The sequence below is a fragment of the Enterobacter sp. Lyrl_3 genome, assembly GCF_051948675.1.
Lineage (GTDB): Bacteria > Pseudomonadota > Gammaproteobacteria > Enterobacterales > Enterobacteriaceae > Enterobacter > Enterobacter cloacae.
Genome location: NZ_JAYJLI010000014.1, coordinates 1 through 102,833, shown reverse-complemented (window position 1 = coordinate 102,833; position 102,833 = coordinate 1). Strand labels below are relative to the sequence as shown.

The window sequence follows — 102,833 nt, the reverse complement described above, 5'->3', positions numbered from 1 at the left end:
CATTTTAAACCCTCGCTTAGGCGGGGGTTTTTGCTTTCTGAGTCAGCAAAGTAGCTACCCCCCTTTTCTTTCCTCCATCCCCCGCTTCCCTGTGGTACGCAATTGGCGTGTTTACCGTCACATAGAAACAGAAAAACCTGACCTTCACCGATCTGTTCAAGTATTGTAAAGCACATATCAACCCCACAAAGCCCGACAGAGTGGCGTCACGTATGCGTGAAGTGACTTCTGCTTCAGACCACGTAACCACATTGCTACTATATGGTGCGTTGGTACGCATGGCTGTCATGGGGAGTCGTTTATCAGTCTAAGCAGTGGCCGGTAAAGCAATGGAGAGAAATTACAATGGATGCAGCATTACTTAACATGATGCACTCAGGTGGAAGAAATAAAGCCTGGGCGGAAACTATGGTGAATATGGAAGCCAGGAAGCTGGTAAATACAGCCAACACTCTGTCGGCTTTTCATCTCAGCGATAGTCTGACTCGAATGAAGTTTATTCAGGAAATTCGTGACCTCATAGAACAACAGTTTACATTAGCTCGTCGGGCTAAATCAGATGAAGAATGCATGGAATGCGTTAAAGTTCTGAGAGAAGAAAACTGTAACCTCCTGGAACAAGCTCGTTTATTACGAACGAGGGCAGCCAAACTTTACGCTAAAGTCGAGTTCATCCGAGAGAATAACAAAATTGTTGGATATGTGATCTCGGCAGTTAGTGTTGTGCTGGCCGGTGCTGAAATAGCTGCGGGGCTTACCCTCATTGGCACTATGACCCCTCTCGGGGTTCTTGCTGGTGCGATACTGGTTACTGACGGGGCAAACAGCATCAGTAAAGAAGTGGCTCGCTACGCAACTCACAACACTACCAGTGAAGGGCTGGTCGCGAATGCCGCGATGTCTACAGCTGAGTTTATGGGCTTTAGTCGTGAGAATGGGTTAGGCGTCTACAAATCAATCTCACTGGCCGCTAATGCGTACACCATTTTTGGCTTGTTACGGCGACCTGGTACCTGGCGACTGTTTCGATATCTGCCTGCTGACTATTACCGAAAGGTAAGCACACTGAGCCGCCCGCAGCTAACAATGAAAATAGCGGGTTATGGCGTGAAAGCTAAGATTGTTTTTGATCTGTTGTCCGTCAGCGATCCGTCCCAGAATTAGTCTGCATTTTACGATAACGCCAGGATTTGTAGCCAAGTTTTGCTGGCGTTATATACCAGATAAAAGGTAGTACAATCAATAACGTGAGCGCAAGTGTCAGACTTGTATCCTTAGATGCAAGTAAAAGAGTTAAAGCCAGTATGATGAAGGCAATAATAGTTATCCACTTCATTGCCTTAAAACGATTGGCCAGATCATGAGTTACGCTATCAAACGAACCACCGTAATTCTCAATATTGTTTTTTAGCTTTTGAAGATCTCGTTTGCTAAAACCTGATTTTAAAAGTGCTTCTTCGCTGGTCATTCTGTTATCAGTCCCATAACTCACTGAACCTGGGACGAAGTTTAACTTAATTTGACGGATAAATCGCTACCTGACGATATTCGTCAAATTTATATTTATATCAACTAGTTGAACATATCTTAGAGTATACGCTCGAAAACTGACATCTACCTGGTACAAGAAACGTGCAGGACACCGCGAGCTAGCTGGCCTTACAGCCTGGCGACCGGGAGCAGGCAGTGAAGCTCAACGCTGCTGTCTATTCCCCTATCCACGACTCCCCGACCACTGTGCCAGCAACGCATGCAGTTTAGCCGGCTCCAGAGGCTTACGTAGCACCATGTACCCTTCCTGCTCCGCCTCCAGCAGAACCGGCGAATTAAATTCGCCGCTGACCATCGCGCCACTCATGTCCGGCAGACGTTCAAATAGCGCTTTCAGGATGTCGAAGCCGCTTTCACCGGATCGCAGACGCTGGTCGCACAGCACGGCGAACGGCGTGAAGCCATCGTCGATGATAGCGAACGCTTCTTCAGCGGAGGCCGCACAGCGCACGTTGATTCCCCAGATGCTCATCAGGCTCTCCCAGGCAGACGTCACCAGCGGGTCGTCATCAACCACCAGACAGGAACCGTGCAGCGGCGCATAGCGTACCGGCGTGGCGATGTTGTCATAGGCGGGTGGCATCTCCGGCGCGATCTCTTCGCCAGCATATTGGGTAAAGCACATCCAGAAGCGTGAACCTTTACCTTCAATGGATTGCATCCCGTACTTCACCTTCATCAGCTTGGCACAGCGGGCAACGACGGCCAGACCCAGCCCGTGTCCTGCACTGTCGATCTTCCAGGCCAGTTCGGGGCGATAGTAAGGTGAGAAGATTTTACCTTTCTCGTCATCGGCAATACCGACACCTGTGTCCCACACCTCCACCATACACCTGTCACCACGTGGTCGGATGGCGACCAGCACGCCGCCCTGTAGCGTGTAGCGGAGGGCATTTTGAATAAGGTTAATGAGCGATTGTCGCACCAGCAGCGGATCGCCCATCACGTAGATGCGGCGTTTAGTCCGCCAGGTGCGCAGCCTGAGTGCACGGCTGTTGGCCTCTTCGCGAAACAGCGTGATCACCGAGTCGAGCAGCGCGCCGATGTCCACTCTGGCAGGGGCTGTAAGCACATTCCCGGATTCAATCTTGCTGAGGTCAAGGAGGGAATTGAACATCAAATGCACCGAGCGGACGCTCTGCTGCAGATCAAGCAGCTGGGGCGTGAGGCTGTCGTCCCGGTTTCGGTGGATAATCGCTTCGATCAGAAACCCCATGGCGTGTACCGGTTGGCGCAGGTCGTGGCTGGCGGTCGTCAGGAACTGATTTTTATCCAGCAGCGCCTGCTCAGCTTCCTCTTTGGCCTGGCGAAACTGTTCTGCCAGGCGTGAGCTTTTTTCCTCAAGCAGCGCCTGCTGAATAAAGAACGCGTGCGATGTTAATGCATGGCGGTAAATGGCGAAGCCGTACAGCAGGTTCAACATCAGCACAATGAACATCAGATCGTCCAGCCGCCAGATAATGCCAAGATTCAGTACACCCCAGGAGGCGAAGAAAAAGCATGTAAAGGTGCTGATGACCGGCGTCAGATGCGTCGCATTGGCGGCAACGATGGCGGCAATACTGATATTGAGGAGCAGGAAAAAGTCAAAGTTCTGCGTCTGCGGCGTAATTAAATAGAGAGATGAAATCCCCAGCCCGTGAATAAAAGCGATCTTATTTATACGCGGCAGCCAGCGGCGCAGGACGTCCGCTTCATCATGCTCTTTCGCTTCGCGCTGGTAGCGTCGGTGCAATATTCGGATCGCCACGGCACATAGCAGGTAAATAATTATCCAGGTAATGGTTGGGCCGAGTTCATCGCCCAGCAAATTAATCCAGATGGCGAAAGGAATACCGACGAAAGGGACAGCGCTGAAACTGAACACCAGCCGCAAAAAGGTATTATTTAGCAAACGGATCTGCGCGGGAGGAGAGATGCCAGCGTTCTGTAAGCTCTGTAAAAATCTCATTCCGACGGTTCCCGTTTGCCATGCAGAAGCGTGATGGCTTCGACCCGACTGTTAACGCCTATCTTTTTCAATATATTGCTGATGTGCTCTTTGACTGTAGGCTCAGAAATAGAAAGTTGCGCGGCAATTCTTTTATTTGGCAGGCCACGCATAATCATATTTAACACGTCTATTTGTCGCGGCGTTAAGTTAAATTTACTTAACTTCTCATTATTCGACTCAACGGAAAATTCGTTTCCCTCAGGAAACCAGGTGAGATTATCAGTGAGGGCAAAAACGGCCCGTGAAAACATTTCAGGTGGCTCGCTTTTCAATACGAAACCGTGCCCCCCGGCGGCGTGAACTTTCTGCCAGATATCGTTATTGTCATCCCCACTAACCACCAGGAGCCTTACCTGTGGGTAAAGTTGTTTTACTTCTTTGAGTAATTTCAACGCGGTACCGGACGAGAGCCAAAAATCGATTACCAGCAAACGTGGCGGGCCATTATCCCTAATTTGACGGTAGCAATCATCCTCGTTCGTCACCACACTCGCCTGCTTAAATCGGCAATGTGTAATCAGAAAATTGGCGATACCGCTTGCTACCAATGGATGGTCATCAACGACCAACGCATAATTCTGCCCCAAAGGATCCTCCTTTTACCTTCGCATATTAGAGAGTACGGATGAATTATTATCTACCCACCCTACTTTAGGAGGGTTTTTTCGATTAGGAAAGGGAAATATATTATTCGCAGATTTGAGTAATAGAAAACATAAATACAATCAGCGAAATTAACTGATTGGATATAAAGGATAATTTATGAAAAAACCACTACTCTTTTTAACCGTTACGTTGATGCTAGCCGGTTGTTCCACGCTAAAAACCGATCAGGCCATTCCACTTCTGCAGGCGGAAACCGCTAAAATGCTGGGGCTGGGCTCATCGGATGAAATAACCGTAACCAATGTTAATGGCGCCCAACCGGATGCACTGGGAGGGCAAAAGCTGTCTTATCGCGCTACGACGGAAAAAGGGCGTATTTTCGATTGCTCATCGATGATGATGCCAGGGATTTTAGGATCCGCCCCGACGCTGAGCGCGCCAACCTGTACACCTGTGGTCACCCATAAATAATTAACTTCACATCAAAAGGCGTACACATATTACGCCTTTTACTTTTTCTGTCGTATCGCATTTTTCATATAAAACCGATTTTCCAGACATCACGCTAATGAGTACGGAGATACCCTGTGAATAACTCTACATCGCATTCTTTAGCGGTAAAGACGCCGCTTTCCAGGCTTTACCTCGCTCTATTTTCCGCGCCGCTGTTACTGCTTTCACCTGCCGATTTCGCGCGTGCAGCCGATGCCATTTTTGATGGCGACTCACGTATTACCGAAACGCTGGGTTACACCGGAGACGTTTACGTTGGACGCAATCAACGCGGAAACCTGCTAATCGATAATGGCAAAATCACCGCCTATAACATCAATATCGGTCGGCTGTTCGACGGCCAAATTTATGAAAGCGTGGTCACAGTCCGTGGGCCAAACGCTGAGCTTAACGCGGTGAACGATCAGTACGTCCTGCGCGGCGACCTGAATCTTGGCCTCGGCACCCTGCGAGTCGAACAGGGCGCGCTGGCGAGCGCGAAAGAGATAGTTGTCGGCACCACCCGCGGCTACGACAGCCACCTTATCGCCACGGGCGCCGGATCTCGCGTAACCAGTAATTTCCTTAGCGTAGGTACCGATCTGGGCGCACGCTCCACGCTGGCGATTGAGGACGGCGCCGCGCTCAATACCACCTACGATGCGCGCATCGGCAATGGTACCGGGCCAGATGAAACCGACACACTGAGCCCGAAAGCCACCGTCACGGGGAGCGGCTCACAGTGGAATGTTGGCCGTACGCTGACGCTTAATGGCGACCTGGACGTGCTGAACGGCGGAGCGGTTAACGTTGGCGGCGTGCAGGTGGCGGGCGTCTCCGGGGCCGGAAAAACCGCCGAGCTGGTCATTGCAGGCAAAGACTCGCGCTTTACCAGCGACAGCAGCGTTAGCGTGGGCGATTATGGCAATGGCGTGCTGTCGGTTATTGACGGCGGTTCATTTTCCGCAGGCAGCAATGCGCTGATTGTAGGGACATCGGGCTCCGGTTCGAACCGGGGGGCGCTCATCATCGGCAGCCGCGGCAACATGGACACCGGCACGGGTATAACTGAGCCAACGCTTGGTACGGCAGGAGGCGCGGGTACCCTCGATGCGAAGACGGCAATCAGCCTGCGTGGCGGGCTATTCGGCAGTTATGTCTATTTCAACCATACCGACGAAAATTACATCTTCAGCAACAAGATGAGCGGCGAAGGTGAGGTGATAAATACCTCCGGGCAGACAACGCTGAACGGCGATCTTTCAGCGCTTCAGGCGAACGTGACCGCGCGCGGTGGCAAAGTCATTATTGCCAGCAACATCAACACCCAGCCAGAAGACGATATTTTTGAGATTCAGACCCTTAGCGCCGAGAACGGCGGTACGCTGATCCTCAACGCAACGGCGGGATCCGACGTTAACAACGGACAAGGTTACAGTAGCGCCGCGTCAATCAAGGCCGGTGGCACGCTGGGGGGGAACGGCACGTTGGGCCAGACTGAGATCCTGTCCGGCGGGCATATCTCACCAGGGGATGGCGATATCGGCACGCTGACGCTGAAACGTTATCTGAATTTTATCGGTGAATCCTTCTATGACGTTGATATCGCGGGAGATGGCCGCAGTGACCAACTGCTGGTATCGGGCAAAACCACCATCAGCAATCAGGCTAAGGTACAGGTCACCGCGCTGGATCCGCAAACCAGCTACAAAACGGGCCAAAGCTATCGCATTTTAACCTCGAACGGGGGTATTGACGGCCAGTTCGCCGGAGCGATTTCCAAATCCGCCTTCCTGGACGTGGCGCTTAAGCAGAGCACCGACGCCGTCGATCTGACCATTGCGCAGAAAGAGACCGGCGGCGAGAATCCTGGAGGTGAAAACCCGGGCGGTGAAAACCCGGGGGGTGAGAACCCGGGAGGAGAAAACCCCGGCGGTGAAAACCCGGGTGGTGAGAACCCGGGAGGAGAAAACCCCGGCGGTGAAAACCCGGGTGGTGAGAACCCGGGAGGAGAAAACCCCGGCAGCGGCAAGCCAGGGATTTTCCAGACCGTGGCAAAGAGCAGCAACCAGTGGAATACCGCCGGCGCGCTCTCCACGCTCACGCAAAGCGGCTCGTCGCTGGCGCTGTATAACTCGCTACTGGTGCTGAGCGCACCGGAAGCGCGCGAGGCGTTTAACCAGCTGTCCGGAGAAGTTTATCCGTCAATGCAATCCAACCTGATAGCCGGCAGCACGCAGGTGTTTAACGTGTTAAACCAGCGTATGCAGCGCGCGTTTGATAACGACAGCCTGCCGATACCACCGTTAGCGATGTCGCTGGTTCAGCAGCCGGAGCCGCAAAACAATGGCGTCTGGGGCCAGACCTTCAGCTCCTGGAGCCGAAACAGCGGCGACGGTAACGTGGGCAAGCTGGACGGCAACACCACCGGTTTCCTGCTGGGGGCAGATCGTAAGCTGGCGGATCATAACGTACGTGTCGGTGGTTACTTCGGCTACAGCCGCGGTGATTATGACGTCGACAGCCGTCGTTCCTCAACAGATACCGACAACTATCACCTCGGCCTGTATGCAGCGGGTCAACAGGATGGGTTCTCCCTTCGCGGCGCACTGGGTTACACCTGGCACAAGATCGAAGGCGAGCGCAATGTTGATTTCAGCGGCTTCTCGGATCGGCTGAAGTCTGATTACGACGCCAACTCGCTGCTGGCGTTCACCGAAGCGGGCTACCGTTTCGGCCAGCCAGAGATGAATGTCGAGCCCTTTGTTAACCTCTCCTGGATTCGACTGCATACCGACAGTTTCAGGGAAGACGGCGGTGCCGCCGCGCTGAGCGTTCACAATGAAACCATGAACACCTTCTATTCCACGCTCGGGGTGCGTGGTGTGACCGGATTGCCGAAGAACGTTAACCTCTACGGTTCGTTGGGCTGGCAGCACGCCTATGGCGATAAGAATACCTCTTCGCGTATGGCATTTGCGGGCAGCGACGCGTTCATTACCCAGGGTCAGGCCGTGGATGAGGACGTGATGGTGGGTGATATCGGCGTGAGCGTACAACTGTCGCGTGCAGCGACGCTGGATGTGGGCTATCAGGGGCAATATGGTGCCGATACCCGCGTCAACTCGGTTAACGCTAATCTGCGCTGGTCGTTCTGATTGATATCAACGCTAAAGTGCCGGGTTGCGCTACGTCGACCCGGCCTTCGTGGCGGTTTTTTTTGGCCTATGACCCAATCAGGGATCGTTCCCATCTCCATCCAGCAGTTTGTTTTTAAAGATAAACAAACACGCCTCGTTAAAATTCTCCGCCCCCAGTCGTTCAGAGAGCGCCGTTCGCGTCCGGTAGAGGCTTTTAATCGAGGTGTTCAGTTCCTCCGCCACCTCTTCCATCGACATGCCCGCCCTGAGCAACCGCAGCATAATCGCTTCATGGGTACTCAACCGTAAGTTAAGCAGCCATTTGGTCGTCAGGCGCCTGCCTTTCATATTCAGCACCAGATTAAACAACGACGCCATGTCAGCCACCGGAAGCGCAGTATTCATAAACATCCTCATGCTGAGCTGATTCTCCTCCCGGTGCCGCATATCGAGCATGACGCAGCCGATTGTTTTTCTCGTTCTGGCCGGATGGCGTATCAGATAATCATACAGACGGAGCGGTGAACGGCTGTCAATCAGCACAGAATATTCATCTGCACTGTTATCAAATATCTTTCTGTCAATCGAGTCCAGCAGGATAATATCCGGAAAAAATATCCTCATTCCTCTGACGAGGTAGCGATCCTGTGTCACTAACACTATTGAAGTTGCCACTAACCATCCCTTTTAGATTAAAGCAAGAACGACCCTTCAGAAAGAAGACGCCTTCGTTTTATAGCGCTTTTACATGAACGATAAATGTATTCTGGCTTTGATCATCCCTCGACACGCACATTGATTTGTAAGACTTCCCATAGACTATCACTCAATGTCTGCTATTAATTATAAGTAAAAAACAATCGCAGAAAAGTCACCTCTCAAGATATTAAGAATTTTTGTCACGAAACTTCCCAAACATGCACCAGAAAGTACTTTAATTTATGCACCAAAGCCGCATTAAAAATATAAACAAAAACGTCACAATAAAAATAAATACATTATATATCAACGCATTACAAATATAGACTCCGTTAAAAATAATCATAAAAATCACCCGGATACAGAATTATCTCAAAACAACAACCCGGCTTTTCAACATATTTATCCGTCAACATATCAGGTGTACATTACCTTTCACCGGTCCATAACGATAAGGATCCATAATTACCTTTAAGTAAGTACCTCATAACGTAACTGCATTCACATTTTACGCTCTCATTTATGGCCTTTAACGCTACGTATAAAGGCGGCCGTGTTGCGCAATGGATTTATGATAAACAAATGGCAAATAGATATGGAAAGATCACTTCGCTTCAATACTTTATTCTTTTACCGCGTTCCAAAATTATTGTGTCTGCTATTACTGTTTCCCATTCTGGTTCAGGCTGCCGAATCCGTATATGAACAACAGATTCAGCAGGCGCGCAATGGTAATTACACTTCGTTTCTCCATTACCTGCAGCGTTATCAACAACAGCATGCTCTGACGCCAGAACAAGTGGCAGACTGGCTGCAGGTTGCCTCCTGGGCGGGACGCGATGATGAGGTTATTGAGGTGTGGTTGCGTTATCACGTTTATATGCCCCTGCCCGCCCGGGGAGTGGCCGCAGCCGCGCAATCCAGGAGAAATCAAAAGCAGTGGCAACCTGCGCTCGCGCTCTGGAAGCAGGCCTGTAGCCTTGCACCGGAGAACGACGACTACCGTATCGGGTATATCAAAACCCTGGCCGATGCCCGCATGGATCGGCTGGCCCTGCAGGAAGCGCAAAAACGGGTAACAGCCCACCCCAGCCAGATAAACCTTGAGACGCTCGCCTATGTGTACTTACGCCAGGGAAAAAGCTGGGATCGTCTATTAGCGGACACCCGCGCCCTGAAGAGCGCCCCCGAGAATCACGTACTGCTCAGCGCGCTCGTCGACGCCCTGAACGATAACCGGGTCAGTACGCCTGCCCTGCGGCTGTCACAGGGGATTTCTCTGCCGCCCGCACAACGGCGCCAGCTTGAACTTAACGCCGCCGCCGAACAGGTACGCCTTGCCGATGCGCCTGGGCGGACGGAAAAAGAGCGCCTGCGTCTCGCGCAAGCCGCACTGAATCGCTATGACGCCCTGCTTGCCCGCTGGCAACACGAACCGCAGGCGGCAGAAGATATCATTCGCGCCCGCGTCGACCGTCTTGGCGCGCTATATGCGCATGGTGATTACCCGCAGGCGATCGCTGAATATCGTGCGCTGACGTCAGCTCACCATCCAGTGCCGGGCTGGGCAATCGGCTGGGTGATCTCTGCGTATCTTCAGGAGCAAAACGCCGATGCAGCCCTGGCACTCCTGCAAAAGTATCCTGACTATGCGCGTAACCCACAGGATGAAGAACATCAGCTTTTCTATGCATATCTGGACACCGGACAGTATCAGGCCGCCCGTCACTATCTTGCGCAGATGACCCGCAACGTTCCCTGGGCTCGCTACGATTACGGCTCGCCAACCGCCCAGCCCTACGATCAATGGCTTATCGGCCAGTCGCTCACGTTTCAGTATTTGCTGGCAACCCATGCCCTGCCGCAAGCAGAAGCCGTGGCGCACCGTCTGGCTGCCACGGCACCCGGCAACCAGGGGCTACAGATTGATTATGCCGCCCTGCTTCAGGCCCGCGGCCTGCCACGGGCCGCAGAGCAAAAGCTCAAAATGGCGGAGGTACTGGAGCCGTCAAATACAGAGCTGGAGCAGCAGCAGGCTTACGTCGCGATGGATCTGCAGGAGTGGCGACAAATGGAACTTCTGACCGACGACGTGCTCGCCCGTGCGCCACGTGACCGCAGCGTCCAGCGCCTGGACAGGCTCAGAAATGTGCATCATATGTCTGAACTGCGTCTGAATGCAGGCAAGGGATTGCACTCCGACAACCCGGTCAGCGGGACACACGATCTGAACTGGGACGCCACGCTCTATGGCCCACCAGTCGCTGATAACTGGCGACTGTTTGGCGGCACCCGCTTTGCCGAGGGCAATTTTGACGAAGGCAAAGGCACCAGCCGCCATCTGGTCGGCGGCGTCGAATGGCGGTCACGGGATATCTGGCTTGAAGCAGAGCTCTCCGGCAACCGTTATCACGGCACCCACACGCCTGGCGCTCGCCTCTCCGGTCAGTACAGCCTGAACGATCGCTGGCAATCTGGCGGCAGCCTTGAACGTCTGTCACGCACCACGCCGTTGCGGGCGTTACGCAATGGGATCCGTGCAGACCGCGCAGAAGGCTGGGTGCGCTGGTATCAGAACGAGCGTCGTGAGTACCAGCTCAGCGCCGCCATCAGCCATTTTTCCGACCATAACCGCCGACAGGAGTACACCCTCACCGGCAAGGAGCGGCTCTGGCAAACGCCGACCCTGACGCTGGATCTTGAACCGGGCATCTCCGCCAGCGCGAATAGCCAGCGGGATACGCTCTATTACAACCCCGAGCGGGATCTGTCCGCGACGGCTGCGTTGTCCGTCGATCATCAGCTGTACCGCTATTACGACACCCTCTGGAGCCAGCAACTGGTCGCCGGAGCCGGAGGATACTGGCAGAAAAATCAGTCTGCTGGCGCCATCACCCTGCTCGGCTACGGGCAACGCGTTCAATGGAACAACGTCGTGGATACCGGCGTGATGTTGAACTGGGATAAGCGCCCTTACGACGGCAAACGAGAAAGCAATCTCGCCGTCACTTTCGATGCGACTTTACGGTTTTAAGGATGAATATGTTGACCATTCGTTTTCCTGTGGGCCTGCTCATCATCGGCTGGTTATGCTTCAGCGCGAGCGTCTGCGCCCAGGCCATTTCGTTTATTTCGCCCAACGAGAGACCTCAGCCGGAAGCCAGTAAACCCTGGCCGAAGAATCACTTTCTCGTGCTGGCCTATCACGATGTGGAAGATGACGCCGCCGATCAGCGCTATCTCTCCGTGCGGACCAGCGCCTTAAACGAGCAGATAAGCTGGCTTGTGCATAACGGGTATAACGCCATCAGCGTGCAGGATATTCTGGATGCCCACGACGGTAAAAAAACGCTGCCGCCAAAGGCCTTTCTGCTCAGTTTTGATGACGGCTACAGCAGTTTTTATACCCGCGTCTGGCCGTTGATCCAGGCCTGGAATGTGCCGGCGCTGTGGGCCCCGGTAGGCAGTTGGGTGGATACGCCAGCACATCAAAACGTGAATTTTGGCGGTTTGATGACACCCCGGGACCGTTTCGCGACGTGGGACATGGTGCGCGAGTTAAGCCAGTCCCCGCTGATTGAGATCGGCTCGCATACCTGGGCTTCGCATTACGGTATACCGGCCAATCCACAGGGAAGCCGCGAACCGGCTATTGCCAGCCGCTTTTACGATAACGCGACAGGGCGTTACGAAACTGACCAGCAGTTCAGCCAGCGCATCGGCGATGACGTGCGGAAAGTCACCGAAAAAATCGCCCAGGTGACGGGCAAAGCGCCGCGTGCCTGGGTGTGGCCCTACGGTGCTGCCAACGGCACGTCGCTCGCCATTGCCAGAAAGCAGGGTTATCAGCTGGCCTTTACCCTTGAGGACGGGCTGGCAGATGTGCGTCACCTCGACAACATCCCGCGCCTGTTAATCTCCGGGAATCCTTCGCTTAAAGCCTTTGCCAGCAGCATCGCGCAGATTCAGGAGACCGATCCTGTGCGCGTCATGCATGTCGATCTGGATTACGTTTATGACCCCGATCCGGCTCAGCAGACCAAAAACATCAATACGCTGATCCAGCGGGTCTACGACATGAAAATCAGCCATGTTTTCCTGCAGGCATTTTCCGATCCCCTCGGCAACGGCACGATTAACGCGCTCTACTTCCCCAACCGTCGGCTGCCCGTGCGTGCCGATCTCTTTAACTTTGTCGCCTGGCAACTGCAAACCCGCGCGGGCGTAAAAGTCTACGCGTGGATGCCGGTTCTCTCGTTCGATCTCTCCCCTGCACTGCCGCGTGTGCAGCGTCGGGATCGGCAAACGGGCCAGGTACGCGTCGCCACCGAGCCCTATACCCGGCTTTCGCCGTGGGATCCACAGGTTCGCCAGCAGGTGACCGAAATCTATGAAGATCTGGCCCGCTATGCCAGCTTCAATGGGATCTTGTTCCATGACGATGCGGTGCTGACGGATCAGGATGATGCCGGGCAGCAGACAACGCGCCAGAAAAGCCAGACGCTAATCGGGTTTACCCACGCCCTGAGCCTGGCGGTGAAGCATATCCGCGGTCCGCAGATAAAAACCGCGCGCAATATGTTCGCCCTGCCGATCCTAGATCCAGCGAGCGAGGCGTGGTTTGCGCAGAATCTTGATGACTTTCTGGCGGAGTATGACTGGACGGTGCCGATGGCCATGCCGCTGATGGAGTCCGTCCCGGCAGACGAGAGCAACGCCTGGCTAACGCGCCTGGTTAAGACCGTCGCCACTCGCCCCGGCGCGCTGAATAAAACCATTTTTGAGCTGCAGGCCCGTGACTGGGCGCAGACACCGCAACGCGCCGTACCCGATAGTCGCCTGGCGGAGTGGATGCGCGTGCTCCAGCTTAACGGCAGCAAACATTACGGTTACTACCCCGACGATTTCATCCATAACCAACCTGATCTTTCCCGTATCAGGCCTGAATTCTCTTCGTACTGGTATCCTGACAATGACTGATCGCCTTATCGCCTTCTCAATTTTATGCCTGGTATTTGGGTTGCCATTAGGCGTGGCCGCCCTCTTTACTGGCGAACTGATTCTGGATTTTGTCTTCTTCTGGCCCCTGTTCATGTCCGTATTCTGGATCACCGGGGGGCTCTATTTCTGGTTTCAGCTTGAACGACACTGGTCATGGAACAGAAAAACGCCCGCCCCGACGTTAGAGGGCGATCCGTTAATTTCGATCCTCATTCCCTGTTTCAATGAGGAACGCAACGCCCGGGAGACGATCGGTGCCGCGCTGGCCCAGCGTTACCCGAATATTGAGGTCATCGCCATCAACGATGGTTCTTCCGATAACACCGCGCAGGTGCTGCAACAGCTGGCGCAGGAGCAGCCGCGACTGCGCGTCATTCATCTGGCGGAGAATCAGGGGAAAGCCGTGGCGCTGAAAGCGGGCGCAGCGGCGGCCCGGGGAGACCTTCTGGTCTGTATTGATGGCGATGCCCTGCTCGATCGCGATACCGCCGCTTATCTGGTTGCCCCGCTGATCCAATACCCCCACGTGGGCGCCGTGACCGGGAACCCGCGTATTCGCACGCGCTCCACGTTGATTGGCCGCATTCAGGTGGGCGAATTCTCCTCCATCATAGGGCTCATTAAACGCACGCAGCGGATCTATGGCCGGGTCTTTACCGTCTCTGGCGTCATCGCGGCCTTTCGCCGTCAGGCGCTGGCGGACGTGGGATACTGGAGCCCGGATATGATCACCGAAGATATCGACATCAGCTGGAAGCTTCAGCTTCGCCACTGGGATATTTTTTTCGAGCCGCGCGCGCTGTGCTGGATCCTGATGCCGGAGACGCTAAAAGGGCTGTGGAAACAGCGCCTGCGCTGGGCTCAGGGCGGCGCGGAGGTGTTTCTGGTCAATCTTCGCAAGATCCTGCGCTGGGAGCATCATCGCATGTGGCCGCTGTTTTTAGAGTACGCCCTGTCAACGCTGTGGGCGTTTGCGTATGCGGTGACGGTGCTGTTATTTATCATCAGCTCCCTCACGCCGCTCCCGGCAAACCTGACCGTCACGAGCCTGTTCCCGCCGGAATTCACCGGGCTCCTGCTGGGGGTGATGTGCCTGCTGCAGTTCCTCGTCAGTTTGTATATCGAGCGACGCTATGAACGTAACGTGGCGAGTTCGCTTTTCTGGATCATCTGGTTTCCGATGGTGTACTGGATGATCGGCCTGTTCACCACCCTCGTCGCCTTCCCAAAGGTCATGCTTAAACGCCAGCGCTCACGCGCGCGCTGGATCAGTCCGGACAGAGGTAAAGGGAGCATTCAATGAACGAAAACACGTTAATCCTGACTGAACATCGGCTGGTGCCCCGGCTGTTTGATGCAGCGTTAACCCTGCTGGCCTGGGGAGGATTTCTCTTTTTCCTCTATGCCAACCTGTGGATGCAGATAACCAACGAGAGCGACTACCGCTGGGGCGTGATTATTGCCTCCTTTAAGACGGTGCTGATCTATTTGCTGATCGCCGCGCTAAACGGCTGGCTGCTGATCCTGTGGTATCAATATAATCGCCGCCGCGCGCATGCAAGACGACATCGCCGCCCTGCAACGCTTAAGCACGACGAGCTGGCCCGCAGCTTTAACGTGACGCCGCAAATCATCTCTGAGATGAGCCAGTACAATTTACTGACGGTCTATCATGACCAGATCGGTCGCATCATTGATTTGAAAATCAGTCAGCAGGACGAGGAATAAACCTCAGGCATCCGCAGGTTCTCCCTGCGGATGCTGATTCTACCCGGTTACTTATCCTTCACTACAATCAGCGGTTCAATATCGCTCTCTTTTTTCACCACCAGCGTTTCATCCCCACGCAGGCAGGTTCCGCCGTAATTCCCGCCCACGGTAAAGGTACAGACCTGAATATATTTGCCGTCCACCTTCGGCAAACACCACAGCTGCTGATAGATATTCTTGCGATCGACAAACTTGCCGCTGGATTTATCCAGCAGTTCATCCTGGGCGCTGATCAGATCGATATTACTGCCGCAACGGCCGGCAATGGGTTTGACGGCATAACCTGTCTGCTTCAGCAGCGCGTTAACCTCAAAATCGGTATCGAGCAGGTAGCGGTGGTTCGGGAACAGCTGCCACAGCACCGGCAGGATCGCCTTATTGCCAGGGATCACCGTCCACAGCGGTTCAAACACCAGCACTTCCGGGCGCAGCAGGACGTCAATCAGCCGCACCTCGCCTGCCGGGTGACCGGTGCGGATTGGCACGGCAGCGTATTCGGTTTCGCTGACCTCCCGAATCTGCTCGATTGCCGTCTCCCACGCCCAGGTTTTCCACACGCAGTTGACGTGGCGACCTTCGTCGTCGATTAACTGCCCGGCAGCATCCCAGCTCAGCGCGCCCAGACCGTGCAGAATTTTGGTGTCAAACCCGGCCTGCAGCAGCGAGCGCTGAATGAAGAGCGCGTGATAATCCTCTTCGACATCGTTGTCCTGCATGATGTGCACGAACGGACGCGCATGGCTGTGTTTCCACGCCCCGGTCAACTCCTCCAGCAAACCTTCTGCCGGGTTGTGCCCATTGCCGCGATAGCCGTTTTTGACCCACTCTTCCAGAATTAACCCGCCCTCGGTGTGGCAGGAGGCGGAATCAGCGTTGTACTCGTAAACCTTAATGCCGCGCTCATCCATACAGAAATCCATACGACCGGTGATCATATGGTGGCGACGCCACTGCCAGGAGAGACGCAGGCGCGGCCAGAGGATTTTGGGGATATCGAAAAGCGCCAGTAAGTTATCATCTTTCAGCACTTTGTCGGTGGCATGCAGGTACATCAGATGCAGTTCATTGGTCGCTTTAATCAGCTCCTGCTCGGCGCTTTCGGTAATCGTGAAATAGTGGCAGGGATCGTTATTAATAACGTGGCCGTTGGCGCGGATGTAGGCCTGCTGCAGGGCGTCATTTTCGTTGAGCCATTTTCCGTCGTATTGACGTTTATTCTTCAACCGCGCACCGCTGATTTTCAGCAGTTCGCCGTCAGGTTCGGGCTGGGGAATGCTGTGCTCCGTGTCGTCCGTCTGGATCATCCAGCCAAGGATTTCGGTATCGCTGAAGGTGTCATGAAGCGTGTAACAGCCGTTCTCAACGGTCATGCGCAGTTCGCGGGTCCACTGCTGTCCGAGCGGAAGCGGGGAGTGAATAACATTCTGCTCGGCAATGCGGACCTTGCCATCTAAAAGCTGGGTGATTACCGCGACATGGCCGGTTTCATGAAACTCGCCGCCCTTTTGCCAGATGAGCAGCGCCCCGGCCTGCGGCGCGCGTTTCGAGCCGTTGGCAAAAGCCTGTAACGGCAGAATATTATCGTTCACCACCTGGCGCAAAAAACGCAGGGAGAAGATCTCCCACGCCATCCCGACATCGGTAAACACAAAGCCATAGTTGAGGAACAGGAAACGGCGGGCGAATTCCACACACTGCCACTTGTGGCCCATGTATTCGTTGCCAATATAGCTGCGGAAATCCGCGTCTTGCGGGTACTTACGCGGGTCCAGACTGCCGTAATTTGAAGAGTAAATCGCCACGCCACCGGGCGCATAGCCTAACAACGTCCCGAATGGCGCATCACTGCTTAACTTTCCTTTACGCATGTATCCAACCTAAAACAGGCAGGCGGCAATTTTTGGAAGGGTTGTCGTCGTCTGCACGTTGTAATTAACCTGACAGAGGTAGGGTTATCATACACCTCCCCTGACCTTTGCGCTCAGTTCGTTAAACGGTCTATTCATCTCCTGCTACACTGCCTCAACACATCACAAAAAAGGCAGGCCAACATGTCAGACGAAAATACCTATCAGCCACCCAAAGTGTGGGAATGGAAAAAGAACGGCGGCGGGGCGTTCGCCAACATCAACCGTCCTGTTTCTGGTGCCACACATGAGAAAGATCTGCCCGTCGGTTCGCACCCGCTGCAGCTTTACTCCCTGGGCACGCCGAACGGCCAGAAAGTGACGATCATGCTCGAAGAGCTGCTGGCGCTGGGTGTAACGGGCGCGGAGTACGACGCGTGGCTGATCCGCATCGGTGAAGGCGATCAGTTCTCCAGTGGCTTTGTTGAGGTGAACCCGAACTCGAAAATACCGGCGCTTCGTGACCACTCCACCACCCCGCCAACGCGCGTATTTGAATCCGGAAACATCCTGCTCTATCTGGCAGAGAAGTTCGGGCATTTCCTGCCAAAAGATCCGGCTGGCCGCACGGAAACCCTGAACTGGCTGTTCTGGCTGCAGGGCGCGGCCCCGTTCCTCGGTGGCGGTTTCGGCCATTTCTACAACTATGCGCCAGTGAAGATCGAGTACGCGATTGACCGCTTCACGATGGAAGCCAAGCGCCTGTTCGACGTACTGGATAAACAGCTCGCCCGCGGCCGTTACGTGGCGGGTGAAGAATACACCATCGCCGATATGGCGGTCTGGCCGTGGTTTGGCTGCGTGGCGCTGGGCAGCGTCTACAACGCCGCCGAGTTCCTGGACGCAGAGAAGTACACCAACGTCCAGCGCTGGGCAAAAGACGTAGCGAACCGCCCTGCCGTGAAGCGCGGACGGATTGTGAATCGCACCAACGGTGAGCTTAACGAGCAACTCCACGAACGCCACGCGGCGAGCGACTTCGAAACCAAAACCGAAGATAAGCGTCAGGCGTGATGCGCTGCCGGGCGGGTAACCGCCCGGCCAGGCAAATCCTTGCCCAGGGCATGATTAGCTTAAGGGTTGGGCCGGTATTACTGGCACTATGCGGACGTTTTTCTCCAGCCAGACGGCGAGAAGCGACGTTTCAACCGACAGCAGTCACAAAGGATTTGTTATGAAATCAATCAATACAGCGCTGGTGATCAGCATCCTTCTTTTTTCTACCTCAGGTATGGCGATGGATAAAACCGCCGCCGGTGCGGTAGCAGGCGCGGCGATTGGGGCGGCCACAGGTAAAGATCTGAAATCCACCGTAGGCGGCGCGGTCGTGGGTGCAGGCACGGGTGCGATGTTCAAAAACGGTGACAAAGGTAAAGCCGCGCGTAAAGGCGGTGCCGTAGGCGCTGTTGTTGGTGCAGGTGCCGCTGCCGTGACGGGCAACAGCGTGCTGAAAGGTGCCGCTGTGGGTGCGGGTTCAGGCGCGCTGATTGGTGAAGCGACGCACTGATAACCGCCGTGGTTCTGCTTTTCGAGCCGGTAGGTTGAGTTTAATGACAACCCCCCGCTATCAACAACTGAACCGCTTGTTTTGCCGGGTGGCGATACGCTGACCCGGCCTACAATCGACAACAATATCAATAAATTGGCACTGTTCGTTGTAGGCCCGTGCAAGAGTAGCGCCGCCGGGCGAGGGGCACATCTCGCACGATATCAGCAGCCTGAACCCAGCGCTTACGCTGGGTTTCTTGTTTTCTCTGGTCAGGCAACCAACCGCAACATTATGCCGTGAGACGGAACTTCTGCACCGAACGCTGAAGCTCTTCGGTCTGCCGCTCAAGTGCCGCTGCCGCGGCGGAGACCTGCTCCACCAGCGAGGCGTTTTGCTGGGTCACACCGTCCATCTGCGTAATGGCAACCCCGACCTGGGAAATGCCTTTGCTTTGCTCCTCAGAGGCTGACGCAATCTGCTTCATGATGGTGGTCACTTCCGTTACATCGCGCAGAATCGCTTCCATGGTGGTCCCCGTGTCGTTCACCAGTTGAGCCCCCTGCTCGACGCGAGCGACGGAATCGGCAATCAGCCCTTCAATCTCTTTCGCCGCGTTGGCGCTGCGGCTGGCCAGATTACGCACCTCACCTGCCACCACGGCAAAGCCACGGCCTTGCTCACCCGCTCGCGCCGCTTCCACTGCTGCGTTGAGCGCCAGGATATTGGTCTGGAAGGCGATACTGTTAATCACGGTGGTGATTTCAGCAATTTTCTTCGAGCTGTCGGAAATACCGCTCATGGTGGTCACCACCTCCTCCACCAGCGAGCCACCGCGGCTGGCCGTGGTCGATGCCACATCCGCCAGCTGGCTTGCCTGACGTGCGCTTTCGGCGTTCAGCTTCACGGTGGCAGTGAGTTGCTCCATGCTGGCTGCTGTCTCTTCCAGCGCGGCAGCCTGCTCTTCGGTACGGGAGGAGAGATCGTTGTTACCGCTGGAGATCTCGGTCGCCCCGCGCCAGATATTTTCACTGCCCGCGCGGATCGTGCTGACCGCCTCACGCAGGCTGTCCTGCATGGCACTCAGCAACGGCACCAGCTGTCCCACACAGTTACGACCAAACGGTTCAATGGGCTGGCTGAGATCGCCCTGCGCAATCTGGCGGAACTGCTGACGAATTCGGTCCAGCGGTTTCACCAGCATCGCCACCAGGTAACGGTCGCTAAAGAGCAGGATCAGCAGACCAATCACGGTGGCGGCAATAATCACCGTGCGGGTCATACTGGTCAGGCCATCCACCACTACGCGGGTACTGTCGAGGGCCTTCGCAGCGGCGTTATTGAACTCCTCAGCGGCCGCACCAAACGCACGGCTCAACTGTGGCGTGACGTTATTAGCCTGCTGGCGATAACCATCCAGCGCGCCCAGCTTCGCCTGCTGCATTTGCGGCGTAACGCCCTGCTCGAGCAGCGCCTGCCAGGTGCCGATCACCCGGGAGGAGACCTGTTCATCCATCGGGCCCGGAGAGATCGCTTTCATCTCGGCCAGTTTTTTGCCCATGTTATCCAGCGCCTGCTGGGCGGAGGCCAGATCCGGCGTACCGCCAGCGGCTTTGACTTCCATCGCGCGGCTCAGTCGGGTGACAAAGCGGAAATACTGATCGTTGCCCTGGCTGAGTATGGTCATCTGTTTCACCAGCTGGCGATCGACTTCATTGCCATCCGAAACGCGAGAGAGGGACCAGGTGCTGTAGAGTCCAACGCCTGCCCACATTAAACAAAAGATCCCCAGGATCGTCAGCATGACGAAACGGATCGTGAAATTACGGAGCATGTTCATAAGTGTTCCTTGCCGTGAGGGTGAGTTCGCCCAGAGGCGAGTACTACTCTCGTTATCGGCAGGAACCGCGGAAATTATAACCTTTTGTAACTATTTTTCGTTAGCGTGGCTTCACAGGTACCACAGCACCGATTAACGCTTAGAGGCCTTTCCCGCCGCGACATCGCTTCACGAGCAGATTTATGGTTTGATAATCAAAGAATGAAAACGCTGTTTCGAAAATTCATCGATAAGAAAGGAGACATCATGTCCTGGCACCCTAACCCCGGCCGTTATGAAAATATGCAGTACCGCTACTGTGGCAAAAGCGGGCTGCGCCTGCCTGCGCTGTCGCTTGGCCTGTGGCGTAGCTTCGGCCACGTTCAGCCGCTCGACACCCAGCGTGCGCTACTGCGTAAAGCCTTCGACCTTGGTATCACCCATTTCGATCTTGCCAATAACTACGGCCCGCCTGCGGGGAGCGCGGAAGAGAACTTTGGTCGCCTGCTGCGGGAGGATTTTGCCGCCTGTCGCGACGAGCTGATTATCTCCACCAAAGCGGGTTACGACATGTGGCCGGGACCGTATGGCTCGGGCGGCTCGCGCAAATATCTGCTCGCCAGCCTCGACCAGAGCCTGAAGCGTATGGGTCTGGAATATGTCGATATTTTCTATTCCCATCGCGTGGACGAGAACACGCCGATGGAAGAGACCGCTGCCGCGCTGGCCCATGCGGTGCAGAGCGGTAAAGCGCTGTATGTCGGAATTTCGTCCTATTCAACGGCGCGCACGCAGAAAATGGCTGACCTGCTTCGCGAATGGAAAATCCCACTGCTCATACATCAGCCGTCGTACAACCTGCTTAACCGCTGGGTGGATAAAACCGGCCTGCTGGAGACGCTAAAGCAAAACGGTACTGGCTGTATTGCGTTTACCCCACTGGCGCAGGGGTTGCTGACCGGAAAATACCTCAACGGTATTCCTGAAGGTTCGCGGATGCAGCGCGAGGGGAATAAAGTGCGCGGGCTGACGCAGAAGATGCTGACCGAAGCCAATCTGAACAGTCTGCGCTTGCTCAATGAGATGGCACAGGCACGTGGTCAGACAATGGCGCAGATGGCGCTAAGCTGGCTGCTGAAAGATGAGCGCGTAACGTCCGTGCTGATTGGCGCGAGCCGCCCGGAACAGCTGGAAGAGAACGTTCAGGCGCTGAAAAACCTGCGCTTTAGCGAAGAGGAGCTGATACGCATTGATAAGCATGTTGCGGATGGAGAGTTGAATCTGTGGCAGGCGTCGTCGGATAAATAGTGCGGTCTGTTGCCCTCTCCCACAGGGAGAGGGTTCCCCAGTAATTTTTTTAACCATAAGCGATGAATGTTGCTTCAGGAAAATGAAAGACTTACAGCGACGCCCTGGTCCGGCTGTAAATCGCTGAGGCGTTTCCTGCAGGCCGGGTCGCCAGGGCGGCGGCGATTGAGCCGCCCTGGCACGTTCACAGGTTATGTCGTAACAGAGTAGCAAGGAACATAAAGTGAACGGAATGACCTCCACAGCCGTATGTTCCCCCTCACCCCAGCCCTCTCCCAAAGGGAGAGGGGGCCGTCTGTGCAGGCATTATTTATGGGGATCCCTCAGCCCACAGGGAGAGGGCGGTTAAGAAGGAAATTACTTCTTGCTGATCTTATCCAGATACCCCATCACAAACGCCGAAAGCACAAACGTCAGATGGATAATGACATACCACATCAGTTTGTTGTCCGGGACATTCTTTGCGTCCATGAACACGCGTAACAGGTGGATGGAGGAGATCGCCACAATCGAGGCGGCCACTTTATTCTTCAGCGACGTGGCATCCATTTTGCCCAGCCAGCTCAGCTTTTCTTTACGCGCGTCGATATCAAGCTGGGAGACAAAATTCTCATAGCCAGAGAACATCACCATCACCAGTAAGCCCCCCACCAGCGTCATATCCACCAGTGACAGCAGAACCAGAATCAAATCTGCTTCGGCAATGGAAAAGATGTTCGGCAGAACATGCAAGATTTCCTGGAAGAACTTAATCGTGAGCGCAATCAGCGCCAGCGAAAGGCCAAAATAGACGGGTGCCAGTATCCAGCGCGAGGCGTACATAGCGTTTTCAAAGAAGCGTTCCATAAAGTCCTGTCTGCAAACGAAACCAGCACTCAGTATATCGCAACGGCGCTGACTGTTTGCAACAACTAACCATTACACGTTGTCAGGATCCACCTCAGGGCGCGCATACTCCGGCCAGACCAGCACCACCAGCTCCGGATAGGCTTCCAGGCTGAACTCGCGAAAGCACTGACGCAGGTTTAATACGTCTAAATCGGAATACGAGACCTTCTCACCATTCAGACAGCGCTTTTTGATATTGTCGTAATATTTATAGACCGCTGAATTCAGGTCACTGCAGCGACGCTGCGCTTCAAACAGGCCCGGCGTGTCATTAATTTCCGACATTTTCATCCGCTTTATTGTCGCGTGCAAAAAGTCGATATATTCATGGTTCACCCGCCAGTACCAAACCGGCGTCACCGAGTTCATCAAAACAGAGAAATGGTCTTCACCTTCCTCTTTAGTCATCAGTTCAGGCTGTGGGGTTTCACTGGTGTCTTTCGACTCTTTCGTTTTATTGAACTCCTGCATCAATAAAAGAACACCAGCGGTCAGTAATAGTAATGTAATGACCGTAAAAAAGATGCTGTTCATGGGTTGGCTCCATTTTTTTTGATTTTAAAATTGCCTCATGATATTGTCAACGAATCTCACGCCTTTATCTTCCCCACCTTGTTGAAATTAAAGGAAATTAAAAAATGTTGCCCGACTATCTCGTCCCGGCTAAGTACCACATCACGCCTGTGGAACAGCAACCGACGGAAGCAGAAAAAGAGGCTAATTTCACTCAGGGAAAAAGAAAGCTCGCTGATTTTGAGCCTGACATATTAATTGGTGTCTCCCGTAGCGGCAAATCCCGTAATATGTTGCTGGAAGAGCACGATCGTCATATAAAGGATCGCTTATTTCGCGCCATCAAAATTGAAGCCTTTGTCCACCTGTTGAATGACCTGCAGGCAGAAGGCGAAATAGATGCCCAGAAACTAAGTCAAATAATGGCCGAAAAGACCAAAGAAATAAATGAAGCGGGCAATGAAATTTGGCTTAATCTAATTACGCGAGAAAAAAACAACCCTATTTTTTATAACCTGGGGGAAGATTAATGTGAAAGACGTTAAAGATAACGATGTCTATTTGACTTTAGATGAGAAAAAAAGTGACGAATTTATCTTAAAGCAAAATCTCGAGGCTTTGCGTAACACCAAAAACGCCGAGATGACGCGTATTACCCAGGATCTGGTTTCCATTCCGGCGACGCTGGTGCGCCTGAAATGGCAGAACCGCCGCGAGATTTATCCCTTACAGGTCAAGGAAGAGATTTACGGCGCCGTGATGAATGCCATCATCGAACAACGGCCCGAGCTGAAAGAGAAGCTTCTGGGGCGTCTGGAGGCCAATTATCAGTATCTGCTGGCCAGAGAAACCGCAACCCTGCGCCTGACGCGCAAACTGTCCGACGGCGAGTATCGTACCTCAAACGTCACCAGCGTCGCGCTTGACGAGGACGTGCTGGCAGCCCTCTCTCCCGCGTCGACGGATAACAAACACGAATAACCCGACAGGCATAAAAAAAGCCGGCTTTCGCCAGCTTCTTCGTTATTTCGCGGCCGCTTTCTCTTCGCCGACCAGTCCAATCTTCAGATAACCCGCCTGATGCAGCGTATCCATGACCTTCATCATGGTCTCGTAATCAACGGTTTTATCCGCACGGAAGAAGACCGTCGTGTCTTTCTTACCGCCAGTGAGCTGATCCAGCGCCGGGATGACAGAGTCAGCCGTCACCGGGTCGTTGCCGAGGAACATCGATTTATCTGCTTTCACCGACAGATAGATGGGCTTTTCCGGGCGCGGCTGCGGCTGGCTGGACGAGGCCGGCAGGTTTACCTTCACGTCGACCGTCGCCAGCGGCGCAGCAACCATGAAGATAATCAGCAGAACCAGCATAACGTCGATAAACGGCGTCACGTTGATTTCATGCATTTCGCCGTTATCGTCCAGATTTTCATTAAGACGCATTGCCATAATTCATTAACCTACGCGCAGTTTGGACGCCGCGTGCACCGGTTTAGCGGCACTGGCATTCAGATCAAGATCGCGGCTTTGCAGCAGCAGAACCTGCGCGGCGACGTCACCGAGGGTGGCTTTATAGCTGCCAATCATGCGCGCGAAGACGTTATAGATAACCACCGCAGGGATCGCCGCAACCAGACCGATAGCGGTCGCCAGCAGCGCTTCGGCGATACCCGGTGCAACTACCGCCAGGTTCGTCGTTTGGGTTTGCGCAATCCCGATAAAGCTGTTCATGATGCCCCAGACCGTACCGAACAGCCCCACGAACGGCGAGATGGCCCCGATGGTCGCCAGATATCCATTGCCCCGGCCCATATGGCGACCCACGGCGGCGACGCGACGCTCCAGACGGAAGCCGGTACGTTCTTTAATACCTTCGTTATCTTCACTGCCTGCGGAGAGTTCCAGCTCGTTTTGCGCTTCGTTAACTAACAGGGTGGTCAGGCTTTTCGCGTGGAAGGATGAGGTCATGTCAGACGCCTGATCCAGAGAGCGGGCTTCAGCCAGCTGCTGTTGCTCACGCTTGAGGCGGCGCTTCTGAGAAATCAGCTCGGCGCTCTTGCCAAAGAAGATAGCCCACGTGATCACGGACGCCAGAATCAGGCCGATCATCACAATCTTAACCACGATGTCAGCATGATGATACATGCCCCAAACGGAGAGATCCGTCTGCATCAAATTATTACCCACTCTGTATCTCCAGGACGCAAATCACAAAATCTGAACGTAATAATATCAAAACATCGTCGAATTGATAGTCGTTCTCATTACTATTTACATAGTGCCGCAATTTTCGCTCATATTCCTTGCGCTTACGCAGTAAAAATTTCTTATGCGGTTTTTTGCTAATATTTTCTGCTTATTCGATAAGCATCCGGGTGCAGATTTTCACATTCGTGGTAGTCTGGACGTCCAGACGTATAAAAACAGGGTTAGCGAACATGACCAAGAAGCATCTTGATACCACGCTGGTACAGGCCGGGCGCAGCAAGAAATATACTCAGGGTTCGGTGAACAGCGTGATCCAACGGGCCTCCTCGCTGGTGTTTGATACCGTAGAGGACAAAAAAATCGCCACGCGTAACCGCGCCAAAGGCGGGCTGTTTTACGGACGTCGCGGCACGCTAACCCACTTCTCACTGCAGGAAGCCATGTGCGAGCTGGAAGGCGGCGCAGGCTGCGCGCTGTTTCCGTGCGGTGCGGCGGCAGTCGCCAACACCATTCTGGCGTTCGTGGAACAAGGCGACCATATTCTGATGACCAACACCGCCTATGAACCGAGTCAGGATTTCTGCACCAAAATCCTCTCCCGACTCGGCGTAACCACGGGCTGGTTCGATCCGCTGATTGGCGAAGGCATCGCAGAGCTTATTCAGCCCAACACGCGCATTGTGTTCCTGGAATCTCCGGGTTCGATCACCATGGAAGTACACGACGTGCCGGCCATTGTGAAAGCCGTGCGCAGCAAAGCGCCAGAGGCGATTATCATGATCGACAACACCTGGGCGGCGGGCGTGCTGTTTAAAGCGCTGGAATTCGACATTGATATCTCCATTCAGGCGGCGACCAAATATCTGATTGGCCACTCAGACGGGATGATCGGCACGGCCGTTTCTAACGCCCGCTGCTGGGATCAACTGCGGGAAAATGCCTACCTGATGGGGCAGATGGTCGATGCCGATACCGCCTACATGACCAGCCGAGGCATCCGCACGCTGGGGGTGCGCCTGCGTCAGCATCACGAAAGCAGCCTGAAGATAGCTGAGTGGCTGGCGCAGCACCCGCAGGTTGAGCGCGTCAACCATCCGGCACTGCCGGGCAGTAAAGGGCATGAATTCTGGCAACGAGACTTTACGGGCAGCAGCGGTTTGTTCTCATTCGTTCTAAAAAAACGGCTGAATAATGACGAGCTGGCAAGCTATCTGGATAATTTTACCCTCTTCAGCATGGCCTACTCCTGGGGCGGGTTTGAATCCCTGATCCTGCCTAATCAGCCGGAGCAGATTGCGGCCCTGCGCCCTGGCGGTGAAGTGGACTTCAGCGGCACCCTGATTCGCCTGCATATCGGTTTAGAAAACGCGGACGATTTAATTGCCGATTTAGCAGCAGGGTTTGCGCGTATCGTGTAGAGTGCTGGCAAACATGTACTCCATGGATGCTTTTGTGGACACCGCCACCAGAAAAGTCTGCATTAGTTGCGCCCGCGATCAACCCCATCGGGCAAATAAGGGAGTACAATAGTGCTATATCTGTTGTTCCACAGGAAAGTCCATGGCTGTTATTCAAGATATTATCGCGGCGCTCTGGCAACACGACTTCGCCGCACTGACCGATCCTCACGTTGTAGGTATCGTCTATTTCGTGATGTTCGCGACCCTGTTTCTGGAAAATGGATTACTGCCAGCCTCATTTTTACCCGGTGATAGCCTCCTTTTGCTTGCGGGGGCGTTAATCGGTAAAGGTGTCATGGACTTCGCGCCGACCATGGTGATCCTCACCTCCGCGGCAAGCCTGGGCTGCTGGCTGAGCTATCTGCAGGGCCGCTGGCTCGGCAACACGCGCGTCGTGAAGGGCTGGCTGGCGCAGCTACCGCATAAATACCATCAGCGTGCGACCTGCATGTTTGACAGGCATGGCCTGCTGGCCTTGCTGGCCGGGCGTTTTCTGGCCTTTGTTCGCACCCTGCTGCCCACCATGGCAGGCATTTCCGGCCTGTCGAACCGCCGCTTCCAGTTCTTCAACTGGCTGAGCGCGTTGTTATGGGTGGGTGTCGTTACCACTCTCGGCTATGCGCTGAACATGATCCCGTTTGTGAAGCACCATGAAGACCAGGTAATGACCTTCCTGATGGTGCTGCCGATGTTCCTGCTGGTGGCTGGACTGGTGGGAACGATTGCGGTGGTGATTAAGAAGAAGTACTGCAGTGCATAAATAAAAGCCGGGTGGCGCTATCGCTTACCCGGCCTACGTTTGCCGTCAGACTCCCTGCATGGTTCGGATGCGTGACGCATCTTCCCCCGGCGTGACGCCGAAGTAGCGCTTAAACTCCCGACTAAACTGCGACGCACTCTCATACCCGACCCGCATCGCCGCCGCGCTGGCCTTCATGCCGTCGTGGATCATCAGCATCCGCGCCTTATGCAGCCGGTAGGTTTTGAGGTACTGCAGCGGCGAGGTGCTGGTCACCGACTTAAAGTTGTGGTGAAACGCCGAGACGCTCATGTTCGCTTCCGCCGCCAGCTGGTCAACGCTGAGGTTTTCCGTGTACTGGCTTTCGATGCGCTTGAGCACGCGGCTTATCAGGCTGAAGTGGGTCTGCCGACTGACCAGCGCCAGTAGTGCCCCACCCCCCGGCCCCAGCAGCACATGATAGAGAATTTCGCGGATGATTTGCTTACCCAGAATACGCGCATCCAGCGGCCTCTCCATCACGTCCAGCAGACGCTCAATGGCACAGAGGATCTCCTCTGACAGCGTGGCTGAGTTAATGCCGCTCGCCGCCATCGACGGCTGGAAAAGCTCGTCTTCGCCAATGTCCATCAGCAGCTCCTGTAGCTGAAGAATATCGACATTCACGCGGATCCCCGCCAGCGGTACCTCCTCTGTCGCGAAGGTTTCACATTCGAAGGGTAAAGGTACTGTCAGCAGCAGATATTCATTGGTGTCATAACGGAACACGCGTTCATTGATATAACCAATTTTATGGCCGGAAAAGAGAAAAACGATGCCCGGCTGATACATCACCGGCGTCCGCGTTCCCGGCTGCGTCCCGTAGAGCAGGCGAATATCCGGCAGCAGTTCGCCTGGGTTATTTTGCTTATCAATCAGCCTCTTAATCTGCGAAGTGAGCTGAAGACAGATGGCTTCACGGTTCATTTAGGGTTACTCCGGGTACGGTTTGCGACCCTCACAGTCTGCGCATTTTCCTGACGTTTCTCCAGTGCTCTGTAGAAATGGGCAAGACATCGGCAGGAATGTGCATTGAGAGGATATCCCCGGGCAGCCACAATGTGCAGCATCAGGTAGCCATCCGCGCCACCACGATTTTTCACCCACGATAGGGAACGAGCCATGAATAATTTTAATCTCCACACCCCAACCCGCATCCTGTTTGGTAAAGGCGCTATCGCCGATCTGCGTGCACAGATCCCCGCTGACGCCCGCGTGCTGATCACCTACGGTGGCGGCAGCGTGAAAAAAACCGGCGTGCTGGATCAGGTTTACAGCGCACTGGAAGGTCTGGACGTGCGCGAGTTTGGCGGTATCGAGCCAAACCCTTCTTATGAAACGCTGATGAACGCGGTGAAAATCGCCCGCGAAGAAAACATCACCTTCCTGCTGGCTGTCGGCGGGGGTTCCGTGCTGGACGGCACGAAGTTCATCGCCGCGGCAGCACACTACGCCGACGGTATCGACCCATGGCATATCCTGGAAACCCGCGGCAGCGACATTAAAAGCGCGATCCCGATGGGCTCCGTGCTGACCCTGCCAGCCACCGGTTCTGAATCCAACAAAGGCGCGGTGATCTCCCGTAAAACCACCGGAGACAAACAGGCCTTTATGAACGAGCACGTTCAGCCCGTATTCGCGATCCTCGATCCGGTGTACACCTACACCCTGCCCGCGCGTCAGGTCGCGAACGGCGTGGTCGACGCCTTTGTTCACACCGTTGAGCAGTACGTGACTTATCCGGTGGATGCCAAAATTCAGGATCGTTTTGCGGAAGGCATTCTGCTGACGCTGGTCGAAGAGGGTCCGAAGGCGCTGAAAGAGCCAGAAAACTACGACGTGCGTGCCAACGTGATGTGGGCTGCAACGCAGGCGCTGAACGGCCTGATTGGCGCAGGCGTGCCGCAGGACTGGGCAACCCACATGCTGGGCCATGAACTGACGGCGATGCACGGTCTGGATCACGCCCAGACGCTGGCGGTGGTTCTGCCGGCCCTGTGGAACGAAAAACGTGATACCAAACGCGCCAAACTGCTGCAGTACGCGGAACGCGTCTGGAACATCACCGAAGGTTCTGACGACGCGCGTATCGATGCGGCAATCGAAGCGACCCGCAACTTCTTTGAAGGCCTGGGCGTGCCGACGCGTCTGTCCGGCTATGGTCTGGATGGCAGTTCTATCCCTGCCCTGCTGGCTAAACTTGAAGAACACGGCATGACTCAGCTGGGCGAACACGGCGACATTACGCTGGACGTTAGCCGTCGTATCTACGAGGCGGCGCGCTAAGCGTTTTTGGCATCCTGCCTTTCGTTTTTTGACATTTCGTCCAGACTTAATGCACACCCCATCGCCGGAGTCCCCCTCCGGCGATGCGCACCTGAAGGAGGAAAAATGGCAAACCAAACCGTAATCAAGCTGCAGGACGGCAACGTGATGCCCCAGTTGGGGCTAGGTGTATGGAAAGCCGGTAACGACGAGGTCGTCTCCGCCATTCATAAAGCACTGGAAGTCGGCTATCGGTCCATTGATACCGCCGCCGCCTACAAAAACGAGGACGGCGTGGGGAAAGCACTGGCCAGCGCCGGTATGCCCCGCGACGACCTTTTTATCACCACCAAACTGTGGAACGACGACCAAAAGCGCCCGCGCGAAGCGCTGCAGGAGAGCCTGGAGAAACTCCAGCTCGATTTCGTCGATCTGTATCTGATGCACTGGCCGGTTCCGGCTATCGACCATTATGTTGATGCCTGGAAAGGGATGATTGAACTGCAAAAAGAGGGGCTGGTGAAAAGCATCGGCGTCTGTAACTTCCAGGTTCATCACCTGCAGCGTCTGATTGACGAAACGGGCGTTGTGCCGGTGATTAATCAGATTGAACTGCACCCGCTGATGCAGCAGCGCCAGCTTCACGCCTGGAACGCCACACACAAAATCCAGACCGAATCCTGGAGCCCGCTGGCTCAGGGCGGTGAAGGGGTGTTCGACCAGAAAATTATCCGCGATCTGGCGGATAAATATGGCAAAACCCCGGCGCAGATTGTCATTCGCTGGCACCTGGACAACGGCCTGGTAGTGATCCCGAAATCGGTCACGCCATCGCGCATCGCCGAGAACTTCGACGTCTGGGATTTCCGCCTGGATAAAGATGAGCTGGGCGAGATTGCGAAACTGGATCAGGGCAAGCGTTTAGGGCCCGATCCGGATCAGTTTGGCGGGTAGTAAAAAGCCGGGTGGCGGCTGCGCCTTACCCGGCCTACGATCTGAGTTGTAGGCCCGGTAAGCGAAGCGCCACCGGGCAATGAGACTAGCCGCTCTTACGTTTCACATTCTTTTTCGTTCCCGCGCTACCGTTCGAACGCTGATGCACAATTGGCGTATGCTTGGTCAGCGCCGGGCGCGTATGGCGGTTCTGGCGACGCGCTTCGCGCATCTCATCCAGCGTTGGTGCCGGCACCAGACAGTCGCGACGCGAGCCAATCAGATGCTTTTTCCCCATCTCTTCCAGCGCCTGGCGGATCAGCGGCCAGTTAGCCGGATCGTGGTAGCGCAGCAGCGCTTTGTGCAGACGACGCTGTTTATCCCCTTTCGGCACCACCACGTCTTCACTCTTGTAACCAATTTTACTCAGCGGGTTTTTGCCGGTGTAGTACATGGTTGTGGAGTTGGCGAGCGGTGACGGATAGAAGTTCTGCACCTGATCCAGACGGAAGCGACGCTGTTTCAGCCACAGCGCCAGGTTCACCATGTCTTCATCGCGCGTACCCGGGTGGGCGGAGATGAAGTACGGGATCAGGTACTGCTCTTTCCCTGCCTGCTTTGAGTAGGTATCGAACAGCTGTTTAAAGCGATCGTAGCTGCCCATCCCCGGCTTCATCATTTTCGACAGCGGGCCTTCTTCGGTGTGCTCCGGCGCAATCTTCAGATAGCCACCGACGTGGTGCGTCGCCAGCTCTTTGATGTAACGCGGATCTTCCACAGCGATGTCGTAACGTACCCCGGAGGCAATCAGGATTTTCTTGATACCCTTCAGATCACGCGCGCGGCGATAGAGGTTGATCGTCGGCTCGTGGTTGGTGTCCATATGTTCGCAAATGCTTGGATAGACACAGGAGAGACGGCGGCAGGTTTGCTCCGCGCGCGGCGATTTACAGCGCAGCATGTACATATTGGCCGTTGGGCCGCCGAGGTCGGAGATCACCCCGGTAAAGCCAGGCACGGTATCGCGAATGGCTTCGATCTCGTTGATGATCGAATCTTCAGAACGGCTCTGAATAATGCGCCCCTCGTGCTCGGTAATGGAGCAGAAGGAGCAGCCGCCGAAGCAGCCGCGCATGATGTTGATCGAGAAGCGGATCATCTCATACGCCGGGATACGGGCGTTGCCGTACGCCGGGTGCGGCACGCGTTTGTACGGCAGCGCAAAGACGCTGTCCATCTCTTCGGTGGAGAGCGGGATCGCCGGTGGGTTGATCCAGATAAAACGCTCGCCGTGCTTCTGCATCAACGCACGCGCACAGCCGGGGTTGGTTTCATGGTGCAGAATACGGGACGCATGGGCGTAGAGCACCTTATCGGCTTTCACCTTCTCGTAGGACGGCAGCAGCACATAGGTCTTTTCCCACGGTTTCGGACGCGGCGGCTGCACGACGATTGCCTTCGCTTCCGCTTTCTTTGGCTCAACCGGTTTGTTATCGGCGCACGGCAGATCTTCGCCATACGGGTGCGGGATAGGATCGATTTTGCCCGGCATATCGATGATGCGGGAATCCACCCCGCGCCAGCCCGGCAGCGCTTCTTTCACCATGATGGCGGTGTTGCGCACGTCGCGGATGCTGCTCACCGGCTCGCCCTGCGACAGACGGTGCGCCACTTCTACCAGTGGACGCTCGCCGTTACCGTAAATCAGCATGTCGGCTTTGGAGTCCACCAGCACCGAGCGGCGCACGGTATCAGACCAGTAATCATAGTGCGCGGTACGACGCAGGCTCGCCTCGATGCCGCCCAGGATCACCGGCACATCTTTCCAGGCTTCTTTACAGCGCTGGGTGTAGACCAGCGTGGCGCGGTCAGGGCGTTTGCCCGCCACGTTATCCGGTGTGTACGCATCGTCATGGCGCAGCTTACGGTCGGCGGTATAGCGGTTGATCATCGAGTCCATGTTACCGGCGGTCACGCCGAAGAACAGGTTCGGTTTACCCAGACGCATAAAGTCGTCTTTGCTGTTCCAGTCTGGCTGGGAGATGATCCCCACGCGGAAGCCCTGCGCTTCAAGCATGCGGCCGCAGATGGCCATACCGAAGCTCGGGTGGTCAACGTAGGCATCGCCCGTGACCAGAATGATATCGCAGCTATCCCAGCCCAGTTGGTCCATCTCTTCCCGGGACATCGGCAGGAACGGCGCCGGTCCAAAGCAGGCCGCCCAGTACTGGGGCCACGAGAAAAGGTCACGATCCGGCTGGATCAGGGAAATTGCGCTCATAATGCTTCCGAAGAAAAAATAGACAAAAGGAGCCGGATTATACGCTGTTCATCCGCCGGATTTGAAGAAAAGGATGCAAGAGGCAGACAGATATTCATAGAAGTCGTTAAAATACAGCGCCCTGATTATTTTGGCTCATAATATTCACTCTAACTTCCGGTGATTTTCCCCCGGAACAGGTTCTTGCGCGGAGTTCTGTTGTGAAGTTCAACGATTCGTTACATGTCTCCCAGCTGCGGGTTGTGCTTCATCTCTGCGGGTTTCTGGTTCTTCTGTACAGCCTGTCTATGCTGCCGCCGATGGTTATCGCTCTGCTGAATAAAGAGCGAACCTATTTTGCTTTTTTGACCACCTTTTTGACCTTTTTCAGCCTCGGCGGCCTGGCCTGGCGGGCAACCCGTCACGCCGGTATACAGCTACGCACCCGCGACGGATTCGTGATTATCGTCCTGTTCTGGCTGCTGTTCTCATTAATCAGCGCCATGCCGCTCTGGATGGACGATGGCCTGCAACTCTCCTTTGCTGACGCACTTTTTGAAGGCGTTTCCGGGATCACCACCACGGGCGCAACGGTGATCGGCGACGTCAGCGCCCTGCCCAAATCGTACCTCTATTATCGCGCGCAGCTCAATTTCATTGGCGGGCTGGGCGTCATCGTGCTGGCCGTCGCGGTCCTGCCGCTGCTGGGCATCGGTGGTATGAAGCTGTACCAGTCAGAAATGCCCGGCCCGTTTAAAGAGGAGCGTCTGACGCCCCGGCTCGCCGATACCGCACGCACCCTGTGGGTCACCTATCTGGCGCTGGGGATAACCTGCACGCTGGCGTACTGGCTGGCGGGGATGCCCTTTTTTGATGCCGTTTGTCACGGGCTCTCCACCGTATCCCTGGGCGGCTTTTCAACCCGCAGCGAGAGCATCGGTTTTTATGACAGCCACGCGATTGAGCTTGTCGCCGGCACCTTTTCGCTGCTTTCGGCGTTTAACTTTACCCTCTGGTATGTCGCCCTTGTCAGACGCACGCTGAAGCCGATTCGCCGCAGCCCGGAGGTGAGATTCTTTCTGGCCGCTGCCGCGGTGCTTATCGCCATTACCGCCTGGCAGGTCTGGCACGCGGGAATGTATAACCCTCTCGACAGCCTGGTGCACGCCTTCTTCCTGGCAAGCTCAATGATGACCGATAACGGCCTTTCAACGGCCGATTACGCCCACTGGCCTGCCCACACCATATTCCTGCTGCTGAGCGCCAGCTTCTTTGGTGGCTGCGTGGGTTCGACCTGCGGTGGGATTAAGGCCCTGCGTTTTCTGATGATGTTCAAGCAGAGTATTCAGGAGATGAATCAGCTGGCGCATCCGCGGGCGCTGCTGACCATCAAGGTTGGCAACAGCGTGGTGAATGAGCGCGTCCTGCGTTCAGTATGGAGCTTCTTCTTTCTCTACGTGATGATCACAGGCTTTTTCGTCTGGGCGCTCAATCTGATGGGCTATGACCTGTTTACATCATTTGCGACGGTGGCTGCCTGTATCAACAATATGGGGCTGGGCTTTGGCGAAACGGCATCAACCTTCGGGACGTTAAAGGAAGAGGCCAAGCTGTTGATGTGCGCGGCGATGATCTTAGGACGTCTGGAAATTTATCCGGTGTTGATCCTGTGCTCGCGCTTTTTCTGGCGGGCATAACGCATTCCCGGCGCACCGGGAATGCTGTGCTTACGGCGCCGGGTTAACCAGCATTTGCCCTACGGAGCCCCTGTCCATCATCTCCAGCGTCTGGCTGTGGAACAGGAACGGGAAGTGCGGCCAGGAAGGCTGGCCGTAGTAGACAAGCAGTTCAACCTGACCATCCACCCAGACGGTGTCTTTCCAGCCCCTGTCTTCCGGGAATGGCATCGCGCCGTTCACGTTGCGGATCAGGAATGACACACCTTCAATATGGAACGACTGCGGCATGTCGGAGCGAACGGTCCAGCGCTCCCAGGTGCCCTGCTGGGCAGTAATGTCGATACGGTTAACGTCCCACAGCGCGCCGTTGATGCCCGGGTCGTCGCCGAGGCTGATATCACGGCTGCGCACCGGCGAACCGCTCATGATCTCCTGCGGCAGCAGGCGCATGGGCAGGCTGTCGGTCACCAGCGGCAGGAGACCGGTTGGGCGCAGGGTCAGCACCAGCGTGGAGACCAGAATGCTCGACGGCTCAAAGAAGCCACGAATGCGATCCACAATGCTCGCCGCTTCGCCGCAGGTCACCGAGACTTCATCGCCGTTGGTCATATCCACGAGGATTTCACGGCGTTCACCCGGGGCAAGCGCCAGCTGTTTAACGGACACCGGCGCCGGTAAAAAGCCCTGGTCGCCAGAGATCACATGCAGCGGGCGGCCATCGCTCATCTGCAACAGATAGCGGCGCGAGTTAGAGGCGTTCAGCAGACGCAGGCGAACCCAGCCGCGCGAGACTTCGACATACGGACTTTGCGCGCCGTTGACCAGCAGCGTGTCGCCAACAAAGCCACCGCTGCCCGGCTCGCTGTATTCCGGTGTGCCAAAGTTATCCAGACGCTTGTCCTGGATAATGACCGGGAAATCATCCACGCCGTAGTGGTTTGGAATGGGCAGAGATTTACTGACCTCGTCTTCTATCAGCCACATCCCGGCCAGGCCGTTATAAACCTGCTGGGCAGTGCGGTTAGGGGTATTAGCGTGATACCACAGCGTCGCCGCGCTCTGACGGATTGGCAGTACGGGAGCCCAGTCGGCGTTAGGCGACATCATGCGCGCGGCCCCGCCAATCAACGGGCCGGGAACCTGCAACCCGCTGATGGTCATCGCCACATTTTCAGGCGTGCGGTTGCTGTAGATGAGCTTTACGTCATCGCCATTCCACACGCGGATGGTCGGCCCAAGGTAGCGCCCGTTAATGCCCCAGACCGGCGCGCGGGTTCCCTGGGTAAACGACCAGTGGCTTCGCTGTAGCGTCAGGAATAGCGGCTGCCCGCGACGGGATTCAATCAACGGCGGAATGGGCAGCGGCTGTTGCTGCCCGGCGGCGCTGGCTGTCAGCGGCATCGCACCCGCACAAAGGGCGATCCCTGAAGCCTGAATAAACTGACGCCGACTGAGTGACATATAAGCTCCATCTGAAACGACTAACAACGCGGGAATTCGTTTTCCCTTTTAACGCCGGATTAGATCTTCCCGGCGGCTTCTCTCTCTGCGACTTCTTTGTCGAGCTGAGCAATATGCTGAACCATCAGTTCACGGCAGTGCGCTGCCAGCTCGCGGACCTGATCTTTACCGTATTTGCTGGTATCGACCGGCGGCAGCATCTCGACAATCACCAGCCCGTTATTCAGGCGGTTAAGATTAATCTTATTCGATGTATTGGAAACACACACGGGAATAATTGGAACGCCCGCCGCAATTGCGGCATGAAACGCCCCGGTTTTAAACGGCAGCAGACCGCGACCGCGGCTGCGCGTGCCTTCCGGGAACATCCAGATAGAAATGCGGCGCTTTTTGAAGTGGTTCACCACTTCCGCAATGGTACCGTGCGCTTTTGCGCGGTTATTACGGTCAATCAGCAAGTTACCCGTCAGCCAGTAGAGCTGGCCGAAAAAGGGGATCCACAGCAGGCTCTTCTTACCCACCGTCACGGTCGGCGGCAGCACGATGTTAGAGGCGGTCACCATATCGTAATTATTTTGATGGTTTGCGATATAGATGGCGTTACCGAAATTCTCCGCCCCTTCCGGCAGACGCTTTTCAACCTTCAGGCCAAACAGCGGTGCAAGACGACCAAACATGTGGCCGAAGGTGGCGACATGCTTCGGGTTACGCGGGCTGAACAGGCAATAGATGCAGCCGAAAACACAGACCAGAATGCAGTAGATAACGGTAAGAATAAGACGAACAATGTATAGCATAGCGACCTCTGAAGCCCTGACAGCTGACAATTATACTTCACCTGTGGCCAGGTAAGGACTTTATTACGAGCGCGTATTGTTAATCGCAACGCACGAATTAACAACGGTTTTACGGGAAATTTTATTGGATATCCCCCTCCGGAACAGAGGGGGATCGAAACGCGTTACTCTTCGCTGTCGCCCGCGTTGCTGCGTGCAGGAGAATCGATCTCCACGCGGTCGATACGCTGCAGACCGCGCATCAGCGAACCGCGGCGTCCGCGCTCGCCCACCACCTTCTGCAACTCTTCCGGACGCAGCTTGATTTTACGCTTGCCGACATGAATGGTCAGCGTGCTCTGCGGCGGCAGAATGAAGAGATGCGCCAGGCCATCTTCACCTTTCGCGGCTTCCGCCGACGGGATGTTGATGATCTTATTGCCCTTCCCTTTTGACAACTCCGGCAGGTCGCTGACCGGGAACATCAGCATGCGCCCGGCAGACGTGATGGCCAGCAGCATGTCGCTCTCGTTCTCAACCACCAGCGGCGGCATAACGTGTGCGTTATCCGGCAGGCTGATCATGGCTTTACCGGCACGGTTACGTGACACGAGATCGTTAAAGGTACAGATAAAGCCGTAACCCGCATCAGAGGCCAACAGCAGTTTCTGGTCGTCGGCTTCCATCAGCATGTGGTCAACCGTCGCCCCCGGCGGCAGCGTCAGCTTGCCGGTCAGCGGTTCGCCCTGACCGCGCGCGGAAGGCAGCGTGATCGGATCGATGGCGTAACTGCGGCCCGTGGAGTCAATAAACGCCACCGGCTGGTTGCTCTTGCCTTTCACGGCCGCCTTGAAGCTGTCGCCCGCTTTGTAGCTCAGCCCCGGCGCATCGATATCATGGCCTTTGGCGCTACGCACCCAGCCGCTCTGGGACAGGACGATGGTGACCGGCTCTGAAGGCTGCATGTCATGCTCGTTCATCGCCTTCGCTTCTTCGCGCTCATGCAGCGGAGAACGGCGGTCGTCGCCGAAGGCATCGGCATCGGCCTGCAACTCTTTCTTCAGCAGGGTGTTCATTTTGCGTTCGGACGCGAGGATCGCCTGCAGCTGATCGCGCTCTTTTTCCAGCTCGTTCTGCTCACCGCGGATCTTCATCTCTTCCAGCTTAGCGAGATGGCGCAGCTTCAGTTCGAGGATCGCTTCGGCCTGGGTTTCACTGATACCAAAGCGCGACATTAACGCGGGCTTCGGCTCGTCCTCGGTACGGATGATCTCAATGACTTCATCGATATTGAGGAACGCGACCAGCAAACCTTCGAGGATATGCAGGCGCTTAAGCACTTTCTCCAGACGGTGGTTCAGACGACGGCGCACCGTATCGCGACGGAAGGTCAGCCATTCGGAGAGGATCTCCAGCAGGTTTTTCACCGCCGGGCGTCCGTCCAGACCGATCATGTTCAGGTTGATGCGGTAGCTTTTTTCCAGGTCGGTGGTGGCGAACAGGTGGTTCATCACCTGCTCCATGTCCACGCGGTTAGAGCGCGGCACGATCACCAGTCGGGTTGGGTTCTCGTGGTCGGATTCATCGCGCAGGTCGTCCACCATTGGCAGCTTTTTATTGCGCATCTGGGAGGCGATCTGCTCCAGCACCTTGGCGCCAGAGACCTGATGCGGCAGCGCGGTGATCACCACGGCGCCGTCCTCTTTGGTCCACACCGCGCGCATGCGTACGGAGCCACGGCCGTTCTGGTAGATTTTGCGGATTTCGGCACGCGAGGTGATGATCTCAGCCTCGGTCGGGAAGTCCGGCCCCTGAACGATATCCAGCAGCTCGTCCAGCGAGGTTTTCGGCTGTTCAATCAGGGTGATGGCGGCTTTCGCCACTTCACGCAGGTTGTGTGGCGGGATGTCCGTCGCCATACCGACCGCGATACCGGTGGTGCCGTTCAGCAGGATATTCGGCAGACGCGCAGGCAGCATTTTCGGCTCCTGCAGCGTGCCGTCGAAGTTTGGCACCCAGTCCACCGTCCCCTGGCCGAGTTCGCCCAGCAGCACTTCGGCATATTTAGACAGGCGGGATTCGGTATAACGCATCGCCGCGAAGGATTTCGGATCGTCCGGTGCCCCCCAGTTCCCCTGACCGTCCACCAGCGGGTAACGATAAGAGAACGGCTGGGCCATCAGCACCATCGCTTCATAGCAGGCGCTGTCGCCGTGCGGATGGTATTTACCCAGTACGTCACCGACGGTACGGGCGGATTTCTTGAACTTGGCGGTGGCGTTCAGCCCCAGCTCGGACATCGCATAGACGATGCGACGCTGAACGGGCTTCAGGCCATCCCCGATAAACGGCAATGCCCTGTCCATGATGACGTACATGGAGTAGTTCAGGTAGGCGTTTTCCGTGAATTCATGTAGCGCGAGGCGCTCTGCCATATCGCTCATTACGTGTGATTCCTCAACTCAGAAACCGATGGGTTTCAGGCAATATTGCCGCAGATACTACCCTATCTGGCGAGTTGAGTCACAAAGAAAAAGGGCCGGATAAGCGGCCCTTTCTGGGTTATTTCGTCAGCTTGATAACCTGCTTCACGTCGATTTCAAATTCGTTCCAGTCTTTATCGACCTTACCCTGCAGCTCGACTTTATCTTGCGGGGACACGGTCACACCGTTCCAGCGCTTATGATCAATCTCAACCACCACCGTGCCGGTCTCGTCGCGGAAGGTGTAGCGGTCATCGGACAGGCGTTCGGTGATGTTCCCGCGCAGCTTCACCCAGGCGTCGTCCTTCAGGTCTTTGACTTTCGCGGCCGTTGTCAGGTTGGCGTTGTTATCAACAAAACCGCCTGCCTGCGTCTGAGTCTGGGGTTGGGTAGCTGATGGGCCCGTAAAACCGCCCTGAGCAGCGAAGACCGGTGCGGTGGTCATCATCATGATAGCAGCCATTGCAGCGAATTTTTTCATATTCATCTCTCCCTTTAATGTGGTGTCGCAATCCATTAAACAGGGTAATCCTTAACAACTTCTTAAGGGGAAAATTTATATTTTTTTACTGTACAGCAGGCGGATCCAGAGGGTTTACTGACGCCATCAAGGAGGGGATATGCGCATATTACTGGTAGAAGACGACAAGCTGATTGGTGATGGCATCAAAGCGGGCTTAAGCAAAATGGGCTTCATCGTGGACTGGTTCACCGACGGAAAAACCGGCCAGGCGGCGCTCTGTTCTGCCCCTTACGATGCGGTGGTGCTTGACCTGACGCTACCGGAGATCGACGGTCTGGCGATCCTGCGCGCCTGGCGCGAAAGCGGGCGCAGCGAGCCGGTGCTTATCCTGACCGCGCGGGATGCGCTGAATCAGCGCGTCGAGGGGTTACGCCTGGGGGCCGATGATTACCTCTGCAAACCCTTCGCACTGATCGAAGTGGCCGCCCGCCTTGAGGCGCTGGTGCGTCGCAGCCACGGTCAGACGCGCAGCGAACTGCGTCACGGCAAAGTGACGCTCGACCCGACAAGCCTGGTCGCCACGCTGGAGGGGGAAACGCTGGCCCTCAAGCCCAAAGAGTTCGCCCTGCTGGAGTTACTGATGCGCAATGCGGGCCGCGTCCTGCCGCGTAAAGCGATCGAAGAGAAGCTCTATACGTGGGACGATGACGTCTCCAGTAACGCCGTGGAAGTTCACGTCCATCATCTGCGGCGTAAGCTGGGCAGCGAGTTTATCCGCACGGTTCATGGCATCGGCTATACCCTGGGTGACGCATGAAACTGAGCCTGAAACTCCGTCTGACGCTTCTTTTTCTGCTGCTGTCGCTGACGGCCTGGTTTGCCGCAAGCCTTGTCGCCTGGCAGCAGACGACCCACAAGCTCGATAAGCTGTTTGATACCCAACAGATGCTGTTTGCTAAACGGCTGCTGACGATGGATCTGGATGAAATACGCGCTCCGGAGCGGATGCGCGAGATCCCCAAAAAAGTGAAGCACGGTCGCCTGGACGACGATGCTCTGGCCTTCGCCATTTACGCTACCGACGGCACGATGATCCTCAATGACGGGGAAAACGGCCGCGACATCCCGTATCACTATCGCCGCGATGGGTTTGATGACGGCAGGCTCAAAGACGACAACGATGACTGGCGTTTCTTATGGCTGTCCTCGCCGGACGGGAAGTACCGCGTGGTGGTCGGTCAGGAGTGGGAATACCGGCAGGAGATGGCGCTGGATGTGGTCAGCTCGCAGCTGACGCCGTGGCTGGTGGCGCTACCGGTGATGCTGCTGTTGCTGATTGTCCTGCTGAGCCGGGAGCTTAAGCCATTGAAAAAACTGGCGCAGACGTTGCGCCTGCGCTCGCCGGATGCCACCGACACCCTGCCGACACAGGGCGTGCCATCAGAAGTACGCCCCCTTCTGGACTCCCTGAACCACCTCTTTACCCGAACCCAGGAGATGATGAGCCGCGAGCGCCGCTTTACCTCCGATGCCGCCCACGAATTACGTAGCCCGCTGGCGGCCCTGAAGGTGCAAACCGACGTGGCGCAACTCTCTCTGGACGACCCGCAGGCGCAGGAAAAAGCGCTCTCGCAGCTCCACGCGGGGATCGACCGGGCATCCCGGCTGGTGGATCAACTCCTCACTCTCTCGCGTCTGGATTCTCTGGAAAATCTCGACGATGTCGAACCGATAAAGATGGCCGATTTACTGCAATCAGCGGTTCTGGACATCTGGCATCCGGCGCAGCAGGCGGGTATCGACCTTCGCCTGAACATCAACGCCCCGCAGGCTGAACGCACGGGTCAACCGCTGCTGTTGAGCCTGCTGGTGCGTAACCTGCTGGATAACGCCGTTCGTTACAGCCCGCGCGGCAGCGTGGTTGAGGTTACGCTGGACGCCCGTTGCTTCTCCATACGCGACAACGGGCCAGGGATCGCCCCCGAGGCGTTGGCCCGTATTGGCGAGCGTTTTTATCGTCCACCCGGCCAGGATGCCACGGGCAGCGGGCTGGGATTATCGATTGTAAAACGCATTGCTGCCCTGCACGGTATGCATGTTTCACTGGATAATGCTGCGGAAGGCGGCGTTGACGTAAAGGTGTGCTGGTAAGGGATTATTGCATTTAACGCAAAAGACTTTGCACATTTTGCTCATTTTACCGTATCGCCCTCGCGCGTAGAATACTCGCCATACTCTCATCGACGAGGACAAATAATGAGCAACATTCTGATTATCAACGGTGCGAAAGAATTCGCCCACTCTAAAGGCCAATTGAATGACACCCTGACCGAGGTCGCGGACGGCTTCCTGCGCGACGCCGGGCATGATGTTAAGGTTGTGCGCGCAGACAGCCATTACGACGTGAAAGCCGAAGTGCAGAACTTCCTGTGGGCTGACGTGGTTATCTGGCAAATGCCGGGCTGGTGGATGGGCGCACCGTGGACCGTGAAAAAATACATGGATGACGTGTTCACTGAGGGCCACGGTTCACTGTATGCCAGCGACGGCCGTACCCGTTCCGACGCGTCTAAAAAATATGGTTCAGGCGGCCTGATTCAGGGTAAGAAATATATGCTCTCCCTGACCTGGAACGCCCCGCTGGACGCGTTCACCGATAAAGATCAGTTCTTTGAAGGCGTAGGGGTAGACGGCGCATACCTGCCGTTCCACAAGGCTAACCAGTTCCTCGGCATGGACCCGCTGCCGACCTTTATCGTCAACGACGTGATTAAAATGCCTGACGTCCCGCGCTATATCGCAGAATATCGCAAGCATCTGGCTGAAATTTTTGCTTAACTGGTAACCTGGAATTAGAAGGAGTTAATTATGCTTACCGTTATTGCTGAAATCCGTACCCGTCCTGGCCAACATCACCGCCAGGCGGTGCTGGATCAGTTCGCGAAAATTATCCCAACCGTCCTGCAAGAAGAAGGCTGCCACGGCTATGCGCCGATGGTTGACGCCGCAACCAGCGCCAGCTTCCAGGCCACCGCGCCGGACTCCATCATCATGGTTGAGCAGTGGGAAACCGTGGCGCATCTCGAAGCGCACCTGCAGACCGCACACATGAAAGCGTGGAGCGATGCGGTAAAAGGTGACGTGCTGGAAACCCACATCCGTATTCTGGAGCAAGGGGTATAAAACCTGCCTTCCCTCTCCTTTCGGAGAGGGAAATCTCTCTGACCTGCTATGCTTATTCTGACTTCATGATTAACAGGAGGAAGGAATGGGACTTTTTAACTTCGTAAAAGAAGCAGGCGAAAAGCTGTGGGACAACCTGACCGATCATAAAGGCCAGAGCGACAAAATCACCGAGCACCTCAAGAAACTCAACATTCCCGGCGCGGATAAAGTGCAGGTCAACGTTACCGACGGTAAAGCCAGCGTAACGGGCGACGGGCTGACCCAAGAGCAGAAAGAAAAAATCCAGGTCGCCGTCGGCAATATTGCGGGCGTCAGCGAGGTGGAAAACAACATCACCGCCACTGATGCCAAAGATGAAGCCACCTACTATACGGTGAAATCAGGCGACACCCTCAGCGCCATCTCCAAAACCGTGTACGGGGATGCCAACCAGTACAACAAGATTTTTGAAGCGAACCGCCCGATGCTCTCCAGCCCGGACAAGATTTATCCCGGCCAGACGCTGCGTATTCCTAAGGCGTAACCCACACGTCGGGGGCGTGCCCCCGACCTTTTACCAGTACGGCTTCCAGCTCTGGGTGAACCGCACCAGCGCCTCAACGTAGAAGTAATCGCCCCAGCTCGCACACTCATCCACGCCTTTGTTGCTCGCCAGGTGATAGACAGCGTGCTTAAGCAGCCCGTTCCCCTTCTCGTCTTTGCCCATCAGATAGTGCTTTGTCAGTGACGACATAATCCCTTTAGCCCAGTCCAGATAACGTTCACGATCCGGATCCGTGACCGGCAACTGTTTTACCAGTTCCAGCAGCCCGCAGACGGCAATGGCCGCCGAGGAGGAATCCCGCAGTGCATCTGTCCCCAGCAGCGCCAGATCCCAGTGGCAGACATTATCCTCCGGCAGACGATTAAGAAAGTAGTTTGCCAGGCGTTTTGACAGCGCAATCATCGTCTTATCGCCGGTATAGAGATAGCTCAGCATAAAACCGTAGATCCCCCACGCCTGCCCGCGGGACCAGCAGGAGTCGTCCGCGTATCCTTGCTGCGTGTTGCCGTAACGAGGCGCGCCGGTAACCACATCCATGTAGTAGGTGTGGAACGTCGAGGCATCTTCACGAATCAGGTACCTGGCGGCCTGCATCACGTGGGCTTTTGCGGCGTCAGCAAAGCGCGCGTCGCCGGTTTGTTCCGTCGCCCAGTAGAGCAGCGGCAGATTCATGTTGCAGTCGATAATCATCCGCCCGGCCTGCTCCGGGTCTGACAGATCGCCCCAGGCCTGAATAATCTTCGCCTTCGGGTGAAAGCGCTCCAGCAGGGCTTCAGCCGCCAGCAGGGCGAACCCGGGCGCCTCGCGGTTGCCGGTCAGTCGCCAGGCCGCCACGCAGGAGAGCGTATACAGGAACCCCAAATCATGAGTGTTGGTATCATTACGCCCGGCGATGCGCAGGCCAAACGAGCGCACGTGTTTTTCAGCCATCTCGCGGAACGTTGTCTCACCGCTCATCTCCCACGCCAGCCATAGCTGACCGGTCCAGAAGCTGGTGGTCCACTCCACATTCTCCGTCAGCGGATAAACCCCGTTCTGGCAGGTTTCTGCCGGGAATCGGTCACCAAACGCCACCAAATGACGGCTAATCAGCTCAAGCACGTGGCTGCGGGCAGAGCTGAGTTCATCACGTAATGTCCGCGATTCAACGGGGACAGGAATAGCCTGCAGGTGTTCCTCTTTGATACGACTTAACATGTTTCGGGTCCTTTAAATTACCGGGATGAGGGTTCTGCTGCGTTCAGCGAGCGGGTACCGCGCCATTTGCTCTGGCAGGCGGATAACGTAAAGGCAGAGATAAACGTAAAGGTCAGCGCCGTGGCTCCCATAATGATATAGGTGTGCTCAAAGCCGATGCGGTCATACAGATAGCCGGCAGGCGAAGAGACAACCACGTTGCCCACGTAGAGCATGGCCTGATAGCCCAGCAGATACATGGTGGCGTTAACGCGTTTATCGAAATGCTCAGCAATATATTTAAAGACCGATACCAGCAGCAGACATATTTCCAGGCCATATAGCGGTTTCAGTACGGAAATTAACAGATGGGAATCGCACAGGCCGGAAATAATCAGTCGTGCACCGACCACCAGCCCGACAATTAACAGTCCACGCTTGGCACCAATACTATTCACCAACAGCGGGATCACCATATACATCACAAATTCCATACCCGACTGTACGGTTCCCAGATAACCGAACACCGCGTTACCCTGGTGAATATCATCAAAGAACGTGACGAAATAGCGTGAGAACTGCTGCTCGGCAATAAACATCATCCACGCCACGCCCGCCACATACAGGCAGAACGCCCAGAACTTGCGGTTACGCAGCAGGGCATAGACATCCGCAGGGGCGATTTTCTCTTTGGTCAGCACCTCGCTGGCGTGAGCGGAGTTAGTGTTCACTTTCAGGCTCACAAGAACGATCAGCATGATGATGGATGCGACGCTGCCCAGAATAAAGTTATACGCCGGTGAGAGATTAAACAGCAGACCGGAGAACGAGGACGCCACGGCCCAGCCAAGCGATCCCCACATGCGAATTTGCCCGAACTCCATACCGTTTAAACGGCTAAAGCGGTCAGAATAGGATTCACACGCCGCCACGCCCGCGTACCAGGCAAAGCTTAAATAGAGCGCGCCAATGATAATCCCCACCAGAGTATTGGACATCAGCAGCGGCTGATAAACATAAATAAAGAACGGCGCCATCAGTGCGGACATGGCAACCACAAAATAGAGCAGGTATTTACTCATGCCGATCTTATCGAGAATATAGCCGTAGATCGGTTTAAGAATGACTGAGAAGACACCGTTGACCGCAAAGACAGTGCCAATTACCGAGCCGCTGAGATTCGCCTTTTGGCCGAGCCAGATGGCTAATAGCCCAATACTGGCGGACCAGGTAAAGAAATAGAGAAATATAAAGCTGCTGATTTTGTAATATTCGGTTCTGTTCGTTGTAGATGCACTTTTCATATCATCCTCGCCGACGTGTAGGGTCAGATTTTTTATAATGTGAACGACAGCTTACGTTCGCCTCCGGGTTCGCGGATCGCGACCTGGTCAGGGGTCATCTTCAGTTCAGGTGCCAATGCCGCGGGGGGTTTCTCGCTGGCCACGACGGCGCAACAGAGCCAGCTCTCTCCCTGAGGGAGATCGGTTTTTAACAGCGGAATGGATGCGCATTCCGGGAACATAATGTTGCTGTTCGGCGGCGTGACGATGCTGTCTGGCTCCCGGGCAATGGCCGGGGAGAGATCGACAATCACGCTGCTGCCGTTGCTGGCCGTCAGGTAACAGCCACGCTCATGAATGTGGTGTTCGGTTTTCATCACCGCAAAACCGCCCTCCACTGCCTGAAGGGTGCGAGCGCTGTTAATGCGGTGCAGACGCACGTGCCACTCGCCAAAGGGAATTTGCCAGGTTTCGACATGGACATCATGCCAGGGTGACCAGCGTGAATAGAGGTAGTTCTCATCCACCCGCACCTCCGCGCATTCACGACGCCCGCGGAAGTAGTTATCCCCCTCCGCCAGCAGTAACATCGAGTCGCAGGCGGCATGTTTCAGGCCAAAGCGCCCCCGTTCGAGGGTGAAGCCAAAGCGGCTTGAGTACGCAAATTTGGTGTATTTGGCTTCGGTGTTGACGTAGTTATTCAGCTCAAGCTGACCGGCAGTGAGCATCGTGACGTGCTGTGAGTTATCCGCATGCATCAGGATGTGCTGCGCTGGGTGGATCACACGTTTTTCCGCCAGCGAGGGGAGCGGCTGCTCTTCTGCCTGCCAGAACGGGTGTGACTCCGGCAAGGCCAGAATCAGGTACGTTTTCAGCGCCCAGTACGGTGAGCCGGGGGCGTTATAATCCTCGCACATCACCAGGTTGGGATAAGTAAAACCGAGGGTCAAAATACCGTCGCGATCGGTCATCGGCTGCCGCTGCCACCAGCGAAGATGGCGCAGCACAATGCCCTTCACGATGCCCGGCGAGAAGACATTCAGCCCGGAAAAGGCCACGGCGCTCCAGAAAGCGACCATCGCGAAGCGATAGGTAAGGCTCCGGCCAAACGGTACCGACGCGCCGTCGGCGGCAGACCAGTAAATAAAATCTTCGGCAAACTGACGGGCACGCTCACGTAACACCTCCGCCCTTTTTTCATCACCGCTGAGGGTGGCATAAATCAGGCCGTAGAAGTGGAACGCCATTGAGATGTAGTAATCCTTCGGGCGGCCCGGACCGTCAGAATACCAGCCATCACCCAGATAATACGCCTCCATCATCGCAAACCGACGGTCGATGGCGCGCGGATCATACGGCAGCCCGGCACATTTGAAACCAAGCTGCACCATAATCGCAAAGTAGTTCCAGTTGCTGTCCGGCATCTGCGCATCTGTGATCTGGTTGAGCCACGCGTGCAGGTTCATTACCTCACGTTGACTGAAGCGGCGGGTGAGCTTATCCCCCAGCAGCGCCAGCCCCAGGCCGTAAGCCGCCATCTCCACCAGACGCTGGTCGTACGGGCCGGTTTCCCCCCAATAGCCCGGGCTCTGCGGATCGGTGCCGAGCTTAATGGCGGTCAGGTACTTCTCACTAAACGGCTCGTCCCCGCCGCCCGCCATCAGCGGAAACAGCCCCCACAGCGCACGGGATAGCCCTTCCATCTGCGCAATCTCCGTGGGGTAATGCGCACAGGTTTCTCCCAGCGAGAACCGGGAACAATCCTGCGGAAAGGACTTATCCAGCGCGCCCAGCAGGTCATGTAACGACGCCACCACCTCCTGGCGCGAAGACAATGGATTTGATTTTTTAGACATACGCTCGCCCTCGTCATCAACTGCGACGAAGGATAGTGAATCCGCAAGGGGGATAAATGTTAGCCACGTCACAGCCGTGAAGGCTAAATAAACCTCCAGTTGAGAAAATTTAAAAAGGTGGTTTATAACGTGAAGATAACGGCAGAAAATTGAGTTTTATTGCACTATGCGCGACACGCCCACCTCCGACCGGCTGGAACTGATCACCTTAAATGACACCGTCGTGTCATTCAGCCGTCTGTTTGCCAATACCGTGCGTTACCATCACTGGCATCAGTGTCTGGAGATTCTGTATGTGGAAGAAGGATTTGGCGTCGCCATTGTCGATAACCGTCACTACACCATGCGCCCCGGGCGGCTGTTTTTCTTTCCGCCGTTTACCCTGCATAAAGTGAGGGTGGATGAGCAGGCAGAAGCGATTTACCGACGTACCATTATTCATCTCGACCCTCACGCGGTGCTCACAGCCCTGCGCGATTTTCCCCACACGCAGCAGCGGCTGCAGAAACTTTCTGCCCGCGGCGCCGGAGCGTGGGTTGCCGATCTGGCGCACTGCCATCACCATGTCGATCATCTGCTCGGCTGTTACCCGTCGCCTTTAACCCGCGAGGGAATAGCCGCGCTGTTGATTGGTTTATTCGCCATGCTCCCGGACGATAATGCCCGTGCGCCGGGCAGTAGCCTTGGGCTCGCCAGCCAGGTGATGTTCTGGCTGGACGAACATTACCAGGAGAAATTTCGCCTGGACGCACTGGCAGAAACGCTGGGGAAATCCCGCAGCTACGTATCGCGAAAATTCCATGCGGAAACGGGCGAGAAGATCCATGAATATCTGAATACGCTAAGGCTGCGCAAGGCCTGCGAACGCCTGCTGCACAGCGAGGCGAGCGTACGCGAGATTGCCACCCAGGTGGGATTTTCCGACGTGACGTGGTTTATCAGCGCGTTTAAGAAGGGAATTGGCGAGACGCCGTTGCAGTACCGGAAGAACCATGCTGACCGATGAACGGCGTGAGCGCCCGGCATGCTTTAACCGCTCTTCTTCCCCGGCTTTAACCCACGATGAAACTCGTTGATGCGCTTCATGGATTTGATGGTGCGCTGCGGCTCGGTGGAGGCGACGGACAAAATAATCATCTCCAGGCACAGCAGCACCGTACCGTGCAGCGGGATTTTGCCCTTTTCTCCGCCGCGCGGCACATGGATCACCACGCTGGCCTCTTTGCTGAAACGTGAGTCCAGGGCGTTGGTCAGCAAAATCGTCGGGATCCCCAGACGTTTGGCTTCCCGCAACGTGGTTTGTCCTTCTCGGTGTGCAGATTTTTGCGCCATCATCACCAGCACATCGCCGCGCTGGAGCGCAATCAGCTGTTCGGCAAGGCCTATCCCGGTGCGGTTGAGCGGCATGGCGGGGAGCCCCATCCGGCTGAATAATCTGGCGGTGTACTCGGCCAGAATACCGGAGGCACCAATGCCGAAGATCGCCACCTGCCTGGCCTGTGCCAGCAGCGACACCGCCTGCGCCATCGCATAGCGGTTGTGCGGTTGCGACAAGACCTCACAGGTGTGCTGATGCCCTTCCAGCACAAAATCGATGCTCGCGTTAACGTCGCTGGTGAGCGTGTTGACCGTTGAGGAGATCTTTTCGCTGGATGTCACCACCGGACCAAACCACTGCTCCAGCGTCTGCTTCAGATCGCGCAGCCCGGCAAAACCCAGCGCCTGGATCGCGCGGACCACGGTGGCGTCCGAGGTTTTTAGCAGCGTGGCGATTTCCATTGCCGTCTGCTCCATCACCGCTTCCCGGTTCTCGTTGATGTAGCGCGCCACCTGCAGCAGACGCGGCGTCAGATGATGTGCACGTGCGCGAAAGCGCTCCCCGTAAACATCCACACGCCCTTTCTCTTTACGGATCACGGTGATACCTCCGGCAATGGCCGCCCGGCAATCTGCGACTGTACCTGCGCGGCCATCAGCCCTAAAGAGGCGAAGGAGTTCGAAATGGCCTCTTCGCGTGAAATCAGCACGTAGTGGCCGGTCCGACAGGCGTTCAGGAACTGGCACCAGCCCGGCATCACCGCCTCCATCGCCGCCAGCTCGTCCTGCGGTTTACCCCCGGTGTCGCCGCGCCAGGTGGCAAAGACAAAATCGGCGTCCAGCTCCGGCAGACGTTCGGCGCTGACGTCAATCCGTCCCCCTTCCGGGATACTCTCAATCAGCGGCGGGAAGGTAAATCCGGCGTCACGCAGCACGCGGCCTAAAGAGTGGTAGCTGTGCATGGCATTGATTTTTCCCTGGTTAGCCTGAATCACCGACACGGTGATTTTGCGCGTATCGATGGTCGCCTTCAGCGCCTTGATTTGTTCCTGATAGCGGCGCTCCAGGATTTTCAGCCGCGCCTGCGTACCGGTGAGCTGCGCCAGCTTGCGGTAGATCTCCGGTGCACCGCCGTCGAGATGGTCGATACTCACCGTCGGGGCAATCTTCTCCAGCTGTTCCACCGGCGTGTTGCGGGTCGGCTCGGTGATGATCAGATCGGGTTTGGCGGCGGCAATGGCTTCAATGTCGATATCCGCCGTGCCGATGAATTTGATTTCGGAATTATCGAAATCCACCCCCGTCAGCATGCCGCTGGCGCGCAGAAAATGGCTGCCGTCCGGGCGCGTGCGGCCATGGCTGGCGACGGGCGGTACGCCAAGCTCAATCAGTGGAATGGTGATATCCAGGTCGTGCAGCGAGACGATCCGCTTCGGGTGAAGCGGCACCTCCACCTTACGCCCGAGATCGTCAGTGAACGTCTGCGTCGGCTCTGCCGCACCCACCGCAAACCCTATCAGCAACAGCATCGAAACAAGTACGCGCATCATAGTCCTCTAAAATCTGTCCCGACGCTGCCAGAGCAGCAGCAGGAAAAACGGTCCGCCAATCAGTGAAATCACAATCCCCGCCGGTAACTGCAACGGCAGGAATGCCAGCCGCCCGACGGTATCCGCCAGCAGCACCAGCAGCGCCCCCAGCACGGCACTGCCCATCAACAACGCGGTTTGCCCACCGCGCATCACCAGACGCGCCATATGCGGCGCAATCAGCCCCACAAAACCAATACTCCCCACGCAGGAGACACAGGCCGCCGTTAACACCACCGGCGCGAGAACGCGCAGTAGCGCTAATCGTGCGGTGCGAACCCCGAGCCCCGTTGCGGCGTGGTTACCCAGCAATGCCACGTCAGCCGCGCGGGCAGTAAAGAGCAGCAGCGCAAACGCCGGGGCCGCCCAGGCTGCGGCGATACCGACCAGCGTCCAGTTTGCCGCGTGCAGGCTCCCCGCCAGCCACAGCATCGCCGTCTGCACATCGCGCACGTCGGCGGTGGTCATAAAGATCCCCATTGCCGCAGAGAAAGCCCATGACACGCCAATCCCAATCAGAATAAAACGCGGACGCGAGATATCGCGGGCCAGCGCCACCACCAGCAGCGCGGTAATGAGACCACCGGCCATCCCGACCAGCGGACGCCAGGCCAGCCCCAGCGCAGGGAACTGAAAAATCAGCAGCAGCACCGCCGCGCTGCAGCCCTCTTTCACACCAATAAGCCCCGGATCGGCCAGGCCATTGCGGGTGATGGACTGCATCGCCGCTCCCGCCATGCCCAGCATCGCGCCGCTTAAAATGGCCATCAGCAGCCGTGGCAGGCGGATATCCATCACGATATAGCGCGCATCGGCCTCCAGGGGTTCTCCGGAGAACAGCGCGCGCCCGATGGCGGAAGTGGGAATGGGAAGCGAACCGTGCGTCAGGCCAAACCCCAGCAGGAGAATGCCCATTAGAGCGATAAGCGTAACGCGCGCCACTGCCGCCGGGCGTACCTGCCCGGAAAACGGCCCGACACGCCATGCACGCAGTCCGGCCCGGCTCATTTGAACATCCTTGATGCCATCAGGATAAAGAGAGGAGCACCCACCAGCGCGGTCATGATCCCGGTGGCCAGCTCATACGGCGTAAACAGCGTACGGGCCGCGATATCCGCCAGCAGTAACACCAGTGCCCCGCACAGGGCAGAAAACGGCACCATCACGCGTAAGTCCACCGACACCAGACGGCGGATAAGCTGTGGCACGACCAGGCCAATAAAACCAATCGGCCCGGCAATGGAGACGGCTGCGCCGCAAAGCAGCGCAATCGCCAGCAGAGCCAAAAGGCGAGTTTTGAGCAGCGACACGCCCAGCCCCTGCGCCATCCGGTCGCCCAGGGCCAGCATATTGAGCGATGGCGACAGCCAGAGCGCCAGAGCGAACCCCACAGCGGCAACCCAGGATGCGCTGCGAACGATCTCCGCGTTAAGCCCGGCAAGATCTCCCGCCAGCCAGGTGCGCATGGCAAGCAGCGTCTGTTCATCCAGAATCAGCACCGTGGCGGTAATCGACGACGCAAACGCCGACATCGCCACGCCGCATAAGGTAATTTTCATCGGCGTGAGGCCGGTTCGCCCTGAAGAGGAGAACGTCAGCACCAGCATAAACAGCGCGGCGGCACCGACAGCAGCAATCAGCGGGCGGCCAAACGGCAAGGTAAACCCAAGCGCGCTGGTCAGCACCACGGCCAGCGCCGCCCCCGCGTTAAGCCCCAGAATATGCGGCTCGCCCAGCGGGTTACGGATCACCGACTGTAACAACACGCCCGCCACGCCCAGCGCCGCCCCGGTGACCATGGCGGCAGCCAGCCGTATCAGGCGTAATCTGACAATCACGTTGTGATCGAAATTGCGCGGGTCGAAATGAAGCAAGGCCTGCACCACCGTCTGGGGAGCAATGACACGCGCACCGATACCCAGATGGGCAATCGCGCCCATCACCAGCAGCAAGGCAAACAGCAGGAAAGCCAGTGACGTTCGCATCATGATTTTTCCGCCGCCTGGCGGAATGGCATAAAGAACGGCTTACCGGTCAGCGGATTAACCGACATATGGACATCGACATCAAACACCGCTTTGATGAGTTCCGGCATGCAGACGTCGCCTTCATGCAATACCCCCTCGACTTTGCCCTGGCGTAAAAAGACCAGGGAATCGCCATAGTTGACGGCGAAGTTGAGATCGTGGAGCACCACCACCACCGTACGGCCATGCTGGCGGGTCAGGGTATGCAGCAGCTCGAGGATCTCCACCTGATAGCGGAGATCGAGAAAGGTTGTCGGTTCATCCAGCAGGATATAGGGCGTTTGCTGGGCCAGGGCCATTGCGATCCAGCAGCGCTGGCGCTGGCCGCCGGAGAGGCTTTCGACGGGCTGATGTGCAAACTCTGCCGTACCGGTCAGGTGCAGAGCCTCTTCAACGGCCTGCTCGTCTTCATCGCTCCACTGGCGCATAAAATTTTGCCAGGGAAAACGGCCGCGTGATACCAGCTCAAACACCGTCAGCCCTTCCGGCAGCAGCGGAGATTGCGGCAGGATCCCCAGCTGACAGGCTACCGCTCTGGTTGGTTGCTCGTGAATGGCTTTGCCATCAAGCAGTGCGGCCCCGCCAAGCGGCTGCAGCAGACGCGCGATAGTGCTCAGCAGCGTGGATTTTCCACAGCCGTTCGCCCCTACCAGCACGGTCATTTTCTGCCGGGGGATCGCAAGGGAGATATCATCGACGATGATTTTTTTCTGATAGCCCGCGGAGAGGTTCTCCAGAACCAGCCCCGGTTTATGGGTGTTGTGCGCCACGTGAATGCCAACTTAATAAAAAATCGAACAAATAAAAATAAAACTCATTCTCTTTTGAAAGTTTGCCGCTGCGCCATGTAGTAGTCAAGGGGATAAACACCCTGATAAAGCCAGGGTTAAATAACAGGTACTACAGCGGCGCTTTTATTTTTTATTTAAGCTTTTTCAATGAATTATATGCAATTCACTTATATCAAGACGGGAGGTTTCAGGCTGTAGCCGCTTTTTGCTTTTTTCCATTTACTACTACATTGCCGCATGATTGAATGATTCTCAATTACATGTTCGATGCCACACGGCTAACGAGCAGACAATTAAGGGCAATGACTCATACATTCTTCCGCGCCCTTCATGCGCGGGATCTTTTGGGAAAACAGATGTAATGGCTACGTTCACACCTTCTCTCTCTGGGGTAAAAGGGCGCGCGCTCTTTTCACTGCTGTTTATGGCACAGCTGGTGCAGGCGGCCGACACCGCAACGGCTAACGACGGCGAAACGCTGACCGTCACCGCCGATCCCCATGCCGTGGCTGAGGCCACAAACGGCTATCAGCCGCTTAACACCTCCACCGCCACGCTAACCAACATGCCGATGCTGGATATTCCGCAGGTGGTGAATACCGTCAGTGATAAAGTGCTGGAAGATCAGCACGCTACTTCGCTTGATGAAGCCCTTTATAACGTCAGCAACGTGGTGCAAACCAATACCCTGGGCGGTACGCAGGATGCGTTTGTGCGCCGGGGATTTGGCGCGAACCGCGACGGGTCAATAATGACCAACGGCCTGCGCACGGTGCTGCCGCGCAGCTTTAATGCCGCGACCGAGCGCGTGGAGGTGCTGAAAGGGCCGGCCTCAACGCTGTATGGCATTCTCGATCCTGGCGGCCTGATCAACGTGGTTACCAAACGCCCGGAAACCCGCTTCGGCGGCTCAATTTCCGCTACCTCCTCAAGCTTTGGCGGCGGCACCGGGCAGGTTGATGTCACCGGCCCGATTGACGGCACGCGGCTGGCGTATCGCCTGACGGGCGAGTATCAGGATGAAGATTACTGGCGTAATTTTGGCAACGAGCGCAGCACCTTTATCGCCCCGTCGTTGACCTGGTTTGGTGATGATGCCACCGTGACCGTGCTCTATTCACATCGCGACTATAAGACGCCGTTCGATCGAGGAACCATTTTCGATCTCAGCACCAAACAGCCGGTAAACGTAGATCGTAAAACCCGCTTTGACGAGCCGTTTAACGTTACCGACGGGCAGTCCGATCTGGCGCAGCTGAACGCCGAATACCGTCTTAACAGCCAGTGGACCGCAAAGTTTGACTACAGCTTTAGCCAGGATAAATACAATGATAACCAGGCGCGCGTGATGGCCTATGACGCCAAAACGGGTAACCTGACCCGCCGCGTGGATGCAACCCAGGGCTCGACTCAGCGTATGCACAGTACGCGTGCGGATCTGCAGGGGAACGTGGATATCGCGGGCTTTTACAATGAGATCCTGACCGGTGTGTCGTATGAGAATTACGATCTGCTGCGTACGGACATGATGCGCTGTAAGAACGTTAAAGATTTCAACATCTACCATCCGACCTACGGCAATCTCAGCAAATGCACCACCGTCTCCGCCGCTGATAGCGACCAGACGCTCAAACAGGAAAGCTACTCCGCCTACGCGCAGGACGCCCTGTATCTCACCGATAAGTGGATTGCCGTTGCCGGGCTGCGTTACCAGTATTACACCCAGTATGCGGGCAAGGGTCGCCCGTTCAATGTGAATACCGACAGCCGCGACGAACAGTGGACGCCGAAGCTGGGGCTGGTCTACAAGCTCACGCCATCCGTCTCGCTGTTTGCTAACTATTCCCAGACGTTTATGCCGCAATCGTCCATTGCGAGCTACATTGGTGACCTGCCGCCGGAAACGTCTAATGCTTACGAAGTGGGGGCTAAATTTGACCTGTTCGATGGCATTACCGCCAACATTGCGCTGTTTGATATTCACAAGCGCAACGTGCTGTACAACGAAAGCGTGGGGGGTGAAACCATCGCCAAAACCGCTGGCCGCGTACGCTCGCAGGGTGTGGAGGTGGATCTTGCCGGATCGCTGACTGAGAATACCAATATTATCGCCAGCTACGGCTACACCGACGCCAAAGTGCTGGAGGATCCAGACTACGCGGGTAAGCCCCTGCCGAACGTGCCGCGTCATACCGGTTCTCTGTTCCTGACTTACGACATTCATAACGCGATCGGCGGGAATACCCTGACGCTTGGCGGCGGTGGGCACGGCGTGAGCCGTCGTTCAGCGACCAACGGTGCGGATTATTATTTGCCGGGATACTTTGTTGCCGATGCCTTTGTGGCCTACAAAATGAAGCTGAAGTATCCGGTGACGCTGCAGGTGAACGTGAAGAACCTGTTTGATAAAACCTACTACACCTCGTCCATTGCGACCAACAACCTGGGCAACCAGATTGGCGACCCGCGCGAAGTGCAGTTTACGGTGAAGATGGCGTTTTGATGTAAAAAAGCCCGGTGGCGCTAGCGCTTACCGGGCCTACGATTGCTATGGCTGAGGCATCAGGCCTCAATATCCGCCATATCGCCTTTCTCCTGCAGCCAGTTGCGTCGGTCTTCCGAGCGTTTTTTGGCCAGCAGCATATCCATCATGGCGTTGGTTTGCTGTTCGTCTTCATCGCTGATGGTCAGTTGAACCAGACGACGGGTGTTAGGATCCAGCGTGGTTTCGCGCAGCTGCATTGGGTTCATCTCGCCCAGCCCTTTAAAGCGCTGAACGTTTGGTTTGCCCTTCTTGCGCTTGAGCTGCTCCAGCACGCCCGCTTTCTCTTCTTCCGTCAGCGCGTAGTACACCTCTTTGCCGAGATCGATACGGTAGAGCGGCGGCAGCGCGACGTAGACGTGGCCGTTTTTCACCAGCGTGCGGAAGTGCTTCACGAACAGTGCGCACAACAGCGTGGCGATGTGCAGACCATCGGAGTCCGCATCTGCGAGGATACAGATCTTGCCGTAGCGCAGCTGGCTAAGATCTTCGCTGTCCGGATCGATACCGATCGCAACAGAGATATCATGCACTTCCTGCGAGGCCAGCACTTCATCAGACGAGACTTCCCATGTATTCAGGATCTTACCTTTAAGCGGCATGATCGCCTGGTATTCACGGTCGCGCGCCTGCTTGGCCGATCCGCCTGCCGAGTCCCCTTCCACCAGGAACAGCTCGGTACGGTTAAGATCCTGCGCGGTACAGTCCGCCAGCTTGCCCGGCAGCGCAGGGCCGCTGGTGAGCTTTTTACGCACCACTTTCTTCGCCGCACGCAGACGACGCTGCGCGCTGGAGATCGCCATTTCCGCCAGCATCTCTGCAGCCTGAACGTTCTGATTCAGCCACAGAGTGAAGGCATCTTTGACCACGCCGGAAACAAAGGCCGCGCACTGACGCGAGGAGAGACGCTCTTTGGTTTGCCCGGCAAACTGCGGATCCTGCATCTTAACGGAAAGCACGTAGGCGCAGCGATCCCAGATATCTTCCGCCGACAGCTTCACGCCGCGCGGCAGAATGTTGCGGTATTCGCAGAATTCACGCATCGCATCCAGCAGACCCTGACGCAGCCCGTTAACGTGCGTACCGCCGAGCATGGTTGGGATCAGGTTGACGTAACTTTCGGTCAGCAGCTCACCGCCTTCCGGCAGCCACAGCAGCGCCCAGTCCACCGCTTCGGTGTCACCGGTGAAATTACCGACGAACGGTTTTTCCGGCAGCGTCGGCAGGCCGTTTACCGCTTCGCACAGGTAGTCGTTCAGGCCGTCGGCATAGCACCAGCTCTGCTCGGTATTGTTGACGTTATCTTTAAACGTGATTTCCACGCCAGGGCACAGCACCGCTTTAGCTTTCAGCAGGTGCGTCAGGCGAGAAACGGAGAAACGTGGGCTGTCGAAGAAGCTTTCGTCAGGCCAGAAGTGGACGCTGGTGCCGGTGTTGCGTTTACCGCACGTGCCGACAACCTGCAGATCCTGCACTTTCTCGCCGTTTTCAAACGCGATGTTATACACCTGGCCGTCGCGGCGAACGTTCACTTCCACGCGCTTAGACAGGGCGTTAACCACGGAGATCCCCACACCGTGCAAACCACCGGAGAACTGGTAGTTCTTGTTGGAGAACTTACCGCCCGCATGCAGTCGGCAGAGGATCAGCTCAACGGCCGGTACGCCCTCTTCCGGGTGGATATCCACCGGCATGCCGCGACCGTCGTCGATAACTTCCAGCGACTGATCGGCATGCAGGATAACGTCGACGCGTTTGGCATGGCCTGCCAGCGCTTCGTCGACACTGTTATCAATAACTTCCTGGCCCAGATGGTTTGGGCGCGTCGTATCGGTGTACATCCCCGGGCGGCGGCGAACCGGCTCAAGCCCGGTGAGTACCTCAATGGCATCAGCGTTATAGGTTTGCGTCATGATTTAAACTAGCAATTCGCATTGATTGTCAGAGGCTGTGCAGTCCAAGAAAATCGACAATCTGGGTGAAATGATCTTCAAAGCCCGTGAAAGCATGGTTTCCGCCCTCTTCTATAGTCTGGCGGCAGGAGGCGTAATACGCCACTGCCTGGCGGTAATCCAGCACTTCATCACCCGTTTGTTGCAGCAGCCAGATCAGGTCCGGTGCTTCAAGCGGGTCGACCTGCATAACTTTGAGATCGTAAATATGGCGTGACTCTAGCACATATTGTTGGCCGGTGTAGGGGTTCTCGTTTTCGCCAAGAAAGTCCCGCAGCAGCTCAAACGGTCGAACCGCCGGGTTAACCACAACGGCGGGCAGCATAAAGCATTGCGAGAGCCATGTGGCGTAATACCCTCCCAGCGAGGAACCCACCACGCCGAAAGATTCGCCGCCGTGTTCCAGAACAATGGATTCCAGCATCTCCGCCGCCTCTGCCGGATAAGGCGGCAGCTGCGGGATAATCATCTCAACGTGCGGATGATGCTCGCTCAGCCACTGGCGTAACTGTGTCGCTTTGGCAGATCGCGGCGAGCTGTTGAACCCATGCAGGTAGAGGAGCGTAGACATCAATAGCCTTCTGAAGCGGTATCGGGGCGGAATTGCGCGCCTGCCAGACGGCAGACTTCCGTGGTCAGTGAACCATCCGCATGCAGTTCCAGCCAGCGCCAGCCCGGCGCGATGGTATCCAGGGTAAAGTTCGCGCAGTGCGGCTTAAACTGAACGCAGGTCGACGGCGTCGCCAGCAGACGGCGGCCATTCCAGTCGAGATCCTGTTCCTGATGAATGTGTCCGCACAGCAGATTCTTCACGCGTGGGAATTTCGCCAGCACGCTATCCAGGGCGGCAGAATTGCGCAGGCTGTGTTGATCGAGCCAGCTACAGCCCGCCGGAAGCGGATGATGATGAAGCAAAAGCAGCGTATGTCGCGCCGGTTCGGCGGCCAGTTTGGTCTCCAGCCAGTCGAGCTGAAACTCGCTTAACTCACCGTGCGGGACGCCAAACACCTGGCTGTCGAGCAGCAGGATCTGCCAATGCTCACCGGCAAACACACACTTCGCCGGAGAGATCCCCGCCTCCTGAAGAGAGCTATACATCGCAGGCTGAAAGTCGTGGTTGCCCGGAAGCCAGACGCACGGCACGCTAAAGCTCGCGATGCCTTCAGCAAAATGCTGGTAGGCCGCGGAGGATTGATCCTGCGCCAGATCGCCCGTTGCAACGATCAGATCGCAGGCACGATTTTCAGCGTGAATAGCGCTAAGTACAGCCTGATAACTCTCCCAGGTGTTCACCCCCAGCAGCGTTTCATGCTTTTCGGCAAAAAGGTGAGTATCGGTGATTTGTAATATCCTGACTGGTGCCCCACCAGCAACAGTCAGGTTCAACAGGCTTTCCAAATGGTGTCCTTAGGTAGGTTTATGACGCTAACAAACCGGAATCGCCATTGCTCCATGTGCTAAACAATATCTTAGCCAGTCGGCTAAAAACTGGTTAATTTGATGCTTTTCGTCGCGTTGATGCAACTTTTTATTCGGGTAATCATACCGCGCTTTAAAACGAAAGATCTGCTGACTTGAACACACTTCAGCGACCATCGCGTCGTGGTAGAGCCGCACCGTCATTGACGGCAGGCTCCAGTAGCTAATGCTGGGTGCCGTTTGTTCGATTTCCACCAGCGTAGTGTAGCGCGTTGATTCTGTTATCGTTAATCGATACTGCGCGTTGCTCACCTGATAGCTTACCGTTTCGCCGGGTGCGTCGTTTCTCGGCAGCAGGCGGCGCAATTGTGCGAAATTGGTTTCGCACAGGCGCATCATTTCTGGGAAGTCAGGTGTATAACGCTTCATTTTTTCCACTCGTTTCGTAATGTCTGATAATGCAGTTGCAGCCATTGCAGGGCGATGACAGACGCTGCGTTGTCGATTTTCCCCTCTTCTACCCACTGGTAAGCCTGCTCCCGACTCACCACATGAACCCGAATATCTTCGTTTTCATCTGCCAGACCGTGGATCCCATCCGCGGTCGTGGCGTCCACTTCGCCCACCATGATGGACAAGCGCTCGCTGGTGCCTCCCGGACTGGCCAGATAGCTGAGCACCGGTTTTGTGCGGCCAACGATCAGCCCCGCCTCTTCCAGCGCCTCGCGGCGGGCAACGTCTTCAACCGACTCGCCCTCTTCGATCATGCCGGCGACCATCTCCAGCAACCACGGGCTTTCACTGACGTCATACGCCGCGATGCGAATCTGCTCAACCAGTACGACTTCATCACGCACTGGGTCAAAGGGTAGCAAGACTGCTGCATGCCCGCGCTCAAAAATTTCGCGCCTGATTTCGCCGCTCATCTCACCGTTAAACAGGCGATGCCTGAAACGGTAAAGTTCCATTGAAAAAAAACCGCTATAAAGCGTTTCTCGTGCAATAATTTCTACATCGTTTTTGGCGAATGTCACGGGCAACTTATCTGGTTTTTGCATGAGTCGAGTCCTGGTAGCAATGGTGATGAAATTATGAATTTCAAGGCTGTTTGGCTGCCGTTTGTAAGGCTATATGGTAGATTGGTGCAAATTAACGCCACATGGCACATTACGCCAACCTTTTGGTGTGGATGATTCTGTTAGAATCGGCAATTATTTTTAATTAGATCAGCGCTAATACTGCTTCACAACAAGGAATGCAAATGAAGAAATTGCTCCCCATCCTTATCGGCCTGAGCCTGACGGGCTTCAGTGCAATGAGCCAGGCGGAAAACCTGTTACAGGTCTACCAGCAGGCACGTCTGGGCAACCCTGATTTACGTAAATCAGCGGCCGATCGTGATGCTGCGTTTGAAAAGATTAACGAAGCGCGTAGCCCACTGCTGCCGCAGTTAGGTTTAGGTGCAGATTATACCTACAGCAACGGTTTCCGCGACGCTAACGGCGTTAACTCCAATGCTACCAGCGCCTCACTGCAATTAACACAGACGCTGTTTGATATGTCCAAATGGCGCGCACTGACCCTGCAGGAAAAGAGCGCGGGTATCCAGGATGTGACCTATCAGACTGACCAGCAAACGCTGATCCTGAACACGGCGACTGCGTACTTCAACGTGCTGAGCGCGATTGACTCGCTCTCCTATACTGAAGCGCAGAAACAGGCAATTTACCGTCAGTTAGATCAAACCACCCAGCGTTTCAACGTGGGCCTGGTCGCCATCACTGACGTGCAGAACGCCCGTTCACAGTACGACAGCGTACTGGCCAACGAAGTGACCGCGCGTAACAACCTCGACAACGCGCTGGAATCTCTGCGTCAGGTCACCGGTAATTACTATCCAGAACTGGCCTCCCTGAACGTAGATAACTTCAAGACCGATAAGCCGCAGGCGGTGAATGCCCTGCTGAAAGAAGCGGAAAACCGCAACCTGACCTTACTGCAGGCGCGTCTGAGCCAGGACCTGGCCCGCGAGCAGATTCGACAGGCGCAGGATGGCCACCTGCCAACCCTGAGCCTGAGCGCCTCCACCGGCGTGTCTGATACCAGCTACAGCGGTTCTAAAACCAACACCGCCCAGTATGACGACAGCAACCAGGGCCAGAACAAAGTCGGCCTGAGCTTCTCACTGCCGCTGTATCAGGGCGGTTTGGTGAATTCTCAGGTGAAACAGGCGCAGTACAACTTTGTTGGCGCAAGCGAGCAGCTGGAAAGCGCCCACCGCAACGTGGTGCAGACCGTGCGTTCGTCGTTCAACAACGTGAACGCTTCTATCAGCAGCATCAACGCGTATAAACAAGCCGTTGTGTCTGCCCAAAGCTCCCTGGATGCAATGGAAGCCGGTTACTCCGTCGGTACCCGTACGATTGTTGACGTGCTGGACGCGACCACCACGCTGTATAACGCGAAACAGCAACTCTCCAGCGCACGTTACCAGTACCTGATTAACCAGCTGAACATCAAGCAGGCGCTGGGTACGCTGAACGAGCAGGACCTGCTGGCGCTGAACAATGCGCTGGGTAAACCGGTCTCAACCTCGCCGGACAGCGTGGCACCGGAGAACCCGGAGCAGGTTGCTGCGGTTGATAACTTCAACGCTAACAGCAGCGCGCCTGCTGCACAGCCAGCGGCTGCGCGTACCAACACCGGCAGCAATCCGTTCCGTCACTAAGAGTGTCATCAGGCCCACTGCGGCCTGATGCTCTCACCCCAGCCCTCTCCCACAGGGAGAGGGAGCATCTGAATCACATCCGAACGTAAGCCAACGTAAAGATCCCCCTGATTCCGACCCTCTTCGCTTCATTTTCAACCACTCATCCTCTATCCTGAGCGTTATAACCACTGGGTCCTGGAAGACAAATATGAAACGGACAAAATCCATAAATCACGCTTCGTTCCGCAAAAGCTGGAACGCGCGTCACCTTACCCCTGTTGCGCTGGCGGTCACCGCTGTCTTTATGCTGGCAGGCTGTGAGAAAAGCGATGAAACGGTCTCTCTGTATCAAAATGCGGAAGACTGTTCAGCCGCAACCGGTAACGCGGCAGAATGTAAGACCGCCTATAACAACGCCCTGAAAGAAGCGGAACGTACCGCACCGAAATATGCCACACGCGAAGACTGCGTGGCAGAGTTCGGTGAAGGCCAGTGTCAACAGACACCGGCTCAGGCGGGAACGGCGCCAGAAAATCAGGCGCAGGCTCAGTCCAGCGGTAGCTTCTGGATGCCACTGATGGCCGGCTATATGATGGGCCGCCTGATGGGCGGCGGGGCGGGTTACCAGCAGCAGCCGCTGTTTAGCTCGAAAAACCCGGCCAGCCCGGCCTACGGCCAATACACCGATGCCAGCGGCAAAGGCTATGGCGCAGCAACGCCTGGCCGCACCGTGACCGTACCGAAAACGGCGATGGCTCCGAAACCGGCTACCACCAGCACCATCACCCGCGGCGGGTTCGGTGAATCTGTGGCGAAACAGACCAGCATGCAGCGCAGCGCGACGGGTACGTCAACTCGCTCAATGGGCGGCTGATCATGGAACGAGTCAGTATCACCGAGCGCCCGGACTGGCGCGAAAAAGCGACCGAATACGGTTTTAACTTCCACACCATGTATGGCGAGCCGTACTGGTGTGAAGACGCTTACTACAAACTGACGCTCGCCCAGGTGGAAAAACTGGAGGCGGTGACGGCAGAGCTCCATCAGATGTGCCTGAAGGTTGTCGAGAAAGTGATCGACAGCGACGAGCTGATGGCTAAATTCCGCATTCCGAAGCACACCTGGAGCTTTGTGCGCCAGTCGTGGAAAACCAGCCAGCCCTCGCTCTATTCTCGCCTTGATCTGGCGTGGGATGGCGTGGGTGAACCTAAGCTTCTGGAAAATAACGCCGATACACCAACCTCTCTGTATGAAGCGGCCTTCTTCCAGTGGATCTGGCTGGAAGACCAGATGAACGCCGGAAACTTGCCGGAAGAGAGCGACCAGTTCAATAGCCTGCAGGAAAAGTTGATTGAGCGTTTCGCCGAGCTGCGTGAACAGCACGGTTTCAACCTGCTGCATCTCGCCTGCTGCCGTGACACGGAAGAAGATCGTGGAACGGTTCAGTATCTGCAGGATTGTGCTGCCGAAGCGGAAGTCGCCACCGAGTTTCTCTATATAGAGGATATCGGTCTGGGCGAGAAAGGTCAGTTTACTGACCTGCAGGATCAAGTGATCAGCAACCTGTTCAAGCTCTACCCGTGGGAATATATGTTGCGTGAGATGTTCTCCACCAAGCTGGAAGACGCTGGCGTGCGCTGGCTGGAACCGGCGTGGAAGAGCATCATCTCCAACAAAGCCCTGCTGCCGTTGCTGTGGGAAATGTTCCCGAACCACCCGAACCTGCTGCCAGCATACTTTGCGGAAGATGATTATCCGCAAATGGAAAAATATGTCGTGAAGCCAATTTTCTCCCGCGAGGGGGCAAACGTCTCCATTATCGAAAACGGTAAAACGCTGGAAGCGGTTGAAGGGCCTTACGGCGAAGAAGGAATGATCGTCCAGGCGTTTTATCAGCTGCCGAAATTTGGCGACAGCTATACGCTGATTGGCAGCTGGCTCATCAACGATCAGCCTGCCGGGATTGGCATCCGCGAAGATCGCGCGCTGATCACGCAGGATCTGTCACGGTTCTATCCGCACATCTTCGTCGAATAAGGCTTGCCCGGTGGCGCTACGCTTACCGGGCCTACACGCGAGATGTAGGCCGGGTAAGGCGAAGCCGCCACCCGGCATGTTTTTTACCCCACCTGCACCGACAGCATACTCAAACTCCCCATCTCAATACCGTCGACCGGGATCGTCACCGGTTCCTGACCATCCCACGCGCCAAGAACGTACAGTAGCGGCAGGAAGTGTTCCGGCGTTGGGTTAGAGAGCGAACCGCCTTCGTGATCCAGATAGTTCACCAGCGGATGCTGCTCAACCGGGCCTTGCCAGGTCAGATTGTCTTTGACGTAATCGTTAAAGGACGTTGCCCATGGGTAAGGCGTATTTTCACCGTGCCAGCGCGCCGTGCGCAGGTTGTGTACCACGTTACCGCTTGCCACCAGCATAATGCCTTCATCACGAAGCGTAGCCAGCTTGCGGCCCATCTCCATGTGCCAGGCTGCCGGTTTAGTGCTGTCGATACTCAACTGCACCATCGGGATGTCGGCGTCCGGGTACATTTTTATAAGCACGCCCCATGAGCCGTGGTCAAAGCCCCATGCCTCTTTATCCAGCGCGATCGGGACAGGTGCCAGCAAATTCACCAGCTTCTGTGCCAGCTCGGGCGAGCCGGGGGCCGGATAATGCGTGTCGTACAACGCCTGCGGGAAACCGCCAAAATCATGGATTGTTTTTGGCGCCTCCATGGCAGTTACGCCAGTGCCACGGGTGAACCAATGTGCAGACACCACCACAATCGCCTTCGGACGCGGCAACATCTCGCCCAGGTGACGCCACGTGCGGGTGTAGACGTTGTCTTCCAGAACGTTCATTGGGCTACCGTGGCCTAAAAACAGTGCTGGCATACGTGAAGAAGTCATGGTGATATCCTTACAGAAGGTGTCAATTTGATGGTGCTACATTACGCTTAACACGACAAAGATGAACGCAGATAAGCGTGAAGATCATCATCAGGAAATTTGAATGTAAGGAATATGTAAAACAGAGGTTCCCCTCTCGCTTTGGCCAACGTGAATTATTAGTATTAATGAGAATCATTATCACAAGGAGCATTGCATGTCCGTCCCCTTGATCCTGACCATCCTGGCGGGTGCCGCCACCTTTATCGGTGCGATCCTCGGTGTGCTTGGTCAAAAGCCGTCTAACCGCGTGCTGGCCTTTTCACTGGGATTTGCTGCCGGCATTATGCTGCTCATCTCTCTGATGGAGATGCTGCCTGCCGCACTGGGCACAGAAGGCATGTCTCCGGTACTGGGTTATGGCATGTTTGTGTTTGGTCTGCTGGGCTATTTTGCCCTCGATCGCATGCTGCCCCATGCACATCCGCAGGATTTGATGCAAAAAAGCGTCGCGCCGGTGCCGCAAAAGATTAAACGTACTGCCATCCTCCTGACGCTCGGCATCAGCCTGCACAACTTCCCGGAGGGTGTCGCGACCTATGTCACCGCCAGCAGCAATCTGGAGATGGGTCTGGGTATCGCGCTGGCGGTGGCCTTACACAATATTCCTGAAGGGCTGGCCGTTGCCGGGCCGGTTTATGCCGCCACGGGATCAAAACGCACCGCCGTGTTCTGGGCCGGGATATCGGGAATGGCGGAAATTCTCGGGGGCGTACTGGCGTGGCTGATACTGGGAAGCCTGGTTTCACCGGTGGTGATGGCCGCCATTATGGCCGCGGTTGCGGGGATTATGGTGGCGCTGTCGGTTGATGAACTGATGCCGCTGGCGAAAGAGATCGATCCTAACAACAATCCGAGTTATGGGGTGTTGTGCGGAATGTCTGTAATGGGATTAAGCCTGGTGTTGTTACAAACGGCGGGTATTGGCTGAACGGTTGCGCTTCCTTATTTGAGGGAGCGCAATTTCTTTTAATGTCAGTGAATGCCAACTATCAGTATTAATGATATAAAGTCCGGCACCATACTTTCTAATCGCCATAGAATTCACTTAAGAAATATTATTTATAACTATTCCCCGTAAAATAATTACCGCTTCGTGTATTTAAAAAAACTCAAAAGATTGATGTCAATCACTATTTAAACCGAGCATTCTGGCTGTTGAGCAACAGCATTTTTCCCATTTATAATTTCAAATGATTTATTAATAGCCTCTAAATTCCCCATTTAGAAATACTCACGAGATGAACCATATTGCGACTGGTATATTTCGACCGCTTTAATGAAATAAAAGTGTTGCAATATTAATTCATTAAAATTATTGCGCCATCCACTCTTAGATAAAGGATTATATCTTAATGTTTAACAAGACTATTCTGGCAGTTGCGACAACTGCATTGCTTTCTGGTCTGTCATTTACTGCTATGGCAGCAGATAACCAGGGCTCGGGGAAGATCACGTTCACCGGTGAAGTTATCAGTGCGCCTTGCTCTATCACCCCGGGAGATGAAAATCAGACGATTGAATTAGGAGAAGTCGCGGATAGCGTGCTGAACAGCGGTAAAAACTCGCTGCCGGTTGACGTGAATATCCACCTGCAGGATTGCATTCTCTCTTCTACCACCGGACAAACCACCACCACGATCGACAAAGTGAAGGTCACCTTTGCCTCCGCCAGTACCGATTCGACCGACACCAGCCTGATGAAAAACACGCTTGATGGCAACATCGGCGGTGCAACAGGTGTGGGCGTTCGCTTGCTGGATAGCGGCAGCAATAAAGTCACGCTGGGTACGCCGATTGAAGTGTCATTCCCTACCACAAATGCCTATCAGGAACTGAACTTCAAAGCCCGCATGGAACCGGTAGCTGGCAGCCAGGCTACCCCGGGTAACGTTCAGGCCCAGGCGAACTATATCCTTGAATATAAGTAATTTGATTGCCGTCTGAAAACGTAGCCGATGAAGGACTCATCGGCTTTTATGCCTTCTTTTTAAAAGCGAAACGGATTTATGCTAAAACACTCAGCGCATCAACTCTCCCGCCTCTCTGCTTTTATAAAGTATTCGCTGAGTGCCACACTTTACTCAGCTTTATTCGTGTTGCCTGTCTCCGCGGTTGAATTCAACACAGATATGATTGACGTTGAAGACCGAAGTAATATTGATATTTCCCAGTTTGAGAAAAAAGGCCACATCGCGCCGGGTAGCTATCTCGTCCGCATTCAGGTCAATAAAAACACGTTGCCTCAATCCGCAACAATGGAGTGGATCGCAACGGAAAACGAAAGCGGTTCGCAAATTTGCGTGAATGCCGGGCAGTTATCCGCTTTCGGACTGAGCACCGATTTTATTTCGCGGCTCCATTATTCTCAGGGCGGACGTTGCCTTGATCTTTCGGCTGTTCCTGAGCTGGGCTTTTCCCTTAATAAAGGGACGATGGTGCTTTCCGTCACCGTTCCCCAGGCATGGATGAAATATCAGGCGAAGAACTGGACGCCGCCGGAATATTGGGATGAAGGCATTGCGGGTGTTTTACTTGATTATAATCTCTATGCCAGCCAGTACGATCCGCACGGGGGCGATGACAGCCAGAATATCAGCGCCTACGGCACGCTCGGGTTTAACCTCGGCGCGTGGCGTCTGCGTTCAGATTATCAGTATAACAAAAACTTTCGTCACGGTGAGTCTACAGGCAGCGACAGCAGTCTGGCACGGACCTATCTCTACCGCCCTATCCCTTCGCTGTCATCAAAAGTGACGCTGGGGCAATATGATCTAAGCTCAGATATTTTTGATACCTTCCACTTTACCGGTGCCTCACTGGAAAGTGATGAAAGTATGCTGCCGCCTGATTTGCAAGGTTATGCACCACAAATTAGCGGCATCGCGCAGACCAATGCCAAAGTGACCGTCTCCCAGTCTGGCCGCGTTCTTTATCAAACAACCGTCGCGCCGGGCCCGTTCACCATTTCAGACCTGGGTGAAACCTACCAGGGACAGCTGGATGTGGTGGTCGAAGAGGAAGATGGGCGCAAAACCACCTTCCAGGTGGGTTCATCCTCAATCCCCTTCCTGACCCGAAAAGGCCAGGTGCGCTATAAAACATCCATCGGTAAGCCCACCGCTACGGGCCATAACGACATCAATAACCCGCTTTTCTGGACAGGTGAACTCTCGTGGGGCTGGCTGAGTAATGTGTCACTGTATGGCGGCACCCTGCTGACGGCGGATGATTATCAGGCCATGACCACCGGTATCGGCTTCAACCTGGATTCGTTCGGCTCGATCTCTTTTGATGTGACGGGCGCCGAGGCCACGCTCCATCAGGGAAAAAATGAGACACAGCGTGGGTACAGCTATCGCGCCAACTACGCAAAACGTTTTGAGGCGACCGGCAGCCAGATCACCTTCGCAGGTTATCGATTCTCGGATAAAGAATATGTCTCAATGAGCGAATATCTCGCCTCCCGGGACGGAGATACCTCAACGACAAACGAAAAAGAGAGTTATGTTATCTCCTTCAACCAGTACCTTGATTCGCTGGCATTAAATACCTATCTCAACGTCACCCGTAACACCTACTGGGACAACAGCAGCAACACAAACTACTCCTTTTCGCTGAGCCGCAATTTTGATATCGGCAATATAAGAGGTTTATCCGCATCGCTGGCGCTAAGCCGCGTGCGCTGGGATGACAGCGACGAAAACCAGGTCTATTTCGCCTTCACCCTCCCGCTGGAGCAAAGTCGTAGCATTATGTACAGCTACCAGCGATCGGGCGGCGACAGCGCGTCTCATATGGCTTCTTACTATGACGCCTCCGATCGCAACAATACGTGGAATCTCTCGGCCTCTACGACGGAAGACGATTTGCGCGAAGGCGAACCGTCATTGCGCGGTGGATACCAGCACTATTCTCCTTACGGGCGTCTCAATCTTTCAGGAAGCGTTCAGCCCAACCAATACCGTTCGATCAGCGCGGGCTGGAACGGCTCGATCACCGCCACGCGACATGGCGTAGCCCTGCATGATTACAGCCCGGCCAATAACGCCCGCATGATGATCGATGCCGATGGCGTTGACGGAATTGAGGTCAACAGCTCGCGCACGCGCACTAACGCATTCGGTATTGCTGTCGTCCCCTCACTCAGCAACTACACCACCTCCACGGTGCGCGTTAACAGCAACACGCTGCCTGATAGCGTGGATATAGCAACCTCCGTTATTCGCACCACGCTGACGGAAGGTGCCATTGGTTACAGCAAGCTGAACGCCACCACGGGCTACCAGATTGTCGGCATTATTCGACAGGAAAACGGTCAGTTCCCTCCTTTGGGCGTCAGTATCGTCGACAGCGCTACGGGTAAAGAGGTCGGTCTGGTTGCCGAAGAAGGGTTCGTTTATCTCAGCGGGATTCAGGAAAACAGTACGTTACGTCTCACCTGGTCTGACAAAGCGTGTGAAATCACGCCGCCGAACCAAAGTAACCTTAACGGTGACGCTATATTTTTACCTTGTAAAACAGTGCATTAATTCAGGATGAATAAAATGAACATCACGATGATTTCAAAAGGACTTATCTGTTTCCTTGGCACGTGCAGCTTTGCCTGGGCCACCGTATCGCCCGACAGAACACGCATCATTTTCAACGCCTCCGCAAAAAGCGTGTCGGTCAGACTGATAAACCAGAGTAAAACCGATCCTTATCTGGCTCAGTCATGGATAGAGGATAAAGAGGGTGAAAAAACGCGCGAGTTTATCTCTCCTGTTCCGCCACTGTTGCGTATCGAGCCGGAGGAACAGGCGCAGGTTCGCCTGATGGCGCAGCAAAACCTCAGCCGACTTCCAGCCGATCGAGAGTCGCTGTTTTATTACAACATGCGGGAGATCCCACCCAAATCCGAGCAGAAGAACGTGATGCAAATCGCCATGCAAAGCCGCCTTAAACTGTTCTGGCGGCCAAAAGCCATTGAGCTTAAGGAGGGCCAGTTTGTTCCGCTGGATAAAGTGGTTATATCCCGCGCTTCGGGTACGCTGCAGTTTAAAAACAGCAGCCCCTATTACATCACCGTGGGCTATATCGGACTGAACGGTAAAACCTTATTGCCGGGCGCAGAGAGCGTAATGATTGAGCCGTTTGGTCAGGCCAGCCAGTCACTGGCTAAGCTGCCCGCTGAATTTCAAGTCGGGTATATCAGCGATTATGGCGGTCTGGAAATGTTTAAGGTGAGTTGTAACGCGGTGCAACCTGCCTGCCAGAGCAAACCGGTGAATAAGGGATAATGATGAAAAAAATATATCTCGCGGTGATTGCCCTTTTATGTTTGTTCTCATCCTCCGCATGGGCGATGGACTGTTACAAAGATTCATTGGGCGGTCAAAGTCTGGTCACAACAACGCTCCCGACGTTCACGGTCCCAGCCAACGCCCCAGCCGGACAAAAAATTTGGGAAAGCGGTGATTTGCTGGTGACGGTATATTGCGATCACGCCACCCGCGACAGTACAAAACCTGTCTCGCAGGATCCCTGGAGTGAACACGTTTATGCCTATATCCTGGACAGTTTTCATAACACCGATAGCCTGATGACCAACAATCCCTATCTGGCGTTTGGCGTAACCTATAACGGTATTGACTATGACATCCCCGATATCAAAATTGATACGGGAGCCTGCCTTGATAAGCAGGATGATAAGTGGGGTGACTACAAGGAAGCAGCCTGCAATGGCGTCACAATTCAGAAAAACATCACATTTAGCGTGCGCTTTCGTCTCTACGTGAAGCTAAAAGCGATACCAAAAGAGCAGTTTGACTATACCTTTCCCTCCGTCACCGTACTGACGTTTGACGGTTCAGGCGGAATCAACACGCTTCCAAAAGCAAAAAACTTGCATTACGACATTACCGGGCTGTCAAATATTCACTTCCTGGACTGCGGTGTGGATATCCGGATCTACCCTGAAAATCAGATTGTGAATTTTGGCCAGTTTACGGAGAGCGCAGTCAACGCCAACGCCGTCACCTCACCGTTTAGCATTTCGACAATCCGGGATGCCACTGCTGGCTGTTCAGAACAATTTGACGTGACGACCAGCTTTTACACCACCGATACGCTCTACGATAATACGCATCTGGACATGGGAAATGGTTTACTCATGCGTCTCATTGATAAAACCAATGGCGACGTGACGTACAACCAGTATCTACCTTTTGCAACCTATCACCCTGATGATACGGAGACGACGCTGACGCATGACTATACGGCGGAGCTAACCCGTAAACCTGGTGAAGCCGTTATTCCTGGACCATTCAGTAAAGACATTATTGTCAAAATAAATTATCAATAATTGATCAAAAAGCAGACCAGCATTTTCTTTTGGTCTGCTTATTTAGCCCCTCGCCCTCTTTTTTCTACGTAAGCCATTCACTTCAATAATTAATAAACGCATACTTAAAGAGTCTTTAATTATTTTTTAATCACGTATTGTTACAATTAGTTTTAGAATACAACCGCCTCAAACATCAATATCTCTTAAATATTATTCATAACAAGGATATTTCATGCGAAATATTTCAAAAACACTTTTGGCGGTTGCTTTAGGCTCTTTTATCTCTGGCAATGCACTGGCAAGCGATCAGGGCTCCGGTAAAATCACCTTTAAGGGCGTTATTATTGACGCACCATGCAATATTGCACCAGACAGTATTGATAAAGAGATTGAACTTGGCCAGTTCACCACGGCGGTGATGAATGTGAATAAAAAATCCACGGCGGTACCGGTTGATATCAACCTGGAAAACTGCCAGCTTGACGCTGCAGATGAAACCGCAACACCCGTCACCAAAGTGGACGTAACCTTCAGCAGCACCGCTACCGACGCAACCGATACCAGCCTGATGAGCAACACCTATGCGGGCGGCGCGCAGAACGTGGGCGTTCGTTTACTGGATAATGCAGAGACCCCTATCACGCTTGGTACGGCTCAAACTGTCGATCTTTCTGCGGGTTCAGCGACCCAGACGCTGCACTTCAAAGCGCAGATGGAAGTGGTCGATGGTAAAACAGCAACGGCAGGCCAGGTCGAATCTACCGCGAATTACGTCCTGTTGTATAAATAAGCCCATACCGTTAATTATATTTCGGCTGGCAATATATTTGCCAGCCATTGCCGTAATTTTATTTGAGAGCTGAATGATGAAATACAGTGCATTTTCGATCATCATTGCTGGCTTTCTTACGCCTCTTCCACTGGCCGCCGTTGAATTTAATATTAACGCTATCGATAAAGATCAGCGCGGCAATGTTGATTTATCCCAGTTCAAAGATAAGAACCACGTTGCGCCGGGTCATTATTTCGTTAACGTTGCAATTAATAATACGCCACTCGCTAGCGGCTGGCAGTTAGCCTGGTATAAAAAAGACGATACAACGGAAGTCTGCATTCCGTCCGATCTGGCGGACACTTTTGGTCTGGACGATAAATACCGCAGCATGCTGACGGTTAACGCGGGCTGTGTCGACTTTTCCCCGCTACCGCAGGTTCGTTTCGAGTTTATTCAGGCGACGCAAACGCTGGAAGTCACCCTACCTCAGGCCTGGCTACAGTACCGTTCCACCAACTGGATGCCGCCCGCGACCTGGGACAACGGTGTTTCAGGCGTGCTGCTGGATTACAATTTGTTTGCCAGCCGCTATCAGCCAGATGAGGGGTCAAGCAGCGATAACGTCAATACCTACGGGACCGCTGGCGCCAACCTGGGCGCCTGGCGACTGCGGGGAGATTATCAGTACGCCCTTAACCGTACGGAAGGGAGGTCGCAGAGCGACGGGCGCCTTTCTCGCGCCTACCTTTTTCGTCCTCTGCCTGCACTTGGCTCCAAGTTCACGCTGGGTGAGTCAGATTTTCAGTCGGATATTTTCGACGGATTTTCCTACACCGGAGCCTCACTTATCAGCGACGAGCGTATGCTTCCCTGGTCTCTGCGCGGCTACGCGCCACAAATTTCTGGTATTGCGCAGACGAATGCCACCGTGACCGTCAGCCAGGCAGACAGAATTATCTATCAAACCAAAGTCCCACCGGGCCCTTTCGTCATCCAGGATATCAACCAGTCCGTACAGGGAACGTTGGACGTCACCGTCGCCGAAGAAGACGGTCATACCAGCACCTTTCAGGTTTCTGCTGCCTCTGTGCCTTTCCTGACGCGACAAGGCCAGGTTCGCTATAAGCTGGCGGGCGGTAAACCCCGTCAGGACAGCTCGCATCAGGTCGAAAACGAGGCCTTTTTAAGCAGCGAATTCTCCTGGGGCGTCCTGTCCCGGACCTCCCTGTACGGTGGGATCCTGAACAGCGGTAATGATTACCGCGCGCTGGCGGCTGGTATCGGGCAGAACATGGATATGCTGGGCGCGCTGTCATTTGATGTCACCCAGGCCAGCAGCCATCACGAGGGGGAAGCAAAGCAGACGGGATACAGTTACCGCATCAACTACAGCAAGCGTTTCGACACCACCGGGAGTCAGCTCACGCTTGCCAGCTACCGCTACTCCGACAGCCGCTTTCTCAGCTATGCCCGCTTTCTTGAAAAAGACCAGGATAACGCGGAAACGGAAAAACAGACGCTAAGCATCACTGCCAGCCAGTACATCCCCGCCCTGTCGCTAAACCTTTACCTTGGTCTGCTGCGCCAGACCTGGTGGGACAGAGCCCCCTCTACCACCGGCACGCTCACGGCAGGATACAACTTCGACCTTGGCCGCTGGAAAAATCTTGGCGTGACGGCCTCATGGAGCAAAACACATTATCAGGATCAAGGCGATGACACGCAGGTTTACTTCTCTTTAAGCCTCCCCCTCGATCCGGATCATCGCCTCAATTACGATCTGAGAAACAGCGACACGACGCGTCAAACGCTCTCCTGGTATGACTCTTCAGACAGTAACAATACCTGGGGGATATCCGCTGGTACCGAGAGCGAAAAAACTGACGCCGGGGCGCAAGTCAGCGCCAATTATCAGCACTATGCCGGGACGGGAGATCTGAACCTGTCCGGAAGCTACAAGGCCCATGACTACCGTTCCGTCAGCGCGAGCTGGAACGGCTCGTTTACCGCAACCGTCCACGGGGCGTCGCTTCATCGCCGGAGCTACGGCAACGAACCGCGCGTGATGGTCAGCACGGAAGGGATCGGCAATATACCGCTGAATATGTCCCGCGATACCACCAACATGTTTGGTATTGGCGTCCTGCCCGCCTTTTCGAGCTATATGCCCGCCAGCGTACAGGTCAATCTGAATAACCTGCCAGAGGGTGTCGATGTCGATAACCACGTCATTCGCTCCACCTGGACCGAGGGTGCAATCGGTTATCGGCTGATTGCCTCCCGTCAGGGTCAGGATGTTGCCGGGATCGTGCGTACCGCCAGCGGCACGCCGCCTCTCGGCGCCCAGGTGCGTGAGCAGGATTCAGGCAAAGAGGTGGGCATTATCGCCCAGGACGGACATATCTGGCTGGGGGCGGTAAAAGCTGAACAGCACTTTATCGTCACCTGGGGATACGATCAGCAGTGTCATTTCTCCCTGCCAGCCTCTCTTGACAACACCACGCAGCTGATGCTGCCCTGCCAGTAACTTATCACTATGAAATCATACGTTTATTTAGCAGCACTCCTGTTTTGTGGCTCCGGCGTCTCGCAGGCGGCAATTAACCTGGACAGGACGCGCATCGTCTTTGCCGAAAGAGATAAAGCCAGCAGCCTGACCATTGAAAACCAGAGCAAATCGCTTCCCTATCTTGCCCTCGCCTGGGTGGAGGATCGGGACGGGCGCAAAGAGGACACCCATTTTATGGTCCTGCCGCCTATTCAGCGCATTGAACCCGGCGCCTCGTCACAGGTGCGGATCGTGAAACAGGCCGCGACGCAACAGCTGCCTGAGGATCGGGAAACGCTATTTTATTTCAATCTGCGTGAAGTGCCACCCAAAAGCGGGAGCCTGAAAGAGGAGCGCAGCGTCATGCAGGTGGCTATGCAGAGCCGCATAAAGTTGTTCTGGCGGCCGGAAAGCATTCGTAAAAAATCAGGTGAAGAGACGGAAATGCAGCTGTCGGTGACGCTGTCAGGCAAAACCATGCGCCTGAAAAACCCAACGCCCTATTTCATTACGCTGGCGTGGCTGAGCAATAACGGAAAAACCATGATACCAGGCTTCGACAGTCTGATGATTAGCCCGTTTGCGACCAGTACGCTGACGCTGAGTGAAACAGAAGGAACGGGCTACAGCATAGGTTATATTGATGATTATGGTGCGCTACGCAAGGTCAATTTAACCTGTACCGGGTCAACACCATGCACGCTAACGCCGCGCAAGGCAGGGCAAAATGCGACATCTCGCTAAGCTTTTCCTTTTCATGCTGGTGATGTGTCCCCTTAAGCAGGCGCTGGCGCTGAACTGCTACCTTGGCACACAAAATGGTCCGGTGGAGCAAACCAAAACGGTGTCAGAATTCTCCATTCCCAGTACAGCAAAAGTTGGGCAAAAGATTTGGGAATCCAGCGATATCAAAATCCCCGTGTATTGCGACAGAAATACCGCGTCAAATCATGAGAACGAAGACGTCTTCGCCTGGGTGAACCCTTATCCGTCGGTGTCGGATCCTTACTACGAGCTCGGTGTGACCTACGAGGGTGCAGATTACGATGCCATCGGGCAAACCTACGGCGTGGATACCCGTCAGTGTCTGGACAACAACAGCCTGAGCAAATACACAGCCGAACAGCTAAAAGCGATGGGCTGGGAGAAATACATCTGTTCGGGGAATGCGTGGGATGTACATACCTCACGAACCTTTGCGGCACGCTTCAGGCTGTACGTTAAGCTCAAAGCGATACCGCCTCAGGGCTACGTCAGCACGCTTGGTGATTACATCGTCGTGCAGTTTGACGGCAAAGGCGGCGTAAATGCGCTTCCTGATGCCAAAAACCTCAAATACCACATTAACGGGCTGGAAAACATCAGGGTACTGGACTGCGGAGCGACGTTCAGTATTTACCCTGAAAATCAGGAGATCGACTTTGGCACCTTCAGCGCACGTGACATCGTCAATCAGGGCACGCGTACGCGAACGTTCTCGGTTAAAACCAGTAAAGTACAGGATGCGCAGTGTTCAGACGGATTTAAGATCGACTCGTCGTTCTATACCGATAGCGAGCTGACGGCCAATGATACGGCGTTGCTGATTGGTAATGGCCTGAAGCTGCGCATTCTTAACGGCACACAGCCCTACACCTTCAATCAGTATGACGAGTACGCTGATTTTACCGGTTCGGTGCTGCATTTCGAGACCACGTACACCGCTGAGCTTTCACGTGCAGAGGGAAAGGGTATCGATTCTGGCCCTTTTGAAACGGTCGTGCTGTTTAAAATTAACTATCACTAGAGACAAAAAAGCCGGGTTTCCCCGGCTTTTTCATTCGTGCACCGTTCAGCTGGCTTTGCGCTCGTGCGCCTGACGGTACTCGATCAGATCTTCAATTGTCACCACCGGCATGTTGTGCAGGCGTGCAAAGGTGATGCACTCTGGTGCGCGCGCCATGGTGCCGTCATCGTTGGTCAGTTCACACAGTACGCCTGCAGGTTTGAAACCTGCCAGCGTCACCAGATCGATGGTCGCTTCAGTGTGGCCACCACGGGTCAGCACACCGCCCGCCTGCGCACGCAGCGGGAAGACGTGGCCAGGACGGTGCAGGTCGGATGGCTTCGCGTCATCGGCAATTGCTGCACGGACGGTAGTCAGACGGTCAGCCGCGGAGACACCGGTGGTCACGCCATGCGCGGCTTCGATGGTCACGGTAAAGCCGGTACCAAAGGCGCTGGTGTTGTTTTCGACCATCATCGGCAGCTCGAGCTGCTTACGGCGGTCTTCGGTAATACACAGGCATACGATGCCGCTGCCGTGACGGATGGTCAGCGCCATCTGCTCAACGGTCATGTTTTCGGCGGCGAAAATCATGTCGCCTTCGTTTTCACGGTTTTCATCGTCAAGCACCATCACGCCGCGGCCTTCGCGCAGGGCATCCAGTGCATGTTCAACACGTTGAGTTGAAGTGCCAAAAGAGGAAAGTAGCGTCTGATTCATGGTAAAAAAACCTCATTAACATTATGGTTACCAGAATCAGGGCAGTCTTAGGAGCGCCGTATAAGCGGCAAAAAGATAACGTGAGCGGGCCCATGCCCGACTGGATCGTTACTCTCTCCCATCCGGACTTTAACCGTCGGCCCCGGAATTACACCGGATCTGCTGACCTTTGAGAGTTCACCCAAAGCGCTCGCGGGCTTTCAGCATGACGCTGATTTACCGCCGGTGGGGAATTTCGCCCCGCCCTGAGAATAAGCGAGATAACTATAACGCTATTGATTAACCTGGGCAATGCATAAGCTTCAAACAAATCTGCTTTATCCTGGAGCATGACGCGCTACAATGTTCATCAACACCGTCTTATCAAGGGAAGCCACTATGATTGACCCGAAGAAAATTGAGCAAATTGCGCGTCAGGTTCATGAGTCCATGCCAAAAGGCATTCGTGAATTTGGTGATGACGTTGAGAAGAAAATCCGCCAGACGCTGCAGGCGCAGTTAGTTCGCCTTGATTTAGTGAGCCGCGAAGAGTTTGACGTGCAGACACAGGTTCTGCTGCGCACCCGTGAAAAGCTGGCGCTGCTGGAACAGCGTCTTACCGAGCTGGAAAACCGCAATACCCCGGAAGAAGTGAAGCCGGCACCAGCGATACCGCCGGTGGATGACCAAGAGTAAGTGCGGCCTGATGCCCTCACCCCAGCCCTCTCCCACGGGGAGAGGGTGAAATAACGGGCCAACTGGCCCGTTTTTTACTGACTGTCTTTCTGGATCTTTTTAATGATGTTGGTGGTTGAACACCCGTCCTCAAAGTTGAGCACCATCACTTCACCGCCGTTGGCCCAGACCTCTTCGCTGCCCGCGATTTGCTCCGGTTTGTAATCGCCGCCTTTCACCAGCAGGTCCGGCAGAATGCCTGCAATCAGGCGCTGAGGCGTGTCTTCTTCAAACGGCACAACCCAGTCCACCGCTTCCAGCGCGCCGAGCACAATCATACGCTGCTCCAGCGGATTCACCGGACGCGTTTCGCCCTTCAGACGTTTGGTCGAGGCATCGCTGTTCACCGCCACAATCAGACGATCGCCCAGCTTGCGTGCATTCGCCAGATAAGAGACATGGCCCGCGTGCAGAATGTCGAATACGCCGTTGGTCATCACCACTTTCTCACCGCGTTTACGCGCGGCGGCAACGGCCACTTTCAGCTCTTCTTCCGTCATGACGCCAAAACCGGTATCGGCGCGGCCGCGCACAGCGTTTTCCAGTTCGATTGGCGAAACGGTAGAGGTCCCGAGTTTACCGACAACCACGCCCGCCGCGGCGTTCGCAAAGTAGCACGCTTCTTCGAGGGAGTTACCCGCCGCCAGCGTTGCCGCCAGCACGCCAATCACCGTATCACCGGCACCGGTCACGTCATAGACTTCCTGCGCCTGGGTTGGCATATGCAGCGGCGCCTTGCCCGGCTGCAGCAGCGTCATTCCCTGCTCGGAGCGGGTCACCAGCAGTGCAGACAGCTCGAAGTCAGCGATGATCTTCATGCCGCGCTCGACGATCTCCGCTTCCGACTTACACTTGCCCGCCACCGCTTCAAACTCAGAAAGATTAGGCGTCAGCAGCGTTGCGCCGCGATAGCGCTCAAAGTCAGTGCCTTTCGGATCGATCAGTACCGGCACATTGGCTTTACGCGCCAGCTGGATCATCTGCTGTACGCTTGCCAGTGCCCCTTTGGCATAATCAGACAGTACCAGCGCGCCGATATTGCCCAGCGCCTGATTAATGCGCTCGTGCAGCGGCTCAGGATCCACACCCTCAAACCCTTCTTCAAAGTCGAGGCGGATCAGCTGCTGGTTACGCGACAACACGCGCAGCTTGGTAATGGTCGGGTGCGTCGGAACAGAAACGAAATCGCACTTCACGTTCACGTCCGCCAGCGACTTGCTCAGCGCGCGCGCCGCATCGTCGATACCGGTGAGGCCCACCAGACGCGAATGCGCGCCCAGAGAAGCAATGTTCATCGCCACGTTTGCCGCGCCGCCAGGACGCTCTTCAATGGTATCGACCTTAACGACCGGTACCGGTGCTTCCGGGGAGATACGGCTGGTCGGCCCATACCAGTAGCGATCCAGCATCACATCGCCGACAACCATAACTCCAGCACGTTCAAACTCTGGCAGTGTTACTTTCATTCCTGACTCCAGAAAGATTCACAATTTGCGCGCGATGATATCACACTTGTTTTGTTACGCACGGTTCCACCAGCCACTTCTGCCAGCTCGCTTTCACCTGGTCGCGTTCACGGGTAAAGCAGTCGAGCGCCACGTGGCCCGGCTGTTCCTGCAAGGCGAGGTGGTGCAACTCATCGCGCAGCGTGGTGTAGGCGCGGGTTAAAGCCTGCGCCTCCTGCTCATCCATGATGTCGTTTTGCGCAAGCAGCTCCAGAATGCGCACATTATCAGACCAGCGGGTCAGCTTCGGCTTGTCATGCGCGTGCAGGAGCACCAGATACTGGGTGATAAACTCAATGTCGGTAATGCCACCCTCATCGGCTTTAATATCAAACCGATCGCGGTGTTTATTGCCCAGATGCGCACGCATTTTTTCACGCATTTCGCGCACTTCGGTCTGCAACTTACTGCCTTCACGCGGGGTGGTCATCACCGCTTTACGAATGGCATCAAACTGCGTTTTTAACTGCGGATCGCCATACACCACGCGGGCGCGCACCAGCGCCTGATGCTCCCACGTCCAGGCTTCGTTTTTCTGATAATCGGCGAAGGATTCCGTTGAGGTCACCAGCATGCCAGCCGCGCCGGACGGACGCAGACGGGCATCCACTTCGTACAGAATGCCTGATGACGTGCGGGTGCTGAACAGGTGCATAATGCGCTGGGCCAGACGCAGATAGAACTGGCGCCCGTCAATTTCTCGCTCGCCGTCGGTCATCACGTCGGCCGGGCAGTCGTGCAGGAAGATTAAATCCAGATCGGAGCTGTATCCCAGCTCCCACCCGCCGAGCTTGCCGTAGCCCACCACGGCAAAACCGCGGCCTTCTCGTTCAGCAAGATGTTTTGGCTGACCGTAACGCGCCACCATCAGGATCCACGCCTGATGCACCACCGCATCGATGATCGCTTCCGCAAGCCAGGTTAAGTGATCGCTCACTTTCATCACCGGCAGCGTTTCGGCAATATCCGCCGCCGCGACGCGCAGCATCTGGGCCTGTTTGAACTGGCGCAGCGCTTCCAACTGCTGCTCTTCATCTTCTTCCGGCACGCGTAGCAGATACTGGCGCAACTCATCTCGGTAGGCATCGGTCGCCGTCGGCTGATAGAGGGTATTAGGATCGAGCAGTTCATCCAGCAGCAGCGGATAACGCGCCAGCTTGTTGGCCACCATCGGTGACGCCGCGCAGAGCGTAATCAGGTGCTTCAGCGCCCCCGGGAATTCGCTCAGCAGTTCAAGATAGGTGGTACGCGTAATAATGCCGCTCAGCAGCGGCATCATGCGGGAAAGCGGCACCGGGGCGTCGGCACGGGAACAGACATCGCTCAGCAGGTGCGGCATCAGGTGATCCAGCACCTGACGACCACGCGGACCTATGGCACGCTTGTTGAGTTCGAGGCGGAAATCGGCGATCAGCGCCACCACCCGATGGCGATCGTCGTCGCTCAGGTGCGCCAGCACGGGCGTAGTGTCATCTTCCTGCAGGGCATCCTGCCACAGTTCACGCCAGTGTTCAGAGAGCGTATCGTCCTGCGATTCGCTTTCATCATCGCCAATCAGCTCGTTAAAGATACGGCGCACGCCTGCCATATGCGCCTCCAGCCGTTCGGTCAATGCGGCCCAGTCGTCCACGCGCATGCCCCACGCCAGACGCGCCCGGTTCAGGTCATCCCCCGGCAGGGTCTGGGTTTGCTCGTCATTGATGCTTTGCAGCAGGTTTTCCAGACGACGCAGAAACAGGTATGCCTCACGCAGGGTTTGCGCGTCCCCCTCTGGCAGGAGATGGAGTTGCTCAATCGCCGACAGCGTCGGGATCAACGAGCGGGATTGCAACGACGGCTCGCGACCACCGCGGATAAGCTGGAAGACCTGGACAATAAACTCGATTTCACGAATGCCACCCGCGCCGAGCTTAATGTTATCTTTCAGCCCACGACGGCGTACCTCACGGGCGATCATCCCTTTCATGTTACGCAGGGACTGGATCACGCTGAAGTCGATATAGCGACGGAACACAAACGGACGCAGCATGGCGCGTAGTTCGTTGGCGTAAGCGTCGTCGCTGTCACCCATGATCCGCGCTTTGACCATCGCGTAACGCTCCCAGTCGCGCCCCTGCTCCTGGTAGTAATCTTCCAGCGCCGCAAAGCTCAGCACCAGTGGGCCGCTGTCGCCAAACGGACGCAAACGCATATCCACGCGATAGACAAAACCGTCTTGCGTCGGCTGATCCAGCGCCTTGATCAGACGCTGGCCAAGACGGGTGAAGAACTGGGCATTGTCCAGTTCACGACGGCCTCCGCGCGTGGAGCCGTTCTCCGGCCAGGCAAAAATCAGGTCGATATCGGAGGAGAAGTTCAGCTCGCAGCCACCCAGCTTGCCCATCCCCAGAATCAACAGCGGCTGAGGAACCCCTTCCTCGCTGCACGGCGTGCCCCACTCTTTACAGCAGGCGGCGTAAAGCCAGTCTCGCGCAGCGACAATCAGCGTCTGCGCCAGCTCGCTCAACTGCTGAAGCGTGCTCTCTTCGCTGACCAGCTCAAGCGACTGCGCCCAGGCAATGCGCACCATCACCCGGCGGCGAAACTGGCGCAAAACGCGCATCAGCGTGGCTTCATCCGCCACCTCAGCCAGCGCGCTTTGCAGCCAGCCTGCATAATGCCGCCACTCGTCAGCCTGCGGCGGGGCGTTTTCAAGCTCCACCAGCCAGTCCGGGTTAGCAGTAATACTTTCCTGCACAAAATCACTGAACGTGAGCACGCACTTTGCCTGCTCGCTTAACGATGACGCCGGTAATGACTCAGGCAGACGTTCGCAAACGGTCTGCCACTGCTGCTGTAACTGCGAAGAAAGCGGCATTATAGGGGTTCCTTGCCAGAGTTAACGTTTTCCGCTGTGCAGCCAGAATGGCTCCTGCGAAATGGCCTCGTTGCGGAAATGCTCAATCTCAATATGCTGACGGGTTTCGATGGCATGTTTCAGCCCCTGCCAGTTTTCCAGCCATGCCTGCGTTTTGACGTCATCATAGGCGCCCGACAGCAGTAGCATGCAGTCGATGTTGCGCGTCAGACGGATCAGCTGGTCGCCGTACTGGTCACCCAGCGGATAAGCAAAGGTGGTTTTCAGCTCTGCGGCATGGCGGGAGAGGTGGATATCCGCGAAACGTTTAAAGTTTTCTGCGATTTTTGTCTGGGCTTTCGCGTCCAGGAAGGTGCGCCAGCCGCGCGTCACCAGAAACTCTGTCAGCGCCAGTTTGGCGGCCGCGGTTTGCGGGCTGTAGATCGCCGTTTGCGCAGACACATCAGAGAGCATCAGCGCTTCAGTTTGCGTCAGCAGATCGCGTAAGTGAGCACTTGCTTTGCGAGGAACGATGCCGCCAAACAGCATCAGGGTATGACGAACCAGACCGATGGCGGCCAGGACGTGGGCTTTTGCGTTTTTCACATTACGCACCCAGAGCTCTTCGTGGTACTGCCACTGCGAAAGCGCCAGCTCCAGAGCCGCCTCCATGCCCTGCTCAACGCTGGCTTTTGGGGCTACGCGCAACACAGGGGTCTCTTTCAGCACCCGTGGCGCATTCCCGGCGGCCAGATGATATCCGCGGGCGGCTTTGCTGAGGCTGCCCTGACGTAAGCCTGACTGACTCACTAGCTTACGCGCCAGCTTCAGCACATCGTTCGTCTCGCCTTCCAGCAGTTCAAGCTCCAGTTCGCAAATTGGCTCCTGGTATTCCCCCGCTTTCACCTCGCCCAAATCAAGGGCGATTTCAATGCGGCTTTTGCCTTCCGTTACCAGCCATTTCTCGCGCCAGAAATCAGTGCTGAACAGCGGCTGCACCTCTGCTGCCAGGGTGGATGGCAGTTCGCCGTTTGGCCACACTTCTGCCGGAAAACGTTCCAGCTCAAGTTCTGGCTGATTGATGTCGATATTGTATTCGGGGCGCTGATGCAAACCGCCCACAACGCGACCGGCGATTTTCATCGTCATCTCGTAGCGCCCGTTCGCGCCGCGGATGCGCAAGCCCATATCATGACGACGCAGCCAGTTGTCCGGCGTTTCGTAATAGATATTGAGCAGCTGTACGGGTTCATGGTGTTCGCCGGACAGCGTTTGCAGATGCTGGCGGAGCGCGTCAACGCTGTCTTTTTCGACGATAAACTTTAATTCGATCTCTTGTGCCATAGCCTTGTACTTTTGCGTGCGTCACAGACGCGTCGATGAAGGCGAACTTCCTCGCCATTTGTTTGTCAGTACATAGTATTTTGCGCCAAATTGCCACGCAATGAGCAATTTGACGGGCGTAAAAAGTTTGCAGCGGCGGCGATCGGGACACAGATGATTCTGATTGATGACGAATCCTTTGCGTAGAGACACTGATGCCACTACTATCGTTCCACTATTTATGAAAATAACGACTGATATGCTTAAATTACGCCTGATTGGACTTACTTTACTCGCTTTTAGCGCCGCGACTGCGGTCCACGCTGAAGAAAAGCGTTACGTTTCTGACGAACTGAATACCTGGGTACGTAGCGGCCCCGGAGATAATTATCGCCTCGTGGGTACGGTAAATGCCGGCGAGGAAGTCACCCTGTTACAGACCAACACCGAGACCAATTATGGTCAGGTTCGCGACAGTTCCGGCCGTACCTCCTGGATCCCCCTGAAAGAGCTGAGCACCGTGCCAAGCCTGCGCACCCGCGTGCCCGATCTGGAAAACCAGGTGAAAACCCTCACCGACAAGCTGAACAACATTGACGGTACCTGGAACCAGCGCACCGCTGAAATGCAGCAGAAAGTCGCGCAGAGCGACAGCGTGATTAACGGTCTGAAAGAAGAGAACCAGAAACTGAAAAATGAGCTGATTGTGGCGCAGAAGAAGGTGAATGCCGCTAATCTGCAGCTCGATGACAAACAGCGCACCATCATCATGCAGTGGTTTATGTATGGCGGCGGCGTGCTGGGTGTCGGCCTGGTGCTGGGTCTTGTTCTGCCACACCTGATCCCAAGCCGTAAACGTAAAGACCGCTGGATGAACTAATTCGTCTTCTCTGCCAGACTTACGTATTATCTTGCCAAAAGAGAAAACGGGAGTGTAGGGCGTGAAGAGTTATCTGGTCGGTGGTGCGGTACGTGATGCGTTGTTAGGTCTGCCGGTCAAAGATAAAGACTGGGTGGTGGTAGGCGCCACCCCCGAAGAGATGCTTAACGCGGGCTACCAGCAGGTAGGCCGCGATTTTCCCGTGTTCCTCCATCCGCAAAGCCGCGAAGAGTACGCCCTGGCGCGTACGGAGCGTAAATCCGGTTCCGGCTATACCGGCTTCACTTGCTATGCCGCGCCCGACGTCACGCTGGAGCAGGACCTCCTGCGTCGCGATCTCACCATCAACGCGCTGGCGCAGGACGAGAACGGCCAGATCGTTGATGCTTATGGCGGCCAGGACGATCTGCGCAACCGTCTTTTACGTCACGTCTCCCCGGCGTTTTCGGAAGATCCGCTCCGGGTGCTGCGCGTGGCGCGCTTTGCCGCACGTTACGCCCATCTCAGTTTCCGTATTGCCGATGAGACGATGGCGCTGATGACCGCCATGACCGAGGCGGGTGAGCTTGAACACCTGACGCCAGAGCGCGTCTGGAAAGAGACGGAAAACGCCCTCACCACCCGCAATCCACAGGTCTTTTTCCAGGTGCTGCGCGACTGCGGCGCCCTGAAGGTGCTGTTCCCGGAGATAGACGCGTTGTTTGGTGTGCCTGCCCCGGCGAAATGGCACCCGGAAATCGACACTGGCGTGCATACTCTGATGACGCTCAGTATGGCGGCCATGCTCAGCCCGGAGGTGGACGTGCGCTTCTCAACGCTGTGCCACGATCTCGGCAAAGGCTTAACGCCAAAAGAGTTCTGGCCTCGCCACCACGGGCACGGCCCGGCTGGGGTGAAGCTGGTCGAGGGGCTGTGCCAGCGCCTGCGGGTGCCGAACGAGATCCGCGATCTGGCAAAACTGGTGGCCGAATTCCACGACCTTATCCACACCTTCCCGATCCTGAAACCGGCCACCATCGTTAAGCTGTTCGATAACATCGACGCCTGGCGTAAACCCCAGCGCGTCGAGCAGATCGCGCTCACCAGCGAGGCTGACGTGCGCGGGCGCACCGGGTTCGAAGCGTGCGACTATCCGCAGGGGCGCTTGCTGCGCGCCGCGTGGGAGGTGGCCAAAGCCGTGCCAACCAAAGAGGTCGTCGAAGCAGGATTTAAAGGCCCGGAAATTCGCGAAGAGCTGACGAAACGGCGGATTCAGGCGGTATCAGAGTGGAAGGAAAAGCATTGCCCTCAGCCAAAAGACTGAGGGCAGCCGGTCAGAAGAAGACCACGTATACCGCAGCCGCGACGATAAAGCGGTAGATCGCGAACGGGATAAACGAGATACGCTTAATCAGTTGCAGGAAGGTTTTAATGGCAATCAGCGCCACGATAAAGGCGGTGATAAAGCCCACGGCGAACATCGGAATATCGCCCGTGGTGAGAAAACCAATGCTTTTGTAGAGGTCCAGCGCGGTGGCGCCCATCATCATCGGCACCGCCAGCAGGAACGAGAACTCAGATGCCGCGTAACGGCTTACACCCATCAGCATCCCGCCGGAAATCGTTGCTCCTGAACGGGAGAAGCCCGGCCACAGCGCCAGACACTGGAAGCAGCCAATGATAAAGGCCTGGCGATACGTCATATCATCCAGACCTTCTGCGCGCGGCGTTTTTGGCTTCAGCACTTCCGCCGCAATCAGCAGGAAACCACCGACCACCAGCGCGTACATCACGTTAATCGGGTTAAACAGCGATTTGATGGTGTCGTGGAAAACCAGCCCCAGCACCACCGCCGGGATCATCCCGAGCAGGATATGAATCAGCGTCAGGCGGCCCTTGCTCTCTCCTTCACGCTGTGGCAAACGCCCGAAGTGGATGCCGATCAGCCCAAACAGACGACGCCAGAACATCACGACCACAGCCAGAATGGAACCCAACTGAATGACCACCTCGAACGTCTTTGCGGTATCGCCTTCAAAGCCCAGCAGGTGGCCAACAATAATCATATGGCCCGTACTGGAAACCGGCAAAAACTCCGTCAATCCTTCGACCACACCCAGAATTGCCGCCACCAGCAGCGAGTGCATATCGCTCATCTATAAACCCCTAAAAAAATATAAAAAAAACGGTCGCCCCAACAGCTACCGTGAAAGATACAGCTTTAAGACCGATATAACCTAAAATGGTTTAGCTATTATGACGTTAAATCTTTCCTTTCAGATTTGTGCCACGCTCGATGATGACCCCCACATTGGCGGCACGCGCCACCGCGCCCGGCTTACTCAGCTTAATGCGCACCCACGGCGAGTTGAATTTGGTCAGCAGTAACTCTGCCACCTCTTCTGCCACGCGCTCCACCAGCGCAAAACGCTGCCCTTCAACGTGGGCGATGACCGTTTCACTGATGTCGGCATAGCTCAGACAGTCATTCACGTCATCACTTTTTGCCGACTTGCGGTTATCCCAGCCCATTTCGATATCGAACACCAGCTTCTGCTCGATGGTCTGTTCCCAGTCGTAAACACCAATAGTGGTGATTACCGAAAGTTGCTCTATAAATACAATATCCATCACGACCTGCCTGCTTTTTGGCTAAACCGGATACCACTTCCGGTGAATTATGCGTATTATCCACAGATGCTGAGAATACAGATACATTTTCAAAACGGAACAGCGTTATGAGTGCAATCGCGCCTGGAATGATTCTCCTCGCCTACCTTTGCGGCTCAATCTCCAGCGCCATTCTGGTCTGCCGCATTGCCGGGTTACCTGACCCGCGCGAAAGTGGCTCCGGGAATCCGGGAGCGACCAATGTACTACGAATTGGCGGCAAGGGAGCAGCCGTAGCGGTTTTGATTTTTGACGTTCTGAAAGGGATGTTACCCGTCTGGGGCGCGTATGCGCTGGGCGTGACCCCGTTCTGGCTGGGGCTTATTGCCATCGCCGCCTGTGTCGGCCACATCTGGCCCGTATTCTTCGGTTTTAAAGGTGGCAAAGGCGTCGCGACGGCCTTTGGTGCCATCGCGCCCATCGGCTGGGATCTCACCGGCGTGATGGCAGGCACCTGGCTGCTGACTATTCTTCTGAGCGGCTATTCGTCGCTGGGCGCCATCGTCAGCGCGCTGATCGCCCCGTTCTATGTCTGGTGGTTTAAACCCCAGTTCACCTTCCCGGTGTCGATGCTCTCCTGCCTTATCCTGCTGCGTCATCACGATAATATTCAGCGTCTGTGGCGACGTCAGGAGAACAAAATCTGGACGAAGCTCAAGCGAAAGAAAAAAGATCCTGAATAAAGCGCAGCGCCCCTCATTTATCCCGGCAGCGCCGCGCGCTGCGCGCGCCGGGAACGACAAAGTCTTATCCATAAGCGACTCATATGACAGCCTTCATTTCCGCCAGGGCATACTGAAACGTATCTCCCGGGCGCGCGAATGGAAGCACCATGTTAGCAACTCAGGTCACTGATAGTTCGTACAAAGGCTGGCAGGCCTCGCTTGACCTGCGGTTTTGCCACACGCCTGAGAAAACCCTCCTCCATGCCGCGCACCACGTCGGGCCGCTCACGGTACAGCGTCCGTTCTACCCCGAAGGGGAGACATGCCACCTTTATCTGCTGCACCCGCCGGGCGGTGTGGTGGGTGGTGACAGGCTGGATATTACCGTAAGTCTGGACGCCAATAGCCACGCGCTTATCACCATGCCCGGCGCCAGTAAGTTCTATCGCAGCAGCGGCCCACAGGCCCGCCTTAACCAGCACTTTTATCTCGATGAGGCGTCCACGCTGGAGTGGCTGCCGCAGGACACCATTATCTTTCCCGGCGCCAGTGCCGCGCTGCGCTCCGTCTTCCACCTGAAGGCCTCCAGCACACTGCTGGCGTGGGAGCTGTACTGTCTGGGTCGCCCGGTGATCGGCGAGACCTTCAGCCACGGCACGCTGGAGAGCCGCCTTGAGGTCTGGGTGGATGACGAGCCACGTCTGATTGAGCGTCAGCATATCAGCGACGGCGATCTTACCCCTGTTGCCGGGCAACCGTGGCTTGGCACGCTGCTGTTCTATCCGGCCGGAGAAACGCACCTCGACACGGCGCGTGAGCTGCTCGCACCACTGAATACCTTTGCCGGGGCGACGCTCACTGACGATCTGCTGTCGGTGCGTTTTCTCTCCCACGACAATCTGATTTGCCAGCGGGTGATGCGCGATATCTGGCAGTCGCTTCGCCCGCTTCTCACCACCAAAACCGCCTGTTCGCCGCGTATCTGGCAGACATAAGAGAAACGTTATGGAACTGACCCCCAGAGAAAAAGACAAGCTGTTGCTGTTCACCGCCGCGCTGGTTGCCGAACGCCGCCTTGCGCGCGGGGTAAAGCTCAATTATCCGGAATCGGTCGCGCTGATCAGTGCCTTCATTATGGAAGGCGCGCGCGATGGCGAAACCGTCGCCTCGCTGATGGAAGCGGGCCGTCACGTCCTGACGCGTGATCAGGTGATGGAAGGCGTACCGGAGATGATCCCGGATATTCAGGTGGAAGCCACCTTCCCGGACGGGTCAAAACTCGTCACCGTGCATAACCCGATCGTGTAAGGAGCGCGTGATGATCCCAGGCGAATACCAGATCCAGTCCGGCAATATTGCCCTCAACGTCGGGCGAGAAACCCGGCATATCATCGTCGAAAACCACGGCGACCGACCTATCCAGGTAGGGTCGCACTATCACTTTTACGAGGTGAATCCGGCGCTGAAATTTGACCGGGAAGCCACCCGGGGCTTTCGACTGAATATCCCGGCAGGCACCGCGGTGCGGTTCGAACCCGGCCAGAAGCGCGAAGTGACGCTGGTGAAGGTCACCGGGGCGCAACGCATTTTCGGTTTCCGGGGGGACGTGATGGGAGAAGTGAAAAATGGCTGAGATTTCGCGCCAGGCTTATGCCGATATGTTCGGCCCCACCACCGGCGATAAAGTGCGTTTAGCCGACAGCGAGCTGTGGATCGAAGTCGAAAACGATCTCACCGTCTACGGCGAAGAGGTCAAATTCGGCGGCGGGAAAGTGATCCGCGACGGTATGGGCCAGGGGCAGATGACCGCGGATGACTGCGTGGATCTGGTGCTGACTAACGCGTTGATTGTCGATCACTGGGGGATCGTGAAAGCGGATATCGGCGTGAAGAACGGGCGGATCTTTGCCGTTGGCAAAGCCGGTAACCCGGACATTCAGCCCGGGGTGACGATCCCGATCGGTGCCGCCACGGAAGCGATCGCCGCCGAAGGGAAGATCGTCACCGCTGGCGGGATCGACACTCACATCCACTGGATCTGCCCGCAGCAGGCCGAAGAGGCGCTGGTTTCCGGCGTCACGACGATGATCGGCGGCGGCACAGGTCCCGCGGCAGGGACCAACGCCACCACCTGCACGCCGGGGCCGTGGTATATCGCCCGCATGCTGCAGGCTGCCGATACCCTGCCAGTGAATATTGGCCTGCTGGGTAAAGGCAACGGTTCTAACCCGGATGCCCTGCGCGAGCAGATAGCCGCCGGGGCCATCGGGCTTAAGATCCACGAAGACTGGGGCGCAACGCCTGCGGCCATCAACTGCTCGCTGGAGGTGGCGGAAGAGATGGATATTCAGGTGGCGCTGCACAGCGACACGCTGAACGAATCCGGTTTCGTCGAAGACACGCTGGCGGCCATCGGCGGACGCACCATCCATACCTTCCACACGGAAGGGGCCGGTGGCGGCCACGCGCCGGATATTATTACCGCCTGTGCGCACCCGAATATTCTGCCCTCCTCCACTAACCCGACCCTGCCCTATACGGTCAATACCATCGATGAACATCTCGATATGCTGATGGTCTGCCACCACCTCGACCCGGATATCGCCGAGGATGTGGCTTTTGCCGAATCGCGTATTCGCCGGGAAACCATCGCTGCGGAAGATGTGCTGCACGATATCGGCGCATTCTCGCTGACCTCCTCTGATTCCCAGGCGATGGGCCGCGTGGGCGAAGTGATTCTCCGCACCTGGCAGGTGGCGCACCGCATGAAGGTGCAGCGCGGCGCACTGCCGGAAGAGACTGGCGATAACGACAACTTTCGCGTGAAGCGCTACATCGCCAAATACACCATTAACCCGGCGCTGACGCACGGTATCGCCCATGAAGTGGGCTCCATCGAAGCGGGCAAGCTGGCGGATTTAGTGGTCTGGTCCCCGGCGTTCTTTGGCGTGAAACCCGCCACCATCGTCAAGGGTGGGATGATCGCCTGCGCTCCGATGGGGGATATCAACGCCTCTATCCCCACGCCGCAACCGGTCCATTATCGTCCGATGTTTGGCGCACTGGGTGCCGCGCGTCACGCCACCCGGCTGACGTTTGTCTCGCAGGCTGCGGACGCGCAGGGGATAGCGCAACAGCTCAACCTGCAGAGCACCACGGCGGTGGTCAAAGGCTGCCGCACGGTGAAAAAGGCCGACATGATCCACAACGGCCTGCAGCCAAATATCACCGTCGATTCGCAAACCTATGAAGTGCGCGTCGACGGCGAACTGATAACCAGCGAACCGGCTGACGTTCTGCCGATGGCGCAACGCTATTTCCTGTTTTGAGGAGTGATGATGATCTATTTAACCCAACGCCTGGACCATGCGCATCCGATTACCGCCAGCGTCACGCTGCCGATTGACGTGCGGGTGAAAAGCCGCGCCCGCGTGGCGCTGAATGACGGGCGCGAAGCCGGGCTCATGCTGCCGCGCGGTTTACTGTTGCGCGGCGGCGACCTGCTCTGTAACGAAGACGGCAGCGAAGTCATCGAAGTGATTGCCGCCCCGGAGTCCGTCTCCGTGGTGCGCTGCGACGATCCGTTCCTCCTCGCCCGCGCCTGCTATCACCTGGGCAACCGCCACGTGCCGCTGCAAATCATGCCCGGCGAGTTGCGCTATCACCACGATCACGTCCTCGACGACATGCTGCGCCAGTTTGGGCTGGCGGTCACCTTCGCCAGCCTGCCGTTTGAACCTGAAGCGGGGGCCTACACCAGCGAGGCCCACAGCCATAGCCACTCTCACGCTCATTCACATTAAGGATTAATCATGCGTAAGTATTTACCCCTGTTACTGCTGGCCTTTTCCCTGCCTGCACTGGCACATCCGGGACACGGTGCCGACAGCTTCCATGCTGGTTTTTTCCACCCGCTGACCGGACTTGATCATCTGCTGATGCTTGCCGGTGCGGGCGTGCTCTCCGCGCTGAGCGGCCGCAAGCTGCTGCTGCCTTTTGCCACTCTCGGGATGATGCTTGTCGGTGCCATTGCGGGCAGCCTGCTCGGCGGCTTTAGCGGCATGGAGATGCTGATTATCGCCTCGCTGGGCGTCTGCGGCGTGATGATGTTTAAAACCGAAAATCGTCTGCTGCTGGCGGTGCCTGCCCTGGCGATGTTCCACGGCTGGGCGCACGGGGTGGAGATGTCCGGCCACAGCTTCTGGCTCTTCACCAGCGGCTTTATGCTGGCCAGCGCCACGGTGCTGTGCACCAGCTTCGCCGCCGGGTTACTGCTGCGCCGCCACGACGGACTGCGTAAAACCTTTGGCGGTGGGCTTATCGTCTCTGCCCTGCTGGCGCTGATGAGCTGATGGAACTCGCCCGCCAGCGGCTGCGTCTGATGCAGCTCTCCAGTAGCAGCCTGCCGGTCGGGTCGTTTACCTGGTCGCAGGGGCTGGAGTGGGCCGTCGAGACAGGCTGGGTTACCGACGCAGATGCGTTCAAAAACTGGCAAACCCTGCAGATGGAGCAGAGCTTTTTCTGCGTCGACCTGCCGCTTTTTGCCCGGCTCTACCGGGCCTGTGAAGAGGGCGATCTGGCGGCAGCAAAACGCTGGACGTCATACCTGCTCGCCTGTCGGGAAACCCGTGAGCTGCGGGAAGAAGAACGCAATCGCGGCGCCGCCTTTACGCGGCTCATCAAAAGCTGGGAGCCGGACTGCCCGCCCCTCTGGCAGCCGCTGTTTATGCAAAGCCAGCTCAGCGGCATGGCGTGGCTCGGCGTGCGTTGGCGTATTAGCGCGCACGAGCTGGCCCTGAGTCTGGGCTACAGCTGGATAGAGAGCTCGGTAATGGCTGGCGTCAAGCTGGTACCGTTTGGGCAACAGGCCGCACAACAGCTGATTATCGAACTCAGCGACCATTTTGCCGCCGGGTTTGAACAGGCATTTTTACGTGACGATGAGGCACTGGGCGCGGCGACGCCGCTTTCCGCCATCGCCTCTGCCCGCCACGAAACACAATATTCACGGTTATTCCGTTCCTGAGGATGCAACATGGCTGATTACAAACATCCCCTGCGCGTTGGCGTGGGCGGCCCGGTCGGTTCGGGCAAAACCGCGCTGCTGGAAGCGCTCTGCAAGGCGATGCGCGACACGTATCATCTGGCGGTGGTGACGAACGATATCTACACCAAAGAGGATCAACGCATTCTGACCGAAGCGGGCGCGCTTGAGCCGGAGCGCATTGTGGGCGTAGAGACGGGCGGCTGTCCGCACACCGCCATTCGCGAAGATGCCTCGATGAACCTGGCCGCAGTGGAAGCGCTCAGCGAGAAGTTCGGCAATCTGGATCTGATCTTCGTCGAAAGCGGCGGCGATAACCTGAGCGCCACCTTCAGCCCGGAGCTGGCGGATCTGACGATCTACGTGATCGACGTCGCCGAAGGGGAGAAGATCCCGCGCAAGGGCGGGCCGGGGATCACCAAATCCGATTTTCTGGTGATCAACAAAACCGATCTCGCGCCGTACGTGGGTGCCTCTCTGGAGGTGATGGCGCGCGACACCAACCGCATGCGTGGCGAGCGTCCGTGGACCTTTACCAACCTGAAGGCGGGTGACGGTCTGGCAACGATTATTGCGTTTCTGGAAGAGAAAGGGATGCTGCGGATCTGAAAAAAGGCCTGGCGCAATGCCAGGCCGTGAGGGTTATTTACAGCTGTTACTGGAAGAACCCTGCTCGCGCCACGCGCCCCACTGGCCGCCGGTTCCCGGGGTTTCCTGACCCGGGTTGACATACCACTGGTTGAACCAAATTTTACCGTTACAGGAGACTTTGGTGCATTTGGTCGGATAAGCGATTTTGGCGTTATAGGCCGGTGCGGCAGGTTTTACCGGCGTGTCATCTTTTTCCGTGGTGTCGTCTTTCGCGGGTACCGCAGGCTTAGTGACCTTAATGGTCATGCTGTCCGTCGCGGTCCGGCCATCTGCGCCGGTTGTGGTCAGCGTGAAGACCGCTTCTCCCTCGCTGTTGGCAGGAATAACGGCATAGGCATGCGCGCTATCCACGCTCTTCACCAGCGTGCCGTTCAGGTTCGCCTCCAGCGAGAAGGTTTCCGCCCCTTTCGTCACGCTCCAGTTATAGGATTTGGCATTCAGGCTCTTGCTGCCATCCAGCGGGTAGGTGCTCACGCCCGTGGTCGGGGAGACCATGGTGTAATCCGCGCCTGCCGCAGCGGTTGGGGCCGGAGCGACAGGGGTGTTACCGTCTTTCAGCGCCATAATACGGGCTACCGCACGCTCCATGTCAGGCTGTGTTCCCACTTTTGCCGAATCCCCGTTCGCCAACGGCGTACCGGTCTCCGCCAGAATCTGACGCATCTGACGCGGTGTCACGGTAATACCGTTGGCTTTGGCGATGCCTGACAGGCTTGCTACCACACCCGCAATAATCGGGTTCGCGGAAGAGGTTCCGGCAAAAGTCGCGGTATAGGAATCGTTAACGCCAGCGTTTTTATACAGATCGCCATAACCGGTGGTCACCACATCCCAGCAGCCCCAGGCAGAGCTGGTGATGCGCGAGCCATAGGAGCTGAACGACGCTTTTTTACCGTCTTTCGCACAAAACGCACCCGCCAGAATAGCCCCGGAGTCCCGGACATTCACGTCATACTCCCCCCGGAACCCTGGGCTGTCCATGTTGATATTCCCGTTACCTGCTGCCTCAATAACGTGAACACCTTTGTCGGTCAGCGCCTTAATAATATCGTAATAGGCGGTCTGGGATTCCATTGCGACCCAGCAATCCTTCTGACAACCCGATGGATAACCCCCCGCAACTTGTATCCCGATCTGCACCACATCACCCGCTTTTAGCTGGGGGATTAAATTATAGAGGTTATTACTCGCGGAGGCCGCATACCCCATCCGGCTTTTCCAGGCTAAACCGCGAATACCGGTGCCCATATCTTTCGCCGCCATAATCCCCACTGAAGCGGTGTCGTGATCATGGCTTGCAACATACGTCGTCTTCCCAGAGCTGAGGCTCATCGGCGGTAAGTTGGCATGGCTGGTATTCCAGGCATCAATCTCCGCCGAAATAATCGTTACCCCTTCACCCGCACTGCCTGCATAGCGATCAACACTGTCGCGGTTGACGCCCCCCATATAATAACCAGTGCGCTTAACATCCGGCGCTTTGAGATAATCCTGCTTATTGCGGAAATCCGGAACGGCGGCAGACGTTAAATTATCATTCAGTGAGGACTTTAACTGTGGCGTAAGGGCCGTGTCATCCAGCGATACCGGCTCGGCTTCCGGGTACACAAACTCTACGTTCTGATTTTGCTCAAGCTCGGTGATAATATGGTTAATATATGTTTTATCCTGACTTTTATCTTTCGGTAACTCGATGCGCAGATAACGGTCAAAACCATAGCGTTTATTAAGCTCCGTCAATTCAGAGGATTGAGTAGAACTACGCAAGTTGGTCGGACGGAACATATTTGTTGTTGTCAGGGAAGCGTCGCTCAAGGTAATTTTATTGTTTGTGGCTTTTAACAGACCTGTCGTCGGTTTTAGCTTGAGCACAATTGCGGTGTAGGTGGCATTATCCTGTGCAAATTCATTTTGCACCAGAGTTTCAGCCGCAGCAGAGAATGAAATTGCTGCACAAATAAAAAGAGATAAAGCGCTTTTTTTCATGATAATCACGGTTCCTGTGTGAATTGAAATTTTTCCTTTTTCAGTATCACTGACACACGGACCGCGAAGAATAAGAGTGGCCTACTCTGATGAACAGAGTTTTCTCTAAATAATTAAGAAAATTCCACACTGCATTAATTTATATTTCGCAATGCGACGATACACTTAGATACAGAAAACGTAAAGCTTAATCATTATGAAATAATCAAGAGCCGTCGGCGTTAAAAATATTCTCGTTGCTGCTGCGACTTTACCGCAAAATGAATTTTAATAACATTATATCTTGCGAGGTGCTCCAACCGCCGTTGGCCCCGCCATTTCATGAAAGGGTTAATACGACGCATCATTATGGACATTAAAATCGTTATCGCTGAAGAATCCTCGTTAATTCGACGCGGCTTATCCTCCATGATGCAGTCCCTCTCGTTACCCGCCGTTGGCATGGATCAGAGGTGCGTTCTGATCGGTGAGGCAGCGGCCTCCGCTGAACTTCAGTCGCTTCTTGGCCAGCATAATCCGGATATCGCTATTCTTGGCTATTCGCTGACAACCAGCCTCAGCCGCCCTCCGCTCGGGGGAATGGACGGGCTGAAGCTCTTGAGATGGCTTAAACAGACGTATCCTGCGCTTAACATTATCCTGCTCTCGCCTTATGCAAACGCCACGCTTATCCGTCAGGCGCTAAAGGAAGGAGTCAGAGCGTACTTATCACGTGATATCAACGAGAAAACCTTAAGCCAGGCGATTACCACGGTCCTGAAAGGCGAGATTTATATCGAAAACCAGCTGGTGAATATGCTTTTCCGTCATGAAAAGACGGACGTGGAGAAACTCTCTCCGCGGGAAATTGACGTGCTGCGCCTGATTTGTAAGGGATTAAATTTGAAGGAGATTGCACAGTTTATGCATTTGAGTATCAAAACGGTCAGCGCACATAAGGTCCGGGCGATGGAAAAGCTGGACGTACAAAACGACTGCCAGCTTTACTCTTTGATCATCAAGAACCAGATGTTTGAGATCGGGATGTAAACGTCTCCCGCCGCTAAGACGGGAGCGTCGGTCAAGCTTCCGGCAGCTCCGCCAGCGGCCAGCGTGGACGTACGGAGACGCTCAGATCCGCCGTTGCGCCAGCGTTCAGGCGCACCATCCCGGCGTAGGCGATCATCGCCCCGTTATCGGTACAGAATTCCGGGCGCGCATAAAACACTTCCCCGCGACGCTTTTGCATCATCTCCGCCAGCTTCGCACGCAGCGTACGGTTAGCGCTGACGCCCCCCGCCATCACCAGGCGCTTAAAGCCGGTCTGATCCAGCGCGCGTTTACACTTGATCATCAGCGTATCGACCACCGCATCTTCGAATGCGCGAGCGATGTCCGCCCGGGTCTGCTCGCTGTCATCGTTATTGCGGATGGTATTGGCGGCGAAGGTTTTCAGGCCGGAGAAGCTGAAATCCAGCCCCGGACGGTCGGTCATTGGACGCGGGAAGACAAAACGCCCTTCCGTGCCCTGCGACGCCATTTTCGAGAGCATCGGGCCGCCCGGGTAATCCAGACCCAGCAGCTTAGCGGTTTTGTCGAAGGCTTCTCCGGCGGCGTCATCAATCGACTCGCCCAGCAGCTCATACTTGCCAATACCCGTCACGCTAATCAGCTGGGTATGGCCGCCAGAGACCAGCAGCGCCACAAACGGGAATTCGGGCGGATTCTCTTCCAGCATCGGTGCCAGAAGATGCCCTTCCATATGGTGAACCGGAATGGCCGGAACATCCCACGCGAAGGCCAGGGAACGGCCCACCGTCGCACCGACCAGCAGCGCGCCGACCAGACCCGGGCCTGCCGTGTAGGCGACGGCATCAATATCAGTTGAGCTCAATCCGGCCTCTTTCAGCGCCGCCTGAATCAGGGGAACCGTTTTACGTACGTGGTCACGAGAGGCCAGTTCAGGCACGACGCCGCCGTAGTCAGCATGCAATTTCACCTGACTATACAGTTGGTTGGCAAGAAGCCCTTTTTCGTCGTCGTAAATGGCGATGCCGGTTTCATCGCAGGATGTTTCAATACCCAGTACACGCATGACTTGTTTTACCTCGTTTCAGTACCGCGCAGTGTAGAGCCTGGGCGGGTTGATGTAAAACTTTGTTCGCCCCAGGACATCCGCTCGTGTATACTCTTCCCCCTTATAAAAGTCCCTTTCAAAAACGCGTCGGTGCTTTACAAAGCAGCAGCATTTGCAGTAAAATTCCGCACCATTTTGAAATAAGCTGGCGTTGATGCCAGCGGCAAACCGAATTTATCAAAGGTGAGAGTTACATGCCGGTAATTAAAGTACGTGAAAACGAGCCGTTCGACGTAGCACTGCGTCGCTTCAAACGTTCATGCGAGAAAGCAGGTGTTCTGGCTGAAGTTCGTCGTCGTGAGTTCTATGAAAAACCAACGACTGAACGTAAGCGCGCTAAAGCTTCTGCAGTGAAACGTCACGCGAAGAAACTGGCTCGCGAAAACGCACGCCGTACTCGTCTGTACTAATCCGTTGAGGGCGACAGTCCTCAATTGACAGACAGAGTAATAGTCGTAAGGCCGTGCTTCCGGAAGGAATGCGCGGCTTGTTTTCGTTTATGAGTTGCTAAAAACTTTTGGGGCATATGGCCGGACGAATCCCACGCGTTTTCATCAATGACCTGCTGGCAAGAACCGACATCGTCGATCTTATCGACGCGCGGGTAAAGCTGAAAAAGCAGGGCAAGAACTACCATGCGTGCTGTCCTTTCCATAACGAAAAAACCCCCTCCTTCACCGTCAACGGTGAAAAGCAGTTTTACCATTGCTTCGGCTGTGGCGCACACGGTAATGCCGTCGATTTTTTAATGAACTACGACAAGCTCGAGTTTGTTGAAACCGTCGAAGAGCTGGCGGCGATGCACAACCTTGAAGTGCCGTATGAAGCGGGCAGTGGACCAAGCCAGATAGAGCGCCATCAGCGTCAAACGCTGTATCAACTGATGGATGGCCTGAATTCGTTTTACCAACAGTCTCTTAAGCACTCTGCGGCTGAGCCTGCGCGTCAGTATCTGAACAAGCGCGGACTGAGCGACGATGTCATTGCGCGTTTCGCTATTGGTTACGCCCCGCCCGGCTGGGACAACGTGTTAAAGCGTTTTGGCGGCAATAGCGAAGATCGTAAATCGTTGATCGACGCAGGTATGCTGGTCACCAACGACCAGGGACGAAGCTACGACCGCTTCCGCGAACGGGTGATGTTCCCGATCCGCGACAAGCGTGGCCGGGTGATTGGGTTTGGTGGTCGCGTGTTGGGTGATGCCCTGCCCAAGTACCTCAACTCCCCGGAAACTGACATTTTCCATAAGGGCCGCCAGCTTTACGGCCTTTATGAGGCGCAGCAGGCAAATGCGGAACCTCCGCGCCTTCTCGTCGTCGAAGGGTATATGGATGTCGTTGCGCTGGCGCAGTATGACATCAATTACGCGGTGGCCTCGTTAGGCACGTCCACCACGGCCGATCATATTCAGCTGCTGTTTCGGGTGACCAACAACGTCATCTGCTGCTACGACGGTGACCGCGCAGGGCGCGATGCCGCCTGGCGTGCGCTGGAAACTGCGCTACCTTATATGACCGACGGGCGGCAGTTACGCTTTATGTTCCTGCCCGACGGTGAAGACCCGGATACGCTGGTGCGTAAAGAGGGCAAAGCGGCGTTTGAAGCGCGGATGGAGCAGGCTCAGCCGCTCTCCACGTTCTTGTTTAACAGCCTGATGCCGCAGGTTGATTTAAGTACCCCTGACGGGCGCGCGCAGCTCAGCACGCTGGCGCTGCCGTTAATCAGCCAGGTGCCCGGCGAAACGCTGCGCATCTATCTGCGTCAGGAGTTAGGCAACAAGCTCGGCATTCTGGATGACAGCCAGCTTGAACGTTTAATGCCAAAACAGGCTGAAAACGGCACGGTTCGCCCCGCGCCTCAGCTAAAACGCACAACCATGCGTATACTGATAGGGTTACTGGTCCAAAACCCCGAACTTGCACCGCAAGTGCCATCGCTGGCGGGTTTGAACCACGAAAAATTGCCCGGGCTTGGCTTATTTTCAGAACTGGTCAACACATGTTTGTCTCAGCCAGGTCTGACCACCGGACAACTTTTAGAACATTATCGCGGCACAAAAGAGGCCGCTACCCTTGAAAAATTGTCGATGTGGGACGATATAGCAGATAAGGACATTGCAGAAAAAACGTTCACCGACTCACTCAACCATATGTTTGATTCGATGCTCGAGCTGCGCCAGGAAGAGTTGATTGCTCGCGAGCGCACACACGGTTTGAGCAGCGAAGAACGCCGGGAGCTCTGGATGATAAACCAGGAACTGGCGAAGAAATAAGCAAAAAGACAAAAGTATTTAACGGCTTAAGTGCCGAATATCGATCGGGAAGCCCCCGGCAGCCGCACTGAGAGGCAGCGGCAAAAATATAAGTACGCCCTCGCTTTAAAGGTTGGCAAACCATCGCCGACACCAATCAAACGAATTAAGTGTGGATACCGTCTTATGGAGCAAAACCCGCAGTCACAGCTGAAACTTCTTGTCCAACGTGGTAAGGAGCAAGGCTATCTGACCTATGCCGAGGTCAATGACCATCTGCCGGAAGATATCGTCGATTCAGATCAAATCGAAGACATCATCCAAATGATCAATGACATGGGCATTCAGGTGATGGAAGAAGCACCGGATGCCGATGATCTGTTGCTGGCTGAAACCTCCAACAACACTGACGAAGATGCGGAAGAAGCTGCTGCACAGGTACTGTCCAGCGTGGAATCTGAAATCGGGCGTACCACTGACCCGGTCCGCATGTACATGCGCGAAATGGGTACCGTTGAACTGTTGACCCGCGAAGGCGAAATTGACATCGCAAAACGCATCGAAGACGGGATCAACCAGGTTCAGTGCTCTGTTGCTGAGTACCCGGAAGCGATCACCTATCTGCTGGAGCAGTACGATCGTGTTGAAGCGGAAGAAGCGCGTCTGTCCGATCTGATCACCGGTTTTGTCGACCCGAACGCTGAAGAAGATATGGCGCCAACCGCCACTCACGTCGGTTCTGAACTGTCTCAGGAAGAGATGGATGACGACGAAGACGAAGATGAAGAAGAGAGCGACGACGACAGCGCCGATGATGACAACAGCATCGACCCGGAACTGGCTCGTGAGAAGTTCGCCGAACTGCGTACCCAGTACGAAGTGACGCGTGACACCATCAAAGCCAAAGGTCGCAGTCACGCTGCTGCCCAGGAAGAGATCCTGAAACTGTCTGAAGTCTTCAAACAGTTCCGCCTGGTGCCAAAACAGTTCGACTACCTGGTGAACAGCATGCGCGTGATGATGGATCGCGTACGTACCCAGGAACGCATCATCATGAAGCTGTGCGTTGAGCAGTGCAAAATGCCGAAGAAGAACTTCATCACCCTCTTCACCGGCAACGAAACCAGCGAAACCTGGTTCAACGCGGCTATCGCGATGAACAAGCCGTGGTCTGAAAAACTGCACGACGTGAAAGAAGACGTGCATCGCGGTCTGCAGAAGCTGCAGCAGATTGAAGAAGAGACCGGCCTGACCATCGAGCAGGTCAAAGACATCAACCGTCGTATGTCCATCGGTGAAGCGAAAGCCCGCCGTGCGAAGAAAGAGATGGTTGAAGCAAACTTACGTCTGGTTATCTCTATCGCCAAGAAATACACCAACCGCGGTCTGCAGTTCCTGGATCTGATTCAGGAAGGCAACATCGGCCTGATGAAAGCGGTAGATAAGTTTGAATACCGTCGTGGTTACAAGTTCTCCACCTATGCGACCTGGTGGATCCGTCAGGCAATTACCCGCTCTATCGCGGATCAGGCGCGCACAATCCGTATTCCGGTGCATATGATTGAGACCATCAACAAGCTCAACCGTATTTCCCGCCAGATGCTGCAGGAGATGGGTCGCGAGCCGACGCCGGAAGAGCTGGCTGAACGCATGCTGATGCCGGAAGACAAGATCCGTAAAGTGCTGAAGATCGCCAAAGAGCCAATCTCCATGGAAACACCAATCGGTGATGATGAAGATTCGCATCTGGGTGATTTCATCGAGGATACCACCCTCGAGCTGCCGCTGGACTCTGCCACCACCGAGAGCCTGCGTGCTGCCACGCACGACGTTCTGGCTGGCCTGACCGCCCGTGAAGCGAAAGTACTGCGTATGCGTTTCGGTATCGATATGAACACCGACCACACGCTGGAAGAAGTGGGTAAACAGTTTGACGTTACCCGCGAACGTATCCGTCAGATCGAAGCGAAGGCGCTGCGTAAACTGCGCCATCCGAGCCGCTCTGAAGTGTTGCGTAGCTTCCTGGACGATTAATCCAGGTAAACAGCAAAAAGCTCCCAATCGGGAGCTTTTTTTTTGTTTATGCCCTCTCCCCGTGAGAGAGGGCCAGGACGAGGCATCAGGTCGCAGAGCCCCCTAAAGCCCCCGCACCACCAGCGCCTCGTCGAGCTCCCTGTAAGCTTCCACCAGTTTATCCAGCGTTGCCCTGTTAAGTCCGCTCGGGTTTGGCAGCACCCATACCTGCGTCACACCGATGGTGATGGCCTGTTTACCCCATTTCACCCCGCGCTGGCTGAACGCCTGCTCATAGGCCTGTTTCCCCAGAATCGCCAGCGCGGCAGGCTGGTAGTCTTCGATCTTCTTAATCAGTTCCCGCCCGCCAGTGCGCAGCTCATGCAGGTTGACTTCGCTCGCCTGCACGGTTGGTCGCTCCACCAGCATGGTGATCCCGCAGCGCGTATCCAGCAGATGCTGCTCCTCTTCAGGCTTGAGTAACCGGTCGGTAAACCCGGCCTGGTAGATCACTTTCCAGAAGCGGTTCCCCGGATGAGCAAAGTGAAAACCGGTATGCGCCGAGGATTTACCGGGGTTGATCCCGCAGAACACCACCCGTAGTCCCGGGGCCAGAATATCGTTGATCATTTTTACTCCCGATTGATACATCATCATGGAAGTATAAAGGATTGATTATGCGTTGTTTATAAAAACAGCAGGCGGGTGTGAATGGCTGGATTGCTGCGGGGAGTTACATTATAATCCACCGCCACGGCCCCTTAGCTCAGTGGTTAGAGCAGGCG

At 55.6% G+C, this 102,833-nt stretch carries 91 protein-coding genes and 1 riboswitch; of the genes, 52 read left to right on the top strand and 39 right to left on the bottom strand.

All coding sequences use genetic code 11. The features are described 5' to 3' along the window. Nucleotides 1-345: 345 nt before the first annotated feature. Nucleotides 346-1,164 (top strand): DUF4225 domain-containing protein, encoded by an 819-nt coding sequence (locus tag VF709_RS19970; protein WP_014833243.1) that lies wholly within the window; start codon nt 346-348, stop codon nt 1,162-1,164. Here the strand turns inward: VF709_RS19970 and VF709_RS19965 are convergent. From VF709_RS19965 to VF709_RS19955, 3 genes are all read right to left on the bottom strand, one after another. Further along, nucleotides 1,142-1,468 (bottom strand): hypothetical protein, encoded by a 327-nt coding sequence (locus tag VF709_RS19965; protein WP_038983510.1) that lies wholly within the window; start codon nt 1,466-1,468, stop codon nt 1,142-1,144. The two genes, VF709_RS19970 and VF709_RS19965, sit on opposite strands and share 23 nt — an antisense overlap. 246 nt (nt 1,469-1,714) lie before the next feature. Then, complete coding sequence (locus tag VF709_RS19960) at nt 1,715-3,502, bottom strand: hybrid sensor histidine kinase/response regulator (RefSeq protein ID WP_130626692.1); 1,788 nt, start codon at nt 3,500-3,502, stop codon at nt 1,715-1,717. After that, nucleotides 3,499-4,131: a response regulator transcription factor gene (locus VF709_RS19955; RefSeq protein WP_013098693.1), complete on the bottom strand. Its 633-nt coding sequence runs from the start codon at nt 4,129-4,131 to the stop codon at nt 3,499-3,501. Before VF709_RS19955 ends, VF709_RS19960 begins: the two co-directional genes overlap by 4 nt. A 175-nt stretch (nt 4,132-4,306) precedes the next feature. On the opposite strand from VF709_RS19955, the gene VF709_RS19950 reads away from it, so the two are divergent. Both VF709_RS19950 and VF709_RS19945 read left to right on the top strand, forming a co-directional pair. Further along, nucleotides 4,307-4,621, top strand: a complete 315-nt coding sequence (locus tag VF709_RS19950) for a lipoprotein (protein ID WP_013098694.1) — start codon at nt 4,307-4,309, stop codon at nt 4,619-4,621. 116 nt (nt 4,622-4,737) lie between these two features. Next, entirely contained in the window at nt 4,738-7,800 is a 3,063-nt protein-coding gene (locus VF709_RS19945) for an autotransporter outer membrane beta-barrel domain-containing protein (protein WP_187171018.1), read from the top strand. 78 nt (nt 7,801-7,878) lie between these two features. Here the strand turns inward: VF709_RS19945 and VF709_RS19940 are convergent, their stop codons facing one another. Then, the gene (locus VF709_RS19940) at nt 7,879-8,406 is read right to left on the bottom strand and encodes a LuxR C-terminal-related transcriptional regulator (RefSeq protein ID WP_045902695.1); all 528 of its coding nucleotides are present in this window, start codon (nt 8,404-8,406) and stop codon (nt 7,879-7,881) included. A 670-nt stretch (nt 8,407-9,076) separates the two neighbouring features. On the opposite strand from VF709_RS19940, the gene pgaA reads away from it, so the two are divergent. From pgaA to pgaD, 4 genes are read left to right on the top strand one after another with little or no spacing between them, the layout of a single operon-like run. Beyond that, the gene (gene pgaA, locus VF709_RS19935; RefSeq protein ID WP_440232203.1) at nt 9,077-11,515 is read left to right on the top strand and encodes a poly-beta-1,6 N-acetyl-D-glucosamine export porin PgaA; all 2,439 of its coding nucleotides are present in this window, start codon (nt 9,077-9,079) and stop codon (nt 11,513-11,515) included. A gap of 8 nt (nt 11,516-11,523) precedes the next feature. Further along, nucleotides 11,524-13,461 (top strand): poly-beta-1,6-N-acetyl-D-glucosamine N-deacetylase PgaB, encoded by a 1,938-nt coding sequence (gene pgaB / locus VF709_RS19930; protein ID WP_013098697.1) that lies wholly within the window; start codon nt 11,524-11,526, stop codon nt 13,459-13,461. Beyond that, the gene (gene pgaC / locus VF709_RS19925; RefSeq protein ID WP_013098698.1) at nt 13,454-14,785 is read left to right on the top strand and encodes a poly-beta-1,6-N-acetyl-D-glucosamine synthase; all 1,332 of its coding nucleotides are present in this window, start codon (nt 13,454-13,456) and stop codon (nt 14,783-14,785) included. The genes pgaB and pgaC overlap by 8 nt, the downstream gene beginning before the upstream one ends. Beyond that, on the top strand, nt 14,782-15,210 hold the full coding sequence (pgaD, locus tag VF709_RS19920; protein WP_013098699.1) for a poly-beta-1,6-N-acetyl-D-glucosamine biosynthesis protein PgaD: 429 nt from the start codon (nt 14,782-14,784) through the stop codon (nt 15,208-15,210). Before pgaC ends, pgaD begins: the two co-directional genes overlap by 4 nt. Before the next feature lie 47 nt (nt 15,211-15,257). On the opposite strand, the gene gss is transcribed toward pgaD, so the two are convergent. After that, nucleotides 15,258-17,120: a bifunctional glutathionylspermidine amidase/synthase gene (gene gss / locus VF709_RS19915; RefSeq protein WP_029882959.1), complete on the bottom strand. Its 1,863-nt coding sequence runs from the start codon at nt 17,118-17,120 to the stop codon at nt 15,258-15,260. A gap of 183 nt (nt 17,121-17,303) precedes the next feature. Between gss and yghU the strand changes: the two genes are divergently transcribed. After that, a complete protein-coding gene (yghU, locus tag VF709_RS19910) occupies nt 17,304-18,173 on the top strand; it encodes a glutathione-dependent disulfide-bond oxidoreductase (RefSeq protein WP_013098701.1) in 870 nt (289 codons plus the stop codon). A gap of 160 nt (nt 18,174-18,333) precedes the next feature. Then, complete coding sequence (locus VF709_RS19905) at nt 18,334-18,666, top strand: glycine zipper domain-containing protein (RefSeq protein WP_013098702.1); 333 nt, start codon at nt 18,334-18,336, stop codon at nt 18,664-18,666. A gap of 271 nt (nt 18,667-18,937) precedes the next feature. On the opposite strand, the gene VF709_RS19900 is transcribed toward VF709_RS19905, so the two are convergent. Then, a complete protein-coding gene (locus VF709_RS19900; protein WP_020689507.1) occupies nt 18,938-20,485 on the bottom strand; it encodes a methyl-accepting chemotaxis protein in 1,548 nt (515 codons plus the stop codon). 246 nt (nt 20,486-20,731) lie between these two features. Between VF709_RS19900 and VF709_RS19895 the strand changes: the two genes are divergently transcribed. Then, the gene (locus VF709_RS19895; RefSeq protein WP_149896632.1) at nt 20,732-21,772 is read left to right on the top strand and encodes an aldo/keto reductase; all 1,041 of its coding nucleotides are present in this window, start codon (nt 20,732-20,734) and stop codon (nt 21,770-21,772) included. A gap of 357 nt (nt 21,773-22,129) precedes the next feature. Here the strand turns inward: VF709_RS19895 and VF709_RS19890 are convergent, their stop codons facing one another. Beyond that, the gene (locus VF709_RS19890; RefSeq protein WP_013098707.1) at nt 22,130-22,618 is read right to left on the bottom strand and encodes a TIGR00645 family protein; all 489 of its coding nucleotides are present in this window, start codon (nt 22,616-22,618) and stop codon (nt 22,130-22,132) included. 72 nt (nt 22,619-22,690) lie between these two features. After that, nucleotides 22,691-23,194 carry an ESA_00282 family adhesion-associated protein gene (locus tag VF709_RS19885; RefSeq protein WP_013098708.1) on the bottom strand — a complete coding sequence of 168 codons (504 nt, stop codon included), beginning with the start codon at nt 23,192-23,194 and terminating at the stop codon, nt 22,691-22,693. Between the two features lie 104 nt (nt 23,195-23,298). Between VF709_RS19885 and VF709_RS19880 the strand changes: the two genes are divergently transcribed. Continuing rightward, nucleotides 23,299-23,703, top strand: a complete 405-nt coding sequence (locus VF709_RS19880) for a hypothetical protein (RefSeq protein WP_013098709.1) — start codon at nt 23,299-23,301, stop codon at nt 23,701-23,703. Between the two features lies 1 nt (nt 23,704). Next, a complete protein-coding gene (locus VF709_RS19875; protein ID WP_062856312.1) occupies nt 23,705-24,154 on the top strand; it encodes a hypothetical protein in 450 nt (149 codons plus the stop codon). A gap of 42 nt (nt 24,155-24,196) precedes the next feature. Here VF709_RS19875 and exbD read toward each other — a convergent pair whose 3' ends face one another. Beyond that, on the bottom strand, nt 24,197-24,622 hold the full coding sequence (gene exbD / locus VF709_RS19870; RefSeq protein WP_014833267.1) for a TonB system transport protein ExbD: 426 nt from the start codon (nt 24,620-24,622) through the stop codon (nt 24,197-24,199). Between the two features lie 6 nt (nt 24,623-24,628). Beyond that, entirely contained in the window at nt 24,629-25,360 is a 732-nt protein-coding gene (gene exbB / locus VF709_RS19865) for a tol-pal system-associated acyl-CoA thioesterase (protein WP_013098712.1), read from the bottom strand. 251 nt (nt 25,361-25,611) lie between these two features. Between exbB and metC the strand changes: the two genes are divergently transcribed. Both metC and yghB read left to right on the top strand, forming a co-directional pair. Continuing rightward, nucleotides 25,612-26,799, top strand: coding sequence for a cystathionine beta-lyase (gene metC, locus VF709_RS19860; RefSeq protein ID WP_013098713.1), 1,188 nt, complete (start codon nt 25,612-25,614; stop codon nt 26,797-26,799). Between the two features lie 142 nt (nt 26,800-26,941). Beyond that, nucleotides 26,942-27,601 (top strand): DedA family general envelope maintenance protein YghB, encoded by a 660-nt coding sequence (yghB, locus tag VF709_RS19855; protein ID WP_013098714.1) that lies wholly within the window; start codon nt 26,942-26,944, stop codon nt 27,599-27,601. A 45-nt stretch (nt 27,602-27,646) separates the two neighbouring features. Here yghB and VF709_RS19850 read toward each other — a convergent pair whose 3' ends face one another. Next, nucleotides 27,647-28,546: an AraC family transcriptional regulator gene (locus VF709_RS19850; RefSeq protein ID WP_023619917.1), complete on the bottom strand. Its 900-nt coding sequence runs from the start codon at nt 28,544-28,546 to the stop codon at nt 27,647-27,649. Nucleotides 28,547-28,741: 195 nt separating this feature from the next. On the opposite strand from VF709_RS19850, the gene yqhD reads away from it, so the two are divergent. Beyond that, on the top strand, nt 28,742-29,905 hold the full coding sequence (yqhD, locus tag VF709_RS19845) for an alcohol dehydrogenase (RefSeq protein ID WP_013098716.1): 1,164 nt from the start codon (nt 28,742-28,744) through the stop codon (nt 29,903-29,905). Between the two features lie 105 nt (nt 29,906-30,010). After that, nucleotides 30,011-30,838: a 2,5-didehydrogluconate reductase DkgA gene (gene dkgA / locus VF709_RS19840; RefSeq protein WP_023619916.1), complete on the top strand. Its 828-nt coding sequence runs from the start codon at nt 30,011-30,013 to the stop codon at nt 30,836-30,838. A gap of 85 nt (nt 30,839-30,923) precedes the next feature. Here the strand turns inward: dkgA and VF709_RS19835 are convergent, their stop codons facing one another. Beyond that, complete coding sequence (locus VF709_RS19835; RefSeq protein WP_038420579.1) at nt 30,924-33,098, bottom strand: YgiQ family radical SAM protein; 2,175 nt, start codon at nt 33,096-33,098, stop codon at nt 30,924-30,926. 200 nt (nt 33,099-33,298) lie between these two features. Between VF709_RS19835 and VF709_RS19830 the strand changes: the two genes are divergently transcribed. Continuing rightward, nucleotides 33,299-34,774, top strand: a complete 1,476-nt coding sequence (locus tag VF709_RS19830) for a TrkH family potassium uptake protein (RefSeq protein ID WP_013098720.1) — start codon at nt 33,299-33,301, stop codon at nt 34,772-34,774. A 30-nt stretch (nt 34,775-34,804) separates the two neighbouring features. Here the strand turns inward: VF709_RS19830 and ftsP are convergent, their stop codons facing one another. The 4 genes from ftsP to VF709_RS19810 form a co-directional block, all read right to left on the bottom strand. Continuing rightward, complete coding sequence (gene ftsP, locus VF709_RS19825; protein WP_013098721.1) at nt 34,805-36,217, bottom strand: cell division protein FtsP; 1,413 nt, start codon at nt 36,215-36,217, stop codon at nt 34,805-34,807. A 59-nt stretch (nt 36,218-36,276) separates the two neighbouring features. Further along, a complete protein-coding gene (plsC, locus tag VF709_RS19820) occupies nt 36,277-37,014 on the bottom strand; it encodes a 1-acylglycerol-3-phosphate O-acyltransferase (RefSeq protein WP_013098722.1) in 738 nt (245 codons plus the stop codon). A 164-nt stretch (nt 37,015-37,178) separates the two neighbouring features. Next, entirely contained in the window at nt 37,179-39,437 is a 2,259-nt protein-coding gene (gene parC, locus VF709_RS19815; RefSeq protein WP_038983486.1) for a DNA topoisomerase IV subunit A, read from the bottom strand. Between the two features lie 118 nt (nt 39,438-39,555). Continuing rightward, on the bottom strand, nt 39,556-39,957 hold the full coding sequence (locus tag VF709_RS19810; RefSeq protein WP_020689494.1) for a YgiW/YdeI family stress tolerance OB fold protein: 402 nt from the start codon (nt 39,955-39,957) through the stop codon (nt 39,556-39,558). A gap of 139 nt (nt 39,958-40,096) precedes the next feature. Between VF709_RS19810 and qseB the strand changes: the two genes are divergently transcribed. From qseB to lysM, 5 genes are all read left to right on the top strand, one after another. Further along, nucleotides 40,097-40,756 (top strand): quorum sensing response regulator transcription factor QseB, encoded by a 660-nt coding sequence (gene qseB / locus VF709_RS19805; RefSeq protein ID WP_149896635.1) that lies wholly within the window; start codon nt 40,097-40,099, stop codon nt 40,754-40,756. Then, complete coding sequence (gene qseC, locus VF709_RS19800) at nt 40,753-42,090, top strand: quorum sensing histidine kinase QseC (RefSeq protein ID WP_013098726.1); 1,338 nt, start codon at nt 40,753-40,755, stop codon at nt 42,088-42,090. Before qseB ends, qseC begins: the two co-directional genes overlap by 4 nt. Nucleotides 42,091-42,195: 105 nt before the next feature. Beyond that, nucleotides 42,196-42,777 carry an NAD(P)H-dependent oxidoreductase gene (locus VF709_RS19795; RefSeq protein WP_013098727.1) on the top strand — a complete coding sequence of 194 codons (582 nt, stop codon included), beginning with the start codon at nt 42,196-42,198 and terminating at the stop codon, nt 42,775-42,777. Nucleotides 42,778-42,807: 30 nt separating this feature from the next. Beyond that, entirely contained in the window at nt 42,808-43,122 is a 315-nt protein-coding gene (locus VF709_RS19790) for a putative quinol monooxygenase (RefSeq protein WP_020689491.1), read from the top strand. 85 nt (nt 43,123-43,207) lie between these two features. Then, the gene (gene lysM / locus VF709_RS19785) at nt 43,208-43,648 is read left to right on the top strand and encodes a peptidoglycan-binding protein LysM (protein ID WP_013098729.1); all 441 of its coding nucleotides are present in this window, start codon (nt 43,208-43,210) and stop codon (nt 43,646-43,648) included. 30 nt (nt 43,649-43,678) lie between these two features. On the opposite strand, the gene VF709_RS19780 is transcribed toward lysM, so the two are convergent. Genes VF709_RS19780 through VF709_RS19770 form a run of 3 tightly spaced genes read right to left on the bottom strand, consistent with a single transcriptional unit; the run spans nt 43,679 to nt 47,984 of the window. Then, the gene (locus tag VF709_RS19780; RefSeq protein ID WP_440232197.1) at nt 43,679-44,866 is read right to left on the bottom strand and encodes a glycoside hydrolase family 88 protein; all 1,188 of its coding nucleotides are present in this window, start codon (nt 44,864-44,866) and stop codon (nt 43,679-43,681) included. 17 nt (nt 44,867-44,883) lie between these two features. After that, nucleotides 44,884-46,149 (bottom strand): oligosaccharide MFS transporter, encoded by a 1,266-nt coding sequence (locus tag VF709_RS19775; RefSeq protein ID WP_029883029.1) that lies wholly within the window; start codon nt 46,147-46,149, stop codon nt 44,884-44,886. A gap of 32 nt (nt 46,150-46,181) precedes the next feature. Further along, nucleotides 46,182-47,984 (bottom strand): DUF2264 domain-containing protein, encoded by a 1,803-nt coding sequence (locus VF709_RS19770; RefSeq protein WP_038420588.1) that lies wholly within the window; start codon nt 47,982-47,984, stop codon nt 46,182-46,184. 166 nt (nt 47,985-48,150) lie between these two features. Between VF709_RS19770 and VF709_RS19765 the strand changes: the two genes are divergently transcribed. After that, nucleotides 48,151-48,990 carry a helix-turn-helix transcriptional regulator gene (locus VF709_RS19765; RefSeq protein WP_038420590.1) on the top strand — a complete coding sequence of 280 codons (840 nt, stop codon included), beginning with the start codon at nt 48,151-48,153 and terminating at the stop codon, nt 48,988-48,990. 23 nt (nt 48,991-49,013) lie between these two features. On the opposite strand, the gene VF709_RS19760 is transcribed toward VF709_RS19765, so the two are convergent. Genes VF709_RS19760 through VF709_RS19740 form a run of 5 tightly spaced genes read right to left on the bottom strand, consistent with a single transcriptional unit; the run spans nt 49,014 to nt 53,687 of the window. Then, the gene (locus tag VF709_RS19760) at nt 49,014-49,901 is read right to left on the bottom strand and encodes a MurR/RpiR family transcriptional regulator (RefSeq protein ID WP_013098734.1); all 888 of its coding nucleotides are present in this window, start codon (nt 49,899-49,901) and stop codon (nt 49,014-49,016) included. Continuing rightward, entirely contained in the window at nt 49,898-50,848 is a 951-nt protein-coding gene (locus VF709_RS19755; RefSeq protein WP_100168092.1) for an iron-siderophore ABC transporter substrate-binding protein, read from the bottom strand. Before VF709_RS19755 ends, VF709_RS19760 begins: the two co-directional genes overlap by 4 nt. A gap of 9 nt (nt 50,849-50,857) precedes the next feature. Further along, nucleotides 50,858-51,898: a FecCD family ABC transporter permease gene (locus VF709_RS19750; RefSeq protein ID WP_038983471.1), complete on the bottom strand. Its 1,041-nt coding sequence runs from the start codon at nt 51,896-51,898 to the stop codon at nt 50,858-50,860. Then, the gene (locus VF709_RS19745) at nt 51,895-52,878 is read right to left on the bottom strand and encodes a FecCD family ABC transporter permease (protein ID WP_045293711.1); all 984 of its coding nucleotides are present in this window, start codon (nt 52,876-52,878) and stop codon (nt 51,895-51,897) included. The genes VF709_RS19750 and VF709_RS19745 overlap by 4 nt, the downstream gene beginning before the upstream one ends. Next, nucleotides 52,875-53,687, bottom strand: coding sequence for an ABC transporter ATP-binding protein (locus tag VF709_RS19740; protein ID WP_149896636.1), 813 nt, complete (start codon nt 53,685-53,687; stop codon nt 52,875-52,877). The genes VF709_RS19745 and VF709_RS19740 overlap by 4 nt, the downstream gene beginning before the upstream one ends. A gap of 382 nt (nt 53,688-54,069) precedes the next feature. Here VF709_RS19740 and VF709_RS19735 point away from each other — a divergent pair, with 382 nt between their 5' ends. Then, a complete protein-coding gene (locus VF709_RS19735) occupies nt 54,070-56,211 on the top strand; it encodes a TonB-dependent siderophore receptor (RefSeq protein ID WP_149896637.1) in 2,142 nt (713 codons plus the stop codon). A 59-nt stretch (nt 56,212-56,270) separates the two neighbouring features. Here VF709_RS19735 and parE read toward each other — a convergent pair whose 3' ends face one another. From parE to nudF, 5 genes are read right to left on the bottom strand one after another with little or no spacing between them, the layout of a single operon-like run. Beyond that, a complete protein-coding gene (gene parE / locus VF709_RS19730; protein WP_013098740.1) occupies nt 56,271-58,163 on the bottom strand; it encodes a DNA topoisomerase IV subunit B in 1,893 nt (630 codons plus the stop codon). A gap of 28 nt (nt 58,164-58,191) precedes the next feature. Next, nucleotides 58,192-58,773, bottom strand: coding sequence for an esterase YqiA (gene yqiA, locus VF709_RS19725; RefSeq protein WP_014833291.1), 582 nt, complete (start codon nt 58,771-58,773; stop codon nt 58,192-58,194). Further along, a complete protein-coding gene (gene cpdA, locus VF709_RS19720; protein WP_038420598.1) occupies nt 58,773-59,600 on the bottom strand; it encodes a 3',5'-cyclic-AMP phosphodiesterase in 828 nt (275 codons plus the stop codon). The genes yqiA and cpdA overlap by 1 nt, the downstream gene beginning before the upstream one ends. A gap of 27 nt (nt 59,601-59,627) precedes the next feature. Further along, complete coding sequence (locus VF709_RS19715; RefSeq protein WP_003862516.1) at nt 59,628-60,050, bottom strand: DUF1249 family protein; 423 nt, start codon at nt 60,048-60,050, stop codon at nt 59,628-59,630. Beyond that, nucleotides 60,047-60,679 carry an ADP-ribose diphosphatase gene (nudF, locus tag VF709_RS19710; protein WP_013098743.1) on the bottom strand — a complete coding sequence of 211 codons (633 nt, stop codon included), beginning with the start codon at nt 60,677-60,679 and terminating at the stop codon, nt 60,047-60,049. Before nudF ends, VF709_RS19715 begins: the two co-directional genes overlap by 4 nt. Nucleotides 60,680-60,882: 203 nt before the next feature. On the opposite strand from nudF, the gene tolC reads away from it, so the two are divergent. The 3 genes from tolC (at nt 60,883) to VF709_RS19695 (ending at nt 64,368) form a co-directional block, all read left to right on the top strand. Further along, nucleotides 60,883-62,349 (top strand): outer membrane channel protein TolC, encoded by a 1,467-nt coding sequence (gene tolC, locus VF709_RS19705; RefSeq protein WP_020689478.1) that lies wholly within the window; start codon nt 60,883-60,885, stop codon nt 62,347-62,349. A gap of 190 nt (nt 62,350-62,539) precedes the next feature. Continuing rightward, nucleotides 62,540-63,205 carry a DUF1190 family protein gene (locus VF709_RS19700; RefSeq protein ID WP_013098745.1) on the top strand — a complete coding sequence of 222 codons (666 nt, stop codon included), beginning with the start codon at nt 62,540-62,542 and terminating at the stop codon, nt 63,203-63,205. A gap of 2 nt (nt 63,206-63,207) precedes the next feature. Continuing rightward, nucleotides 63,208-64,368, top strand: coding sequence for a glutathionylspermidine synthase family protein (locus VF709_RS19695; RefSeq protein WP_149896638.1), 1,161 nt, complete (start codon nt 63,208-63,210; stop codon nt 64,366-64,368). An 83-nt stretch (nt 64,369-64,451) separates the two neighbouring features. Here VF709_RS19695 and ygiD read toward each other — a convergent pair whose 3' ends face one another. After that, nucleotides 64,452-65,240 (bottom strand): 4,5-DOPA dioxygenase extradiol, encoded by a 789-nt coding sequence (gene ygiD, locus VF709_RS19690; RefSeq protein WP_149896639.1) that lies wholly within the window; start codon nt 65,238-65,240, stop codon nt 64,452-64,454. A 196-nt stretch (nt 65,241-65,436) separates the two neighbouring features. Between ygiD and zupT the strand changes: the two genes are divergently transcribed. From zupT to VF709_RS19645, 9 genes are all read left to right on the top strand, one after another. Next, nucleotides 65,437-66,210, top strand: a complete 774-nt coding sequence (gene zupT, locus VF709_RS19685) for a zinc transporter ZupT (protein WP_013098748.1) — start codon at nt 65,437-65,439, stop codon at nt 66,208-66,210. A 424-nt stretch (nt 66,211-66,634) separates the two neighbouring features. Continuing rightward, entirely contained in the window at nt 66,635-67,210 is a 576-nt protein-coding gene (locus tag VF709_RS19680) for a fimbrial-like protein (protein WP_013098749.1), read from the top strand. 78 nt (nt 67,211-67,288) lie between these two features. Further along, a complete protein-coding gene (locus tag VF709_RS19675; RefSeq protein WP_440232193.1) occupies nt 67,289-69,811 on the top strand; it encodes a fimbria/pilus outer membrane usher protein in 2,523 nt (840 codons plus the stop codon). A gap of 15 nt (nt 69,812-69,826) precedes the next feature. Continuing rightward, a complete protein-coding gene (locus VF709_RS19670) occupies nt 69,827-70,561 on the top strand; it encodes a fimbrial biogenesis chaperone (protein ID WP_149896641.1) in 735 nt (244 codons plus the stop codon). 2 nt (nt 70,562-70,563) lie between these two features. Then, complete coding sequence (locus tag VF709_RS19665; RefSeq protein ID WP_047351838.1) at nt 70,564-71,625, top strand: fimbrial protein; 1,062 nt, start codon at nt 70,564-70,566, stop codon at nt 71,623-71,625. A 214-nt stretch (nt 71,626-71,839) separates the two neighbouring features. Then, nucleotides 71,840-72,397 carry a fimbrial protein gene (locus VF709_RS19660; protein WP_038983453.1) on the top strand — a complete coding sequence of 186 codons (558 nt, stop codon included), beginning with the start codon at nt 71,840-71,842 and terminating at the stop codon, nt 72,395-72,397. Nucleotides 72,398-72,473: 76 nt separating this feature from the next. Continuing rightward, nucleotides 72,474-74,909 (top strand): fimbria/pilus outer membrane usher protein, encoded by a 2,436-nt coding sequence (locus VF709_RS19655; RefSeq protein WP_187171024.1) that lies wholly within the window; start codon nt 72,474-72,476, stop codon nt 74,907-74,909. Nucleotides 74,910-74,918: 9 nt separating this feature from the next. After that, nucleotides 74,919-75,674: a fimbrial biogenesis chaperone gene (locus VF709_RS19650; protein ID WP_095440037.1), complete on the top strand. Its 756-nt coding sequence runs from the start codon at nt 74,919-74,921 to the stop codon at nt 75,672-75,674. Next, nucleotides 75,658-76,716 (top strand): fimbrial protein, encoded by a 1,059-nt coding sequence (locus VF709_RS19645; RefSeq protein WP_045902673.1) that lies wholly within the window; start codon nt 75,658-75,660, stop codon nt 76,714-76,716. The genes VF709_RS19650 and VF709_RS19645 overlap by 17 nt, the downstream gene beginning before the upstream one ends. Before the next feature lie 45 nt (nt 76,717-76,761). On the opposite strand, the gene ribB is transcribed toward VF709_RS19645, so the two are convergent. Further along, nucleotides 76,762-77,415, bottom strand: coding sequence for a 3,4-dihydroxy-2-butanone-4-phosphate synthase (gene ribB / locus VF709_RS19640; protein WP_008502964.1), 654 nt, complete (start codon nt 77,413-77,415; stop codon nt 76,762-76,764). Between the two features lie 106 nt (nt 77,416-77,521). Then, nucleotides 77,522-77,672, bottom strand: a riboswitch (FMN riboswitch). Between the two features lie 121 nt (nt 77,673-77,793). Here ribB and ubiK point away from each other — a divergent pair. After that, complete coding sequence (ubiK, locus tag VF709_RS19635; protein WP_020689465.1) at nt 77,794-78,090, top strand: ubiquinone biosynthesis accessory factor UbiK; 297 nt, start codon at nt 77,794-77,796, stop codon at nt 78,088-78,090. 74 nt (nt 78,091-78,164) lie between these two features. Here ubiK and hldE read toward each other — a convergent pair whose 3' ends face one another. Genes hldE through VF709_RS19620 form a run of 3 tightly spaced genes read right to left on the bottom strand, consistent with a single transcriptional unit; the run spans nt 78,165 to nt 83,814 of the window. After that, the gene (gene hldE, locus VF709_RS19630; protein ID WP_013098758.1) at nt 78,165-79,595 is read right to left on the bottom strand and encodes a bifunctional D-glycero-beta-D-manno-heptose-7-phosphate kinase/D-glycero-beta-D-manno-heptose 1-phosphate adenylyltransferase HldE; all 1,431 of its coding nucleotides are present in this window, start codon (nt 79,593-79,595) and stop codon (nt 78,165-78,167) included. Between the two features lie 40 nt (nt 79,596-79,635). After that, nucleotides 79,636-82,494 (bottom strand): bifunctional [glutamate--ammonia ligase]-adenylyl-L-tyrosine phosphorylase/[glutamate--ammonia-ligase] adenylyltransferase, encoded by a 2,859-nt coding sequence (gene glnE, locus VF709_RS19625; protein WP_440232205.1) that lies wholly within the window; start codon nt 82,492-82,494, stop codon nt 79,636-79,638. A gap of 18 nt (nt 82,495-82,512) precedes the next feature. Then, on the bottom strand, nt 82,513-83,814 hold the full coding sequence (locus VF709_RS19620; protein WP_038420611.1) for a CYTH domain-containing protein: 1,302 nt from the start codon (nt 83,812-83,814) through the stop codon (nt 82,513-82,515). A 238-nt stretch (nt 83,815-84,052) separates the two neighbouring features. On the opposite strand from VF709_RS19620, the gene VF709_RS19615 reads away from it, so the two are divergent. After that, nucleotides 84,053-84,673 (top strand): TIGR04211 family SH3 domain-containing protein, encoded by a 621-nt coding sequence (locus VF709_RS19615; protein ID WP_013098761.1) that lies wholly within the window; start codon nt 84,053-84,055, stop codon nt 84,671-84,673. Between the two features lie 61 nt (nt 84,674-84,734). After that, nucleotides 84,735-85,976 carry a multifunctional CCA addition/repair protein gene (locus tag VF709_RS19610; RefSeq protein ID WP_020689463.1) on the top strand — a complete coding sequence of 414 codons (1,242 nt, stop codon included), beginning with the start codon at nt 84,735-84,737 and terminating at the stop codon, nt 85,974-85,976. Between the two features lie 10 nt (nt 85,977-85,986). Here VF709_RS19610 and bacA read toward each other — a convergent pair whose 3' ends face one another. Together bacA and folB are read right to left on the bottom strand one after the other, a co-directional pair. Beyond that, nucleotides 85,987-86,808, bottom strand: coding sequence for an undecaprenyl-diphosphate phosphatase (gene bacA / locus VF709_RS19605; RefSeq protein ID WP_014833310.1), 822 nt, complete (start codon nt 86,806-86,808; stop codon nt 85,987-85,989). A gap of 106 nt (nt 86,809-86,914) precedes the next feature. Continuing rightward, nucleotides 86,915-87,283: a bifunctional dihydroneopterin aldolase/7,8-dihydroneopterin epimerase gene (folB, locus tag VF709_RS19600; protein WP_013098764.1), complete on the bottom strand. Its 369-nt coding sequence runs from the start codon at nt 87,281-87,283 to the stop codon at nt 86,915-86,917. Between the two features lie 107 nt (nt 87,284-87,390). Between folB and plsY the strand changes: the two genes are divergently transcribed. The 9 genes from plsY to ureG all read left to right on the top strand — a co-directional run bounded on the left by plsY (nt 87,391) and on the right by ureG (nt 93,640). Then, nucleotides 87,391-88,005 (top strand): glycerol-3-phosphate 1-O-acyltransferase PlsY, encoded by a 615-nt coding sequence (gene plsY / locus VF709_RS19595; RefSeq protein ID WP_038420613.1) that lies wholly within the window; start codon nt 87,391-87,393, stop codon nt 88,003-88,005. Nucleotides 88,006-88,154: 149 nt separating this feature from the next. Then, a complete protein-coding gene (locus tag VF709_RS19590; RefSeq protein WP_149896644.1) occupies nt 88,155-88,982 on the top strand; it encodes an urease accessory protein UreD in 828 nt (275 codons plus the stop codon). 10 nt (nt 88,983-88,992) lie between these two features. Continuing rightward, nucleotides 88,993-89,295 (top strand): urease subunit gamma, encoded by a 303-nt coding sequence (locus tag VF709_RS19585; protein WP_003862556.1) that lies wholly within the window; start codon nt 88,993-88,995, stop codon nt 89,293-89,295. 10 nt (nt 89,296-89,305) lie between these two features. Then, nucleotides 89,306-89,620: an urease subunit beta gene (locus VF709_RS19580; RefSeq protein WP_040021813.1), complete on the top strand. Its 315-nt coding sequence runs from the start codon at nt 89,306-89,308 to the stop codon at nt 89,618-89,620. Then, nucleotides 89,613-91,316 carry an urease subunit alpha gene (ureC, locus tag VF709_RS19575; protein ID WP_149896645.1) on the top strand — a complete coding sequence of 568 codons (1,704 nt, stop codon included), beginning with the start codon at nt 89,613-89,615 and terminating at the stop codon, nt 91,314-91,316. Before VF709_RS19580 ends, ureC begins: the two co-directional genes overlap by 8 nt. 9 nt (nt 91,317-91,325) lie before the next feature. Then, nucleotides 91,326-91,790 carry an urease accessory protein UreE gene (ureE, locus tag VF709_RS19570; RefSeq protein WP_020689459.1) on the top strand — a complete coding sequence of 155 codons (465 nt, stop codon included), beginning with the start codon at nt 91,326-91,328 and terminating at the stop codon, nt 91,788-91,790. A gap of 9 nt (nt 91,791-91,799) precedes the next feature. After that, complete coding sequence (locus VF709_RS19565) at nt 91,800-92,339, top strand: HupE/UreJ family protein (protein WP_149896646.1); 540 nt, start codon at nt 91,800-91,802, stop codon at nt 92,337-92,339. Beyond that, nucleotides 92,339-93,013, top strand: a complete 675-nt coding sequence (locus VF709_RS19560; protein ID WP_149896647.1) for an urease accessory protein UreF — start codon at nt 92,339-92,341, stop codon at nt 93,011-93,013. Before VF709_RS19565 ends, VF709_RS19560 begins: the two co-directional genes overlap by 1 nt. A gap of 9 nt (nt 93,014-93,022) precedes the next feature. Further along, entirely contained in the window at nt 93,023-93,640 is a 618-nt protein-coding gene (ureG, locus tag VF709_RS19555) for an urease accessory protein UreG (RefSeq protein ID WP_013098772.1), read from the top strand. A 33-nt stretch (nt 93,641-93,673) separates the two neighbouring features. Here the strand turns inward: ureG and VF709_RS19550 are convergent, their stop codons facing one another. Beyond that, on the bottom strand, nt 93,674-95,599 hold the full coding sequence (locus tag VF709_RS19550) for a serine protease (RefSeq protein ID WP_440232187.1): 1,926 nt from the start codon (nt 95,597-95,599) through the stop codon (nt 93,674-93,676). A 417-nt stretch (nt 95,600-96,016) separates the two neighbouring features. Between VF709_RS19550 and VF709_RS19545 the strand changes: the two genes are divergently transcribed. Continuing rightward, nucleotides 96,017-96,697 carry a LuxR C-terminal-related transcriptional regulator gene (locus tag VF709_RS19545; RefSeq protein WP_029883055.1) on the top strand — a complete coding sequence of 227 codons (681 nt, stop codon included), beginning with the start codon at nt 96,017-96,019 and terminating at the stop codon, nt 96,695-96,697. A 31-nt stretch (nt 96,698-96,728) separates the two neighbouring features. On the opposite strand, the gene tsaD is transcribed toward VF709_RS19545, so the two are convergent. Beyond that, entirely contained in the window at nt 96,729-97,742 is a 1,014-nt protein-coding gene (tsaD, locus tag VF709_RS19540) for a tRNA (adenosine(37)-N6)-threonylcarbamoyltransferase complex transferase subunit TsaD (protein ID WP_040021821.1), read from the bottom strand. A 236-nt stretch (nt 97,743-97,978) separates the two neighbouring features. On the opposite strand from tsaD, the gene rpsU reads away from it, so the two are divergent. From rpsU to rpoD, 3 genes are all read left to right on the top strand, one after another. Beyond that, nucleotides 97,979-98,194 (top strand): 30S ribosomal protein S21, encoded by a 216-nt coding sequence (rpsU, locus tag VF709_RS19535; RefSeq protein WP_001144069.1) that lies wholly within the window; start codon nt 97,979-97,981, stop codon nt 98,192-98,194. 116 nt (nt 98,195-98,310) lie between these two features. After that, nucleotides 98,311-100,056, top strand: a complete 1,746-nt coding sequence (gene dnaG / locus VF709_RS19530) for a DNA primase (RefSeq protein WP_014833324.1) — start codon at nt 98,311-98,313, stop codon at nt 100,054-100,056. Nucleotides 100,057-100,221: 165 nt separating this feature from the next. Then, nucleotides 100,222-102,069 (top strand): RNA polymerase sigma factor RpoD, encoded by a 1,848-nt coding sequence (rpoD, locus tag VF709_RS19525; RefSeq protein WP_013098777.1) that lies wholly within the window; start codon nt 100,222-100,224, stop codon nt 102,067-102,069. Nucleotides 102,070-102,171: 102 nt separating this feature from the next. On the opposite strand, the gene mug is transcribed toward rpoD, so the two are convergent. Beyond that, nucleotides 102,172-102,678 (bottom strand): G/U mismatch-specific DNA glycosylase, encoded by a 507-nt coding sequence (mug, locus tag VF709_RS19520; protein WP_020689452.1) that lies wholly within the window; start codon nt 102,676-102,678, stop codon nt 102,172-102,174. Between the last annotated feature and the right edge of the window lie 155 nt (nt 102,679-102,833).

Excerpts from the sequence above, each read along its gene's own strand:
- VF709_RS19970 (WP_014833243.1), top strand. The coding sequence starts at position 346 with ATGGATGCAGCATTACTTAACATGATGCACTCAGGTGGAAGAAATAAA.
- VF709_RS19965 (WP_038983510.1), bottom strand. The coding sequence starts at position 1,468 with ATGACCAGCGAAGAAGCACTTTTAAAATCAGGTTTTAGCAAACGAGAT.
- VF709_RS19960 (WP_130626692.1), bottom strand. The coding sequence starts at position 3,502 with ATGAGATTTTTACAGAGCTTACAGAACGCTGGCATCTCTCCTCCCGCG.
- VF709_RS19950 (WP_013098694.1), top strand. The coding sequence starts at position 4,307 with ATGAAAAAACCACTACTCTTTTTAACCGTTACGTTGATGCTAGCCGGT.
- VF709_RS19940 (WP_045902695.1), bottom strand. The coding sequence starts at position 8,406 with ATGAGGATATTTTTTCCGGATATTATCCTGCTGGACTCGATTGACAGA.
- pgaA (WP_440232203.1), top strand. The coding sequence starts at position 9,077 with ATGGAAAGATCACTTCGCTTCAATACTTTATTCTTTTACCGCGTTCCA.
- pgaB (WP_013098697.1), top strand. The coding sequence starts at position 11,524 with ATGTTGACCATTCGTTTTCCTGTGGGCCTGCTCATCATCGGCTGGTTA.
- pgaC (WP_013098698.1), top strand. The coding sequence starts at position 13,454 with ATGACTGATCGCCTTATCGCCTTCTCAATTTTATGCCTGGTATTTGGG.
- pgaD (WP_013098699.1), top strand. The coding sequence starts at position 14,782 with ATGAACGAAAACACGTTAATCCTGACTGAACATCGGCTGGTGCCCCGG.
- gss (WP_029882959.1), bottom strand. The coding sequence starts at position 17,120 with ATGCGTAAAGGAAAGTTAAGCAGTGATGCGCCATTCGGGACGTTGTTA.
- yghU (WP_013098701.1), top strand. The coding sequence starts at position 17,304 with ATGTCAGACGAAAATACCTATCAGCCACCCAAAGTGTGGGAATGGAAA.
- VF709_RS19905 (WP_013098702.1), top strand. The coding sequence starts at position 18,334 with ATGAAATCAATCAATACAGCGCTGGTGATCAGCATCCTTCTTTTTTCT.
- VF709_RS19900 (WP_020689507.1), bottom strand. The coding sequence starts at position 20,485 with ATGAACATGCTCCGTAATTTCACGATCCGTTTCGTCATGCTGACGATC.
- VF709_RS19895 (WP_149896632.1), top strand. The coding sequence starts at position 20,732 with ATGTCCTGGCACCCTAACCCCGGCCGTTATGAAAATATGCAGTACCGC.
- VF709_RS19890 (WP_013098707.1), bottom strand. The coding sequence starts at position 22,618 with ATGGAACGCTTCTTTGAAAACGCTATGTACGCCTCGCGCTGGATACTG.
- VF709_RS19885 (WP_013098708.1), bottom strand. The coding sequence starts at position 23,194 with ATGAACAGCATCTTTTTTACGGTCATTACATTACTATTACTGACCGCT.
- VF709_RS19880 (WP_013098709.1), top strand. The coding sequence starts at position 23,299 with ATGTTGCCCGACTATCTCGTCCCGGCTAAGTACCACATCACGCCTGTG.
- exbD (WP_014833267.1), bottom strand. The coding sequence starts at position 24,622 with ATGGCAATGCGTCTTAATGAAAATCTGGACGATAACGGCGAAATGCAT.
- metC (WP_013098713.1), top strand. The coding sequence starts at position 25,612 with ATGACCAAGAAGCATCTTGATACCACGCTGGTACAGGCCGGGCGCAGC.
- yghB (WP_013098714.1), top strand. The coding sequence starts at position 26,942 with ATGGCTGTTATTCAAGATATTATCGCGGCGCTCTGGCAACACGACTTC.
- VF709_RS19850 (WP_023619917.1), bottom strand. The coding sequence starts at position 28,546 with ATGAACCGTGAAGCCATCTGTCTTCAGCTCACTTCGCAGATTAAGAGG.
- yqhD (WP_013098716.1), top strand. The coding sequence starts at position 28,742 with ATGAATAATTTTAATCTCCACACCCCAACCCGCATCCTGTTTGGTAAA.
- dkgA (WP_023619916.1), top strand. The coding sequence starts at position 30,011 with ATGGCAAACCAAACCGTAATCAAGCTGCAGGACGGCAACGTGATGCCC.
- VF709_RS19835 (WP_038420579.1), bottom strand. The coding sequence starts at position 33,098 with ATGAGCGCAATTTCCCTGATCCAGCCGGATCGTGACCTTTTCTCGTGG.
- ftsP (WP_013098721.1), bottom strand. The coding sequence starts at position 36,217 with ATGTCACTCAGTCGGCGTCAGTTTATTCAGGCTTCAGGGATCGCCCTT.
- plsC (WP_013098722.1), bottom strand. The coding sequence starts at position 37,014 with ATGCTATACATTGTTCGTCTTATTCTTACCGTTATCTACTGCATTCTG.
- parC (WP_038983486.1), bottom strand. The coding sequence starts at position 39,437 with ATGAGCGATATGGCAGAGCGCCTCGCGCTACATGAATTCACGGAAAAC.
- VF709_RS19810 (WP_020689494.1), bottom strand. The coding sequence starts at position 39,957 with ATGAAAAAATTCGCTGCAATGGCTGCTATCATGATGATGACCACCGCA.
- qseB (WP_149896635.1), top strand. The coding sequence starts at position 40,097 with ATGCGCATATTACTGGTAGAAGACGACAAGCTGATTGGTGATGGCATC.
- qseC (WP_013098726.1), top strand. The coding sequence starts at position 40,753 with ATGAAACTGAGCCTGAAACTCCGTCTGACGCTTCTTTTTCTGCTGCTG.
- VF709_RS19795 (WP_013098727.1), top strand. The coding sequence starts at position 42,196 with ATGAGCAACATTCTGATTATCAACGGTGCGAAAGAATTCGCCCACTCT.
- VF709_RS19790 (WP_020689491.1), top strand. The coding sequence starts at position 42,808 with ATGCTTACCGTTATTGCTGAAATCCGTACCCGTCCTGGCCAACATCAC.
- lysM (WP_013098729.1), top strand. The coding sequence starts at position 43,208 with ATGGGACTTTTTAACTTCGTAAAAGAAGCAGGCGAAAAGCTGTGGGAC.
- VF709_RS19780 (WP_440232197.1), bottom strand. The coding sequence starts at position 44,866 with ATGTTAAGTCGTATCAAAGAGGAACACCTGCAGGCTATTCCTGTCCCC.
- VF709_RS19775 (WP_029883029.1), bottom strand. The coding sequence starts at position 46,149 with ATGAAAAGTGCATCTACAACGAACAGAACCGAATATTACAAAATCAGC.
- VF709_RS19770 (WP_038420588.1), bottom strand. The coding sequence starts at position 47,984 with ATGTCTAAAAAATCAAATCCATTGTCTTCGCGCCAGGAGGTGGTGGCG.
- VF709_RS19765 (WP_038420590.1), top strand. The coding sequence starts at position 48,151 with ATGCGCGACACGCCCACCTCCGACCGGCTGGAACTGATCACCTTAAAT.
- VF709_RS19755 (WP_100168092.1), bottom strand. The coding sequence starts at position 50,848 with ATGCGCGTACTTGTTTCGATGCTGTTGCTGATAGGGTTTGCGGTGGGT.
- VF709_RS19750 (WP_038983471.1), bottom strand. The coding sequence starts at position 51,898 with ATGAGCCGGGCCGGACTGCGTGCATGGCGTGTCGGGCCGTTTTCCGGG.
- VF709_RS19745 (WP_045293711.1), bottom strand. The coding sequence starts at position 52,878 with ATGATGCGAACGTCACTGGCTTTCCTGCTGTTTGCCTTGCTGCTGGTG.
- VF709_RS19735 (WP_149896637.1), top strand. The coding sequence starts at position 54,070 with ATGGCTACGTTCACACCTTCTCTCTCTGGGGTAAAAGGGCGCGCGCTC.
- parE (WP_013098740.1), bottom strand. The coding sequence starts at position 58,163 with ATGACGCAAACCTATAACGCTGATGCCATTGAGGTACTCACCGGGCTT.
- yqiA (WP_014833291.1), bottom strand. The coding sequence starts at position 58,773 with ATGTCTACGCTCCTCTACCTGCATGGGTTCAACAGCTCGCCGCGATCT.
- VF709_RS19715 (WP_003862516.1), bottom strand. The coding sequence starts at position 60,050 with ATGAAGCGTTATACACCTGACTTCCCAGAAATGATGCGCCTGTGCGAA.
- nudF (WP_013098743.1), bottom strand. The coding sequence starts at position 60,679 with ATGCAAAAACCAGATAAGTTGCCCGTGACATTCGCCAAAAACGATGTA.
- tolC (WP_020689478.1), top strand. The coding sequence starts at position 60,883 with ATGAAGAAATTGCTCCCCATCCTTATCGGCCTGAGCCTGACGGGCTTC.
- VF709_RS19700 (WP_013098745.1), top strand. The coding sequence starts at position 62,540 with ATGAAACGGACAAAATCCATAAATCACGCTTCGTTCCGCAAAAGCTGG.
- VF709_RS19695 (WP_149896638.1), top strand. The coding sequence starts at position 63,208 with ATGGAACGAGTCAGTATCACCGAGCGCCCGGACTGGCGCGAAAAAGCG.
- ygiD (WP_149896639.1), bottom strand. The coding sequence starts at position 65,240 with ATGACTTCTTCACGTATGCCAGCACTGTTTTTAGGCCACGGTAGCCCA.
- zupT (WP_013098748.1), top strand. The coding sequence starts at position 65,437 with ATGTCCGTCCCCTTGATCCTGACCATCCTGGCGGGTGCCGCCACCTTT.
- VF709_RS19680 (WP_013098749.1), top strand. The coding sequence starts at position 66,635 with ATGTTTAACAAGACTATTCTGGCAGTTGCGACAACTGCATTGCTTTCT.
- VF709_RS19675 (WP_440232193.1), top strand. The coding sequence starts at position 67,289 with ATGCTAAAACACTCAGCGCATCAACTCTCCCGCCTCTCTGCTTTTATA.
- VF709_RS19670 (WP_149896641.1), top strand. The coding sequence starts at position 69,827 with ATGAACATCACGATGATTTCAAAAGGACTTATCTGTTTCCTTGGCACG.
- VF709_RS19665 (WP_047351838.1), top strand. The coding sequence starts at position 70,564 with ATGAAAAAAATATATCTCGCGGTGATTGCCCTTTTATGTTTGTTCTCA.
- VF709_RS19660 (WP_038983453.1), top strand. The coding sequence starts at position 71,840 with ATGCGAAATATTTCAAAAACACTTTTGGCGGTTGCTTTAGGCTCTTTT.
- VF709_RS19655 (WP_187171024.1), top strand. The coding sequence starts at position 72,474 with ATGAAATACAGTGCATTTTCGATCATCATTGCTGGCTTTCTTACGCCT.
- VF709_RS19650 (WP_095440037.1), top strand. The coding sequence starts at position 74,919 with ATGAAATCATACGTTTATTTAGCAGCACTCCTGTTTTGTGGCTCCGGC.
- VF709_RS19645 (WP_045902673.1), top strand. The coding sequence starts at position 75,658 with ATGCGACATCTCGCTAAGCTTTTCCTTTTCATGCTGGTGATGTGTCCC.
- ribB (WP_008502964.1), bottom strand. The coding sequence starts at position 77,415 with ATGAATCAGACGCTACTTTCCTCTTTTGGCACTTCAACTCAACGTGTT.
- ubiK (WP_020689465.1), top strand. The coding sequence starts at position 77,794 with ATGATTGACCCGAAGAAAATTGAGCAAATTGCGCGTCAGGTTCATGAG.
- hldE (WP_013098758.1), bottom strand. The coding sequence starts at position 79,595 with ATGAAAGTAACACTGCCAGAGTTTGAACGTGCTGGAGTTATGGTTGTC.
- VF709_RS19620 (WP_038420611.1), bottom strand. The coding sequence starts at position 83,814 with ATGGCACAAGAGATCGAATTAAAGTTTATCGTCGAAAAAGACAGCGTT.
- VF709_RS19615 (WP_013098761.1), top strand. The coding sequence starts at position 84,053 with ATGCTTAAATTACGCCTGATTGGACTTACTTTACTCGCTTTTAGCGCC.
- bacA (WP_014833310.1), bottom strand. The coding sequence starts at position 86,808 with ATGAGCGATATGCACTCGCTGCTGGTGGCGGCAATTCTGGGTGTGGTC.
- folB (WP_013098764.1), bottom strand. The coding sequence starts at position 87,283 with ATGGATATTGTATTTATAGAGCAACTTTCGGTAATCACCACTATTGGT.
- plsY (WP_038420613.1), top strand. The coding sequence starts at position 87,391 with ATGAGTGCAATCGCGCCTGGAATGATTCTCCTCGCCTACCTTTGCGGC.
- VF709_RS19590 (WP_149896644.1), top strand. The coding sequence starts at position 88,155 with ATGTTAGCAACTCAGGTCACTGATAGTTCGTACAAAGGCTGGCAGGCC.
- VF709_RS19585 (WP_003862556.1), top strand. The coding sequence starts at position 88,993 with ATGGAACTGACCCCCAGAGAAAAAGACAAGCTGTTGCTGTTCACCGCC.
- VF709_RS19580 (WP_040021813.1), top strand. The coding sequence starts at position 89,306 with ATGATCCCAGGCGAATACCAGATCCAGTCCGGCAATATTGCCCTCAAC.
- ureC (WP_149896645.1), top strand. The coding sequence starts at position 89,613 with ATGGCTGAGATTTCGCGCCAGGCTTATGCCGATATGTTCGGCCCCACC.
- ureE (WP_020689459.1), top strand. The coding sequence starts at position 91,326 with ATGATCTATTTAACCCAACGCCTGGACCATGCGCATCCGATTACCGCC.
- VF709_RS19565 (WP_149896646.1), top strand. The coding sequence starts at position 91,800 with ATGCGTAAGTATTTACCCCTGTTACTGCTGGCCTTTTCCCTGCCTGCA.
- VF709_RS19560 (WP_149896647.1), top strand. The coding sequence starts at position 92,339 with ATGGAACTCGCCCGCCAGCGGCTGCGTCTGATGCAGCTCTCCAGTAGC.
- ureG (WP_013098772.1), top strand. The coding sequence starts at position 93,023 with ATGGCTGATTACAAACATCCCCTGCGCGTTGGCGTGGGCGGCCCGGTC.
- VF709_RS19545 (WP_029883055.1), top strand. The coding sequence starts at position 96,017 with ATGGACATTAAAATCGTTATCGCTGAAGAATCCTCGTTAATTCGACGC.
- tsaD (WP_040021821.1), bottom strand. The coding sequence starts at position 97,742 with ATGCGTGTACTGGGTATTGAAACATCCTGCGATGAAACCGGCATCGCC.
- rpsU (WP_001144069.1), top strand. The coding sequence starts at position 97,979 with ATGCCGGTAATTAAAGTACGTGAAAACGAGCCGTTCGACGTAGCACTG.
- dnaG (WP_014833324.1), top strand. The coding sequence starts at position 98,311 with ATGGCCGGACGAATCCCACGCGTTTTCATCAATGACCTGCTGGCAAGA.
- rpoD (WP_013098777.1), top strand. The coding sequence starts at position 100,222 with ATGGAGCAAAACCCGCAGTCACAGCTGAAACTTCTTGTCCAACGTGGT.
- mug (WP_020689452.1), bottom strand. The coding sequence starts at position 102,678 with ATGATCAACGATATTCTGGCCCCGGGACTACGGGTGGTGTTCTGCGGG.